136 protein-coding genes, 2 tRNA genes and 24 pseudogenes (2 of these 162 running past the window's edge) are annotated in these 110,032 nt (G+C 44.0%); 86 read left to right on the forward strand and 76 right to left on the reverse strand.

Annotation, left to right across the window (positions count from 1 at the left end):
• Positions 1-353 carry the 3' portion of a hypothetical protein gene (locus tag JCM16161_RS17440; RefSeq protein ID WP_243671072.1) on the forward strand. Its footprint begins 163 nt before the window's first position, so the window shows 353 of its 516 coding nt (coding positions 164-516); the start codon falls outside the window, past its left edge; it ends in the stop codon at positions 351-353.
• Here the strand turns inward: JCM16161_RS17440 and JCM16161_RS08935 are convergent.
• Positions 350-748, reverse strand: coding sequence for a hypothetical protein (locus JCM16161_RS08935; protein ID WP_243671074.1), 399 nt, complete (start codon positions 746-748; stop codon positions 350-352). The two genes, JCM16161_RS17440 and JCM16161_RS08935, sit on opposite strands and share 4 nt — an antisense overlap.
• A 69-nt stretch (positions 749-817) precedes the next feature.
• On the opposite strand from JCM16161_RS08935, the gene JCM16161_RS08940 reads away from it, so the two are divergent.
• Complete coding sequence (locus JCM16161_RS08940; RefSeq protein WP_054855630.1) at positions 818-1,420, forward strand: nucleotidyltransferase; 603 nt, start codon at positions 818-820, stop codon at positions 1,418-1,420.
• Between the two features lie 2 nt (positions 1,421-1,422).
• Here JCM16161_RS08940 and JCM16161_RS08945 read toward each other — a convergent pair.
• A pseudogene (locus JCM16161_RS08945) lies at positions 1,423-1,994 on the reverse strand (50S ribosomal protein L6).
• Positions 1,995-2,130: 136 nt separating this feature from the next.
• Between JCM16161_RS08945 and JCM16161_RS17445 the strand changes: the two are divergent.
• The 11 genes from JCM16161_RS17445 to JCM16161_RS17455 all read left to right on the forward strand — a co-directional run bounded on the left by JCM16161_RS17445 (position 2,131) and on the right by JCM16161_RS17455 (position 10,574).
• Positions 2,131-2,316 carry a hypothetical protein gene (locus JCM16161_RS17445; protein WP_243671076.1) on the forward strand — a complete coding sequence of 62 codons (186 nt, stop codon included), beginning with the start codon at positions 2,131-2,133 and terminating at the stop codon, positions 2,314-2,316.
• Between the two features lie 269 nt (positions 2,317-2,585).
• Positions 2,586-3,635, forward strand: coding sequence for a hypothetical protein (locus tag JCM16161_RS08950; RefSeq protein WP_243671078.1), 1,050 nt, complete (start codon positions 2,586-2,588; stop codon positions 3,633-3,635).
• A 6-nt stretch (positions 3,636-3,641) separates the two neighbouring features.
• A complete protein-coding gene (locus JCM16161_RS08955) occupies positions 3,642-4,880 on the forward strand; it encodes a hypothetical protein (protein ID WP_054855631.1) in 1,239 nt (412 codons plus the stop codon).
• Between the two features lie 149 nt (positions 4,881-5,029).
• Positions 5,030-5,821 (forward strand): hypothetical protein, encoded by a 792-nt coding sequence (locus JCM16161_RS08960; RefSeq protein ID WP_243671080.1) that lies wholly within the window; start codon positions 5,030-5,032, stop codon positions 5,819-5,821.
• Between the two features lie 2 nt (positions 5,822-5,823).
• A complete protein-coding gene (locus JCM16161_RS08965; RefSeq protein WP_243671082.1) occupies positions 5,824-7,578 on the forward strand; it encodes a hypothetical protein in 1,755 nt (584 codons plus the stop codon).
• Positions 7,579-7,604: 26 nt separating this feature from the next.
• Positions 7,605-8,348 (forward strand): hypothetical protein, encoded by a 744-nt coding sequence (locus JCM16161_RS08970; protein ID WP_054855634.1) that lies wholly within the window; start codon positions 7,605-7,607, stop codon positions 8,346-8,348.
• Positions 8,349-8,554: 206 nt separating this feature from the next.
• Positions 8,555-9,049, forward strand: coding sequence for a hypothetical protein (locus tag JCM16161_RS08975; RefSeq protein ID WP_054855635.1), 495 nt, complete (start codon positions 8,555-8,557; stop codon positions 9,047-9,049).
• 139 nt (positions 9,050-9,188) lie between these two features.
• The gene (locus JCM16161_RS08980; RefSeq protein WP_054855636.1) at positions 9,189-9,746 is read left to right on the forward strand and encodes a hypothetical protein; all 558 of its coding nucleotides are present in this window, start codon (positions 9,189-9,191) and stop codon (positions 9,744-9,746) included.
• An 18-nt stretch (positions 9,747-9,764) separates the two neighbouring features.
• Positions 9,765-10,175, forward strand: coding sequence for a nucleotidyltransferase domain-containing protein (locus JCM16161_RS08985; protein ID WP_054855637.1), 411 nt, complete (start codon positions 9,765-9,767; stop codon positions 10,173-10,175).
• A complete protein-coding gene (locus JCM16161_RS17450; protein ID WP_243671084.1) occupies positions 10,163-10,339 on the forward strand; it encodes a hypothetical protein in 177 nt (58 codons plus the stop codon). The genes JCM16161_RS08985 and JCM16161_RS17450 overlap by 13 nt, the downstream gene beginning before the upstream one ends.
• Entirely contained in the window at positions 10,329-10,574 is a 246-nt protein-coding gene (locus JCM16161_RS17455; protein ID WP_243671087.1) for a DUF86 domain-containing protein, read from the forward strand. The genes JCM16161_RS17450 and JCM16161_RS17455 overlap by 11 nt, the downstream gene beginning before the upstream one ends.
• Here the strand turns inward: JCM16161_RS17455 and JCM16161_RS08995 are convergent.
• A pseudogene (locus tag JCM16161_RS08995) lies at positions 10,571-12,041 on the reverse strand (ATP-binding protein). The gene JCM16161_RS17455 and the pseudogene JCM16161_RS08995 overlap by 4 nt on opposite strands.
• 212 nt (positions 12,042-12,253) lie before the next feature.
• On the opposite strand from JCM16161_RS08995, the gene JCM16161_RS17460 reads away from it, so the two are divergent.
• From JCM16161_RS17460 to JCM16161_RS09005, 3 genes are all read left to right on the forward strand, one after another.
• On the forward strand, positions 12,254-12,931 hold the full coding sequence (locus JCM16161_RS17460) for an APC family permease (protein WP_243671089.1): 678 nt from the start codon (positions 12,254-12,256) through the stop codon (positions 12,929-12,931).
• A 103-nt stretch (positions 12,932-13,034) separates the two neighbouring features.
• Positions 13,035-14,138, forward strand: a complete 1,104-nt coding sequence (locus JCM16161_RS17465; protein WP_243671091.1) for a hypothetical protein — start codon at positions 13,035-13,037, stop codon at positions 14,136-14,138.
• 49 nt (positions 14,139-14,187) lie between these two features.
• On the forward strand, positions 14,188-14,856 hold the full coding sequence (locus tag JCM16161_RS09005) for an orotidine 5'-phosphate decarboxylase (protein WP_054855638.1): 669 nt from the start codon (positions 14,188-14,190) through the stop codon (positions 14,854-14,856).
• Here the strand turns inward: JCM16161_RS09005 and JCM16161_RS17470 are convergent.
• The 5 genes and pseudogenes from JCM16161_RS17470 to JCM16161_RS09025 all read right to left on the reverse strand — a co-directional run bounded on the left by JCM16161_RS17470 (position 14,853) and on the right by JCM16161_RS09025 (position 17,076).
• Complete coding sequence (locus tag JCM16161_RS17470; RefSeq protein WP_243671093.1) at positions 14,853-15,017, reverse strand: Lrp/AsnC ligand binding domain-containing protein; 165 nt, start codon at positions 15,015-15,017, stop codon at positions 14,853-14,855. The two genes, JCM16161_RS09005 and JCM16161_RS17470, sit on opposite strands and share 4 nt — an antisense overlap.
• Before the next feature lie 182 nt (positions 15,018-15,199).
• A complete protein-coding gene (locus JCM16161_RS17475) occupies positions 15,200-15,358 on the reverse strand; it encodes a winged helix-turn-helix transcriptional regulator (RefSeq protein WP_243671095.1) in 159 nt (52 codons plus the stop codon).
• Between the two features lie 94 nt (positions 15,359-15,452).
• The gene (locus JCM16161_RS09015) at positions 15,453-15,779 is read right to left on the reverse strand and encodes a 4Fe-4S binding protein (RefSeq protein ID WP_054855639.1); all 327 of its coding nucleotides are present in this window, start codon (positions 15,777-15,779) and stop codon (positions 15,453-15,455) included.
• 99 nt (positions 15,780-15,878) lie between these two features.
• Positions 15,879-16,591, reverse strand: a pseudogene (locus JCM16161_RS09020) (TatD family hydrolase).
• A gap of 32 nt (positions 16,592-16,623) precedes the next feature.
• Positions 16,624-17,076, reverse strand: coding sequence for a 30S ribosomal protein S17 (locus JCM16161_RS09025; RefSeq protein WP_243671098.1), 453 nt, complete (start codon positions 17,074-17,076; stop codon positions 16,624-16,626).
• 303 nt (positions 17,077-17,379) lie between these two features.
• Between JCM16161_RS09025 and JCM16161_RS09030 the strand changes: the two are divergent.
• Both JCM16161_RS09030 and JCM16161_RS09035 read left to right on the forward strand, forming a co-directional pair.
• Positions 17,380-18,341: pseudogene (locus JCM16161_RS09030) on the forward strand (pyridoxal-phosphate dependent enzyme).
• Positions 18,342-18,416: 75 nt separating this feature from the next.
• Positions 18,417-18,650 carry a hypothetical protein gene (locus JCM16161_RS09035; RefSeq protein WP_054855640.1) on the forward strand — a complete coding sequence of 78 codons (234 nt, stop codon included), beginning with the start codon at positions 18,417-18,419 and terminating at the stop codon, positions 18,648-18,650.
• A gap of 3 nt (positions 18,651-18,653) precedes the next feature.
• On the opposite strand, the pseudogene JCM16161_RS09040 reads toward JCM16161_RS09035, so the two are convergent.
• Positions 18,654-20,037 (reverse strand): annotated as a pseudogene (locus JCM16161_RS09040) (acetyl ornithine aminotransferase family protein).
• 96 nt (positions 20,038-20,133) lie between these two features.
• Positions 20,134-21,066 (reverse strand): hypothetical protein, encoded by a 933-nt coding sequence (locus JCM16161_RS09045; protein ID WP_054855641.1) that lies wholly within the window; start codon positions 21,064-21,066, stop codon positions 20,134-20,136.
• A 158-nt stretch (positions 21,067-21,224) separates the two neighbouring features.
• On the opposite strand from JCM16161_RS09045, the gene JCM16161_RS17480 reads away from it, so the two are divergent.
• Positions 21,225-21,506, forward strand: a complete 282-nt coding sequence (locus tag JCM16161_RS17480) for a hypothetical protein (protein WP_243671100.1) — start codon at positions 21,225-21,227, stop codon at positions 21,504-21,506.
• Positions 21,494-22,690 (forward strand): hypothetical protein, encoded by a 1,197-nt coding sequence (locus JCM16161_RS09050; RefSeq protein WP_243671102.1) that lies wholly within the window; start codon positions 21,494-21,496, stop codon positions 22,688-22,690. Before JCM16161_RS17480 ends, JCM16161_RS09050 begins: the two co-directional genes overlap by 13 nt.
• On the opposite strand, the gene JCM16161_RS17485 is transcribed toward JCM16161_RS09050, so the two are convergent.
• The 7 genes and pseudogenes from JCM16161_RS17485 to JCM16161_RS17510 form a co-directional block, all read right to left on the reverse strand.
• Positions 22,671-22,982, reverse strand: a complete 312-nt coding sequence (locus tag JCM16161_RS17485; protein ID WP_243671104.1) for a hypothetical protein — start codon at positions 22,980-22,982, stop codon at positions 22,671-22,673. The genes JCM16161_RS09050 and JCM16161_RS17485 overlap by 20 nt on opposite strands.
• Before the next feature lie 17 nt (positions 22,983-22,999).
• Positions 23,000-23,575: a cytochrome ubiquinol oxidase subunit I gene (locus JCM16161_RS17490; protein WP_243671106.1), complete on the reverse strand. Its 576-nt coding sequence runs from the start codon at positions 23,573-23,575 to the stop codon at positions 23,000-23,002.
• Positions 23,576-23,642: 67 nt separating this feature from the next.
• A complete protein-coding gene (locus tag JCM16161_RS17495) occupies positions 23,643-23,954 on the reverse strand; it encodes a hypothetical protein (RefSeq protein ID WP_243671108.1) in 312 nt (103 codons plus the stop codon).
• Entirely contained in the window at positions 23,951-25,360 is a 1,410-nt protein-coding gene (locus tag JCM16161_RS09060) for a cytochrome ubiquinol oxidase subunit I (RefSeq protein WP_054855642.1), read from the reverse strand. The genes JCM16161_RS17495 and JCM16161_RS09060 overlap by 4 nt, the downstream gene beginning before the upstream one ends.
• A 137-nt stretch (positions 25,361-25,497) precedes the next feature.
• Positions 25,498-25,647 (reverse strand): hypothetical protein, encoded by a 150-nt coding sequence (locus JCM16161_RS17500; RefSeq protein ID WP_243671110.1) that lies wholly within the window; start codon positions 25,645-25,647, stop codon positions 25,498-25,500.
• 13 nt (positions 25,648-25,660) lie between these two features.
• Entirely contained in the window at positions 25,661-25,801 is a 141-nt protein-coding gene (locus tag JCM16161_RS17505) for a hypothetical protein (protein WP_243671277.1), read from the reverse strand.
• 237 nt (positions 25,802-26,038) lie between these two features.
• Positions 26,039-26,777 (reverse strand): annotated as a pseudogene (locus JCM16161_RS17510) (FAD-dependent oxidoreductase); the annotation flags it as partial.
• A 143-nt stretch (positions 26,778-26,920) separates the two neighbouring features.
• On the opposite strand from JCM16161_RS17510, the gene JCM16161_RS09070 reads away from it, so the two are divergent.
• Together JCM16161_RS09070 and JCM16161_RS09075 are read left to right on the forward strand one after the other, a co-directional pair.
• Positions 26,921-27,436 (forward strand): hypothetical protein, encoded by a 516-nt coding sequence (locus JCM16161_RS09070; RefSeq protein ID WP_243671112.1) that lies wholly within the window; start codon positions 26,921-26,923, stop codon positions 27,434-27,436.
• A gap of 47 nt (positions 27,437-27,483) precedes the next feature.
• Positions 27,484-28,923, forward strand: coding sequence for an amino acid permease (locus tag JCM16161_RS09075; protein WP_243671114.1), 1,440 nt, complete (start codon positions 27,484-27,486; stop codon positions 28,921-28,923).
• A 123-nt stretch (positions 28,924-29,046) separates the two neighbouring features.
• Here the strand turns inward: JCM16161_RS09075 and JCM16161_RS09080 are convergent, their stop codons facing one another.
• A complete protein-coding gene (locus JCM16161_RS09080; protein WP_243671116.1) occupies positions 29,047-29,349 on the reverse strand; it encodes a hypothetical protein in 303 nt (100 codons plus the stop codon).
• Positions 29,350-29,462: 113 nt separating this feature from the next.
• Here JCM16161_RS09080 and JCM16161_RS09085 point away from each other — a divergent pair.
• From JCM16161_RS09085 to JCM16161_RS09105, 5 genes and pseudogenes are all read left to right on the forward strand, one after another.
• A pseudogene (locus tag JCM16161_RS09085) lies at positions 29,463-30,703 on the forward strand (Nre family DNA repair protein).
• Positions 30,704-31,533: pseudogene (locus tag JCM16161_RS09090) on the forward strand (radical SAM protein).
• 48 nt (positions 31,534-31,581) lie between these two features.
• A complete protein-coding gene (locus JCM16161_RS09095; RefSeq protein WP_054855644.1) occupies positions 31,582-31,833 on the forward strand; it encodes a hypothetical protein in 252 nt (83 codons plus the stop codon).
• Positions 31,823-32,242, forward strand: a complete 420-nt coding sequence (locus tag JCM16161_RS09100) for a type II toxin-antitoxin system VapC family toxin (protein WP_054855645.1) — start codon at positions 31,823-31,825, stop codon at positions 32,240-32,242. Before JCM16161_RS09095 ends, JCM16161_RS09100 begins: the two co-directional genes overlap by 11 nt.
• Before the next feature lie 58 nt (positions 32,243-32,300).
• Positions 32,301-33,155, forward strand: a complete 855-nt coding sequence (locus JCM16161_RS09105; RefSeq protein WP_054855646.1) for a hypothetical protein — start codon at positions 32,301-32,303, stop codon at positions 33,153-33,155.
• A gap of 61 nt (positions 33,156-33,216) precedes the next feature.
• Here the strand turns inward: JCM16161_RS09105 and JCM16161_RS17515 are convergent, their stop codons facing one another.
• Both JCM16161_RS17515 and JCM16161_RS09110 read right to left on the reverse strand, forming a co-directional pair.
• Positions 33,217-33,468 (reverse strand): hypothetical protein, encoded by a 252-nt coding sequence (locus JCM16161_RS17515; protein WP_243671118.1) that lies wholly within the window; start codon positions 33,466-33,468, stop codon positions 33,217-33,219.
• Complete coding sequence (locus JCM16161_RS09110; protein ID WP_243671120.1) at positions 33,444-33,968, reverse strand: molybdopterin-binding protein; 525 nt, start codon at positions 33,966-33,968, stop codon at positions 33,444-33,446. Before JCM16161_RS09110 ends, JCM16161_RS17515 begins: the two co-directional genes overlap by 25 nt.
• Before the next feature lie 93 nt (positions 33,969-34,061).
• On the opposite strand from JCM16161_RS09110, the gene JCM16161_RS09115 reads away from it, so the two are divergent.
• Positions 34,062-34,307 carry a hypothetical protein gene (locus JCM16161_RS09115; protein WP_054855647.1) on the forward strand — a complete coding sequence of 82 codons (246 nt, stop codon included), beginning with the start codon at positions 34,062-34,064 and terminating at the stop codon, positions 34,305-34,307.
• 13 nt (positions 34,308-34,320) lie between these two features.
• On the opposite strand, the pseudogene JCM16161_RS09120 reads toward JCM16161_RS09115, so the two are convergent.
• Positions 34,321-35,077 (reverse strand): annotated as a pseudogene (locus JCM16161_RS09120) (recombinase family protein).
• A gap of 124 nt (positions 35,078-35,201) precedes the next feature.
• On the opposite strand from JCM16161_RS09120, the pseudogene JCM16161_RS09125 reads away from it, so the two are divergent.
• Positions 35,202-36,136 (forward strand): annotated as a pseudogene (locus JCM16161_RS09125) (D-2-hydroxyacid dehydrogenase).
• 220 nt (positions 36,137-36,356) lie between these two features.
• Entirely contained in the window at positions 36,357-36,566 is a 210-nt protein-coding gene (locus JCM16161_RS09130) for a hypothetical protein (protein WP_243671122.1), read from the forward strand.
• A 17-nt stretch (positions 36,567-36,583) separates the two neighbouring features.
• Here the strand turns inward: JCM16161_RS09130 and JCM16161_RS09135 are convergent, their stop codons facing one another.
• The gene (locus JCM16161_RS09135) at positions 36,584-36,913 is read right to left on the reverse strand and encodes a DsrE family protein (RefSeq protein ID WP_054855648.1); all 330 of its coding nucleotides are present in this window, start codon (positions 36,911-36,913) and stop codon (positions 36,584-36,586) included.
• Between the two features lie 184 nt (positions 36,914-37,097).
• Between JCM16161_RS09135 and JCM16161_RS09140 the strand changes: the two genes are divergently transcribed.
• The gene (locus JCM16161_RS09140) at positions 37,098-37,805 is read left to right on the forward strand and encodes a substrate-binding domain-containing protein (protein ID WP_243671124.1); all 708 of its coding nucleotides are present in this window, start codon (positions 37,098-37,100) and stop codon (positions 37,803-37,805) included.
• Between the two features lie 157 nt (positions 37,806-37,962).
• Here JCM16161_RS09140 and JCM16161_RS09145 read toward each other — a convergent pair.
• The 3 genes and pseudogenes from JCM16161_RS09145 to JCM16161_RS09155 form a co-directional block, all read right to left on the reverse strand.
• Positions 37,963-38,819, reverse strand: a pseudogene (locus JCM16161_RS09145) (TIM barrel protein).
• Positions 38,820-38,890: 71 nt separating this feature from the next.
• The gene (locus tag JCM16161_RS09150) at positions 38,891-39,256 is read right to left on the reverse strand and encodes a nucleotidyltransferase domain-containing protein (RefSeq protein WP_054855649.1); all 366 of its coding nucleotides are present in this window, start codon (positions 39,254-39,256) and stop codon (positions 38,891-38,893) included.
• Entirely contained in the window at positions 39,223-39,651 is a 429-nt protein-coding gene (locus JCM16161_RS09155) for a HEPN domain-containing protein (RefSeq protein ID WP_054855650.1), read from the reverse strand. Before JCM16161_RS09155 ends, JCM16161_RS09150 begins: the two co-directional genes overlap by 34 nt.
• Before the next feature lie 50 nt (positions 39,652-39,701).
• Between JCM16161_RS09155 and amrS the strand changes: the two genes are divergently transcribed.
• Positions 39,702-40,805 (forward strand): AmmeMemoRadiSam system radical SAM enzyme, encoded by a 1,104-nt coding sequence (amrS, locus tag JCM16161_RS09160; RefSeq protein WP_243671126.1) that lies wholly within the window; start codon positions 39,702-39,704, stop codon positions 40,803-40,805.
• A 185-nt stretch (positions 40,806-40,990) separates the two neighbouring features.
• Here the strand turns inward: amrS and JCM16161_RS09165 are convergent, their stop codons facing one another.
• Positions 40,991-41,362, reverse strand: coding sequence for a hypothetical protein (locus tag JCM16161_RS09165; protein WP_054855651.1), 372 nt, complete (start codon positions 41,360-41,362; stop codon positions 40,991-40,993).
• Positions 41,363-41,462: 100 nt separating this feature from the next.
• On the opposite strand from JCM16161_RS09165, the gene JCM16161_RS09170 reads away from it, so the two are divergent.
• On the forward strand, positions 41,463-41,810 hold the full coding sequence (locus tag JCM16161_RS09170; RefSeq protein ID WP_054855652.1) for a hypothetical protein: 348 nt from the start codon (positions 41,463-41,465) through the stop codon (positions 41,808-41,810).
• On the opposite strand, the gene JCM16161_RS17520 is transcribed toward JCM16161_RS09170, so the two are convergent.
• The 4 genes from JCM16161_RS17520 to JCM16161_RS17535 are packed head-to-tail and all read right to left on the reverse strand — an operon-like array spanning position 41,799 to position 43,151.
• On the reverse strand, positions 41,799-42,326 hold the full coding sequence (locus JCM16161_RS17520; RefSeq protein WP_243671128.1) for a hypothetical protein: 528 nt from the start codon (positions 42,324-42,326) through the stop codon (positions 41,799-41,801). The two genes, JCM16161_RS09170 and JCM16161_RS17520, sit on opposite strands and share 12 nt — an antisense overlap.
• Before the next feature lie 23 nt (positions 42,327-42,349).
• Entirely contained in the window at positions 42,350-42,580 is a 231-nt protein-coding gene (locus tag JCM16161_RS17525) for a hypothetical protein (protein WP_243671130.1), read from the reverse strand.
• A gap of 17 nt (positions 42,581-42,597) precedes the next feature.
• Entirely contained in the window at positions 42,598-42,828 is a 231-nt protein-coding gene (locus tag JCM16161_RS17530; RefSeq protein ID WP_243671132.1) for a hypothetical protein, read from the reverse strand.
• Between the two features lie 59 nt (positions 42,829-42,887).
• The gene (locus JCM16161_RS17535; RefSeq protein ID WP_243671134.1) at positions 42,888-43,151 is read right to left on the reverse strand and encodes a hypothetical protein; all 264 of its coding nucleotides are present in this window, start codon (positions 43,149-43,151) and stop codon (positions 42,888-42,890) included.
• Between the two features lie 170 nt (positions 43,152-43,321).
• On the opposite strand from JCM16161_RS17535, the gene JCM16161_RS09180 reads away from it, so the two are divergent.
• Complete coding sequence (locus JCM16161_RS09180; protein WP_243671136.1) at positions 43,322-43,579, forward strand: hypothetical protein; 258 nt, start codon at positions 43,322-43,324, stop codon at positions 43,577-43,579.
• A 298-nt stretch (positions 43,580-43,877) separates the two neighbouring features.
• Here the strand turns inward: JCM16161_RS09180 and JCM16161_RS09185 are convergent, their stop codons facing one another.
• The gene (locus tag JCM16161_RS09185; protein ID WP_054855654.1) at positions 43,878-44,126 is read right to left on the reverse strand and encodes a hypothetical protein; all 249 of its coding nucleotides are present in this window, start codon (positions 44,124-44,126) and stop codon (positions 43,878-43,880) included.
• 24 nt (positions 44,127-44,150) lie between these two features.
• On the opposite strand from JCM16161_RS09185, the gene JCM16161_RS09190 reads away from it, so the two are divergent.
• A complete protein-coding gene (locus JCM16161_RS09190; RefSeq protein WP_243671138.1) occupies positions 44,151-44,318 on the forward strand; it encodes a hypothetical protein in 168 nt (55 codons plus the stop codon).
• Positions 44,319-44,342: 24 nt separating this feature from the next.
• Here JCM16161_RS09190 and JCM16161_RS09195 read toward each other — a convergent pair whose 3' ends face one another.
• Both JCM16161_RS09195 and JCM16161_RS09200 read right to left on the reverse strand, forming a co-directional pair.
• Positions 44,343-45,194 carry an MFS transporter gene (locus JCM16161_RS09195; RefSeq protein WP_054855656.1) on the reverse strand — a complete coding sequence of 284 codons (852 nt, stop codon included), beginning with the start codon at positions 45,192-45,194 and terminating at the stop codon, positions 44,343-44,345.
• 387 nt (positions 45,195-45,581) lie between these two features.
• Positions 45,582-45,863 carry a hypothetical protein gene (locus JCM16161_RS09200; protein WP_054855657.1) on the reverse strand — a complete coding sequence of 94 codons (282 nt, stop codon included), beginning with the start codon at positions 45,861-45,863 and terminating at the stop codon, positions 45,582-45,584.
• 874 nt (positions 45,864-46,737) lie between these two features.
• Here JCM16161_RS09200 and JCM16161_RS09205 point away from each other — a divergent pair.
• From JCM16161_RS09205 to JCM16161_RS09215, 3 genes and pseudogenes are all read left to right on the forward strand, one after another.
• Complete coding sequence (locus JCM16161_RS09205) at positions 46,738-46,995, forward strand: hypothetical protein (protein WP_243671140.1); 258 nt, start codon at positions 46,738-46,740, stop codon at positions 46,993-46,995.
• Positions 46,996-47,031: 36 nt separating this feature from the next.
• A complete protein-coding gene (locus JCM16161_RS09210) occupies positions 47,032-47,403 on the forward strand; it encodes a PIN domain-containing protein (protein WP_243671278.1) in 372 nt (123 codons plus the stop codon).
• Positions 47,404-48,179: 776 nt separating this feature from the next.
• A pseudogene (locus JCM16161_RS09215) lies at positions 48,180-49,610 on the forward strand (TldD/PmbA family protein).
• A 25-nt stretch (positions 49,611-49,635) separates the two neighbouring features.
• Here the strand turns inward: JCM16161_RS09215 and JCM16161_RS17540 are convergent.
• Genes JCM16161_RS17540 through JCM16161_RS17550 form a run of 3 tightly spaced genes read right to left on the reverse strand, consistent with a single transcriptional unit; the run spans position 49,636 to position 50,941 of the window.
• Positions 49,636-49,965, reverse strand: a complete 330-nt coding sequence (locus tag JCM16161_RS17540) for a metallopeptidase TldD-related protein (protein ID WP_243671142.1) — start codon at positions 49,963-49,965, stop codon at positions 49,636-49,638.
• Positions 49,932-50,228 carry a metallopeptidase TldD-related protein gene (locus tag JCM16161_RS17545; protein WP_243671144.1) on the reverse strand — a complete coding sequence of 99 codons (297 nt, stop codon included), beginning with the start codon at positions 50,226-50,228 and terminating at the stop codon, positions 49,932-49,934. Before JCM16161_RS17545 ends, JCM16161_RS17540 begins: the two co-directional genes overlap by 34 nt.
• 8 nt (positions 50,229-50,236) lie before the next feature.
• Positions 50,237-50,941 (reverse strand): hypothetical protein, encoded by a 705-nt coding sequence (locus JCM16161_RS17550; protein ID WP_243671146.1) that lies wholly within the window; start codon positions 50,939-50,941, stop codon positions 50,237-50,239.
• Between the two features lie 213 nt (positions 50,942-51,154).
• On the opposite strand from JCM16161_RS17550, the pseudogene JCM16161_RS17555 reads away from it, so the two are divergent.
• Positions 51,155-51,432, forward strand: a pseudogene (locus JCM16161_RS17555) (lyase family protein).
• A 136-nt stretch (positions 51,433-51,568) separates the two neighbouring features.
• On the opposite strand, the pseudogene JCM16161_RS09225 reads toward JCM16161_RS17555, so the two are convergent.
• Positions 51,569-51,700, reverse strand: a pseudogene (locus tag JCM16161_RS09225) (peroxiredoxin); the annotation flags it as partial.
• A gap of 89 nt (positions 51,701-51,789) precedes the next feature.
• On the opposite strand from JCM16161_RS09225, the pseudogene JCM16161_RS09230 reads away from it, so the two are divergent.
• The 6 genes and pseudogenes from JCM16161_RS09230 (at position 51,790) to JCM16161_RS09240 (ending at position 54,887) form a co-directional block, all read left to right on the forward strand.
• Positions 51,790-52,420 (forward strand): annotated as a pseudogene (locus tag JCM16161_RS09230) (hypothetical protein).
• A gap of 146 nt (positions 52,421-52,566) precedes the next feature.
• Positions 52,567-52,920 carry a thioredoxin domain-containing protein gene (locus JCM16161_RS17560; protein WP_243671148.1) on the forward strand — a complete coding sequence of 118 codons (354 nt, stop codon included), beginning with the start codon at positions 52,567-52,569 and terminating at the stop codon, positions 52,918-52,920.
• Positions 52,905-53,165, forward strand: coding sequence for a hypothetical protein (locus tag JCM16161_RS17565; RefSeq protein ID WP_243671150.1), 261 nt, complete (start codon positions 52,905-52,907; stop codon positions 53,163-53,165). Before JCM16161_RS17560 ends, JCM16161_RS17565 begins: the two co-directional genes overlap by 16 nt.
• Complete coding sequence (locus JCM16161_RS17570; RefSeq protein ID WP_243671152.1) at positions 53,162-53,992, forward strand: hypothetical protein; 831 nt, start codon at positions 53,162-53,164, stop codon at positions 53,990-53,992. Before JCM16161_RS17565 ends, JCM16161_RS17570 begins: the two co-directional genes overlap by 4 nt.
• On the forward strand, positions 53,896-54,567 hold the full coding sequence (locus tag JCM16161_RS17575; protein WP_243671154.1) for a hypothetical protein: 672 nt from the start codon (positions 53,896-53,898) through the stop codon (positions 54,565-54,567). The genes JCM16161_RS17570 and JCM16161_RS17575 overlap by 97 nt, the downstream gene beginning before the upstream one ends.
• 89 nt (positions 54,568-54,656) lie before the next feature.
• Positions 54,657-54,887 (forward strand): hypothetical protein, encoded by a 231-nt coding sequence (locus JCM16161_RS09240; protein WP_243671156.1) that lies wholly within the window; start codon positions 54,657-54,659, stop codon positions 54,885-54,887.
• Here the strand turns inward: JCM16161_RS09240 and JCM16161_RS09245 are convergent.
• The 4 genes from JCM16161_RS09245 to JCM16161_RS17580 are packed head-to-tail and all read right to left on the reverse strand — an operon-like array spanning position 54,884 to position 56,220.
• Positions 54,884-55,186 carry a nucleotidyltransferase domain-containing protein gene (locus JCM16161_RS09245; RefSeq protein ID WP_243671158.1) on the reverse strand — a complete coding sequence of 101 codons (303 nt, stop codon included), beginning with the start codon at positions 55,184-55,186 and terminating at the stop codon, positions 54,884-54,886. The genes JCM16161_RS09240 and JCM16161_RS09245 overlap by 4 nt on opposite strands.
• 24 nt (positions 55,187-55,210) lie before the next feature.
• Complete coding sequence (locus JCM16161_RS09250; RefSeq protein ID WP_054855661.1) at positions 55,211-55,627, reverse strand: HEPN domain-containing protein; 417 nt, start codon at positions 55,625-55,627, stop codon at positions 55,211-55,213.
• A gap of 33 nt (positions 55,628-55,660) precedes the next feature.
• On the reverse strand, positions 55,661-56,041 hold the full coding sequence (locus JCM16161_RS09255) for a class I SAM-dependent methyltransferase (RefSeq protein ID WP_243671160.1): 381 nt from the start codon (positions 56,039-56,041) through the stop codon (positions 55,661-55,663).
• Entirely contained in the window at positions 56,038-56,220 is a 183-nt protein-coding gene (locus JCM16161_RS17580; RefSeq protein WP_243671162.1) for a hypothetical protein, read from the reverse strand. The genes JCM16161_RS09255 and JCM16161_RS17580 overlap by 4 nt, the downstream gene beginning before the upstream one ends.
• Before the next feature lie 866 nt (positions 56,221-57,086).
• Here JCM16161_RS17580 and tsaA point away from each other — a divergent pair.
• Complete coding sequence (gene tsaA, locus JCM16161_RS09260; protein ID WP_054855705.1) at positions 57,087-57,590, forward strand: tRNA (N6-threonylcarbamoyladenosine(37)-N6)-methyltransferase TrmO; 504 nt, start codon at positions 57,087-57,089, stop codon at positions 57,588-57,590.
• A gap of 62 nt (positions 57,591-57,652) precedes the next feature.
• Positions 57,653-58,756, forward strand: coding sequence for a 4-demethylwyosine synthase TYW1 (gene twy1 / locus JCM16161_RS09265; RefSeq protein ID WP_054855706.1), 1,104 nt, complete (start codon positions 57,653-57,655; stop codon positions 58,754-58,756).
• A gap of 10 nt (positions 58,757-58,766) precedes the next feature.
• On the opposite strand, the gene JCM16161_RS17585 is transcribed toward twy1, so the two are convergent.
• From JCM16161_RS17585 to JCM16161_RS09275, 3 genes are all read right to left on the reverse strand, one after another.
• Positions 58,767-59,225: a hypothetical protein gene (locus JCM16161_RS17585; protein WP_243671164.1), complete on the reverse strand. Its 459-nt coding sequence runs from the start codon at positions 59,223-59,225 to the stop codon at positions 58,767-58,769.
• Positions 59,222-59,599 (reverse strand): hypothetical protein, encoded by a 378-nt coding sequence (locus JCM16161_RS17590; RefSeq protein WP_243671166.1) that lies wholly within the window; start codon positions 59,597-59,599, stop codon positions 59,222-59,224. The genes JCM16161_RS17585 and JCM16161_RS17590 overlap by 4 nt, the downstream gene beginning before the upstream one ends.
• A gap of 206 nt (positions 59,600-59,805) precedes the next feature.
• Positions 59,806-60,045: a hypothetical protein gene (locus tag JCM16161_RS09275; protein WP_054855662.1), complete on the reverse strand. Its 240-nt coding sequence runs from the start codon at positions 60,043-60,045 to the stop codon at positions 59,806-59,808.
• 257 nt (positions 60,046-60,302) lie between these two features.
• On the opposite strand from JCM16161_RS09275, the gene JCM16161_RS09280 reads away from it, so the two are divergent.
• Positions 60,303-60,692, forward strand: coding sequence for a DUF3800 domain-containing protein (locus JCM16161_RS09280; RefSeq protein WP_054855663.1), 390 nt, complete (start codon positions 60,303-60,305; stop codon positions 60,690-60,692).
• A 124-nt stretch (positions 60,693-60,816) separates the two neighbouring features.
• On the opposite strand, the gene JCM16161_RS17595 is transcribed toward JCM16161_RS09280, so the two are convergent.
• The gene (locus JCM16161_RS17595; protein ID WP_243671169.1) at positions 60,817-60,972 is read right to left on the reverse strand and encodes a hypothetical protein; all 156 of its coding nucleotides are present in this window, start codon (positions 60,970-60,972) and stop codon (positions 60,817-60,819) included.
• 178 nt (positions 60,973-61,150) lie between these two features.
• Between JCM16161_RS17595 and JCM16161_RS17600 the strand changes: the two genes are divergently transcribed.
• The 5 genes from JCM16161_RS17600 (at position 61,151) to JCM16161_RS09300 (ending at position 63,768) form a co-directional block, all read left to right on the forward strand.
• Positions 61,151-61,282, forward strand: coding sequence for a DUF971 domain-containing protein (locus JCM16161_RS17600; RefSeq protein WP_243671171.1), 132 nt, complete (start codon positions 61,151-61,153; stop codon positions 61,280-61,282).
• A 2-nt stretch (positions 61,283-61,284) separates the two neighbouring features.
• Positions 61,285-62,277: a hypothetical protein gene (locus tag JCM16161_RS09285; protein ID WP_054855664.1), complete on the forward strand. Its 993-nt coding sequence runs from the start codon at positions 61,285-61,287 to the stop codon at positions 62,275-62,277.
• A gap of 97 nt (positions 62,278-62,374) precedes the next feature.
• Complete coding sequence (locus tag JCM16161_RS09290; RefSeq protein ID WP_243671173.1) at positions 62,375-62,731, forward strand: hypothetical protein; 357 nt, start codon at positions 62,375-62,377, stop codon at positions 62,729-62,731.
• A gap of 56 nt (positions 62,732-62,787) precedes the next feature.
• A complete protein-coding gene (locus tag JCM16161_RS09295; protein WP_243671175.1) occupies positions 62,788-63,165 on the forward strand; it encodes a hypothetical protein in 378 nt (125 codons plus the stop codon).
• Positions 63,166-63,513: 348 nt separating this feature from the next.
• Positions 63,514-63,768: a hypothetical protein gene (locus JCM16161_RS09300; protein WP_054855667.1), complete on the forward strand. Its 255-nt coding sequence runs from the start codon at positions 63,514-63,516 to the stop codon at positions 63,766-63,768.
• An 84-nt stretch (positions 63,769-63,852) separates the two neighbouring features.
• Here JCM16161_RS09300 and JCM16161_RS09305 read toward each other — a convergent pair whose 3' ends face one another.
• The 12 genes and pseudogenes from JCM16161_RS09305 to JCM16161_RS09345 all read right to left on the reverse strand — a co-directional run.
• Complete coding sequence (locus JCM16161_RS09305) at positions 63,853-64,419, reverse strand: hypothetical protein (protein ID WP_243671177.1); 567 nt, start codon at positions 64,417-64,419, stop codon at positions 63,853-63,855.
• Between the two features lie 224 nt (positions 64,420-64,643).
• Positions 64,644-64,802 (reverse strand): hypothetical protein, encoded by a 159-nt coding sequence (locus JCM16161_RS17605; RefSeq protein ID WP_243671179.1) that lies wholly within the window; start codon positions 64,800-64,802, stop codon positions 64,644-64,646.
• Positions 64,803-64,952: 150 nt separating this feature from the next.
• Positions 64,953-65,204 (reverse strand): hypothetical protein, encoded by a 252-nt coding sequence (locus JCM16161_RS09310; RefSeq protein ID WP_054855669.1) that lies wholly within the window; start codon positions 65,202-65,204, stop codon positions 64,953-64,955.
• Between the two features lie 303 nt (positions 65,205-65,507).
• A tRNA-Trp gene (locus tag JCM16161_RS09315) sits at positions 65,508-65,586 on the reverse strand.
• A 50-nt stretch (positions 65,587-65,636) separates the two neighbouring features.
• Entirely contained in the window at positions 65,637-67,208 is a 1,572-nt protein-coding gene (locus tag JCM16161_RS09320; RefSeq protein ID WP_054855670.1) for an APC family permease, read from the reverse strand.
• Positions 67,205-67,399, reverse strand: coding sequence for a hypothetical protein (locus tag JCM16161_RS17610; protein WP_243671181.1), 195 nt, complete (start codon positions 67,397-67,399; stop codon positions 67,205-67,207). Before JCM16161_RS17610 ends, JCM16161_RS09320 begins: the two co-directional genes overlap by 4 nt.
• 629 nt (positions 67,400-68,028) lie before the next feature.
• Positions 68,029-68,822: pseudogene (locus JCM16161_RS17615) on the reverse strand (APC family permease); the annotation flags it as partial.
• Positions 68,750-69,055: a hypothetical protein gene (locus JCM16161_RS17620; RefSeq protein ID WP_243671183.1), complete on the reverse strand. Its 306-nt coding sequence runs from the start codon at positions 69,053-69,055 to the stop codon at positions 68,750-68,752. The pseudogene JCM16161_RS17615 and the gene JCM16161_RS17620, both read right to left, overlap by 73 nt.
• 114 nt (positions 69,056-69,169) lie before the next feature.
• Positions 69,170-69,787, reverse strand: coding sequence for a hypothetical protein (locus JCM16161_RS09330; RefSeq protein ID WP_054855671.1), 618 nt, complete (start codon positions 69,785-69,787; stop codon positions 69,170-69,172).
• 147 nt (positions 69,788-69,934) lie between these two features.
• Positions 69,935-70,769 (reverse strand): annotated as a pseudogene (locus JCM16161_RS09335) (alpha/beta hydrolase).
• Between the two features lie 265 nt (positions 70,770-71,034).
• A complete protein-coding gene (locus tag JCM16161_RS17625) occupies positions 71,035-71,214 on the reverse strand; it encodes a hypothetical protein (protein WP_243671185.1) in 180 nt (59 codons plus the stop codon).
• Between the two features lie 161 nt (positions 71,215-71,375).
• Positions 71,376-73,163 (reverse strand): annotated as a pseudogene (locus tag JCM16161_RS09345) (50S ribosome-binding GTPase); the annotation flags it as partial.
• Positions 73,164-73,321: 158 nt separating this feature from the next.
• On the opposite strand from JCM16161_RS09345, the gene JCM16161_RS17630 reads away from it, so the two are divergent.
• Positions 73,322-73,492, forward strand: a complete 171-nt coding sequence (locus JCM16161_RS17630) for a hypothetical protein (protein ID WP_243671187.1) — start codon at positions 73,322-73,324, stop codon at positions 73,490-73,492.
• Entirely contained in the window at positions 73,465-73,749 is a 285-nt protein-coding gene (locus tag JCM16161_RS09350; RefSeq protein ID WP_243671189.1) for a hypothetical protein, read from the forward strand. Before JCM16161_RS17630 ends, JCM16161_RS09350 begins: the two co-directional genes overlap by 28 nt.
• Positions 73,750-73,772: 23 nt before the next feature.
• Here the strand turns inward: JCM16161_RS09350 and JCM16161_RS09355 are convergent, their stop codons facing one another.
• On the reverse strand, positions 73,773-75,287 hold the full coding sequence (locus tag JCM16161_RS09355) for a hypothetical protein (protein WP_243671191.1): 1,515 nt from the start codon (positions 75,285-75,287) through the stop codon (positions 73,773-73,775).
• Positions 75,288-75,475: 188 nt separating this feature from the next.
• Here JCM16161_RS09355 and JCM16161_RS09360 point away from each other — a divergent pair, with 188 nt between their 5' ends.
• The 8 genes and pseudogenes from JCM16161_RS09360 to JCM16161_RS17645 all read left to right on the forward strand — a co-directional run bounded on the left by JCM16161_RS09360 (position 75,476) and on the right by JCM16161_RS17645 (position 81,078).
• Positions 75,476-75,625 carry a hypothetical protein gene (locus JCM16161_RS09360; RefSeq protein WP_243671193.1) on the forward strand — a complete coding sequence of 50 codons (150 nt, stop codon included), beginning with the start codon at positions 75,476-75,478 and terminating at the stop codon, positions 75,623-75,625.
• 93 nt (positions 75,626-75,718) lie between these two features.
• On the forward strand, positions 75,719-76,324 hold the full coding sequence (locus tag JCM16161_RS09365) for a hypothetical protein (RefSeq protein WP_243671195.1): 606 nt from the start codon (positions 75,719-75,721) through the stop codon (positions 76,322-76,324).
• A 42-nt stretch (positions 76,325-76,366) separates the two neighbouring features.
• Positions 76,367-77,418 (forward strand): annotated as a pseudogene (gene hemB, locus JCM16161_RS09370) (porphobilinogen synthase).
• A 98-nt stretch (positions 77,419-77,516) separates the two neighbouring features.
• Positions 77,517-78,727: pseudogene (locus tag JCM16161_RS09375) on the forward strand (PLP-dependent aminotransferase family protein).
• Positions 78,728-78,834: 107 nt separating this feature from the next.
• Complete coding sequence (locus JCM16161_RS09380; protein ID WP_243671197.1) at positions 78,835-79,980, forward strand: ATP-binding protein; 1,146 nt, start codon at positions 78,835-78,837, stop codon at positions 79,978-79,980.
• A 56-nt stretch (positions 79,981-80,036) separates the two neighbouring features.
• The gene (locus JCM16161_RS17635) at positions 80,037-80,390 is read left to right on the forward strand and encodes a hypothetical protein (RefSeq protein WP_243671199.1); all 354 of its coding nucleotides are present in this window, start codon (positions 80,037-80,039) and stop codon (positions 80,388-80,390) included.
• A 32-nt stretch (positions 80,391-80,422) separates the two neighbouring features.
• Positions 80,423-80,722 carry a hypothetical protein gene (locus JCM16161_RS17640; RefSeq protein WP_243671201.1) on the forward strand — a complete coding sequence of 100 codons (300 nt, stop codon included), beginning with the start codon at positions 80,423-80,425 and terminating at the stop codon, positions 80,720-80,722.
• A gap of 134 nt (positions 80,723-80,856) precedes the next feature.
• Positions 80,857-81,078, forward strand: a complete 222-nt coding sequence (locus tag JCM16161_RS17645) for a hypothetical protein (RefSeq protein WP_243671204.1) — start codon at positions 80,857-80,859, stop codon at positions 81,076-81,078.
• Between the two features lie 80 nt (positions 81,079-81,158).
• On the opposite strand, the gene JCM16161_RS17650 is transcribed toward JCM16161_RS17645, so the two are convergent.
• From JCM16161_RS17650 to JCM16161_RS09400, 4 genes and pseudogenes are all read right to left on the reverse strand, one after another.
• Positions 81,159-81,332, reverse strand: a complete 174-nt coding sequence (locus tag JCM16161_RS17650) for a hypothetical protein (protein ID WP_243671206.1) — start codon at positions 81,330-81,332, stop codon at positions 81,159-81,161.
• A pseudogene (locus JCM16161_RS09390) lies at positions 81,332-82,011 on the reverse strand (Mrp/NBP35 family ATP-binding protein); the annotation flags it as partial. The pseudogene JCM16161_RS09390 and the gene JCM16161_RS17650, both read right to left, overlap by 1 nt.
• Positions 82,012-82,171: 160 nt before the next feature.
• Positions 82,172-84,389: pseudogene (locus tag JCM16161_RS09395) on the reverse strand (elongation factor EF-2).
• Between the two features lie 165 nt (positions 84,390-84,554).
• Positions 84,555-85,127, reverse strand: a complete 573-nt coding sequence (locus tag JCM16161_RS09400) for a hypothetical protein (protein WP_243671208.1) — start codon at positions 85,125-85,127, stop codon at positions 84,555-84,557.
• Positions 85,128-85,254: 127 nt separating this feature from the next.
• On the opposite strand from JCM16161_RS09400, the gene JCM16161_RS09405 reads away from it, so the two are divergent.
• The 9 genes from JCM16161_RS09405 (at position 85,255) to JCM16161_RS09440 (ending at position 89,075) form a co-directional block, all read left to right on the forward strand.
• The gene (locus tag JCM16161_RS09405) at positions 85,255-85,944 is read left to right on the forward strand and encodes an MBL fold metallo-hydrolase (protein WP_054855674.1); all 690 of its coding nucleotides are present in this window, start codon (positions 85,255-85,257) and stop codon (positions 85,942-85,944) included.
• 48 nt (positions 85,945-85,992) lie between these two features.
• Positions 85,993-86,271 carry a hypothetical protein gene (locus JCM16161_RS09410; protein ID WP_054855675.1) on the forward strand — a complete coding sequence of 93 codons (279 nt, stop codon included), beginning with the start codon at positions 85,993-85,995 and terminating at the stop codon, positions 86,269-86,271.
• 43 nt (positions 86,272-86,314) lie between these two features.
• Positions 86,315-86,497 carry a hypothetical protein gene (locus JCM16161_RS09415; protein WP_054855676.1) on the forward strand — a complete coding sequence of 61 codons (183 nt, stop codon included), beginning with the start codon at positions 86,315-86,317 and terminating at the stop codon, positions 86,495-86,497.
• Between the two features lie 277 nt (positions 86,498-86,774).
• Positions 86,775-86,984 (forward strand): hypothetical protein, encoded by a 210-nt coding sequence (locus JCM16161_RS09420; protein ID WP_054855677.1) that lies wholly within the window; start codon positions 86,775-86,777, stop codon positions 86,982-86,984.
• 130 nt (positions 86,985-87,114) lie between these two features.
• Entirely contained in the window at positions 87,115-87,291 is a 177-nt protein-coding gene (locus JCM16161_RS17655) for a hypothetical protein (protein WP_243671209.1), read from the forward strand.
• A gap of 157 nt (positions 87,292-87,448) precedes the next feature.
• Positions 87,449-87,979 carry a zinc ribbon domain-containing protein gene (locus JCM16161_RS09425; RefSeq protein ID WP_054855678.1) on the forward strand — a complete coding sequence of 177 codons (531 nt, stop codon included), beginning with the start codon at positions 87,449-87,451 and terminating at the stop codon, positions 87,977-87,979.
• Between the two features lie 42 nt (positions 87,980-88,021).
• Positions 88,022-88,405, forward strand: a complete 384-nt coding sequence (locus JCM16161_RS09430) for a hypothetical protein (RefSeq protein WP_243671211.1) — start codon at positions 88,022-88,024, stop codon at positions 88,403-88,405.
• Between the two features lie 140 nt (positions 88,406-88,545).
• The gene (locus tag JCM16161_RS09435; protein WP_243671279.1) at positions 88,546-88,929 is read left to right on the forward strand and encodes a MaoC family dehydratase N-terminal domain-containing protein; all 384 of its coding nucleotides are present in this window, start codon (positions 88,546-88,548) and stop codon (positions 88,927-88,929) included.
• 54 nt (positions 88,930-88,983) lie between these two features.
• A tRNA-Gln gene (locus JCM16161_RS09440) sits at positions 88,984-89,075 on the forward strand.
• Between the two features lie 273 nt (positions 89,076-89,348).
• Here the strand turns inward: JCM16161_RS09440 and JCM16161_RS09445 are convergent.
• The 5 genes and pseudogenes from JCM16161_RS09445 to JCM16161_RS09460 all read right to left on the reverse strand — a co-directional run bounded on the left by JCM16161_RS09445 (position 89,349) and on the right by JCM16161_RS09460 (position 93,278).
• Positions 89,349-90,002 (reverse strand): radical SAM protein, encoded by a 654-nt coding sequence (locus tag JCM16161_RS09445; RefSeq protein ID WP_243671214.1) that lies wholly within the window; start codon positions 90,000-90,002, stop codon positions 89,349-89,351.
• A 230-nt stretch (positions 90,003-90,232) separates the two neighbouring features.
• A complete protein-coding gene (locus JCM16161_RS09450) occupies positions 90,233-91,060 on the reverse strand; it encodes a heme-binding protein (protein WP_243671216.1) in 828 nt (275 codons plus the stop codon).
• Positions 91,061-91,062: 2 nt separating this feature from the next.
• Positions 91,063-91,701: pseudogene (locus JCM16161_RS17660) on the reverse strand (FAD-dependent oxidoreductase); the annotation flags it as partial.
• A 106-nt stretch (positions 91,702-91,807) separates the two neighbouring features.
• Positions 91,808-92,275, reverse strand: coding sequence for an FAD-dependent oxidoreductase (locus tag JCM16161_RS17665; protein WP_243671218.1), 468 nt, complete (start codon positions 92,273-92,275; stop codon positions 91,808-91,810).
• Between the two features lie 64 nt (positions 92,276-92,339).
• Entirely contained in the window at positions 92,340-93,278 is a 939-nt protein-coding gene (locus JCM16161_RS09460) for a radical SAM protein (RefSeq protein WP_243671220.1), read from the reverse strand.
• Positions 93,279-93,725: 447 nt separating this feature from the next.
• Between JCM16161_RS09460 and JCM16161_RS17670 the strand changes: the two genes are divergently transcribed.
• Complete coding sequence (locus tag JCM16161_RS17670) at positions 93,726-93,863, forward strand: hypothetical protein (RefSeq protein WP_243671222.1); 138 nt, start codon at positions 93,726-93,728, stop codon at positions 93,861-93,863.
• An 8-nt stretch (positions 93,864-93,871) separates the two neighbouring features.
• Positions 93,872-94,180, forward strand: coding sequence for a hypothetical protein (locus JCM16161_RS09465; protein WP_243671224.1), 309 nt, complete (start codon positions 93,872-93,874; stop codon positions 94,178-94,180).
• Positions 94,181-94,237: 57 nt separating this feature from the next.
• Here the strand turns inward: JCM16161_RS09465 and JCM16161_RS09470 are convergent, their stop codons facing one another.
• From JCM16161_RS09470 to JCM16161_RS09495, 7 genes are all read right to left on the reverse strand, one after another.
• Complete coding sequence (locus tag JCM16161_RS09470) at positions 94,238-94,552, reverse strand: hypothetical protein (protein ID WP_054855681.1); 315 nt, start codon at positions 94,550-94,552, stop codon at positions 94,238-94,240.
• 91 nt (positions 94,553-94,643) lie between these two features.
• The gene (locus JCM16161_RS09475; protein ID WP_054855682.1) at positions 94,644-96,323 is read right to left on the reverse strand and encodes an ABC transporter permease subunit; all 1,680 of its coding nucleotides are present in this window, start codon (positions 96,321-96,323) and stop codon (positions 94,644-94,646) included.
• 71 nt (positions 96,324-96,394) lie between these two features.
• Positions 96,395-97,303 (reverse strand): extracellular solute-binding protein, encoded by a 909-nt coding sequence (locus JCM16161_RS17675; RefSeq protein WP_243671226.1) that lies wholly within the window; start codon positions 97,301-97,303, stop codon positions 96,395-96,397.
• 59 nt (positions 97,304-97,362) lie between these two features.
• Positions 97,363-97,812: an extracellular solute-binding protein gene (locus JCM16161_RS17680; RefSeq protein ID WP_243671280.1), complete on the reverse strand. Its 450-nt coding sequence runs from the start codon at positions 97,810-97,812 to the stop codon at positions 97,363-97,365.
• A gap of 117 nt (positions 97,813-97,929) precedes the next feature.
• On the reverse strand, positions 97,930-98,682 hold the full coding sequence (locus tag JCM16161_RS09485; protein WP_054855683.1) for an MBL fold metallo-hydrolase: 753 nt from the start codon (positions 98,680-98,682) through the stop codon (positions 97,930-97,932).
• 122 nt (positions 98,683-98,804) lie between these two features.
• The gene (locus JCM16161_RS09490) at positions 98,805-99,053 is read right to left on the reverse strand and encodes a hypothetical protein (protein WP_243671228.1); all 249 of its coding nucleotides are present in this window, start codon (positions 99,051-99,053) and stop codon (positions 98,805-98,807) included.
• Between the two features lie 33 nt (positions 99,054-99,086).
• On the reverse strand, positions 99,087-100,040 hold the full coding sequence (locus tag JCM16161_RS09495) for an NAD-dependent epimerase/dehydratase family protein (RefSeq protein ID WP_054855684.1): 954 nt from the start codon (positions 100,038-100,040) through the stop codon (positions 99,087-99,089).
• A 113-nt stretch (positions 100,041-100,153) separates the two neighbouring features.
• Between JCM16161_RS09495 and JCM16161_RS17685 the strand changes: the two genes are divergently transcribed.
• The 5 genes and pseudogenes from JCM16161_RS17685 to JCM16161_RS09510 all read left to right on the forward strand — a co-directional run bounded on the left by JCM16161_RS17685 (position 100,154) and on the right by JCM16161_RS09510 (position 104,153).
• Positions 100,154-100,381, forward strand: a complete 228-nt coding sequence (locus JCM16161_RS17685; protein WP_243671230.1) for a hypothetical protein — start codon at positions 100,154-100,156, stop codon at positions 100,379-100,381.
• Positions 100,382-100,398: 17 nt separating this feature from the next.
• Positions 100,399-100,968, forward strand: a complete 570-nt coding sequence (locus tag JCM16161_RS17690; RefSeq protein ID WP_243671232.1) for an MFS transporter — start codon at positions 100,399-100,401, stop codon at positions 100,966-100,968.
• Positions 100,905-102,236: an MFS transporter gene (locus tag JCM16161_RS17695; protein ID WP_243671234.1), complete on the forward strand. Its 1,332-nt coding sequence runs from the start codon at positions 100,905-100,907 to the stop codon at positions 102,234-102,236. Before JCM16161_RS17690 ends, JCM16161_RS17695 begins: the two co-directional genes overlap by 64 nt.
• A gap of 359 nt (positions 102,237-102,595) precedes the next feature.
• Positions 102,596-103,670, forward strand: a pseudogene (gene fni / locus JCM16161_RS09505) (type 2 isopentenyl-diphosphate Delta-isomerase).
• 192 nt (positions 103,671-103,862) lie between these two features.
• On the forward strand, positions 103,863-104,153 hold the full coding sequence (locus JCM16161_RS09510; protein ID WP_243671236.1) for a hypothetical protein: 291 nt from the start codon (positions 103,863-103,865) through the stop codon (positions 104,151-104,153).
• A gap of 4 nt (positions 104,154-104,157) precedes the next feature.
• Here the strand turns inward: JCM16161_RS09510 and JCM16161_RS09515 are convergent, their stop codons facing one another.
• The gene (locus JCM16161_RS09515; protein ID WP_054855686.1) at positions 104,158-104,973 is read right to left on the reverse strand and encodes a 50S ribosomal protein L2; all 816 of its coding nucleotides are present in this window, start codon (positions 104,971-104,973) and stop codon (positions 104,158-104,160) included.
• 58 nt (positions 104,974-105,031) lie between these two features.
• Between JCM16161_RS09515 and JCM16161_RS09520 the strand changes: the two genes are divergently transcribed.
• Positions 105,032-105,580: an endonuclease gene (locus tag JCM16161_RS09520; RefSeq protein WP_243671238.1), complete on the forward strand. Its 549-nt coding sequence runs from the start codon at positions 105,032-105,034 to the stop codon at positions 105,578-105,580.
• 103 nt (positions 105,581-105,683) lie between these two features.
• A complete protein-coding gene (locus tag JCM16161_RS09525) occupies positions 105,684-105,881 on the forward strand; it encodes a hypothetical protein (RefSeq protein WP_243671240.1) in 198 nt (65 codons plus the stop codon).
• On the opposite strand, the gene JCM16161_RS09530 is transcribed toward JCM16161_RS09525, so the two are convergent.
• The gene (locus tag JCM16161_RS09530; protein ID WP_243671242.1) at positions 105,878-106,786 is read right to left on the reverse strand and encodes a radical SAM protein; all 909 of its coding nucleotides are present in this window, start codon (positions 106,784-106,786) and stop codon (positions 105,878-105,880) included. The two genes, JCM16161_RS09525 and JCM16161_RS09530, sit on opposite strands and share 4 nt — an antisense overlap.
• A gap of 36 nt (positions 106,787-106,822) precedes the next feature.
• On the opposite strand from JCM16161_RS09530, the gene JCM16161_RS17700 reads away from it, so the two are divergent.
• From JCM16161_RS17700 to JCM16161_RS09550, 5 genes are all read left to right on the forward strand, one after another.
• On the forward strand, positions 106,823-107,020 hold the full coding sequence (locus tag JCM16161_RS17700) for a hypothetical protein (RefSeq protein ID WP_243671244.1): 198 nt from the start codon (positions 106,823-106,825) through the stop codon (positions 107,018-107,020).
• A complete protein-coding gene (locus tag JCM16161_RS17705) occupies positions 106,990-107,343 on the forward strand; it encodes a rhomboid family intramembrane serine protease (protein WP_243671246.1) in 354 nt (117 codons plus the stop codon). The genes JCM16161_RS17700 and JCM16161_RS17705 overlap by 31 nt, the downstream gene beginning before the upstream one ends.
• A gap of 141 nt (positions 107,344-107,484) precedes the next feature.
• Positions 107,485-109,014, forward strand: coding sequence for a hypothetical protein (locus JCM16161_RS09540; protein WP_054855687.1), 1,530 nt, complete (start codon positions 107,485-107,487; stop codon positions 109,012-109,014).
• 180 nt (positions 109,015-109,194) lie between these two features.
• A complete protein-coding gene (locus tag JCM16161_RS09545; RefSeq protein ID WP_054855688.1) occupies positions 109,195-109,512 on the forward strand; it encodes a hypothetical protein in 318 nt (105 codons plus the stop codon).
• 289 nt (positions 109,513-109,801) lie between these two features.
• Positions 109,802-110,032 carry the beginning of a hypothetical protein gene (locus JCM16161_RS09550; protein ID WP_243671249.1) on the forward strand. Its footprint extends 261 nt past the window's final position, so the window shows 231 of its 492 coding nt (coding positions 1-231); its start codon is at positions 109,802-109,804; the stop codon falls past the right edge of the window.

The raw sequence follows: 110,032 nt of genomic DNA on the forward strand, positions 1-110,032 counted from the left end.
TTAATGAGATTAAGTCTGGGGGTAACCCAAGTCACCAGGCCAGGTTTGCCGTGGCTGCGTACACGCTCAGGAGGTGCCATGACCTCGAGGGTAGGCCCATAGAGGATTGCGTTGATGAGGTCGTTAATTTATTTAAGACCGTGGCTGACTTTGACGAGAAGGTGACCAGGTATCAAGTGGAGCATATAGCCGGCCTAAGGGGTGGTCATAAATTCTACATGCCCCCGTCCTGCCAGGAAATGAATAGCCTAGGGCTGTGCCCGACAAACCTAGGGTGTGGTGTTAAAAACCCGCTGCAATACACGGCAAAGGCGATTAGGAGGTATCAATCAATGCAGCAGACACAGAGTTAGGCATACATTGTCGTTCCCTCACCCTGCCTCTGCTGTGGCGGAGGCGCAATCGGCATTGCAGGTGGAATACCCAACTCCTTAAGCAGTAGGTTTACTTCGAAGAATACGTATTGACCAATCATTATCTGAATAATCTGCGGAGACTTACCTGAATTCACGGACTTCGCAATATCCTCAACCTGCCTTGGATCACCCTGGATAATCAATGCGCCCCTAATCGATACATTAACTATTGATGGGTTTGAACTAGCCGCCAGTGAAAATGGTATTTCAACAATATCACCCCTGACCACCGCATTGGGACCAATGACCAGGTTAACATTGAATGCGACCTGGGTCTGAGGCGGTATTAATTGAAGGCGTTCAGCGTGTAGGTAATCAAACCTTATGCCCACGGCCTTAAACGAAACCCCAGACATACTTGGCAAAACACTTAAATTTAAATGGTAATTTAAAGTCTACGCATGGGTAGTAATCAATCCAAGGAAGCCGTGGATTTGATAAGGAAGGCATTGGTAAAGGTTAGCTCTGAATTGAGTAAGAGGGGTATTGATTTCATCCTCATCGGCAGTGCGGTGCTACCCCTACTTTATGGAATTGATTGGAACGTGCACGACATAGACATATTCATAATAAATAAATCAACAATAACAGAACCCGAAACATTCGAGGAAATCGCCAGGGAGAATGATTGGGACGTGGGCATGGACATGAACGGCATGATGTACTACGAAATATTAGTTGATGCCCAGGTCATTAGGGTCGACCTTATGGAAAACATCCTCGACATATACATACCCGAGGAGATGATAAAGAACGCGGTTAAGGTGAGGGTTGATGGGATCGAGATAAGGAGCATAAGGCTTGAGGATTTGCTGGTCCTAAAGGCCAGGGAGGCCAGTGAGGAGGGTGATGAATTCCTATCAAGGATTGCAGAAATGCTTGCAGACCCAGAGAGCAGGATAAGCATTGATAAGGAATACCTGAAGAGGGCCATTAATTACTACGCGGATGATAAGGACTCAATAGAGAGGAGACTCGAGAAATCCGGGATATACCTTGAATGAACTTACTTCATGTGCTCAACGGCGTAGACATAAATACCGTCGAGAACGCCTGGGCCGCCCTCACGTCCATGCGGCTAATCCTCTCATCACCCCTCAATGTCGTGGCTAATTCGATATCTGCCGCGAATTGACTAACGACCTCCTTATCAATACCCTCAACAATGATGTCATCCTTAGTTGCTGAAACCTTAACGCCCTTAGGTATGTTGAGGGTTATCTTTGACCTCCTGCCCATGAAGTTCTCAATAATTAATTGATTACCCTGAACCTTAGCGTTCATTGGGAAGTGGGAAAACACAATCTTAAGCTTATACCTCCAGCCCCTCGTAACTCCGAGAATCATATTTCTAATGTGACCAGCCACAGTACCAACGATAGCCTTCTCACTCCTGCCCGCGAAGTAGGATTCGACGATTATGGAACCATCAGAAGGCCTTATAATGACGGGTATATTACCGAAGTCCCTCTCCAAAGTGCCCAATGGTCCCTTAACAACGACCTTACTACCACTGACATCAACCTTAACACCCTCCGGAACCTCCACCTCCTCATACACGTATGGCTGCCTAGCCATGACGAAAACCATGGCGCAAACCCCTATTAAAGCGTTTAGTACCGTAGAGACAATAATAAACGATAACCTTATATTGAATGTATTACGTACTTCACGTTCAGCTAAGTTTAAAAACCTATCATTCAATTTACTATTAATGCTCAATTCCAAATTAAGCGCAAGAGGACAATCAAGCGCCATTGAGATAGCGATAATAATACCGGCAATAATAATCGCAATAATTATATTCATAGCCTTAATGCCAAGTTACTCTTACTCCGCAGGCTCGGAGGTAAATACCTTCCAATTAAATGCCATGCTCAATCACTACTCCAATACATAGTAACTAACCCCGGGAACCCACCCAATTGGGGACTAAACGCAAGCCAACTGGCAGCCTTCGGATTAGCCGAACCAAACCAACCATATAGCCTAGACCCATTTAAGGTACTAGCCCTAACCTACTGGGACTACCAAAACGGGATAAACCCACTACCACCACCCTCGGGAACATCAGCCGTATGTCAAATACCGCAATCAAGCAGTGGCTTCTTCGGGTACTTAAACAGTCTCAACATTACGAGCCTATACATAACTGATTACTTCATACTAATGCCTACTAACCTTGCAAAGGCATCCCTTAACTACACAAGTGTAAAAGAAATGCTGGGTCTTGGCAAGAACTACAACTTCAAACTGATAATATATCCTGTGTTTAACGTTACAGTAACTAATAACACATTAACAAATACAGTAACGGTAAAAGTAACGAGATTTAGCACAAACCCGCAACAACCGGTATCCAACGCAACCGTGCAAATAACATACACAATAATGTACTATAGCAGTTCAGGTGGCAATAAATTCAGTTTTGCAATATGTGCAGGAACATCACCGCCGGAGACCACGAATAATAACGGAATAGTAACCTTTAACATGGCAACTCTAAACTGTACAAATACGGCAGGAAACCTGACCGTGAGCCATCCATACATAAGCAACGCATCAAGCATATATATAGATGCTTATGCAAGCATAAGCGGAATTGGGGACCACGGCTACCTAGTGTGGCCGAACAACATAACAATACCGCTACTAATGGTAATGATATTGCCCAACAGTACAAATATTAACTCCATATTCTTCATAGACCCAAGTGTCTTCAACACAACATGCCTAAAACTCATTTATAATATTACTGGAAAGCGTTCACTTGGGCTTAGGGTAATGGCGATATATAAATCGGTCTATGGCTACGTATTTCAAGAAACTAATTTTACCCTGAACCCAGCTAACGGTAATAGCCAACGGTCATATCCAGTACCCTGCACAGCCACCTACCCAGGTAATGGTAACCCAAACAGCGGTCAAAAGAGCTCCGTGTGCTACTGGAACGTACCAAGCTCGCCAATGTTCCTCATAGTCACGGTCTACAGAAACTCCCAGGGGCAGCCAAACATTATACCTAAATCGCAAATCCTCGTAATACCCTACGGAATATCACCACAATTCTACCTAAGCAATAAAATCATAGTCTTCGGAAAATCAATAAAGGACGCACCAGCCGGCACAGCAACATCCTTAGTCTACATTGGAGACTCAGCTTACTACGCAACCCTATACCTATACTACGGAGGAAACGTCTTCGGACCAATGGGGTGATAAAGCATGGCTAGCATAAGTAAGGGGGGTCAGGGGCTCCTAATAATCGCCATATTGCTGGTCCTCCTCATACTCGTCATAGCCCTCATCTACAGGGAATTCACCATGACCCCGGCATACATATACCAAAGGAGCGTGTACTACGCCCTTAAGTACGACCCGCAGGTAATCGTTGAACAGTTAATACAGGTGATGAATGCCGTGGTCACTGGCTATGCCATAAACTACAGTCAATTCCTAATGAATGAGGGGATAACCCTATACCTACACGCACTGACCTCCATGCCGGTATCCTACTCGCTCTCCAACGTGATCGAGACCCAACTAAAGCTGATGATAAGCAGCATATACACACCAACAGGACTAATAGTACCAGAGAACAACCTAAACGCACGTATAGCGGCAATAACCGGATTCTACGGAGCACTCGGCATACCCGGCATTAAGTACGTGTACTCAGGAGGCAATAAATCACTAATACTGGCAAGCGCACAACAGACCTACGACCTGCCAAGCCTAGGAATACAACACCTAACCCTAAACTATACCATAAACCTAACAGCATCAATAGCACTAAATAGCGCATGCAACATAAGCCCAAACACAATGACCTACAACACAACACTAGAGTGCATATTCAACTTCAAAACAAACACCTACACATGCACCGGACCCGGAATATACTCCACCGGGCAAGCCAACTCACTATGGGCGCCTTATTACAGGGCATATCCAAGCCAGGAGTATTGGCAAGAAGGCGTTGGTTGGGTGGTCTCATCCGGCACATACCCGCTGGTGTTCACGTACCCGGTCGATGAACTCATGGGGCAAAGCGGTTTCGTAATATCCGCAACCTTCAACGTAACCCAATCACCAAACAACTACCTAGTGGGCATAAACTTCCTAACACCAACACCACCAACCAGCGGTACAGGTAATAATGGTTACACCATCTGTATTACACCACTAACTTCACAATCCAGCAATAATATATGCACAGTCAGCTATACATCGAGTTCAACCATAATAAATGTGACAGTTATAATAACGCCAAAAGAACCGATAAACTTATTTAGCGGAAGCACCATCGGAACAGCCTCAATCTATGTCAATGGTCAACCTCAAGAACCTATATCTATTTATTTACCCAACTTCCACTTAATATCAAACACAATATTTGGCAATAATGCATATATGTTAAGTGGTTATGACTCCAACTATAATGTGTATGTGGCTCCTGGGTAGCATTAATACTTAATAACGCCGCGGTAATAAACGCCTCAGTAAAGTACCTCAACAGCTACAACCTGCCCACAAACATACCAATAGAGGTATCCATAAATAACAACCCGGCACTAGGCGCAACACTCAGCGGACTAGCCGTAACACCCACATTGGGAGCGAAAAGCTTCAGCATTAACTACACTGTATGTAACATAACGAGCAACACAATAGTATTCAACGTACAAATGCCCTGGCCGCCCACGGGTTACCCAACAACCCAGTACCTAATACTCGTTAATTACAGCAACATAATACTTGCACTAAACCCCTGGTCACGCCCGCAAAACTCCATGATCCCGCGAGGTTACTCGGCTACATCCCTCGTGCCATACATGGCTTATGTACTTAATAAGACAAGCAACGAGTTAATTATTAATACTTACTTCATAAACCTTGGCGTACCCACATTACTATCGATATACGGTTCGAGTACGGGCTTGTATATAACGAATATAATTAATGGATATGAATATGCAGTAATAGGTCCAGTAATACCAATATCGACATTAAACATACTCAAGGTCAATAATGCGTTACCAATGCACGTAATGTCAATATTCACATTCAACGAGACCCTGTATAACCTAGCCACAGGCTACACGGTAATAAGCCAGGTAGTTCCACCGGCACAAACAAGCATAACCGGTTATGGCAATACGGCTAATTACCCAAGCGGGCTCTATAACTGGGTAACTGAGTACGAGCACTTCCCCAACCAAACACTACCCTACACATACTTCAACTACACAATACTAAATTGTCAGGGAACATCTCAGAGCGGTAATACATATGCTAATTATAATTTATATTATATATACGCAAATGGGCAGCTTCAATACGTTGGTTATACACCGAGCCTGCAGTTACCATCCTGCCAGCAACAATATCCGCCATGGTGGTGATTATGACAAAGCCAGCCAATAGGTTTAATCGCGGTCAGGCAAGGATCATCGAGGCGATTGCGGCTACGATAATCGTGCTCATGTTAGCTGCGTTATTGCCAATAATCTTCAACTCACCAACAACGACCCTAAGGAGCCAGGTGCAGACGAATACCGAATGGTATGCATACGACGTATTACTAACGGCAATAAATAATCCGCAATTCACGTACTACGTACAACACGGTAACTGGAGCGCCATACGTTCACTGCTCAATACGATTGTCGGTCCTCAGTATGATTGGTATATTGCCGTGGTTCCATATAGAGAAATTGTGGTCTTAACATCTATTGTGAATCGTGGAAGATACGTACTGGTACCACTGAGTATAATACCGAGTATTTACTATGCGCCTCCGTTGGGCATGCCAATATTTGTGACCAGTACGAGTGCGTCAATGCTCTCACTAAACATATACGCAATAAACTCCTTACTTGGCAGTAGTTATTCAATAAACACCAGTGTGCCATTATCAAACGTGGCCTTTATACAGTGCAAGAATCCACTTGAGACGAACATAACGCAATGCCTTGAAAGCGGTAATGTTAGGATGCTCAGTTGGTGGCTTGAATACTTCGACCCACGCACTGGCGTTGCTGTGGTTTGGCTTAATGCCACCGGCAATGTTTACATGCTCGTGTCTAACGGGAGTACCCCCTTCAATGTGCTAAGTAATTCTTATTGTCAATACCCATATTGCTACCCAATCGGTGGCGTCAGCAATATCATGTATTCCTCATTCAATGCCCCATATAACAATGAGCCGCAGTTCATAAACTACTACACGCAGCAATCGCTATCTCAGTGTTACTCGAGTAGTAATGGCATGTACAGCGGTACTAATTACCTAGTTAAGATAAAAACGAGTGGTGGAACCGCCTCTGGTCAAAGCTTAAATTCGCCAACAACGGCGTCCTGCACCTTACCAGTGCCAGCAGGTATTAGCAACAATAACGTGGTCGGAATTAATGCCTACCTAATTGGTCAATTATTAACGTCAATACCAGGTACTAACTTTACCTTTGGCTTCGGCAATGTTGAGGTTGAGTTAAATGTCTGCTTTATTAACGGTACATGCATTAACGATTATTCAGGGACAATGGCGGGAGCATCATTCCCAATAAGTATTGGGAATGTGGACGTAATCGAGACCTATGGAAATACCCATGAATACTTGACCTTAAGTGTCAATGGCAATATTAATACCACGAAATTACCCAGTTATTACTACGTATACCTACTCACATTATCACTGTCACTAAATCCTGCGAAATGCGGAGTAGATATGAATGCGTCCATATATGACCTAGTCACAATGAGTGGTGTATCCCAGTCATACTTTTACAACTTAACAAGTAATAACGGACTTAATTGTACCCAATTAACTACAGATCCAAACATAACTAGCGTAAGCCTGACAATGGTACCCAGCAACCTGTTAATACAACAAAGCACTCCACAAAATCCGAATAACGGAGTTTACTATGTCTATAATGCCACGACCATAATCTATGACCTATGGATAACTCCTACACCGACAACGTCTTACTACATGCCCATCACGACTTCCTACAACTTCGAATTACTTAATAGGTACAACGTGGTGCCTCTGCAGTATAGGGAGAGGTTCTTCCTCGGTGCTTTTGCGCCCACGGCGTCGGCTTACGCATTATTCAATTGCCCAATGGTACTTATTACTTGGTTTACCTTGGATTAATGAGCGTGACTGGTGGGTGATGGGCAATGGGTAGGGGTTTGAGCGAGATTATTAGTGTGGTCATTATGATGGGTGTGGTGATTACGCTGGGTCTTATATTCTACATAATTGTTGGTATTAACTTTGGTAGGGCATCGGCAAGTGTGTCTATTTCGCAGGTCGAGACCCTATTTGACAACATAGCCACTGACCTAGATAGCGCGTTGTCTAGTCCAATACCCTCAGGCGTACTCGGTTACCCAGTCTTCATGACTAATTATGGTACTTACAACGTGGCGCCTTCATTCTGTAGCCTAACAATCAATGGAACTATTGTCTATAGCAGCGGGGGTGTTATATTTGGTGTGCCGTCGGGCTATGGCTCAATGCCCAGCGGTTATATTAATGTGCTTTTGGGGAGTAGGAACCTGATAGTGGTTAATGAATCCAGTAATTTATTCAATGTGGTGCTTTATGGCGCAGCCACGGTTTCAGGGATGCACTATGGCGAATTCATTGCATTGTATCCTAGGGTGGCGGTATTCACCATGGGTGACGGCCAGTATGAGTTGTTGGTGCCTATTTTGGTCGGTCGTTTTAAGCCCAATCTTAGTAATCTGCTTGTGTTTAATGTGACGTACCCAATTCCAGTTAATTATAATTATAATAGCCCTAGGACGTACATCATTAATTACACGTGTGGTGTTGATAATGAGATAGTGAATGGCGGTATTAAGCTTGATGGAAAAATTGAAATACTCCCAGTATACATATATGTGTATTATGGGTGATTGAATGATAAGTAGGCCCGTCAATACGAAATGGAGGGCTGGACAGAGCGATGTACTGAGCACGGTTATTCTAATTACCGTGATAATGGTTGTGAGCGCATATTCATGGTTTTCTCCATGGTGCGATTTAGTAATGAGGTTTCCCAATCATCCATTGAGTATGTTGCATCATTCTAACGAATGTCGCTGATGACATTGATACGTTCATGTTCATGCCAGGTGCTGTACTCACGTATCAATTACCGAATACTAATTACGGAACTTACAACTTTATGAATACGCTGTGCGTTATATCCGTTAATACGGCATCGAATAATAACATTATTAATGAGACAACCGGTGGATTAGTATACGGTGTACCGCCCACCTACTTTTCATTACCACCCAGCTTTAGTAATGTATGGAGGGGTTCGACAATCAATGGAGTACCCACATCATCATTAAACGACTTATCCTTAATTGTTAGTTACCAAACACGTGTGTTGCTGGGTACGTCAATGGCCGTTCTACAGTTTGGTTATGGTAACCTCAATGGCATTAACTATGGCACTTACTTGGTCATGGTTCCTAGGGTTATGGCTATAAACGGTACTGGACCTGGTGGGATTGGGTATGTGTACATACCCGTGCTTAACCTGGTTAGCAATCAGGGTAGGAACAAGTTGATCATTAGCATTCAGAACATTAGTCTCAGTCAATAGTTCTTAGTAACGGCGGTATATTGAGGATTAGTGAGGTTTGTCACTTCGGTAATTATGCCAAGCCCGTAAGCTCGAGCGCTGTTGTGGTGGGTAATACCGTGTACGTCACCATAGTTCAGATAGGTGTTGGCTTCGGGTGATGGTTATGGATACGCTGGCCTTCATAATAATGACGGTGGCTCTAATGGCGCTTGTGATAGCCTTTACCTGGTATATGAATTACTACATATCCATGAACCTACTAAACACTGCTAATTACATAACCTCGCTGATAACGTCAGCGCTTAAGCATGAGATGGAGACTGCAGTCTCAATAGCGTCCTTCAGCGATGTTGCCGGGGGCTTTAACTTTACGTTCTTATTGCCCACGTCGTCCTTCTCGACCCAGGGACTAGCCATAAACTACAACATAACGCTATATCCAAAGAATGAAAGTGGCGTGTTGGAACTTATGGCCAACATAACCGTGACAGCAAGCCTAGGTCCTGTGACGAGAGTAATGAAAGCAACAACCCTACTTTACTCATCAGCACAGCCATACGCAATTATTGCATATAATTGCAGGGAAGGGCAGCAGGTAACTCTAGCCAGCCCATCATGGATATATCAAGGGCTACCAAGCCAATCCCAATCATGTACCTGGAATAGCACTGATATTCAGTTGGGCTATGCAATAATAAGTATAAGTAAGGGCTGATTAATTAAGGAATTAAGTATGGGTGTTGGCGATTTGAGACTATTTCCGTGGAGTGATTATGGCGTGGTCTTCGCGATACTATTCGGCTCTAGGGTGTGGGGCAAGGTGGTTAAGGGTGATTGGGATGTCGCCGTTTGGTTGACTGATGTTAATAGGGACCTCGACCTTCAGTACGCGTTGGCTAGGTTTCTCCATGTACGTGATGAGGACGTGGATTTAGTGGTTCTTAATAACTATGAGTACCTACCCTGCTCATTAATAATAGATGCGTTGGGTAGGGGTAGGGTAATTTACTACAGAGACCTTGATGAGTACCTCGACATTAAGTTGAGGGTTTTAGCACCCTGTTTTGACTTTATGATTGATGCTAAGAAACTTGACCTGCTGAGGACTCAGATAAATGCGGTGATCAAAAAATGGGCGCAATAGAGCGCTTATTGAAGCTCCTTCTTCATTACACATCCTTACTGGATAATCTAGGCGTTAATGACCTGGAGGACGTATATAGGTACTTCTCCGCCGTGTACCTGCTACAGGTTCAAGCCCAATCCCTCATTGATATAGCCGTTAAGCGCATCGGCCATGGGCTTTGAGGTTGAGGGCTACATAGACGCCGGCAATAAGTTGGTGAGCGCCGGATTGCTTAGTAATGAGGAGTTTAGTAGGTATAGGTCTGTCGTTAGGTTTAGGAATATCGTGGTTCACCAGTACGGCATAATCGACACCAACGTGATCCGTAGAATAATAGGTAATAGGGAGTATAGGGAGGTTGCCAGGCTCGGTATTAAGATTGTGGAGGAGCTACGTAAGCGGGGAATTGATTGTTAGGCATCCCTCACCCTAATTAGTATTGGCTTTCTCAGTGGGTTCATTAATCCTGCCACGAAGAATTCCCTAGTACCCAGTTGAGCCAGTGTTGCATCGCTCACATCCGCCAGGTCCATGTATGCGGCTATCTCCCTTAGATCGCCCTGGGCGCTCAACCTGCTGAAGAATACCGTGCCAAGGTTAGCCCTGACACTAGCCCTAACATCCCTGGCAATCCTCTGGCTGGCGATTATGAGCGATAGGCCCCACTTACGGCCCTCCCTAGCCGTGGTCTCAATGACATCGCCGCAAATCGTCCACTCACTCTCAGGCACGTAGTTCTGGGCCTCATCAATCACAAAGACCAGGTCAAGTGGCGACTTGCCATTCTTGACCAGCCTCCAGGCTGCGTCTATGACGTCAGCAACTATTGCCTGCTTAACAACAAGCTCTGGGTCGAGACTTAGGTCGATGACCACGAGGTTTGACTCCAATGCCTTATTCACGATATCCATGGGTGATAGGGTTCTCTTATTAAGTTCGTTAAAGAACTCATTCTCTATGAAGTAGTCAATGAAGAGCCTGGCCTTCTCAACCGTTGAGTCCCTGGCGCCCAACCCCCTCATACTATCCACGAGGTGTTTCGTAAACAACGCCTTATCCCACCTAATCACTTGATTCGTTTGAGTGCCTTGTTGTGAATCAATTAATTGAACTGACTGCTGTTTCCTCATCTTCTTGTCATTACTCACGTATGTTATTACGCGACCTCCAGGTACTCGCCGAAGGTCTGCCAATTTAGTCTTGCCTTCTCAGCAATTACGGAGGCTATTGTTGGTGGCGAGATGGCAATCTCCTTAGAGGTAATGACCTTATCCCTAAAGTACGGTGCATAATCCACACCACTGTGGTCAAAGATTATTACGTGCTTACCAATCCCAATTAATTCCTCGACTAACGCCTTAATGAGCCTTGACTTACCCACGCCAGTGGCTCCAAAGACACCAACGTGCTGATTAATGAAGCTCGCGTCCAGGCTAATGGGCCAACCACTGTACTTATGGCTACCCACATGAATCGGCAGGTTAGACTTTACATAATCATTGAGGAATTTACCATCCTTAATGACGTAAACCTTAGAGCCTGGCGTTGGTACATGCCTAACCTCGAGTACGGACTTGGTGCTCGGCTTCAGCGCGGCATAAAGCCTAACCACGGCTGACGTGAAGGGCATGAGTATTGTTTGGTCAAGGACCTCAGGCCTATCCACGAAGGGTGACCTAACCCTATCCCTAATGAGCGGTTCAAGCTTCGTCACATTCCTAACAACACCAAGTAACAATTCATCTTCGAGGTATGGATCATGAATAATGACTAACTGCTCCTCCAGGCTAGGTTCTCTGCCTTCTTATAAAATTGAATTGGTACTAAGCCAACGGACGCTCCACTCGTTGTAATACCAACCTCAACACAGCACTTATCAAGCATTCAATAATTTAATCTCAGGAGGACTTATAAATAACTAATGATGAATGATTCTGTAAATAGATTATAAAATTGAATGTAAGAACACATTGATACTATAAATAATATATTTGTAAAATGAAAAAAATCATTAGTCATATAATGAATGATACACCAGTAGAACATAAATATAAAGGGAAAAATTAATAAATGGATTAAGAATACAACTTTTTGTTATGTCCAACCCACCAGAGACGGGTCCAAAGATCGGTGTTGAGAAGGCTGAGGTTACGGATAAACAACTCAGGAAGGCATTGAATGTGTTTGATATCGCATACCTAGTAATTGGTGCGGTAATAGGTAGTGGTTGGTTATTTGGCTCATTCTATGCAGCGGCAACAGCAGGCCCTGCCGCTATAATCTCCTGGTTACTCGGCGGTATATTCCTAATGTTTGTCGCCTTCTCATTCGCCGAGTTAGGTGGTATGATACCGAAATCAGGATCCATAGTGAGGTATCCGCAGTATAGTCATGGTAGTCTCGCCTCATTCATACTTGCATGGGCTTACTTCCTAAGCGCAATAACGGTGCCACCTGCTGAGGCTGAGGCTGTGGTCACGTACATGTCTTCATACGTGCATGGCCTCCTCACACCAACCGGTGTTTTAACCCTTGAGGGTGGACTTGTAGCGTTTGCATTCCTAACCTTCTTCTTCCTCCTTAATTACTTTGGTGTTCATGTTATGGGTAAGACGAATACTGGCGTTGGTTGGTGGAAACTAATAATACCAATACTCACGATAGCCTATTACTTGGTCTATTCCTACATCCCGCGAACTTCACGGCGGTGCCTGGTGGATTCGTACCTTACGGCTGGGCGCCTGTGTTCATGGCGCTACCAACAACGGGTATAGTATTTGCATACCTAGGCTTTAGGCAGGGCGTTGAGTATGGCGGTGAGGCTAAAAACCCGCAGAGGGACTTGCCGCTCGGTACTGTAGTAGCTTCCTAATATGCATGGCTATTTACGTATTACTCCAGGTTGCCTTTATTGGCGCCGTTGATTGGTCAAAGCTTAGCCTTAAGCCTGGTGATTGGGCGGACTTAACATCAACAGTACTAAGTAGTGGGCCGTTCTATGAGATAATGAAGATAAGCGGAATACCAATACTAATGGCCTTTGGCATAGTCCTATTAATTGACGCGATAGTCTCGCCATCGGGCACGGGCTGGATATACACAGGTACATCAGCAAGGACTTTCTATGGTATGGCAGCCGATGGCCACCTACCTGACTGGTTCCTGAGGCTAAATAGGTGGAAGGTGCCGAAGTGGTCGACAATCGCCGCCTGGCTTGTTGGCGCGTTATTCCTAATACCATACCCAGCGTGGGTCTATATTATCACGTTCATAAGCTCAACGACAGTATTAACATACGTAGTGGTTGGATCAACACTTGTCGTACTTAGGAAGACAGCTCCGGAGGCACCCAGGCCGTTTAGGTTACCCGCACCCTACGTGTTTGGTGCGTTGGCCTTCATATTTGCTTACCTAATACCGTATTGGTCTGGTTTTACGACTATGTGGGGTGTCACGGCACTTGTTCTTGCTGGTTTACCATTATTCTTCGTGTATACTGCCGTTAATAGGTTTGGTGTTAAGAGGAGTAATGCCGCAATTCTCGGCGTTATCTACTGGATTATCCTAGCCCTCTCGACAATATTCCTAATATACTACGACATAATCACCCCATACAACTCCATAGGCCCACTACCACTCAGCATGAAGTATGTGCTGCCATTCGTGGCATATGTCGTAATAATGCTTGTGGTTACCGTGGCCTTCATATACGTGATTCACATGTGGTCTAATGAGGAGGGTAGGCAGCACATTAGGGCTGGTTGGTGGGTCCTCGGCGTTTTATTCACGACATTAATCCTCGACTTCGTAGGGCCATTCAGTGTTTGGAAGTCGCCACCACTACCATTCCCATGGGACACAGTAACAGCTGCAATAGTTGCCCTAGTACTCTTCTTCTGGTCAGTGTGGAGCGGAATACCAACAAAAGACCTAGAAATAGTGCTAAGGGAAATGGGCGTAATAAAGGAGGAGAGGAAGTAGTTATTTACGCTAAACGATTTAAATAAAATTAATTTCCAATTATTTCTTAATGATACGAAGATTCACAGGGCTTATCCTGGCATTCGATGTTGATTGGGATGTGAGGAGGTCAATCATGTTCTTAAATGAAATTGGTGATCTTATTGATGCTGTTAAGATTGGTTGGTACCAATTATTAACCATTGGTCCTCAGGGGATTAGGGAACTAACGAGCAATTTTAGTAAGTACTTCCTGGCTGATTTTAAGCTTGGTGATGTTGTGCATATTAATGAGTATGTGGTCAGGAGGACCCATGAGTTGGGCATTAACGGTGTCATAATGCATGCTGTGGCTGGTCGGGATAATCTAGCCCCTGCCATAGACCTGGCACGTAAATTGGATATTGACGTATACCTGCTCGTTTCCATGAGTTCAGGTGGTGAGTTATATGATGAGAACCTTGATTATAATGTGTCGCTTGGTATGAACATCGGCGTTAGTGGCTTTATAGTGCCTGCAACGAAACCAGACGTAATAAGGAAGGTTAGGTCTATGGTTGGTGGTAATTATCAGTTATTATCGCCGGGTGTTGGCGTACAGGGTGGTAGGCCCGGCTGCGCAATAGCCAGTGGTGCTGACTTTGAGATTGTTGGTAGGTCAATAATCAGTAGTGAATCGCCAAGGGAAGCAGCACTTAAGGTGTTGAATGCCATTAGGAACCCAGTTAATTGTTCCTAGTCAGGAAGAACCTTATCAATTGGTAATAACCTATCCCTCCAATCAGACACGAGCTCTAGGACTAGCATGGTCTCCGTCTGTGCAATGTCTGGGTGTGTTGGCAGGTAATTAATTAGGAAGTAACTAAGCTGCCTGAGGTCCTTGGCCCAAACCTTGAGCAATAGGTCATAGTGACCAGTTATTACATAGGCTCCTCAATCCATGGAAGTCTCGGGTCCTCGTCACTATCCTTCAGGATCTTCTCAACAAGGAGTACCTGGCCGACTTACCGCCACTTGGTGCGCTCCTCCTAACGCTAATTAGTACGAAGCTAGGAGCGAGAAGCCAACCTTAAGTGGATCTATTACTGCCTATATGATGTAACTATTTTCTCACCCTCAAGCCTAGCCAATCTAGTGGCTACTGTGGTCCTTGGCCTATTAAGGATCTCTGCCAATTTACTTAATTGTAATCTACCGTCTTTCTGAATTTCCCTAAGTATTTCCTTATCTAACTTATCCATTATCATTAAGGCAGTTTAGAAAGTGCTCTGTTTTAATCTTTCTATCATGAAGAAAACATGGATTTTAAACATTTAATTAAATGAAGTTATTGCATTACGCAGGTGCCCAGGCAATCTTATACTTAGCCTTCCAATCCTCAAACTCCTTCTTCTCAGCATCGCTCAAGGCCTTACTGAACCTATACCAGTTAGCCTTGCCCTTGGCCGAGTCTGGCGCCTCGCTCGTCTTCCATATGCAGTTCACTGGGCAAACAGGCACGCAGCTAAAGTCATCCTTACACAGATCCCATATTAGCCTAGCCTTACCATTCTCATCAAGCTCCAATGCCTGGTATGGACACACGCTTACGCACGCACCGCAGCCGATGCATATGTCTTGATCAACAACGACCTTCTGGAAGGGTCCTGTCTTCTCCGCCATACGGATTAAGCCATTAATTGGGTCTTAATAACTATTACTATTGATACTGCATGTACGTAGATACGAACATAGAGTATCAATTAATAAATAGGGTAAGTATTACAGATTAAAAAGTCTAGAGAAGTTATTACTAACGACGTCCCACAAATCCTCAATACTGACACCCTTTATCTCAGCCACTATTCTCGCGGCATCCTTAACCATGGGAGGCTCAAGCGTGATGCCTCTATACTCGTATGGCCCATCACTCTCAAGAAGTACCATGTCAAGTGGTGCCTCCTTAGCCACAGCCCTTGACTTCTCCTGAATCTTTATGGCGGCATTAATCGATATGTAATAGCATAATCTCTCAACTCCTGAATAAGATTAAGAGGCCCGGTATACCAGTGAAATAGAACCCTGTCCACGTCAGCCCTTCTAACCATCTCAAGAACATCCCTCCAGGCATCAGGCGCGTGAATATTAAGTGGTAGGTCATAATCCCTAGCCCAATTAACAAAGACTTGGAAGAACTCAACCTGCCTATTGAAGGTCTGGGGAACGAACCTCCTATCAAGCCCAACCTCACCAATACACCTAGCCTCAGATAATAGCTTCTCAACCTGCCTTAACTCATCAAGCCCAACCTTATCCACATTCCATGGGTGAATGCCTATGCACGGCACGACATTATCATAATTATTCGATAAATCAATGGTCCTCTTCGAAGATGGGTAATCATCGGAGACAGCGGCTATCGTAATTTCCTTAACGAACTCAGCGATCCTACTATCCAGAAACTCGTGCAAATGCGTATGTGCATCGTAAAGCATTAATTATATGAGAATAAGGGATTATTAAAGGGTTATTGCTGCTGCTCAAGCCTTAGCACTTGAGACTTAACCTCAGTAATATCCTCTCTCCTACCAATTATAACGTGCTTAATGGTCTTAGCCAGGGGTTTGGTCTCACCAATATAAACAATGTCGCCAGGCTTAACGTCAATGCACGGAGGAACCCTAACATGCATTTTCCTCCTCCTCCTTTCATACCTCTTATACTTAGGGTCATAATGCAGCCACTCATGGACAACGGTTGCGGTTCTACCATGAACCTTCTCAACAACGACTGTGAAGATCTGCCCCCTAACACTTAGGTGTCCATGCCATGGGCACTCAGGGTCGTTACAAACCTTCTTGGGCGGTAGGAGCCAGGGAATGCCAACATGCCTAACCCTAATAGTCTCGCCATTGGGTAATTGCACCTTCTCACCTGGCCTAGGTCTCTCGGGCATCTCCTTCACAATGACCTCAACCATCAAGCCGCGTACAAATAACCCCTTTAAAACAATTTCTTTTGTAAGGAACCCAAAGACTTATAAACATGGCAATTAATACATTAACACCGCGACAGTCCCAGAGAGGACCGTGGCGGTCCCCAATGAATGCGGACGGACGAACCGCGGGGATTCCGTACATCCGCACTTTCTCTTTCAATTATTCATAATGAAACATCAAATAATGACGAATTTACTGTTAAAGAAAGTGCCATGGATTAAATAGGCGACACGGCAATTGTGAACCTGCATATCAGCGATTCTTCAACAATGAAATCCGAAATAATGCTTTTAAGGCCTAGTTATTCCTGCCAGTTAGTATGGCAGGTGTTGGTATTTGCAGGCAGCAATGGTAAGAATGTTTTTCTTAGTGTAGTTGATTTCATAAATGGCTTCTACCCGACGCCCCTTGTTAGGCTTGACCGCTTTGGTGATGTTTGGGCTAAGCTTGAGTTTTTCAATCCACTTAGTAGGAGTATTAAGGATAGGACCGTGCAATTCCTGCTACGTAAGTACTTAAACAATGGTTTAAGTGGTCACCTCGTCTTTGAGGCCTCCTCAGGCAATGTGGCGATTTCCCTTGCGGCTTTAGCCAATGTTTATGGGTTTAGGTACAGGGCTTACGCCACGAAGCATTTGCCCGAAACCACTGAGGTGCTTCTCAAGGTCTTAGGTGCTGAGGTTGTTAGGGTTGATAGGGACATGATTGATGAGGAGTTTTGGCGTTGGGTTAGTGAGGAGGCCGTTAGGAATGGGGCAATTAATCTTAATCAGTTTGAGAATGTGGATAATCCCGAGGTCATTATCAGGTTACTGGTGAGGAAATCGTTAGGCAATTCAGGAGTGTTGGTAAGGTGCCTAGGGTGTTAATTGCGGGTATTGGCACTGGTGGGCATTTAACCGGTATTGCCAGGAGGCTTAGGGATGTGTTTGGTGATGTATACGTTGTTGGTGTTGAGCCTGCGGCGGGTAGCGCAATACCTGGTATCAAGAGACTTGAGTCTGGCACTAGGTGGGTTCGTGAGGTTGTTAATGAGGTTGTTGATGTAAGCCTTGAGGACGCGGTTAAGGGGGTTATTACTGTGGCCAGAAGTACGGGCTTGCTTGTGGGCCTTAGTAGTGGTGCTGTCTTTCATGCCTTTCTCAGGGTTAGGGAGAGGCTTGGCGATGTTACTTACCTATTGATTTTTCCTGACGATATTTATAAATACGTGGGTATCATTAGTCGTTTCGTGAATTCTGCGTAAGTTCAGTGAAAGTTTCAGTGTACTCTTTAAATAAAAACCTGATAGGACTTTTTAACCTGTACACGTATACGTGATATGATGACTGGCAGGTATAAAGTCTTCATAAACAGGAGGATGGGTAGGATCCTGGTTAGTGGTAAGTCTGAGGATTTATCACTAATTGAGGAGGGCTGGAGGATAATTTATGAGGATAATGACTGGAGAAATGCCTTTGAGTATGCGAGGAATTACGCGGATAGGCATGACTACGTACTTGAGTGGTACCTGGAGGAGGAGAGGGAGGTTTTGAAGGATGCGTTAATTAATTAGGGATCACTTAACGCGTTCTCTATCAACCTTCTTAATAACATCAATTATTATATCCACGGCCTTCTCCGCCAGCTCCATGGTTATGTTTAGCGGTGGTGCAATCCTAATCGTAGACTTTCCGGCACTTATTACCGCAACACCCCTCTTAAACGACTCATAAAGCACTTGCTCTATCTCCTTCGTCGCATACTCCTTCGTCTTCCTATTCTTAACAAGTTCAACGCCGATCATTAGACCAAGGCCGCGCACATCACCAATCAATTCCACGTGATCCATCTCCTCCATAAACCTCCTCTTAATGTAATCACCAACTCTCTGGGCATTCACAAGCAGGTCCTCATCATTTATTATGTTAATAACCTCAACACCGGCTGCCAGGCTACTGGATTACCACCGAAGGTATTCGCGTGCGATCCCCTTGGTAGATCCATTATGTTTGCCCTACCAACAATTGCACCAAGTGGCAACCCAGCGGCTATTGCCTTGGCCATTGTTATTATGTCCGGCTCGACGCCCCAATGCTCAATTGCAAACCACTTACCAGTCCTGCCAAATCCAGCCTGCACCTCATCATCGACAAGCAATATGCCGTACTTATCAGCGATCTTCCTAAGGCCAGGGAAGAAGTTCTTTGGTGGAACGACATAACCACCCTCACCCTGTATTGGCTCAAAGAATATTGCCGAAACCTCGCTAGGGTCGACCATCTTACCGAATATCCAATCCTCCAGGTAACCAAGAACAGCCTCGCCACACTCCTCCTCACTCAAGTTCTTACCAAAGGGGCACCTGTATGGGTATGGATATGGTATGTGGATCACGTTGGGCAGCATTGGGTTAAAACCATACCTCTGAATCGGCTTACTGGCTGTTAATGCCATTGAGCCGTACGTCCTACCATGGAAGGCGCCAAGGAATGCAATTATGTACGGCCTCTGATTCCTGAAGTGACCGCGCGATATCTTCATGCACCCTCGATTGACTCGGTGCCCGAATTCGTGTAGAACACGCGCTTATCACCACTTATTGGCACTATTTCCCTGAGCATTGATGCATGCTTAACAATTAATTCATAGTAGAAATCCGTCATGCTATAGTGCGTGAATAACTCGGCCTGCCGCTTAATGGCCTCCACAACCCGTGGATGGCTATGCCCAACATTCATAACAGCAATACCGGCGTTAAAGTCGATGTACAGATTGCCATCAACATCCTCAACGACAGGCCCATAACCCCGCCGAATAACCAATGGATACCACCGGCCAAAGGACTGCATTATTAATGATTCATCCATCTTTATTATCTCCTGAGCCTTTGGACCAGGTGGTTCAACAACTATTTTAGGCACGTTACTTGGGTCTATTGGCCAGTACCACTTGGGTGGCATCGGCTTTACAGGGATTTATCTAATTAATAAATTCTTCTCTATAGGTTTTCATCATCAATAATTAAGTAAATAGGTTATATTTAATGGTAATAAGGCTTATTTAGCCATCAATAATTTAAGGCCGGCCACGGTCGGTGTGACTATGGCTCTACCATCGCTCAGGTACCTAATTTTAACTAAGTTCATATTTGATAACTTAATCAATTCCTTAATAACGTCATTCCTAGCCACAGCAGCTGATTGGGTCACCATATCGATCAGCGACGCCATAGTCGTGAAACCAAGCTCATTAACAATCCTTAAAATCTCCAGGTCAACGTCATTCAGGGCCTCCCTACTAAACTCAAAGTTATTACGCACGGTGCCAAGTCCAAGCCTATTCATTAATACCTCAGACCCCGAACCACCACTTACCCTGATTAATCTGCCAAAGACTTCCTGTGGAATTGATAATGAAGTAATTATTAACTCATCAAACACACCAATATCACGAGGCATGCGGTTAGAAAACACGTAGATATTACCAAGACCTCTAACCTCCTGCAATGAATCCCTAATCTCATCTATGAAGTCCGTAGCAAGTATGGCCGAGCCCTTAATAATATTTGATGCGTAATGAGCCAATATAACGGCTGCCACCAATGACTTTACAGGCTCTATTAACGGGATATTTATGCAGCCCTTACCTATTGGTCTCCATACATTAAGCATGCTCATTAATTTCATGAAGTAATAAAGCCTTGATGCGTTGTAGTCCATGTATGTCTCGATCACGTAGTTCACGGCATCGTAGAGTCTCGTCGAATTAGTGAGTGAATCAAGGAGTAGCCTTAAATCATCATCCCTTAAATCAAGTATTCTACTCCACATTAATGCGATCCTCATGATAACCCCAGGGCTTAATTCAATGTCTATACCAGTCTCGTTATTACTTCCTGGGCATACCATGGATATTACCCAATCATCACTTGATAGTACATTATGAATTAGGTAATCAAGCCCCAGCGATCCATGTATTAATATTAGCATTAATGAATAGTCATTATCGTGATAGAAAAGGTTTATGATTAAAATAACGTAACACAGATCAATGTGAGGAATTTTTAAATCAGTAACTAATACGTAGATTCGGCGTCAATGGCGAGAAGCGTAAGGACAATGGCGGTCTTGGCGTCATTACTAGCCTATTGAGTAGCTTTACATATAACATTGCCATCACGAGGAAAATACCGACAGCCGGTCTTGGCCTTTTATCATTACTTAATGCCACAATAGCCTTCTCAACCCTACCAACTGCGCTGATAAACTTTGCCTACCCAAGGTTGACGGCTAGGGATAATGGGTTGAACATTGCGGCTGCCATAAATGTATCATCAATCTTCTACCTAATTACATTTGCCCTAACCATAGCCTACCTAGTGAGCGTTTGGTCTAAGATGGGGCCTATGCCTGGCTCGTGCTCACCATAGCTGTGCTCTCGGAAATAACATCATACCTGCAATCCATAACTAACTCCGTATTGATGGTTAAGGATAGGGGTAGGTTCGTAGTGACGTCCATTATTCAATCAATTACTAAGTTCATTGCAATACCTGTGATAATGGTCCTTGGATGGACCATAGAGGTCATTTTGTGGTCAACATTCTTCATAGTATTCATACCATCGCTATACGCCTTCATATATTCACTAAGGTATAATGTGCATGTCTACGACACGCACAGATACCTGAAGGAGGTCCTTAGTGCATCCTGGGTGCCTTTAATGGGCTACGCAATTAATTCCTTCAGGTCCCTGGACGCCATGTTCATTGGGATCTTTGGCTATGCCCAGTTGGGTATTTGGTACGTGATCTTCATACTCAGCAAGCCGTTTGGTTACAGCGGCACGTTCATCAATGTCACATATGGAGAGCTTCTTGAGCGGGGCAAGTTGAGCATAATCTATAGGGACTTCCTAATACTACTTTTAATAACCACGTATGTGGCATTGGCACTGTCGTTCTTCCCCGGCATCTACATAAACCTTGTTAGGCCAAGCCTAAGGGGTGAAATAAACCCATTGGTACTGCCCGTCATACTCCTCGCGGTAAACAGCGTCCTGGGTAATGTTAATCAATTCATTAGTAATGTGATGCAGGGCATTGATAAGAGGGATATCCAGGATACCCGTGAGATAAGGCCTGGCGTTTACCTGAGAAGCCTCATCCTACATACCCACTTGGCTGAGCTTGTTTTCACAATTGTTTATCTATCAACAATGATACCATTAATTCTACTATTTAAGGACTTGGAATTTACGTACTACGCAGTGACTGGGGCATTGGTATCCTCATTACTTGCCAACATATCTGCTTTGGGATTTAGACTTATTAAACTTGGTAACCTTAAATCCGTGCTTAATGGTAGGGCGTTAATTCTGGACTATGCAGTGCCGTCATTATTATCAATAGCTGCCTTAATGATCATCGCGCACGAGATGAGGTTCATACTTTACCCAAGCATAATTATTTCACTGTATCAGGTGGTGGCCGTATCATTGATAACGCTGGTCATTTACTTCGGTATTGCAATGGCCGTGTCAGGAAATGTAAGGAGTTTAATGATTATTTTAATAAGGAGGATAATCAGCACAATTACTGCCCCTCAACTTTAAGTACTTGTGGTGTCCACTTCCATGAGAGGGCGGCGTAAATGACGTAGAGCAGTAACGCATTAAATAGGGCGAACACCACGAAACTGCCGTAAAGTAATCCGGGCTGCACGGACACCAGCTGCACCAGGGCGTTTAATTCAGGCGTTAATAATGTGGAGACCTTCAATGTATTGGCGACTTGAAGCGTGAATTGCAGGCCGTATGCCTTAACAAGCACGGGTACCGCAGATAAGGGCGGAACTATGGCGTAGGGTAGGTGCGCCAGCCCATTCATCACCTCAGCGCTAATCATTAGCATTAATACAAGGACTAACTTAAGGCTGAAATTGATCTATTAATGAACTTGAAGGATAGAACTATCAGTATGAGTAGTACTAGGCCTAGGGCTATATCCATGTAGAATACGCCGGTCAGCACCATGGTTGGTTTATAGACCGGGTATAGACTTGACGGCAGGTATGCAGGTGGTTTACCGAGTATGGACCAGGCAACCGTCGGTGAGTATAGGTAAACCTCATAGAGGTACAATCCAGCGAATACTGCGTAGAGAACACCAAATACTAGGCTCACCCAATTACTGATTCTATACCCAACCAGCCTATACTCACTCTTATCGACTGAGTACCTCCACCCAAATATGGAGTTTATTAATATCCCAGTCATTGCAATTGCGCCGAAGAGTGTCGCTAGGAATAATGGGGCATACGTTGGGTTTAGGAAAACCTGGGACCAATTAATACCGAGTGTGAAACCAACAATAGATGAGGTATTCTTAAACACCTCAACACCAGCTGGGTAGTTTATGAAGGCGAAGACGAGCCTAAACATGGCCGGTATAACCGTAAGTGCTATTGCCATGCCATAACCAACAGCCACATGCTTCATCGGGCTAATCCTACCAAAGCCCTATAGTAGAAACCAATGAAGGGTAGGGCTATGGCAACTCCAAAGACTATGGCAACGCCCAAACAGGCCATAATAGGGCCCCGGCTATGTTCGTGAATATCGGCAGTAGGCCCGCGAGGAACACGGTTATTATTGTGCCAAAGAGACCACCAATTGCGTAAACAGTAATTAAGTAATTAGCCATATTGTGCGCCAAGTCAACATAGACCTGCTTATTACGCCTATAACCAATTAGCTCAAGCGTTGGTAGTATCCAGCCAAGGCCAAGCACAGTATAGACCAGGGTAGGTGAACAGCAAAGGCCCAGGCGATTAAGCCACGGCAATGTCTGTTGCCGAGACCATACCCACCACCTCAATACTCCACAGCCTTCACCTTAGTCTCTTCGTACTTAGGCGCTCTCTTTAGGTATAGGTAGACCATGAACACCGCCAGCGATGGCATGGCGATCTCAACGATAAGCACAAGTACCGCCAACCAAACTGGGAAGTAAAGCGTTGGGTTCAGTAAACCGCCTGGTCCAACGGGCACGCCAGTAATTATTGGTGGGCCACCACTTGGGTTGGGGTCTGCCTGAACTAATATGAATGGGTACCTGCCTGACTCAGCTGAGACTGCGCCGCCGATCGACGCGAAGGCTGCAAAGAACGGCATTAAGTAAACGCCGTTCCTCTCAAAGAAGTTTGCCAATGCCCTAGCCCAACCAAAACGACCAAAGAAGCCTGGGAATAGGTACCAAAGTGATAAGGCACCGCTCCATATGCCAAGTAATATTCCGAATATGACCATGAAGACCCAGTAAAACACAAATACGAAGGCTGGCGGTCTCTCATAGGCAGGCCAGCTATAGTAGCCCCAGAAGGCGTGGTTGAATGTCCCATACGCAAGGAAGCTCGTTAATGGGTCAACTCTGAGACCGCTCCAGAACATGCCCTCAAGAGCCGCCAACTTAAGTGGATCATCCTGCAGAACTAACTCGCCCTGTAGGTGGCCAAGTACGAAGCCCTGAATCGCCGTTAATACGGCCACAGTGGGTACCAGTACCTTAAGCATCATTAGTCTCTCGGGCTTCCTATCACGTATGTATAGGTATAGGTATATCGCGGCTATTATCGACCAGGTAAGTATGACAGCGGCCAGTATACCGTGGAATATGAAGACATTGGCGCCCCACCAGAACATGTTCCAAGCATCTGTAGGCGAGGCCCATTTAACCACGTAATCCGTTAAACCAACCACATTCTGTCCAGTGGCCTGGTACAAGTTAATAACCTCGAGACCTGGCGGTCTCATGCTCAATGATGCCATGACCGCCAATATGTTGTAGGCACTATAATAGCCGCCAAATGCTGCGACTATACCTATTATCCAGTGAAGGACTTGATTCCCAATCTTGTTCCACGTAAATACATAGAGCGGCAATATTATCACCTCAGTTAGGAATGCAAACAACTCCAGGTAAAACGGTAACACAATGGCCTCGCCAATTAACGATATGAAGTTACTCCACAACGTAACTAGGCCAAACTCAACCAGTGTACCGAAGGCCGCACCAACGCCGAAGAATATTGTCGATATTACTGAGAACGTCCTGGCAGTGTTATACCAGAAGGGATTACGGCTCCTTATATATAGGTACTCAGCAACCACGGCCAGGAGTATTGTGCCAAGGAAACTCGATGCCATTGATACATGGGTTAAAACACCAACCGCAGTCACAACCCTAACATCAGTTGGCGCCCCGAGTATGGGTTGGTCTACCATCGCACATAGTTATGTGAATTAACAATTTATATAGTGATGCGTCCTATATTTTTACTTAAATAGGCATATGTATGTTCATTAAAAATATCAGCATTTAGTTATAAATACTTAAATTTATTTAAATATAAAAGAATGCGTCAATTCCTGAGAAATTGTCTCGCGGCAATTATTAATGGATCCCAGACCTGGGTTACGGCAGGTAGGTAAGCCAGGTCGCTCATGAATAGGTCTTCAACGGTTGCCCCCTTAGCCATTAATGCCGCTAATGTATCGATTCTACCAAGCACGTAGGAGCCATCATCACCAAGTACCTGGCGCCAGGATCCTCATGCTGTCCTCATCAATTATTAGCTTTATCGTCACATAACCACCGCCTGGGTAATACCTTGCCTTGGTCCTGGCGGTTATTACGGCACTCCTCACCTTAAATCCATGCCTCATTGCTTCCTGCGTTGTTAATCCAGCGCTTGCTATGTATAGGTTCATGAATCTAGTCATTGAGGTACCAACAACCCCAGGAAAGACCATGGGCTTACCGGCTATGTTACTACCTGCCACGAACCCCATCTTATTAGCCGTAGTCCCAAAGGGGTGCCAGTAGGGCTTACCAGTTATTAGGTTCTTTGTCTCGGCCACATCACCCGCGGCATAGACATTATCGATGCTTGTCCTCATGTGACTATCAACCCACACGGCACCCGTTTCACCAATGCGTAAATTGAGTTGTTTTGCCAATTCCGCATTTGGTTTTATGCCCGTTGCGAGTATTACTGCGTCAACAGCGTGCTTACCACCATCAGTAATTATTACCTGCTTATCACCCTGGTAATCAATCTCGATTACCTTCTCATTCAATCGCAACTTTACGCCATGCTTAATTAACTCATTTATAACGATATTACCCATATCCTCATCCAGGGACTTACGTAATGGGTAACCAGACCTACCAATCATCAATACCTCCTTACCCCTAAACCTAAGCGCTCGCAACCTCAAGCCCAATATAGCCAGTACCAATAATGCCAACGCTATCCACTGAGTAGAGCACATTCCTCAGATTTATGGCATCGGCCGGGTGATGCACCGTGAATACGCGATCCCCCTTAATTGGTATGTTCGGTATAGCGGGAATAGCGCCGGTGGCGAGTACCAGGTAATCCCACCCCACTTTATTACCCCTATCCGTGACCACGTAACCCGGGCCGACCTCAATGACGGTCTCATTAGTCCTAACATCAATACCCCTCTCCCTCCTGAAGTAGTCGGGTGTGTAGTGCATGAATAATTCATAATTATCGAATAACCCCTCGAGGTAGTAAGGAATTCCACAGGGTGCGTGACTAACCATGCCTGTCCTCTCAAAAACCACAACTTCAAAGTCACGCCTCAACCTCCTTATTCTGGACGCCGCACTCATTCCAGCGGCACCGCCACCGATTATTACGACCCTCATACTGCGTGAATTAAGGAAGAAAAAATAAATTATACCCTTTAAACCAGCATGCGTGAATACAAATGCATAATAGCAATACTAATGATAAATTATCTAAGATCATTGATATGATGAGGGAGCTCGAGAGATACCTAGCCATTCTATACGGCATAGCCGCCTCGAGCACCAATGAGCCATTCATAAGCGCCATAATGAGGAAGATAAGCATTGAATCTGCAATGCACAATTACATATTAACTACAATAAAGGAGTTGATTCATGAATGCCCGCCAAAGAAGGTCTTTGACGTGGAGACATTAACCTCATTGCAGGGAAGTATTGAGGAAGCCATAACCCACACAAAGTCCCTAATTGAGTACATAAGCTCAATGGAGAAGGTTCATTACGATGTAACGAACGTAATAATTGATAAGTTAAATGAATTGGAGGGTTATGAGGATAATGCCGTGAGGGTCTACAGCTTCCTACTAAGGAGTTACCTACCAATAACCAGTACTAGGATTGAAGCCAAACACCGTGCAGCCTCAAAGCTTATTATTAAGTTGCTTAAGGGTATATCGGATGATGAGAAGCACCATAGTGAGTTACTCCAGGTTATTAGGGAGTACTTATTGAAGCCGTAATTTTATGCGTAGAAAAGAAATTAAAGTGCTTAGTCCAGGTCTTGACCGTGAAGGGACCGACGCTCTTCCTTAGGGAGTCCACGGGACTCGTTAGGGAAATTGGCCCTTGGACAGCCCTACTAATGAATACTGCATTCATAGCATTCCAATCAGGGTTTATACTGTTGATATCTAGTATGTTCAATTTCCCAAGGGGAAACCCATTAATCGCCATAGCCATCAGCGCATTACTATTTCTACCACTAACGATATTACTTAATAGGGTAGGCATTACATATTACAGGACAGCCAGTGATTACATATTCATAACAAGGAACCTACACCCATCAATAGGCTTTGCAACAATGTTTATGTTTGCGGTAGACCAGATGTTCTTTAATGCCGTATTAATAAGCCTTGGATTAATCACGGGGTTGGCACCTGCAATACTGGCAATTGGCATCTCGAATAATGTACCAAGTCTCATATCCCTCGGCAGCTCGTTAATGAGCAATCCATTAATGGCGTTCTTAATGGGTTCCGTGATATTCGCAATCCTCGTGTTAATTAATATCGCGTCGTCAAGGGCAGGTACATACTTAGCATCCGCAATCTCGTTATTTGGTATAGCAACATTCGCATTAACAATAATACTACTTCATGTTTATGCGCCGCAAATAATTAACGCCATAAAGACCACGGCGCCTAACATACTTAGCCAGGCGGTTTCTGCATCAGAGGAGTTGCCGAGTAATGGCATGATTATGGACACAATATACTTAATACCGTACCTGGCCTATGTATTCCCCTTCGTAAACTTCGTATTGTCGGTCGGTGGTGAGGTCAGGAGGGGTAGCGCAATGCCCATAGCCATATTCGGGACATACGCATTAAGCGCCATATTCCTAATAATTGGTGTCTGGGTTACTATTACGTCCATTGGCATTAATAGATTAAATGGATTATTCGCCATATATTACGGCCTAGTAAGCGGTATTTCCTGGCCGAGCAACCTACCGCCACCGTATCCCCAGGCCCTACTCATAATGGCAATGAGAAACCCCGTAATTCAGTGGTTGATAGCTATTGGTTCATTTACCTGGTACGTAAATGTTGTCTCGGTCCTAATAATACAGATAGCCAGGTACCTACTGGCCCTATCCTTCGATAGGGTATTACCGTCGATCCTCGCCTACGTAAGCCCAAGAACCCACACACCAATTATGGCCCACATGACTGACCTGGCTATAACCCTAGTGATAATGTATCTTTACAACTTTAGTGTTGTTCCAACGCTATCAGCTACGATGGATGTGAGTACCCTGGTCACGATACTTATGTACTTCATGGTAATAACAATAACGGCCATCGTACTTGGCGTAAGAACTAGGTCTATGGAGACCACGGTGCTTGGTGCCTACACAACGGCGTTATTTGCGTGGATAGCCTATGAAGAAGCCGTAAACCCGATGGCGTATCTATTCGTACCGTCAATAAACGCTACATAATAGGATTCTTCGCGGCATTATTTACGATTGGCGTCATAATTTACTACGCAGTTAGGCTTTACAGGCTCAGGAGGGAGAACATCGACATAAACATGCTATTCAAGGAAATACCGCCTGAGTAAATTAATTAACCTCCATTATGAACGCATCAATTATCTTATTACCCATAACCCTGATAATCGTCTCAAGCGACTTATCCCTAACTATTACCGTCACCACACCATGCTCATAATCAATAAACGAAGCCCTCCAGTCATAACTAAGCTCAATTAACTCACCATTTCTCCACACACCAACCACCTTAGGATCAACATGAACAATAAACATGTCATCACCAATAATGCACCTCCTCTTAACCAACTTAATAAAATAACCAAACCCACTGGCCACCAATACCTCCTTGCTACATCTCATTAACTCACCCAAGCCCCTCTCATAGATTTGACGTGAGAATTCACGAAGTGCCTTTTAAGGGTTCCTACTCACGAAGAGAGTAATCGAAACGCCTATATAGCGCTTTAAGGCATATCATTAATGAAGTGCGGATAAACCCAGCACTATGCATTAAGTGTAGGGGAGAATACAACCTATGTGGGCTATCCTACTGCCCAATCTTGGTGGAGCTACGTGCCAAGTACACGCTTAAGAACGCCATTAATAAGGAACGCGTTGATGGTTCTTCGCCACCAAGCATATTCATTGGGCGTATTGGCTACCCGAGGATTAATGTATACCCAGCAACACCGCCTATGCACGGTGATACAAGCAATCTCGAGAATCCAAAGACCTGGTTGAGCATGAGACTTGAGGATTTCATATCAAGTAGGCTTTCACTAATTAGGGGCTCCATAAGGGTTAGGGTTGAGGACGCAAGAATCCGCCTAGGGCATTGCATGATGTACAGGTCATGGCGTTATCAAGTAATCCGGTGGATTCTGAGTTAATTCTAGAGAAGCCGGTGGGTGCCCGTTATGTGCTTGATGAGCACTCACCGCCCTTTGGGCCATCAGCACCGTTGCAGGAATTACGGATATATTCATTACCGCCAACACCAAGGATAATCGATAAGGTTTATAGCGATACTGACCTAAATGCTACTGAGGCTATCTGGACGTTGTATAGCCATGGCATTGACGTACACCATATATCCAGGTTACTAAGTGTTGGTGCCCTCGGCATTGGTAAGAGGAGGAGGCTCGTACCAACTAGGTGGTCAATAACCGCAGTTGATAAGCAGGTCTCTGATAAATTACTCAGTGAGGTTCGTGATTACCCACTAATAAGTGAGTATAGAGTCTACGTAAGGAGGTTCAGGGATAATACCTTCGTGGGAATCCTAGCACCGCACACCTGGCTATATGAGTGGGCTGAGGCCTGGTGGCCTGGTTCGACGTGGAACCTATGGGGCGGTGATACTGTTCTTGAGCTTGATTATGAGGGTTACTGGGGACGTGATGACTACCCATCAATAGGCGGTTGCTACTACGCAGCTAGGATAGCCGTACTTGAGGCCCTACGGGCGATGCGAAGGCAGGCGGCTGTCATACTATGGCGTGAGATCTACCCAGGCTTCAACCTGCCAATTGGTGTTTGGTGGGTTAGGGAGAACATTAGGGCAATGCTTAATGGGCCTTACGAAAGGTTTTACGACCTGAGGGATGCCCTAAGGTATGTGGCAGGTTTCCTAAAATTACCAATAAGTACCTGGGTATCGAGGTCCTACGTGATTAGGGTCCTCACGAGACAATCAAGCCTAATCGATTGGCTGGGCGGTAAGTAAATGAGCGGCGCATTTAAGCTAGGCAACACAATCATTAGGGAGATAAGGGTTAAGTCGGCATTATCAAGGTCGGGATTGCCAGAATACGATTATGCCCTAAACCCATACCTAGGTTGTCAACACGGTTGTATCTACTGCTACGCCATGGACTTCACGAGAGGCGAACCTGGCGTTAGATGGGGTGAGGTTGTCTATGTCAAGGTAAACCTAATACAGGCGCTGCTAAGAGATATTAGGAGACTTAAGCCTGGCATTGTCGGTGTATCCACAATAACGGATCCGTACCAACCCGTGGAGTCCAGGTACAAACTAACCAGGAGGTCGATTGAGGTATTATGCAATGCGGGTTATCATGTTAGTATACAGACGAAGTCGGCATTAATCATCAGGGATTTAGACGTAATTAGTAGATGCAGTGAGTTAATGGACGTGGGCTTCACAATAACCACAATGAGGGATACGTACAGGGTAATAGAGCCCATGGCCGCGCACCCAATGGCGAGGGCATCAGCACTCAAGAGAATAGCCAACATGGGCGTTGAGACCTGGATATTCCTAGGTCCTGTGATACCTGGCGTGAATGATAAGGTGGAGGATTACGAACCAATTATTCGCCTAGCCAAGGAAACGCTCCCAGGTAATAATTGACAGGTTTAGGCCAAGACCGATAGTAACCAGGTTTATGAGTAGGAAGTTAAACACCATATACAGTAACCAGGGATTGGTGGAGTAAGACCTTGAATTCAATAATGAGACTATGTAGAGACTACGGCGTTAATTGCATCACGGCAGAGGATGAGTGGGAAATAAATCGAAAAAGAGGAAAGTAATAGGTTAATGCGGAAAGATTTAAATAAATGTGGGATAAATAATTGTATATGGGGAGCGTGGTTAAGATCGATAACAGAGGTAGGATAAGACTGCCAGGGAGACTTGCTAAATATGGCTCGGTAATCATAATTGATGTTGGTGAGTACTTCATTGGCATCCCAATACCCAAGGATCCATTGGCAGCAACATCAGGTATTATAAGAAGTGAGAAGAGTGTCAAGGAATTAAGGAGGGAGGCTGAGGAGGAGGCTGCCGGAGATGCATTAATGAGGGCCAAGAGGATGGGCCATGCTGATTGATACTGACATATTAATTGCCCATTTGAAGGATAGGGATTGGCTTAAGGACGTGGCTGATAGATTGCTATTACGCATTGTGAATGGCGACTTCGGTGAGGTATTAGTAAGTAGGGAGGTTATTCATGAGATGTATTACGTATTGAGACGAGTAGGACTTAATAATCGTGAGATATTGAATAAGGTTGGAGCATTAACAAGTATACCAAATCTTAAATGGGTACCAACCACAGTTGATATAGACTTAATGGCTTTAGCATTAATGGATCAGTACGGCCTTACATCAATTTTCGACGCGTACAATGCCGCAACGTGTCTGCTTTATGATAAGGATAGAAAGATAATATCCACAGATAATGCGTATGATAGGGTTCTAGGGCTATCAAGGATTGACCCTAGAAATCTCGTTTAGTATTGCGTACTTAGAAACCTTTATTAATAAGGTCATTGACCAAGACTCGGCGAATTAAGTGGCTCAGGTTGGGAATGAGGAGCAGGTAATTAGGGAGATAATGAATGCCCTGTCTGGTTCCGCGCGTTACATGGCTGATGAAATTAGAAGTACGTTCTCCAAGTACGTGGATATTTACAGGGGTGTTTCGGGTTTTGAGACTCAACAGGTCAGTCTTGGCACAGTCGAGAATAAGAGGGTCTTCCTGATTCAATCGTCAATTACCGAGCCTAATTACGATCCAAATAATTACCTCGTGAATGCCTTCAAGGGATTCTTTAGCATTAATGAGAATTTCTTCCCGACATACTTAATGGGCGGTATTGAGTGCTATATGCAGTCGGCTCCGAGTGAGTCAACCGGTGTTAGGGTTAGTGGTTCTATGGTGTCCATCTATAATGGTGTTGAGAGTGTTGAGGATAAGGACCTGGGGCAGGTGATTTGCGCTAAGAAGGCTAGTATTAAGTTCTCGGACAACGTAACTAGTGAGGTGAGCGCTAGCCCAAGTGATTTATTTAAGGCTGCCTTTGATGTGATTAATAACGTTAGGAGTAGGTTTGGTAATATTCGCGATGATTTCGTCAATACCTACGGCTTTGAACCAGGCGACATGACGCTAACGGGTAACGAGGTTATGCTCAGTACACTATTTGACCTAAGTATGTCAAGCACGATGAAGGACTACATACAGAGGGTTTTCTCAAGCATTGTTCCAGGTCAAGTGCCTGAACTAATGGGCTTGGGATTGCTCTGTGGTGCACAGCCTGACCTAGTTTTCTCGTACGATGATACGGAGAGGATACTCGTGCTTGGACATCCGCATAAGGTTAGTTCTGGTGACTGCCTTAAGTATTCAATAATTAAGTACGCGTAATTTTACCGTGATTGATTTCACCCAGTTAAAATTTCGCCTCCCTTCTCCTTTATCGCCGATATTAAGAAGTTAAGAACCTATTAATCTCATCCTCGGCACTCCTAACGTCCTCAGAACTAACATATACGTGAATTTCCACTAATGGCGACTTGATTTCATGACCCTTGGGGTGGCTCTTGATGTAGATTCTATTACTCATCTTCATGCCTCTCTCGATTATGGGCGCCAAATCAGCCTCAGGAACACCCTTAACAGTTATCGACCTCTCAACAAAGTGCAGTCTAGGTCCTATCTCACGTAGTTTAGGCTCCACGTAGTTCTCGAATATGCCATCATCTCGGCAGGCACGCCGGGTAGCGCAATTATTACCGTGTTTCCCTCCTCAACCCAGATACCTGGCGCTGTGCCGACAGGGTTAGGCAGCGGTCTAGCACCCTCGGGCATTTTTGCCTGCTTAAGCCTAGGCTCAGTTAGCTCTAGGCCTCTTGACTTAAATGTCTCAATCACGAGTCTGAGCGCATCGTCATTAATTACATACTTCCTATTTAATGCCTTGGCCAGGTACTCACTCGTCCTATCATCGAAGGTCGGTCCTAAGCCGCCTGTTGAGATAACAACCCTAACGCCCCTTCTAATGGCGTCCCTAAATACCTCGACCTCGTCCTCCTCGTTATCAGGCACGGTTATTATCCTCCTAACATCATAACCAAGGAGTGTGAGCTTCCTGGCGAGCCAAGCGGCGTTTGTATTTACGGTCTTCCCAATGAGTAATTCATTACCTATCGATATAATCCATGCTGTGTAGCTCATCATAATTGGCACTTAAGGGACCTCTTAAATGTCTTTGTAGTTGATTAGCAAGGACATGTTAATAAATGGGTTAGCACTTAATGTATTTGGTTTAGTATGAGGAGATTCGCAATAATAATCCTGGACTTAGATAATGTTCATCCTGATGAAGATGATAAAGTTCGCCTAATTAGGATTATCGAGGAATCCCTACAATGGTGGCATGGTTATTTAGGGCAGGGTGATAAGTTGGAGCTTGATAAGTGGAAGGTTTACTACGTGGAGTGGGGTGACGAGCTCATGGTTGCCAGGGTGCTTAATGCCCTTGGTAAGTTCAGGGAATACATAAAGGGCGAGTTATGACATTGGGTTAAAATCACTCAATCTTAGTTTCTTCATAACCACAATTAGGGCAGTGAAGCACGTACTTAATACCGTACCTACCATCAACCTGTATTAATGCCCTATCTGCAATAACCATTTTATGCAGGCAACGTGGACACGTGTAATTACCCCTATAACCATGCCTACTCAATATTCTCCTTACGGCATAAAGACTAATGCCTAGCTTAGTCGATATAGCCTTTGGCTCAAACCCTCACTATACAGTCTCAAGACCTCCCTAACCACATCACTTGGCATTAAGTCGACCTTAGAAACAATCTTACCCTCAGCCCTTAGCCTCTCCATAGCTGCCTTAGTCCTTTGCCTAATGAACTCCCTCTCCATGGAGGCTACGAAGGCAAGCACAGTCCTAAGGAACTGCCTATAGGCACCGTCTAGGTTTTGGAGCACGGCCTCCTTCTCGCTGGTGCTAACTATGAGCAGGCCAAGCCTATTCTCAACGATGTCCAGCAATCTAAAGAGTTCCTGGAAATTCCTAACAAGTCTTGATGTTTCATAGACCAGGAGAACCATAGGTCTCGGATTAAATGCATTGCCTTCAATATCATGGATTAAGTCCCTAAAGGCAGGCCTTTCCATTATTGGCGAAGCCCACTAACAGCCTCATCAACATAAAACTTCAATATTTGGAAGCCCCTAGACTCACTCCACCGCTTTAGGTACTCGATCTGATTAGTCGGGTCCTGCATTTCAGTCGATACCCTAACATACGCTACGGCAGGAATCACAACAATGGGCTTATTGTAAATGACTTTTAAATGATACACCGGGGTATTACCTTTACATGGCTTTCTCGATTTATAGGTAATATAGATAATAATGCTTAAAAACCATAACCTATTTAGACAGTGAATGGTCAAGGCATTAATAACGGACCCAGTGGACGAGTACATAATCAACGAGTTAAGCAGGCATGGGGTTATTGTCGATTATAAACCTGGAATCAATAGGGATGAGTTGCTAAGGATTGTTGGTGATTATGAGATCCTAGTGGTTAGGAGCAGGACGAAGGTCACTAGGGAGGTCATTGATGCAGCAGGTAAGTTAAGGGTTATCGCTAGGGCCGGCGTTGGTCTTGATAATATTGATGTGAATTACGCCAGGTCAAAGGGTATTGAGGTAATCAATGCGCCTGAGGGTTCAACACAGTCCGTGGCTGAGCTCACCATTGGGTTAATGATTGCCGCGGCAAGGCTTGTGGCTCTTCAGGACAGGCTTGTTAAGGGTGGTGATTGGCCTAAGGGTAAGTTCATGGGTACTGAGCTGTTTGGTAAGGTTCTTGGTATTATTGGGTTTGGTAGGATTGGGCAGAGGGTTGCCGAGTTGGCCAGGGCTATTGGCATGAAGGTTCAGGCATACGACATTGCGGATGTTAGGGATATGGCCGTTAAACTCGGCGTTGACTTTGTGAACTTCGAGACCCTAATTAGAAGCAGTGATTTCATAACCATACACGTATCCCTAACACCAAGTGCAAAGCATATGATTAGTGAGAGGGAGTTTCAAATGATGAGGGACGGCGTGATAATAATTAATACGTCTAGGGGCGAGGTCATTGATACGAGGGCATTACTCAAGGCGCTCAATGATGGTAAGGTGGCTGCCGCGGCACTTGACGTGCTTGAGAATGAACCACCTAAGGAGCTTGGGAATTAGAACTCGTTAAGCACCCAAGGGTTATAATAACGCCACACATTGGCGCAGAGACTAGGGAGGCTCAAAGAAGGATCGCAGAAATACTTGTTAATAAGGTAATGAATTACATAATGAGTAATAGCATTAAGTAATGAAAAGGGATTATGTTTGACAGGGGGACCTGACGACACGCATCATCGTGGGCTTTCAAGCCCCCTCCGCGGTCTTGTTTTTCTAGGAGGTTGGGGTTTATTACCATTTCTTCGTAGTGCTGTAAAAAAATTAATACAATGCCTAAATATGCGCATTGATGGTTAACATAAACGATATTGTGGATAGGATAGTGGGTACTGCCAGGGAGTTGGCATTGCAGTGAATATTGAGGAGTATGGGCGTGAGAAGGTCGTAATACTGGAGTTAAGTGAGGACTTTGGCATTTACGTTTCCGTGGTATGTAATAATGAGTGCGATATTGAGTATGCCGTTGGTGATGAGAACTTCACCTTCAAGCCGAGTAATATCGAGCAATTGAGGAGGGCTGTTGCGATTATTGAGAAGTTGAATGAGAATCTCACTAAGTAATTACATACATAATTTTATTATAACTTTAGGTATACCCAGCCCTCCGCCTGTTTTTGAACGATCTCCGCAACACCTGCATTGACTATCTTCACGCCATCTATTAATTGGTCCTCGGTTATGTTTCTGCTCCTCATAGAATTCCTACAGGCAACTATAATGACTCCACGCCTCATTAAATCCCTAACCCTATCCTCAACATTGCTGCCCCTAACCACGGCATTTATCGCAGATTGATGAAAAACAACCTCGACCTTAGCGTCAGGTATTTCATTTATTAGGTTATTGCATGAGGTCAATGCCTGGTCAATATTATTGATATCTGAAACCTGCACCACCACCCTGAGCATCGATATAACGTTGAGAAACCCACTTAAAGGGCTTCCTCGACTGACAATGATTAATGAGCGGAGCCAACATAACATTACCTGGCTTCAATATTATCAGTGACGTGAGGGGATCATTAAGTGGTGTTAAGATGAGCCTTGCCGGTAATCAATGGTTCGTAATTGATGAATTAATGACGTTTTTAAAGTGAGAGGGTTTACCGTATATGTTGAGACCATACCACCAGGTCTCGTACTGAGGAGAGCACTGGGTGAGCCACTAATTATTGGTGATTTAGTGATCGATGTTAGACCTGACATCGTGTCGTTGCCATCTAACATGCTTAGTGAATTGAACGTAAGAGATAAATTTGAGTATGCCGAGAACGACCTAGCGATAGTCTACGTTGGCGAGCCCGTAAATGACTGGTGCGATTTGAGGAATAGGAGGGTTGCAATTCCAAACCCCATCACGGAGGGTATTGGTGCATTATTTAGGGAGTTATATAGTGAGTACTGTGGTGACTATTCCGAATTAGTTGGTAGGGGCTTCGTGTACTTAACGAGGATACACCATAGGGAGATACCTGAATTGCTTCGTAATGGCTTAATTGATGCCGGTGTGGTGTGGAGGACGGAGGCAATTTACTGGGGCTTTAAATACACAGTGCCCAGTAGGAATAGGGTTAGTAGGCTTTCCTTCGCATTAATGCCGTGGCAGGTAATGAGGCTGTTAAGGTCTTTGAGCTATTACGCAGTGATTACGTTAAACAATTATACGAGAAGTACGGTTTTAGGTGGGTCGCAAATCCATAATCTAATCCATAAAATCCTTACCGGCTTTAATTGCTATTTCCCCTACCAAGTATTTCGAGAATTTCCGTTTCATATGTTTAATTATGTCCATGATGAATGAGACATCAAATAAGTAACTCGTCTCTCATCACGACTCATCCTAACAGCCCTCATTATCTCCTCATCCGGCACCTTACTAAGTATTTATCCTGCCTCATCAAGCAACTTAGCCAACCCCTCCCCTGCCTTCCTAGTCTCCTCCTTAAGGACCGCTTACCTTATTGAATTCCAACGAGCGTGTTATTATACCTAAGTAGTAATTCTTTCATCTTAAGCGCATCCTTCTCCAGGAGTGGTGATTCGTTTATTATCGTTATCTCAATATCCTCATTGGACAATTCCTTAGCCAGCGGCTCGAATGGTGGGTTATTCGTGTCTATGGGCTCGTGTTCATCGACCCACTCACCCTTCTTGAACTTAACGCACGTGAAATGAGTATGCATTGGTTGGTCGCCAAAGTACTCATGCCACATATTCAGCACAGCCCTATAATCAATTGAGCCGCCATTCCTCGCAAACACGTGGCCCCAATCAATGACTGCAACCACCTGCGGATGATTAATCTCCTTAACTAGCCTAAACGTCTCCTCTAAATTGCCGAACTGGCTCTTCCTAGCCATGACCTCGAGGCCGAGTTTCACATTCTTAATGTCATTCTCCCTCATCCAATCAACAACCCTGAGAACACCATCCTTAACAGCATTGTAGCATCCCTCCGGCCCAAGCTTACCGTAATATGCGGGGTGAAAGACGACGACCGTGGCACCCATAGCCTCACCCCTATCCAGGGACTCCTCAAGCCTCGCTATACTCGCCTCAACCTTCTCCTTCTCCTCGCTGCACAGGTTTATGAAGTACGGCGCATGAACCGATAGCCTAATGCCCAATTCCCTGGCAACCTCACCAGCTCCTGAGCCGCATCCCTAGTCATTCTTACACCCTGTACGAACTCAACCTCCATGGCGTTTAGACCGATTTCCTTAACATACCTAATACCATCTATTGTACTAGCACTCCTCTTCCTCTCCTTGGCACCTATTGGAATCCCAGCAGGCCCTAGGAATACCCTAGCCATTGAGGCAAAGACCTGAAACTAGCTAAAGAGCTTTGCCTCAGTGATCAATGAATAAATCAATGAGTATTACCTCATTTCACGCACCTCCTTGCCCTAGCCACTAACTCTCCCGAGATGTCCAGGTCATCCCTAAGGACAATGCCAATGGCCAGGTCTAGTGCGAGGGGGTAGCACCGGTCAACGATCCTCATTATCTCATCGACGTTGAACGCGATAGCCTCAACATTAGGTGGAATATCGAGGTCAAGGAGCCTCCTGTGAGGTGGCTCATTAAAGCTGCCTATGATAACAATATCGATATCGCTATCCTCAGCAAAATCGCCCCTGGCGTAGGAACCGACTAGGAATACCGTACCATGAACTTTATCAGCGACCTGCCTAGCTAGTTCCAACGCCCTACTCCTCAACTCCTCACGCCACTTAATAATCCTCTCCATAGATCCTCAATAAACGTTATAATTCTCTCGGCAGCCTTAATAGCCATTTCCGCATCATTAAGCGTAAAGTACTCGTAGGGCACACCCTCACTCCAGGCATCAACGTACCTAGTCGGTACATAGAACTTATCAAGAAATTTACCTAAATCCATAATATCAATGGGGACCTGAACCATCCTGCTCAATTCGCTGAGCAGATGAGTAATAGAGTGACCCCTCGTGGGCCTACCAACTCCGTAGAGAATAGCCTTCACGGCAAATTCCGATGCCTGATGCGCCTTGAAACACGACCAATTATAATCTCCCCTCTCCTCATCACCCCTTGCTGACTCGAGCGTCCTCTTAGCCATTAAGATCCACCTACTGAACTCCTCAACATCAACACCAGTACTCATTATTTCTGTAAGGACTTAACTAAGGTTAAAAGTGTATAAAGGTCCGAACCATGAGTATTACTGAGATGCCCATTTACTCATGGCCATTGAGAATGTATGAACCATCAAGCGAATTACTCAGACTACCCAACGTTAGGGAAAGCCCATTTAGTATAAAACTCGAGAATAACAAGGTCAAGTGCACCCTATGCCATAGGCACTGCACATTGTCAAATGGGCAGGTTGGTCTCTGCGGCATGAGATTCAACATAAACGGTAGACTCTACACAGCCACATACGGATTATTAACAGCGGCTGAATCAAGACCAATGGAGATAAAGCCCCTATTCCACTACTACCCACGCACATCAGCGCTGACAATTAGTACGTGGGGTTGCGACTTCCCCTGCGCATGGTGCCAAAATTGGCACCTGAGCAAGTTCGCTAGTTTAGACGGTGTTTACGTACCGCCTGAGAGGCTCATTGAATGGGCAATTGAAAATGGGGATTCAGGCATTAACGTAAGCTTTAACGAGCCAACAATGCTGACTGAGTATGCGATCGACGTTTTTAGGCTTGCAAGGGCAAGGGGCTTACATGCCTCGATTAATACGAATGGTTACCTAACCCCTGAGGCCCTGAAGGCCTTATTTGATGCCGGCATGGATGGCATGAATTCGGATATTAAGGGCGGTCGTGAAACATATAGGCAGTGGTTGGCTGCTGATTTTGATAAGTTAATGAGTACTCTTGAGTATGCCGTTAAGTTGGGCATTCACCTGGAGGTTACGTACTTAGTAATACCTGGGGTCAATGATGATGAGGCTGATGAGGTAATTAATGCAGTGGCTAGGTTGGGCAGGGATGTACCACTCCACATAACGGCTTATTACCCTGCTCATAAATTACGTAATCCGCCAACGCCTGTTGAGTTAATCGAGGATATTTGGAGGAGGGCTAGGAAGGAGCTTGACTATGTCTATGTTGGTAATGTACCTGGTCACCCAGGTCAGCACACGTATTGTCCAAGGTGTGGTGCGGTGTTGATTAAGAGGTTTGAGGATAGGGTTGTTGATGTTAAGTTAGCCAATTATAAGTGCCCTAGATGCGGTTATGAGATAAGGATTAGGGGCTTCATTGGTAGGTATGGCAATCTATACAGGAGGTTCGTATAGTCAATGCTAGGTATTTTTCCTTGGATCATCCCAAGGCCTCGCCCTGGCTAGACCAGGGTGATCTACCTTGGGGACCCATCACTACTTCATTGTTAATCCTCCTAAGCCTAGCACGTGTATTACGTCTAACCTAATAAAGGAACTCATTAATTTATGGACCTCAATACTGGTGTCTTACCTAGGTATTACTTAACATACTCATAGACCAGGTTACCTCTGTCATTAAGTCTCTTCCTAATTCTACCCTTACCGCTTAGGCTCTCGATGGCCCTCAATATATCGGCAACCCTGAGACCCTTGGATTTACCCCAGGCCATTAACTCATCCTTCGTGATAACCCCCCTACTCATTATATGACCCAGAACCATGTCCTCAATACTCGATGATTGCTGAGGAGCTGTCCTCTCTGCGGCTTTGGTCTCAGCCCTAACCTCTGCCGGCTTAGGTACTGGCTTTGGCTCGGCTTTTGGCTTCTCCTCAGCGCCGTAGAGGAATGATGTTATTGATGCCGTACCCTGCTCCTTACTCTCCTCCTTCTTCCTCGCCCTTCTAGACACAGTGTATTATCATGGCTTAATTTAATAATACTTACTATTTCCGTGCATGTTGTATTACGGAGTAATTATTTATAAGTGAGGTCACAGGTCAAGGAATTCAATGAGTGCTTCCGAGAGTAGGGTTTGGGCTGCGATTGCGTGGGCCCTCCTAATAATTGGGGCAATAATAGCGTTACTCATTAGGCCTAGGGATGATTATGTCAGGTACTGGGCTGTGGAGTCCATAGGCCTCACGATAGTTGTAGTCATCGCATGGATACTCGTTGAGATCGTATCAATAGTATTCGCCTTCACAATAATAATACCACTGGCACTAAAGGTGCTTTATGGGCTTGGCGTATTCCTGGTATGGATAATCGGCATATTTAAGGCATTGACGGGTGATTATTGGAAACCACCAATTATCCATGAAACCAGTGAATGGGTTAGGAGGGTCTTACGATTGTAAATCCTCATGTAAAACCCTAAGACCAAGCAGCCTGGCGAACTCCTCAAGCTCCCTCCTAAAGTCGCCATAAATCACAACCCTATGCCAGCCTCCGCGCCAGCGCCAATTACGAACAACACTGGTCACATTACCACCGCCTATCAACTTCGTTGCACATGCCTGTGGTGAATACTCATTGCCTATTGACTTGGATACGTGAATGGTTAATAATCGTTCCTCCGGATTAAATCCGATGACGGTCACTGGTTCGTTTGTGGGCAATTTAACGTGTATTGATGCGTGCTTAGTCCCTAGGTGCGCCTTTGTTATTATGTAAGGTACCTCAGGCCTATCACTGCCATGTGGGTTCGTTGGCGCATAACAGTGGTGATAAATGAATTCGCCCCTCTCCTCATCAACACCGACATTTACCACAAAGCCATTCCTATTAAATAAGTACTTAGCAATTAATATGGGCACCGCGGCATACGGGTCCGCCTCACAGATTGGTATTACCCCATCATACCAAAGCTGCATGTAGCCAAGGCATGGCCACGCCCTCAAAAGACCTGTATTGTAGATACTATGCAGTCCACAGCTATTGCATTAGCACCCAACTCCCTCACGGCATTTCTCATGGCTATGTAGAGCTTGGCCGAGCTCTTAATCTCGCTCATTGAGTCGTCATAAAGCGCTTCCGCATTCTTGACCCACCTATCTGCCCATTCATTCGCCTCATCATCACTCACCTTATCAAAGAACCTAGACCTGAACTCATTGGCATCCATCACAACTGGCGTAATCCCCGTTATTGATTGAATAAGCTGAATACACTATACATGTCGGTATTAGGACCAAACTGCCAATATAGGTGCGACTTAAGGCTTGGCGAGACAACAAACAATACCTTACTCATCCTCAGCCTAGCCAATGCCACTAAATACCTAACCTTAGTAATCACGGCTTGGCTAGCCAGGTTACGCGTGGAAATCCCAATGACTGGGTAACCCTCGCTCAACGCCTTACTAACTCCAAGCATATACTCACCGGCGCCTGCATAGGCCTCAGAAATAATGACAACCGGCTTACCACTTCTAATTATCGGTCTATAAAGCCCATTAATGAATTAAGTGTGACAACGACATAACCCACGGCATTACCCTCAGTATTCAAAAAGACCTGGACATCGATCGGATCTCTAATATCATAATTTACGAATTCAACCCCAGGAAATGAGGATTTAAGGGCGTTGATGAAGACGTTCTTTTCATTTTCGAGAAAGCTCAGGGATTCCGGCGGAGCGCCTAAATCGCCTATTGCAGGGTCTATGAATGCCACCGGTATCCTTATTACGGAACTCATACAAATTGGTCTTCATAATGCATTTTTATTTTTATTTTCTTTAAATTAAGAATTGAATATTATAATTGAATAATTGAAAGAAACCTGGGCTTCTTAGAAAATTGAAGAAAAATTTAAATATGAGATGCTTGTTTCTTCATTTAATGAATTACAAAATAAATAGGGGCAATATGGACCTTTCACACATATTCATAGTAATCACTTTGGTCGCTTTAGCAATCGCAATACTTGCACCATTTCACTTCAATATCAATAGTCTAGGGCAAATGATATACTCACTAATGAGTGGGTGGAGTACTAATGAGGGAATTAATCCAAGCTATGTGGAGACCAACGCAACAATGAGTAAGACGTATGACATGATCGTAGTAACAATAAGCATTAGCAATAACGGCAATAACCAATTAATATTGGCGGCACAACAATAATTGGGACCACACAGTGCAACCTGGAACCCTCAATAATAATACCGCCAAAAAGCGCTGGTGAGATAACCCTAACCATTTATACAATGAATGGCACAACGATGGACCAATAACTGTGAATGTCGGCGGCAATGCATACTCAGTAGGAATACCACAAATATTCTGTTATGGTACTCACCTTGATTTATCAGAGAATAATGGGTTCATGATAATATTCAGCACGGATAATAATGGCAGTATTTACGTGAATGTAAATCAAAATTAATTTTAATTCTACTTAATATACCTCGGATAAATTAAACTATACCTCGCCTGACGTGATTACGATACTCGTTCCCTTACTGGTCTCAATACCCCCTATAAACCAGGCAATGGCTGCCGCAAGCCCCATCGTCCAGACGCCCATGTTAAGTATTAGGAATTGACTTAGTGGTGCCGAGACCGCCCATATAGTCTCGGGTATTAAGGAACCAATTGATATTAACCTAACGAGACTAACAAACGTACCTCTGCGTTCAGTCGGCCATAACTCACCCTTGAACGTGTCCATGCTAGGTACTGAATGCCAATGAATATGTTGAGTATGAAGTCCGTGATGAGGAATAACGTGAAGCTACTAACTATGGGCTTCATAAAAGCGACTATTATGTACGTCGTGACTGCTGCCCCACTTGTGGAGAATAGCAGAACAACCTTCCTACTAATCCTATCCGCAAAGGGCGCAATGAATAAGCACCGATGAACTCGGCCAATGCCGTTATAAGTATTATAAGGCCGTCTGACTACTAAAGTAGATGGGCCCAACCTCGTATGAAAGTAGTCCGAAGCCTACGTCATTTGCCGTCATCATCATTACAGCAACAATAAACCTAAACCAAAGCGGTGGATGCATAACTGACTTAACCTGAACCTCGGCACTAGGTAGGCTTGTTGGGTCTAGTTTGACACCATAGTACTTCTCAACCTCCCTAATGGCATCATTAATCCTACCCTTCCTCTCAAGCCACCTAATGGACTCCGGCATCTTCATCCTACTAATCACTAACACAATGAGTATCACAATGCCTATGATCCCAATGGCGAGCCTTTGATAAAACGGCCCAATCAACTGTGTATTTAGGCTTATGAAGGACACGAGCATAAGCCCAACATTTATGAAGTTCACTAGGAAGAAGGCAGCCTTGCTCCTGTGCCTTCTCGGCATTACCTCATGCATGTCAGTTAATATTACATTCATCTCGCCGCCAGCCGCCGCAAGCATTATGGCTAGGGTGATGAGTAGCGATACGTAATTCGGCATGACCAGCGTTGTTATTATAAACAACGCAATACCAACCGCGTACATTGACATTGTCAAAATGAAGAGTCTCTTCCTACCGAATCTATCCGATAAAGGTCCAACGAATATTAAACCAACTATTAACCATAGGAACGGCCATATTAAGGTCAGTGCGGTTAAGTATGACGGGAGTGAAAACCAGCCTGTGGCTATCGGTGCAATACCGACTAGGTACGCCTCAAAGAGGAGGCCGAGGGCGAAGGCTATGAATGACCAGGTGTGCGCACTCGACCATTTAAGGTCCTCTATTGCCCTAAAAACTGACACATTATTAGCCATATACAACTCCGGCAATTAATTAATTTTTAAAGAATTACTTAATAGCAATGATGATATTATGAAATTCATGATTGATTTAGTAATGATAATTATAATATTTGAGCAAAGTGAGATGTCACAATACTTAACAAGTAAGGCCAAAGAGCAGGAGATATACTTAATCATTGGCAGAGAGTACGAGAGATAATAATGTTATATCTATTAGTATGTAGTTTATAAATAATCATAACAGTAAATAAATATATTATAATTATTGCAGAATTGAATATTGATTAGCAATAGAATGTCTACGAAAAATATGCGCGCACCCGACCCTCCTCACACCATCTGGGCTCCTCACAACCACGTTTCCCAAGGCCCTCACAACAACTATATTCAGCAGTACATTCAGGCCAGAATTAATTGAGCAAAATCATTGAAGACCTGGACCCTCCTAGATATGTCAACCCTCCTTCTCCTCCACTCGTTGGAGTAACCGACTAAATCGCTCGTGTGAATCTCATTAATATTAATGCCAAGCCTCTGCGAAACGGAACCCACGAAATCCCTCACACTATTTATCGCATTATCAGCACCTAATTTATCAACAGCCACAGAGGCTATGACAAAAGGGCCACTCCTAAGCTCATTAGGTTTCCCCGACTCATCAATGTAAATTAATAAACACATTAATATGCACGAACCCCACTAATAATAAAAACTTCAACTTACTAATTAATGGAAGGACCATGAGACTAATATCAATGCCCCACCCATAAGAGATAGCTTTTTAAGCACGTATTATGAGTTAAATAATGAACAGGCAGTGGGGGGACTTCCATGGTGGGCGGCCCACACTTGCCGCCACCATGGAGTGGATGAACCCCCATCCTCATATTTCAAGTATTTCAGTACATTGTTAAGTCTTAGGGATCTTTATTCAATTTCTATCTAGGAGAGATTGAACGCAAAAACAGCAAACACCAGAAATCCTTTTTCCGTAGTCAGGTCGTGTCGATAGAATCGTTAGGTCACGACGTGACCGTGCAAATCCCGGAAAGGGCCTCCCTTCCCGTGCAGCAGTTCGCATGGTCTCTTGCCCCAACTATTTCACGGAGACCCATGGACTCATTTGGTGTCCCATGAAACAGAAGGCCCCAAACTGTTTCACGAAATCCATGACTAGCATCATGATGCATTGCGTTTTTAAATTCTTGATTGTAGTGCTTCGTGGTATTGAGTTCTTACACCGCTGACGAATGATGAATTGCCATGATGCACGAAATCAGTTTACAGAATCCTTGATTAAACATAATTGAGGGCTGTAACACCGAGCAACTTCCATACGGCTACGTCATACTTAATACAAATTCCAGAAACATAATAATACCACTACCACAATAACATCATCAATAAAATTAGGAAACAAAACCGAACCTAAATTTGCACTTATAACTTATGGACCTTCAGTAACTCTCCTTAGGATATTCACTACCATTACTTATGATCTTCTTGTTTTGATAGGTTTTTAAGTTCTTTTGCACTAAAGTTCTTAGATGATATAGTGAGCAAAGAGGGAAGGAGGAGGTATGTTGAGGTTATTAAGGTTGAGTTGCCGAGGGATCTTGCTGAGAGGCTTCGTAGGTATGCTGCTGAGAGGTATGGATCTAGTAGTGGTGCTCTTTCGAGGGCTGTGGCTGAGCTTATAGCTAGGGAGCTTGGAATGCATAGTGAGCCTTCCGGTACTGTGGATTCAATTGTTAGTATTGGCCTTCAATCTGATTTTTCAATGGGATGGGAAGGATCTGATAGAGGCTTTTGAGGAGGACGGACGTGTTTAATAGACGCTAACATATTCCTGGAGGTTCTATATAGGAGAGGTAGATGGAGAGAATGTTGCGAATTTCTAAATAAGGTTAAGGCGGGGCACATTAAAGCCTATGTGCCTCGTTTTACGATTCACGGTATATCCGCAATTTTAGGTAAGCCTGATTTAGTAGCTAGATTCCTTTCAGAGGTTATGACGTGGAGAGATCTCGCAATTATTGACTTGCCTTTAGAAGAGGAGATTGTGGCCGCGGAACTAGCTGCTAAGGTTAACCTGGATTTTGATGACTGCCTCCATTATTACTATGCCAAGAGGATGGGTCTTAAAATCGTCTCCTTTGATAGGGATTTCGATAAAACGGGTATAGAAAGGCTGGAGCCTAAGGATGTGAAAACTACATAGATGGCATTACCTTAAAGGACCGTAGGTGCTGTGGCCATGCTTTATTGATCACCTTGCTTATTTATGCTCAGTGACGCCTGGGTTCATCAGGTGTTCAGGCAAGGCTGAAGTCATCACATTATTTAACCATTATGTGCCCTTATTTAAAATATTTTACATAATCGGAATCGGACTATCTATTATTATTTTAATGCCGTTAACGCGTATTGCCAGGTTAACCCTCTCTTCTGGTGGAGAAATACTGCATGGAGGACATGACTAAGGCCTACTTTCTTCCCATGTCGGTGGTTTTATGAGGTTAGAATTGGTATCAATGATGTTAGGGCTAGGCTTCCCATATTTTAGGAGTTAATTGGTGGAACTAATAAGTCATTGGGTATTACATAGGTTGTGTTGTTAAGAGTGACTTATTAAGGCTGGTTCTATGGTTATTTCGTGATGAGGGCCCAGTACCTGATTGGTGAGGTGAAAGACCACTGCTGATTTTGGTTTCCTTGGAGCAAAGGCTTTAAGTACGTGAGAGGTGAATGTTTATGGTGACGAGAGAGGGTTAGCTGACCCGATGCTGATCACCCGGCAAGTCTGACTCATACTAATAATACGAATGCTCAGCCTTTATTTAATTAAGAAATCAATATATTCATGCACAAGCTTATTGACCATGTTTATGATGAGTCCCTAGACCCTGAAACCTGATGAAGGACATCCTTACTGATTTTCAATGCAAAGTTTGACAGAACATAATGTCTATAAAGCCGTTATTTGGCGTCTACTTAATGAGCTTACCTGAGGATGTAATGACTAAGGCTCTTGATCTTGCAATGGGCAGTGGTTCTTCCTATGCCGAGGTTAGGTATCAAGTTGATACTGTTAGGCTTGTTAATGTTAGGAATGGTGTGCTTCAGTCATTGAGTAGTTACTCCTATGGTGGTGTTTCAGTTAGGGTATTGGTTGATGGTATGTGGGGCTTCGCGGCCACGAGCAATACTGACTGGGGTTCGGTTAGGGATGCCGTGGGTAGGGCTGTGTCCTTGGCCAGGGCTGTTGCTAGGCTCAGGAGGAGGAAGATAACAATTAGTGGGGAGAGACTTGCCAGGACTACGTATGAGGTTAATCAAAGGGTTAGGATTGAGGACTTAACCAATGAGTACCTAGTTAAGTACTTAAATGAACTTGACTCTCACGCTAGGGTTGAACCCAGGATTAGGGTTAGGAACCTATTCCTAAGCCTTACCATTACCGAGAAGCTCCTACTCACGAGCGACGGTGCTACGTAAGGAGTAGGATACCTAGGGTCTACCTATTTGGTTCATTAATTGCCTATGACCCACAGGGTGGTAGTGCCCAGAGGAATATTGAGTTTGGTGGTTCGGGCGGCTTTGAAGCTTTGGGTAGGGTTGAGGATGAGGTTGATAGGGAGGTCAGTGTTATTAAGGATGTGCTTAATAAAGCCAGGCCCCTTCCGCATGATGATGTCATGGATGTAGTATTAAGCCTGAGTTAGCCGGTATAATGGTTCACGAGAGCATAGGCCACCCACTGGAGCTTGATAGAATCATGGGTAGGGAGGGCGCCGAGGCCGGCGAGTCATACGCTAAGCCAGATTACCTTGGTAGTTACAGGATTGGTAGTGACCTTGTCACGATAATTGACGACCCAACAATACCCAATAGCTACGGCTTCTATTTAGTCGATGAGGAGGGGGTCACGGCTAGGCCTAGGTTTCTGGTTAGGAATGGCATAATAAATGAGTTCTTAATGAATAGGGAGTATGCGTCGTACATTGGATTAACGAGTAATGCCGCCGCCAGGGCCAGTGAGTTTGATAAGGAGCCAATACCGAGGATGGCAAATACATACCTAGCACCCGGTAATTGGAAGCCGGAGGAGATAATTAGGGAGACGAGGAGGGGATTATACATCGCCTCATACACGGAGTGGAACATTGATGACAAGCGCTGGTTTGGGCGTTATGGAGGCTTTGAGGCTTACTATATCGAGAATGGGGAATTGAAGTACATGGTTAAGGAACCATTCATTGAGGTCGATACGAAGACCCTGTGGAGTAACGTGGATGCGGTGGCCAATGACTTAAGGTTTTACCAGGGACCTGTGGCAAGGGTAATCCAGAGCAGGGGGTACCTGTATACTTGGGTGGGCCTACCTTCAGGGTAGCCAATGTTAGAGTTTTGAAGGCCCCACGCTAACCCTTTGATATGTTTAAATCCTTAATTAATACGTATGGCGCCGTACCAGGTAATGGCGAGTCCCACCAATAGACCTGCCTAGCTCCCTACTCGAGTCAACGAAATTCCTAAGCAATGTTCTAAAAGAGTCCGCAATCCTCAACCCACGTACCCTGGCACTTAACCTTCCATTCCTAACAAGGAGGGCTACGTCCCTAACGACTGTTGAGAATACGCCCTCCTTAATGTTTTGGAACCTCGTGTACCAATTATTAGTGATTACTATGCCATTACCAAGCTCAGCAGCTATGGCCTCGACATCATTGGGTAACCGCCCCGTACTTATTGCCACATGCCTTGGCCTGGGCTCAACCAATTACCAACCGCGTGGCCTGTGCTGACAGTATTAAATTTAGCGGCCGTCCTATTATTATGCAGTAATTGCGTAAGTACGCCCCTCCTTATTACTTCTATGTTCATTGTCTTGTTACCCTCATAATCAAAGGACTCTGAACCAAAGGCGTTGGGGTCACTTGATAGATCCATTATTGATAACTCTTCACTAGCTATAGTATTACCAATGTCATTCTTGGAAACGCCTGACACCTCTGTTATTACTGAGTATGCATTAAACCACATGGCAGTCATTAAACCGTATAAGTGGCTGATACCAACGGGCCAAGAACTACATTATACCTACCATTACCCACGCTTTCCTCAGGTAAATCCTTAGCCATCCTCACTAAGCGACCCGCCTCAATACCCGCATCTTTTGGTTTAAATCCATCCAGGGTATTGGATATTGATACTGATGTTGCGGTTATATCATCAATAAATGCCCTAATCGTGAGCGTCACGAAGGAGGCCTTATCCTCAAGCTCAAGCCCAGTACTATCGGTATAGTAACGTTCCTCAACACCGAAGGTCATTGCACCTGCGTTTCTCTGTGAGCCCTCACTTAGCGATGCTTGGATTGCTTCGTTTAGCCCATCAATAAGCTTATCGACATCACTTTCAACCCTACTATCATACTTACCAACCAGTTGGCTTGGCTTTCCTCCATGAGTCAGTGGTGTGTAGAATTCATCCTCAGGAATATTACTTAACTCCTTAATCATTTCCTGAACCTTGCTTCTAATTATATTCTCATCGATTACGGATAATGATGCTGTTAAGTACCTCCTCGACTTGGCGATGTATATGGCCGTCTCATACGTGACCCAGTTATTAGCTATTGTCGGCTCGTTATTGGCAAATCTAACCATAGACCACCTAACCCTCCTTGAGACGATTATTCCCTCATCCACTAAATCCTTAACGTCACGGATAATACCGCTTAATGCATTTAACATCGGATTATCAATTTAATATTGATTTTTAATCTTTAAGCTTAAGCTTATGTTAATTCCTTCTCTAATTAATGATTCATTAAGATTTATGAATATATTACTAATTCATAGTTTTTAATTTTCATAACTCTCATATAATGCACTCAGATAGAAGAAATAGAAGAAATAAATGAAATAACCGGACTTGATTTCGTGAAGGGTAACCCATTCATGCAGATGAAATTGCTAACGGACCTACTAATGCTATCAAGTGCAATTAGGGTATTGTCCTTGGACCTCTATAGGCTTGGCCAGGATATTAGGCTCATGTTCTCGGTCCATTCACCGGACTTAATGAGGTGAATATACCCACACAGGGCGAGGTTGCTGGTTCAAGCATAATGCCTGGCAAGACAAACCCAGTAACCGTGGAGTCCCTCCTTAAGGCTATAATGCAGGTGTTGGGTCTTGATAAGGCAATTGAACATGCCTCGATGCTTGGGGGTTTGAGTTAAGCATGGGTATACCAATTACTGGCTATGATATTATTATGGAGATGAGCATTTTGAGCGAGGGTATTAGGAAGTTCACGAAACTGGTCATAGATGGTCTAGTTCCCAATATTGATGTCATGCGTGAATATGCGGAGTTAATGTCATCAACTATATCGACTAAATCCTCCTTCTTTATGTTATAGAGTTGTGCAGCGAGTGGGCATGCGTATATTTTGAATTTATCGCCATAGACAGACTTAAGCTCCTTTAGGTAGGAGTACCAATCCTTAAGCAATATTATTAAAACTTTATGGCGATTTATTAGATGATTTAGGAACTATAAGGAAATACACGGAGTTAATCGCGGATCTTGCTGTCATGGGCGTTACTAGGGATAGGCATGTGGTTCTTCTTGATGAGATTGATAATAGGCATGCCGCAATAGCCTACATGGTATTGAAAGCCCTTGGGTTTAATCACGTATCAATACTAAATGGTGGTAAAGTAAGTTGGTTAATTCATAAGGGCCCACTATGCACCTGCAACGGTCATGTTTCTAAGGGAAATCCTAACGTCATGGACCTATTTAACGTCACTGCTAACCTTAAGGATTACTTTGCCGATTTCGAGCAGGTTTATGAACTTATAAGCAAACATAAAGTTGGTGTTGATACTATTCTTATTGATGTTAGGTCTCCCTGTGAGTACATAGGTGGTGATGTGGATATATGGGGTCACATACCGGGTGCCATTAACATGCCCTGGAACTTATTCCTCGAGCCCAGAACTAATAGGTTTAGGACCGTGATGAAATAAGAAAGATAATTAATAAGTATGGGCTTTCACCTGATGATGACTAATACTTTACTGTAGGTCTGGCAGTAGGTCAGCCCTAGTATGGTTTGCATTAACGGAGATTCTCGGCTTCAGTAAAGTTAGGGTTTACCTTGGTTCTTGGTTAGACTGGCTACGTCATGGTGCTCCAATTAAACGTGGTAAAGAACCCTAACTACCAATGCCCTGTTAATACCTACTAAACTTAGCAAGCGCTCTTTTTAACACACCTGCAGATACTGAGTTAATGAGCATTGATGAAAGAATCCAATGCCTTACCCAATCACGATCTCCCTACGTACTTGAGGCGCTGAACAGCCTGTGAAGTGGTGGGTTGGTGTAATGAGGCATTTAAAAAAAGCTATTAATGAGGATAAGCCATTATTAATTGACATTGGGGCTGGGTGGTGCCATTGGTGCCACGTCATGGATGAAACCACGTATAAGGATCCAGAGGTTGTTCAATTAATTAATGATTACTTCATACCAATTAAGATAGATAGGGATGAAAGACCGGACATTGATAGGAGGTATCAAGAGGCAGCATTATTAATTGCTGGGCAGGGTGGTTGGCCGTTGACGGTGTTCGCCACACCTAAGGGTGAGGCAATCTATGCAGGTACGTACTTCCCGCCTAGGATGTCATGGGCTTACCTGGCATGGTTAGGGTGTTAAGGGCTGTGCTTGATGCGTACAGGAGTAAGAGGGATCAGTTAAATGAATTGATTAAGCAGGTTAATGATGCAATAATGAGTTCTTACGTCTCCACAGTCATTGGGGATGTCAACGTTGGAGTTATTGATGAGGTTTTGACAAAAATAATCGATATGTATGACAATGAGTATGGAGCTTCAGTACCGCTCCTAAGTTTCCCCAGGTTACATATCATGCTCTTCTTCTTTACAGAGGTTTCTACGTGAGTAATGCCGTAATTAACATTGTACATGATACGTTGATAAGGATGGGGAGGGGTGGTATTTATGATCAATTAGGTGGGGGTTTCCATAGGTATTCCGTGGATAGGGCTTGGTTAATACCGCATTTTGAGAAGTTGCTTATTGATAATGCGGAGCTCCTAATGAACTATGCTGAGACCTACACGGTCACTGGCGATGATGAATTACGAAGCATCAGCTTAGGCATTATTAACTATGTGAATAGTACGTTGGCAAATGCAGAGGGCGGTTATTACGCCAGTCAGGATGCTGATGTGGATTTTAAGGATGAGGGTGGCTACTATAAGTGGAGTATTGATGAGTTAAGAAGTTTATTGAGTAATGATGAATTCAATGTTGCTTATTGGTACTTTGGGATATTTAAGTTTCAAAGTGGTGAAAAGGCTGTATTGCATAGGGCATTGAGTATTGAGGAAGTCGCTAATAAATTAGGCATTAACGCTGACCAAGCTAGGATATTGCTTGGTTCGGTTATTAAGAAATTGATTGATACAAGAAGCAGTAGAAAGAGCCCACGCGTGGATACGACCATATACGCGGGTTGGTCATCAGCCATGGCCGTAGCGTATGCCTTGGCCGGCGATTATCTAGGTATTAGCACTATTAATTATTCATTAAGGGCTGTGGATTTCATAATGAATAAGATGTACATAAACGGTGAGTTACGCAGGCATTTAGGTGTAACGTATTATCAATGCCCGGTTTATTGGAGGATTACTCATACGCATTACTTGCTGCAATCACCGCGTATAGCCATACAGGTAATAGAAGGTATCTTGAATTCGCAGTGAGACTTGGGTATGACATTATTAATAAATTCGAGGCACCTGATGGTGGTTTCTACGATACTACCATGCCAGATATACCGATGGCTCAAAGGATCAAGCCAATTGGGGACACACCAAACTGGAGCCCAAATTCGTTGGCGTTAATCGCATTAATGAATTTATATAGGGTAACAGGCATTAATAGGTTTAGGAGAGGGGTTGATAACGGAATAAGGGCTTTATACCCATTGGCTGTGAGGTATGGCCCTGGCGCTGCATCTTACTTCATAGCCCTTGATTGGTACCTGAGGGACCCGCCTAAAGTCGTCATTATTGGTGATGAGGATAATGAGTTCATGAGACTATTAAATGTAGCGTTAAGTACGTTTAGGCCAGGTAAGTTGGTTATCCCCATCATTAATGATAGTGTTGATGATCTTATAATGGATGAGTCGGTAAGGGCAATGATTAATGAATATAGAAAGAGAAGGGTCACACTGGCATATGTATGTGCTTACACAGCATGTAGCATGCCCATTAGTGACGATGAGAAGCTACGCAACTTAATTACAAGCTTCATGCGCGATAAATATAATTAATTAACACTTTTTAACACTGATTATTACCTTTTACCGCCCCTTAGTGATGGATGAGTAATACTTAAATCATTGCACACATTAAATTATTGATGGCAAAACAGGTAGAAGTAAGAGGGAGCCTTAAATGCACGTTGAATAAAGGATTACTAAAGGCATTAGCAATTTCCCAACTAGCCCTAGCCTCAGCCATAGCCCTATTTACCACCGTTATAGACCCACCATCATTAATAAACATACTCATTGTACTATCGGTTACGGCAATTGAGGGAATATCAGTAAGTTATGTATTGCATTATCTAAAGAATGGATGCTTCACCTAAACCTTAATTTCAATGACCCTGCCTGATAATTCAAGGTAGTATTTACTCTCATCTTCATAAACAATGTGCAACTCCACCGGCGCATCCCAGGGTAGGCCATAAATGTCCATGGCCCTAACCAGGATATCCCTGTAAAGCCTGCTCCTATTAACGTGGGTGCCTCTTGGTATGATTATCAATATGTCTATGTCGCTAAGGACTGTCGTCCTGCCCTCGGCGACGCCGCCAATAACGAAAACCCTGGCATTGGGTATTAAGTCCCTGGCAGCCTCATAACCGCCACCGCGTACTCTCTCCACCTTCTTAAGTGCTCGAAATGATACCTAACCCAACTTGACATTACTAACAACCTTATCTAACATTTTTATTAATTCCTTAGCCACATTAAGTGCATTAGATACGTCGTTTACATCATAACTAACTTCACCATATCTATCCTCAGTGTATGCCTCCTTAAGCATTATCAGTATGTCCCTATTCTCACTCACAAAATCCATTAATTCACGCGCCAACTCATTGAAGCCCTGAGACCCAAGCCCCTTAATCAGCATACCAATCAATTCTCTAATGCCATGACCCCTAACCCTAGAACCAAATAACTCGAAATAAACGGCCCTTACGTAGAGTTGAATTGCCTGATCTATAAGGAACATGGCTAGATCAAAATCATCAATATTCTCAGCAATGTGAAGCGCGTTCAAGGCTCTCCTCTTTAATTTACTAACATATATACCACTCATTTCATTTATTGTTAGATTTCTGCCATAATTAATTTATTTTAACGTTTTACCAATCGCTATTATTAGGGGGAATGACCTAATGAAACTAACATTAAAATATGGAGCCAATACATTAACCAAGCATCTTTCACTACATGAATGGTCCCCTAATACTTTAACCCTGTCGGCGTCAGCCTCAACAACTATGAATACAGAATTAGGCCTTAGTGAGTCGTACACGTTCTTAATGGATGATGAATGGTCGCCCCAGTGATGAAGTGTGAACATGGCTACTGCAACGTCAAACTTCCCCGGCATTGTTGGTAATAACCAACTCCCTGCATTAACGAAGTCGGGTCTCCAAAACCTCCTGGCCTGCCTAATCATTGGTAGGCTCACATCTACACCAACAACGTAATAACCATAACTACTCAATAAGCCGGCCAACCTACCTGTGCCGGACCAATCTCGAGTACTCTCGCTGGGGGCTTTACGTATCTCCTAACCATGTTTGCGGTTAACCTGTAACTCCATAGCAGGAGTATCTCAAGGAATCTATACATCCTGGCAGTCCTATCATCAAATCTCTCAAAGTAGCCGAAGCCACTAACCATCGTAAATACCTATTAATTGTGAATGAATAAATTATTAACGCGTTGTATCAGTACCACGGATACCCCTAGGCATGGGCCTTTATGAAGTATAGCGTTATTGCGGCATTATCGCCGTAGTGGATCACAGGGCTTGGTTGTATAGGGATTGATACGTAGTAATTACCTGGTGTTGGTAATATGCCCTTTAGATCAATAAATGGCTCGCCATGGCCGTGACTATTAGCATGACTGTGAGCGAGGACGTGAATAGCGACGGGTATGAGGTTACCTACTGCTTCCCTAGATTAATGGTATTATTGCCGAGGCTATCACGTAAGTAAGGGCTGTAATGGCGTTTGGTAGGGGGTAGGAAGTACCTATGACCTGAGAAGGTTATCTAGAGGCGTTGTATGATGGTGGTGAAGCCTCGATGTTGCCGTGAGGTTTGCGTGACCACCTGCGTAGCTATTTGGTGGTATAGTGCCTGTTGGGTTGTGTATGTGAAGTTGGCACCGCTATAGGATGTTGATGGTGCCTGGGGTATCGTGGCCGTTACAAGCCCTCATAGTAACAAATCACACCTGCCAAAACTAATATACTTATTGCTAATGCAATGAGCATGGTTATTAGTATCATTTTACTATATTTTGCATTCTTAATTTTCTCTGTGAACATTATGCTCATTTAATTGCCTTCTCTTTTTAATTTTTCTCTCTATTTCAACTCCGCATAGCAAAATAATGCTTAAAGTGGCGCGTATTGGTTTTGGCTCTGTGGACATTAGGGAGATCATAAGTGCAATTAAGGAGAATGGATTGCTAAGCGCCTTAGTAATTGAATTGCTTAAGGACAATAATGCCTACAATGAGTTGTCCAGGTACTTCGTGATGAGTGATGGTGGGTTATTCCTGAGACCAATAGGCGTTGTTAGGCATGGGCTTAGTGATGATGAGGTGAGGAATTCAAGCATGGGTGTTGATGGCATTATAGAGGTTTTTGAGGAGTTTGCCGATGGGTTGAGGAATATTGATGGATTTTCACATCTAATACTAATTTCATTATTTAATAAAGTCACCAGGGAGCAGAGGAGTGTCCTCGTGGTTAGGCCTAGAAGGCTTGTAAAGTTTGGTATTAGACCTGAGGAGTTGCCTGAGGTTGGTGTATTCGCTACAGATTCACCGCATAGGCCGAACCCAATCGGCCTTAGTATTGTTAAGCTCATTGGCAGGGATGGCAGGTTTCTTAGGGTTTCTGGGCTTGACCTATTTAATGGTACGCCAATACTGGACATCAAACCATACACACCCGACAGGTCTGTTAGTGTAAATGATTTGAGGACACCGACCTGGTACTCCACTCTTTGGAGGAGGATTGGTGGTGGCGTTATTTAATTAAATGGTGCTTTAGATAAAAGTTTATAATTCTAAATTTAGACAATTACAGCTTGATAGTAATGGAGAGGATTGAACAAGTGATTAAGGAGTCATTGAGGTATCATACCATTGGTGAGGTTAATGGTAGGATTAGGATACGAATAACTGATGAGACAAAGACTAAATTAATAAAAGCTGGTTACGGCATTTACAATCACTCAACGGTCGAGCTATGTCACTGGACAAAGAGCGCACTCGTAAAGGGACAAAGCTGTTACAAGTTTAAGTTCTACGGAGCACCGGCAGGCGGTTCCCATAGGTGTGCCGAGTTTAGCCCTGTCGGTATGATATGTAGTAATAGGTGCGTTTACTGCTGGAGACCTACCGAGTCCTTTGACTCCTTTGTACCGAGTGAGGACTTAGTTGATGACCCCGAGGAATTAATCCAGGGAATACTTAAGGAGAGGTATAGGCTCTTGACTGGTTACTTCGGTAATCCAAAGTCCAAGGACAGGGCTAGGGAGGCCCTCGTGCCAACCCACTGGTCAATATCGTTATCTGGGGAACCAACACTATATCCAAAGTTGCCACAGCTCGTTAAGTACCTCAAGGGCTTACCGAATACCAAGTCGGTGTTTATAGTCACGAATGGCGAGCACCCAGAGATGCTTGAGAGACTTCAGCGTGAGGGTGCATTGCCAACGCAGTTATACCTATCATGCAACGCACCAAATAAGGAGTTGTTCTATAGGATTAATGTGCCTGTAATGTATAGGGAGGATGCATGGGAGAGGTGGTTAAGAAGCCTTGAGTTACTTAGTAGGTTGGATACGAGGACCGTTATTAGGATAACCCTGATAAGGAGCCTTAACTACGACTTCAAATACATACCCGAATTCGCAAAGCTCATGCTCATTGGTAACCCACACTTCATTGAGGTTAAGTCCTACATGCACCTAGGGCACTCCACCTTCAGACTGAAGAGGAGCGACATGCTTAGGCATGAGGAGGTTAGGGAGTGGGCCATGAAGTTGCTCGAGGAGATTAATAGGCTTGGCGGTAACTTCAGGTATATGGATGAGGATGAACCGAGCAGGATCGTCGTTCTACAAAACATGACCAGGTATGTCGATAGGTGGATCGTTAGACCCGAGGAGCAGCATAAGTATAGTAATTACGTTTAAATTCCATAACTCAGAAGTTCCATAAATCAACCTGCTTAATCGAGCCATCACCATATATGTGGTACTTATGATACTCACCATTACTCAATGCGCGGCAATTACCGACAGCGCTAGGCTTGTAGAAGTCAATCACTGTTGATGAAGCGTAAATAAAACCTCCAGGTAACTCACATTGATAAAGCCTATAATACCTCTCCCTAAACACTTTCTTATCGTCATCAACAACCCTGTAGTAACTACCAACAATAAGCGTGATTGAGCCATCCCTAACCAACGCTATGCCCAAGTTGGCGCCAGTCCTCACGAACCTAAGCAGCCAACTGAGATCGTCCTTTGCGATGTCATCCTTAACTCGCCCAGAAAGGGCTAGATTGGCTATGTAGGTATCATTGAACTTAGCCGCATAATTCCTATCAATACCAACCTCCTTCGCTATGTCATCCCTATAAAACGAGCCATTATGAATCATGTAAAGCTCAAAACCATCCTAGTTACGGCTTTAACGGGGTGTGTGGAGAATACGTTAATCGGCGTGCCTATACTTGCCGCCCTAGCGTGCATCATCATTAGGACTAAGTCACCATCATTAACACTGCCTAAGAAGCCCCTGACAATACTTGCTGCGTCGTCCATGAATATGGCCCTAACACTCCTATGGTATAGAGTTGATGCGTTATTGACTCTAACAAGGAGGACTCCCCAACCATCGCTATGTCTCTCCTCATTAAGGAATTCCTTACCATAGGGATCCATGGAAGCCGCCTTTACCAAACTATTACCAATATCAGTCAATACTTCCCTGGCATTATTAAATTTACCAAGTGCAACAACGAGCCTACACATTACATATGAGGTAATAATTGCGGCTTATAAGCGTATCGCGTCACCATAAGTTAAAACTAACTAGTTAAAGTTAATGATAGATTACCTTCTCTATCCTTTCTCTGACGTGGTCAAGGCCTATTAATATTAGGCCTAGGTTTGAATCATGACGTGCGAGACTAACTAGAATAATGTCATTGTTTATTGGGGACATAATAATAAGATAATTACCAGCTGAATAGGAGAAGATTTGTGCTACCAATACCAGCCTTACTAAACATCCTATCGATATTACCCTTAATAGCTGCAAGTACTGCACTTAGGGATTTCGCATTAACGCCATCCCTTGTCACTGATGAAACGACAAAACCATTCCGATGAATAAGCATGGCTCCCAAAACCTCACCACCCGCATTACTCACGAAACTCCTCAATGCAACATCAACCTCAGCACCCAACTTAGACATACACTTTATATCAAAAAGAGCCCAATATTTAAATTTTTACTTCCATGAAATTCGCGAAAAGCATTATAAATAATCAAAGACGAAACATAAAATATTTCCTAGAGATCTGAAATAATGTTCAAAAAGCAATTGATAAATAACCTAACATGAAAGATAATAATAATATTGCCATAAATAAAAATCATACTATAATTAATAATTAATAAATTCTATGAGTAATAATATTAATGATTATTCACAAAATATGAGTATCATGTGTGAGTGGGGTTGCGATCACAAACCTTATTGAACGTGTGTTTATGTCGAAGCCGTGGTTTCCCAATTGCTCCAGGGCAACCTTAATATTTGATTCCCAATCCCCAAGGGAGAATGGTCGAGTTAAGATGGATGTTGAGTATGCCATTAGGAAATCCCGTGCTAGGCCAACATTTAGGTTATCCGTGGTATTCAGGGATTCGAGGAATGAACCACTCATTCAAGTGGCCGATTACGTCGCGTATGTGGTGAGGAAGATTTACATGGGGCACACTCAATATAGGTTATTCAACTTCCAGCACGCGTTCCAATTGCTTGAGAGTAAGATAAGGAGGTGCCCAGGCAAAAACACGTATAGGGGCTGCGGACTTAAGGAATGGGTCATAAAATGATTAACCCACAAAACACGTTATTACATGGCGCATGCTTGAGTTACCATTAGCGCGAATCCTCATGCCTCAGCGGCCAATAGTGCTCGATAGGTGTTCTATACTTTGTTTGGATTACAGTGAAGAGTTACCCCTGATCCCTCGCTGTCCACACCCTGTGCCTAATCTTCGCAGTTAAATGCGTGATTACCTCAAGCATCTTCTCGTCAATACCCATCCACCTCACACCATCAACCACCCCCACTAACACCCAACCCAACATCGCCAGGGCAAGGCCTTTCACTGCCCATTGCATTGCTCATGCAATTTCAAAATCGGATAGATTACGTGCCTTAAGCACTATTGGCGTAATCACCATCATACGTTAACTCTAATTAGCAATACTTTAATTTTATTCCTGTTTTTACTAATTTAATGGGTGTTTTTGATTCATTCATTGACTGCTCAGTAATTGTGAGGGTTTGTACCCAATCGGCTCTGGTAGGGATAGGTGTTATGAAATTTGCCTTAGTAAGGCCGAGAAACTCCTCGAACTCAGCACTAAGGATGGCAGCGTCTCGAGGGATGATGCCGAGAGGTTGAGAAGCTACTAAGCATGTGTGGTTTAAGCATAGGGAAGGTTGAGGACCTTAGGAAGTACTGCATTGAGAAGTATGAGGAGTTAAGTAGGGCACCACAACAACCGAGTAAGAATATGGAGATGCCACTTGCTCAATCAAGCGTGGCTGAGGAGCAGTTACCGAGTAGGTTGGTTGATTGTTACCAGTACTGCGTTAAGTATCATAGTGATAATCCCACCGCACTCCAGGGTTGTAGGTCAATGTGCGATGCCATGTGGAAGCCTAGCATCCAACGCGTTGGTATTGAGCAATTCAGGAATTGCTTCCCAAGTGGCCTACTGGAGCTTGGTGAGTTTGAGGCTAGGTATAGGAGGGTTGGTCTTGATGATTGGCAGATTGTTGCCCATATCTCGGGTGTCATCAGTAAGATAATTGAGGAGGGTAGGCGAAACAAGTGCCCAGACCTGGACGAGACAATAATTAGGGTGGTGACCAGTAAATTGGACAAGATGGGCATAGACAGGTACTCAATAAGAAGGGCATACCTACACGGAATGAGTGATGAAGTTAAACAATTAATCATGAAGGTATTTCCAAATGTCACCGACATGGCTCCACCAAAACAAATTCCAAGAATCTCAGAAAGGCCTAGGTCATTTGTGTCTCAAGTATCAGTAACACCCTCCATATCTATTAAGCAACGTAGACCTCCCATTAAGAATTATGTTGCTGTTGCCTTTTCCGTAATACTCGTAATCCTGGGCTCCTCAATGTGGGTTTATGGTTTTATAGAACAAATAATGCTGCCTATGATTATTTCATTCTTCTCCTCAATAATAGCCCTCATATTAGGGGGCAAGCTCATATTAAACAAAGAAGAAGGCGAAGCATACATAACATATATAGTAATTGCGTCAGCAATCATATTTATCATCTCATTAATAAGCTTATTATTCATGTTAGGAGCTAGAACACCACTCATGGCAATAACTCCACCTACTAATTTTACTAATAATGTAATACTTTAAAGAAAAACCAAACTAATTAATTATTAATGAATTTTCATAATACATACCATTCGCGAATCTCCATGTTCATTATTAGAAATACCTATAGGTGATAATTATGAATGCCTCAAATAGGCTTAATGAATGTTACCAGTATTGCATTAAGTACCATAGTGATGATAGTAAGGCGTTGCAAGCATGCTACTCCATCTGTGATGCATTATGGAGACAACAACCATTAGGTGTCGATATGAGAACCATTAGTGAGTGTTTTCCTCATGGAGTCTTCGAACTTGAAAACTTCATGGCAAAGTACAAGAGAGTTGGTAGGTCCGGCTTTGATGACTGGCAAATAGCATCTTATGTCTCGAGCATCATCAATGAGATGCTCAATGATAGTGAACGAAATAAATGCCCTAATGCGAAGAACATAATTATTAAAGTCATAATTGATGTACTAAATAGTTTAGAATAAATAGGTACGAGATAAAAAGAGCATACCTTCATGGTACGAAAGAAGAGGTTAGGCAATTGCTCGTGGAAATATTCCCGAACATAAACCGTAAAGGAGGTGAAGAGGAGGTGAGGGGGCCGGCGATTACGACCACTGAGTATGAATCATCAATGAATTATGAAGTATTTACTATACCCATAGAAATAGAACATTCGAAGTTAGAAAAAGATTCCCGTAAAATGAAGGTGAAAACGGAGAGAAGGAGGGGGTATCGAAATGTATTAGATACCCTTAAGATTATAGCCATTATCATAATTGCCATGATTGCAGGATTTGCACTTTGGTATTTCATAATCGCAAGTATTCTCGCAATAATTCTTAACTGGCGTAGTATGTTGCCCGCCTTAATCATTTTAATAATACTAATTATAGTTTATTTAGTATCGGGTATATAGAGATTACTACGTGGCACCGCAGGCATAGAAGGGGGTTGATTCCATGAAGAGGGATAAATAGGACATTGTGGGGATTTAAGAACGACCTTGTCACTCATTTATCGGAATCACAGCAAAGATACATAGGGCCTTGAGGGAGATCCACAGCCACTTACTTAGAGACCACTAATATGCGCACCACAGGGCTAATAATGACGCATAAAATTTAAACAAATATATACGCCCAGCAGGCTTGGTCGTTTATCGGGCCGGCCTATTACTACGGTGGTGAGTCTACAATATTCAATACCCAGGTTGCCCTAGACACGCAGCAATTGGGTAGTGGTGGTTACTACCTAGTGATTAGTAATGTACTACCCAAACGCAAACACGTTCTCCCTGTTCACAAATATAACACTAACATTCACACCACAGACACCGAACATACAATTAACAAGCACTGCACAGGCAAGCATTATAAATGGTACACTACCGACAATTCAACTAATCAACGTGACAATATCCACACCAAACATAACAATACCACAAATACCACCAATAAACATAACAGTACCGCAGATAAACATAACACCACTAACAATAAACACATCAATAAACTGGTAAAAGGGCAGTTAATGAAACAATAATATCAAAATAAAACCATCATTACTTTTTAAATAACCATGTTTTACATCTCGCATTATTTCACTAACTAGAACTACCGCAACTTAAGTGATTCAGCGATATACTTGCTGTAACTGTGACATTATAATAATTGGGGTTATAAACAAGTACGGCATATATATCGCCACCATACGGGTACGGGGGTGATAGTTTAATTGTTTGTTGAATATAGGTGCCGCTGAATTCATAGTAGTAATTCCACTTTAATGGTGGGGTCTGACCGATCGATGTTACGTATTGATCAATAGCCCAGGAAATAAAATCATCCATACCAATTATATAGACATTAACAGGGCCTGTTGATGATAACGTTAAGGTTGCCGTTGCCACGCATCCACTCGGTACATAAATTTGTGTCGGTGCATCATAACTATTTGGTGAAACCGTATCCGTCTCTGAACCGCCATTCATGCCAGTAATTACTGCATTCAACATCCCACTTACATTGCTATACTGGCTTTGTAGGCTTGAGTATTCGCTCTGTAGTGTGTTGTACTGACTCTCGAGTGAGTTATACAGCCCCTGCAGACCGATATATTGACTTTGAAGTGAGTTGTATTGGTTTTGTAGGTTTGTGTAGTTTGTCTGCAATGCCGAGTACCTGCCTCCAGTGCCGTGTAATTGCTTTGCAGGCTCATTTACTGGGCGTAGAGTGCGTGGTAATTATTCTCGGCTGCGTACCACTCATAGGCGAAGAAGCCCGCGATAACCGCTAGAACAACAATTATTAATCCTATCGAGAGCGTCTTGGAAACGCTCATTAAGGGTCATTAATATAGCAGATTTTTGATTTTAAAGTATTACTACAAATAGACTTACCTTGCCTGGGCCCTCAACTTCCCAAAGGCTTTAATCATTACGTAGTATGAGTACCATATTATGAAGGCTCCAATGAGGATTAGTGAGAGCCATGCACCAAGCCAGTAGTCCCTACCGGCGTCCTCAAACTCAGCAATACCCGTTAACTTATTCAAAAGCTTAAACGCATCTCTCAGGGAGTACGCTGCTGGGTATTCAGGATTATGAAGAGGAACACACTGCCCCTGGCGGCGATAGGGTTGGGGCTAGGGCTGAGGCTATTTGCGTGAGAATAAGCCCCGCAATGTATAGGGCGAAGAACCTCCTCATCGTAGCTCTTCGTGTCTTGGGCTCCAGTAGTGCTCCACAAGTACCCTGTGCTCGCTTGGTGGTGCCCTGCCCTGCAGGGTATTCACAATGCTCTCTGGGACGCCCCTGCTGATCATCCAGGTGGCGAAGAACTTACGCAGCTCATAAAGCTCGAACTCACGATTAAGCACCTGCCTAGCTGCACCATTGAATGCCGCCCTCCTCTCGGGAACAATACCCCTTAAGGAGTAGTGCCAATTCCTGGTCATCGAGGAACCTGAGGGCTTGGCGGAACAAGTTATCACCGACGCGGGCTGCATCGCGTTTGACCGCGTTTATGTATGCATACGTGACGCCAAGGTCCCTGGGCTTAATATTCTTATTATTAATTAAATAGAGGATTATTTCCCTTCGTTGCTCGGGGCTTACCTGCTCTAAGTCAATGAGGTGACAATCAACCATGGTTTTGGTCAGAGGTTATGGGGTAAGCATGTATTTAAGGTTCCGCAAATGGCTGATGCGAAGATCGAGAATGATACGGCATCGGTGCGTTTAGGAGTTGAATGCAAAATTGGTGGGCCCGGTGGGATTTGAACCCACGACCTACGGGTCTGGAGCCCGCCGCTCTGGGCCTTGCTGAGCTACGGGCCCAGTTAGGTATATCCATTATTTGTTTTTAAGTTTTTTTGCGGTGCTTAGTGTTACGTTGATGCGTATTTTGTGTATGGTTTTGGTAGTCCTGAGTATATGCCCCATACGTAGAAGGCTATGGCCAATATGGTGATCACGGCCATATCCCACGGGAAGGGAATTAATGTTATAGGTCCGCCAGCCGTTTGGCCAATATATGTCATTAATGTTAATGCTAATATGTAGATTATGTACCATAACGCATTTCTTAGGTGTTCCTTAACCCTATAAATTAACCCAAAGATTATTGAGGCGATGAATACGAAGGCCGTGGCGTATGGTACGGCTGGCCACCCAGACCAATACACAATATAGCTGGCGCCTATGAATGCCACCAGGCCTATCCAGAAACCACCGGGCAGTTTAAACCTTGGTTCCTTGCCCTGTCTTCTTGACACTATCATGGCCACGGGGTTCGTTAGGAAGCCTAGGTAGCCCGCCACCACTGCGTCGTCAATTAACCCATAGACGCTTGGTATCGGTGCCGTTAGCAGTGCCAGCAATATGCCTACAATACCAAATGTTATTAAAGCCCAGTATGGTATAGCGTATTTCTCATGAATGAACCTCATTAAATCAGGTACGTATCTGGATCTACCCATGGCAAAGAGTATCCTTGTGCCACCGCCAAGGTATATATAACCAACTATGAAGGGCCCAAGTATCGCTACGATTAATGTTACCAGGAAGACCCAGGTAATTCCGTAGGTACCGCTCAGGTAAAGGAATGGGTTGGTCTTCCTTATGAATGCCAAGCTCTTCCAATCACCGGGTGTAACATTCAATTTAGCCCAATTAATTGCGCCCACAAAGGCTATACTAAATAGAATATACACGAGTAGTTGCCCGATCACAACTAGGATTATAGATAATGGAATATCCCTATATGGATTTCGCATTTCCTCCGCAAAGTCGGGTATGACCCTAACACCTCCAAAGGCGAACATTCCATATGGAATTGCCGTAAACATCGCGGCTAAGCCATACGGTAGGAAACCGCCCTTTAAACCGGCGAAGTTGCTTGGTATGAATACCGCAGCCATTATACCGAAGGCAACGAGTAGGTATAAAATTAACTTAAACGTGCCCAGCGTGATGTTTGACAATCCGAAGACCTTAACGCCAAAGTAGTTAAAAGGAACCATAAGGAGCACTAGTAATGCGGCGACAATAGCGCCAAGTAATGTGGGTGTTCCCATTGGAGTTAGTAGATTATGCGCGAAGTAGTTTATGCCATAGACCACCGCGATAGCCTCAATGGGTGGTATGAATAGGTACCAGAGTAGGTCAGCAAATGCGTTGATCATGTTTGTGACTCTACCGTGGGTATATAGTGAGTACCTGGATGGACCGCCAGCCTCTGGATATACGGTACCTAATTCCGCGTATGTGAACCCAATGAATAAGTAAAATATGCCGCCAAGTATCCAAGCTAGTATTACAGCCGGTCCAGCCATCTCGGCCATCTTAGCGGTACTAAATAAGACGCCAGTACCAATCGCACCAACAAGCCCAGTCAGTACTAAGTGCGTTGAACTTAGTTCTTTACGTAGACTTACTTTAGTGTTATCGTGCTCATTCATTTGCTAAGCACCCTTTCCAATGCATGCTTTAGGTCTGGTGTCATGAATGCGCTTCTTGCCCCGTACATGTGTATGAGTGCGCCTATTATTATGGCTATTATCGTGTCGTATGGCCATGGTATTGGTGGGTTTGCGAATACTCCGAACTGCCCAAAGAAGGATAGTGGGAATACCGTGAATAGTACGGCCACAATCCACCAACCAGCCTAATATGGATCCTTAAGTCACTCGGGATGTCCCTAGAAAGCCACAGTGTTAAGCCGACTGTCATAGCCAGAATTATCACGTAGTACGCTAGGAATAAACCAGCGTAATAACCCGTCAACGGCAACTTACCGACACCCTCATAAGGAACGATAATCGGCCTATAGAGCATGAAATACGTCGTTAACGCCAAAACAACCCAATAAATAATCCCGGCAGTGACACCTTTATTTTTATTTGCATTAAGTCTGGTGGGCATTACGTACATGTAAAATATCGGAAGACCCGCAAGTATGAAGACAATGACACCCCACAGTATATCAAATGTAGACCAATAAACAATTAGGTAGACGGAGATCGTGGCCAATGCGAGAAGATAGTTATTACCGGTATCCTATAATACCTAGGCGCATTTGGAGCCAATCTCCTAAGGCTAATGCCAATGGACCAGATACTATGAAGGTTAGATAACCGGCGCTCGTTATGAACGTGACTATTAAGCCCCAGGCCGGGAATTTGTAGAGGAAGAGGAAGCCAATTATTAATGCCGCAATTGTGCCCCACTTGGTACTCTATGCTTATTGAGGTATAGGAACCACTCGGGTAATTGCCCATTAGCCGCCATGCCATATAGTGATCTTGCGGTACCACCCACGTAAATCCAGCCCGTACCTGATGGTGAGAGTACGGCGTCTATTATGAATAGTACGGCAAATGCCGCGAGTATTGCAATACCGGACAGCGTGAGTAACTGGTATAATGGGCCTCTTGATAGTATTGACTTTGCAAGACTGCCCCAATCACCGGGTTGCACCGAGATCTTACTCCACTCTACAGCGCCTATAAATGCTGTTTCTAATAGTATGTATATGATTACAACTAACGTGAAGCCCAGGACAGCGCCCTTGGCTATTTCCCTAGCTTTACGACCTCGCCTGAGAACTCGACACTCTGCCTGAAGCCTAAATAAGCGAAGGCTATTCCAGTTGTTGGTATTGCTAGGAAGATGGAGGATAATCCATAGGGCATGAAGCCACCTGGTAATCCGCTGTAATTAATGGGGTGAAGCAGAAAGACAAGCAGTAAAATTATCGTGAAGGTCGGTATCAATAACTTATACCAACCCACGGCAGTGTTTGTCTTACCCATTACATGAACGCCGAACCAATTAAGTAAGAAATAGAAAATAAGCAGGACCACCGCTACTAAATAACCAAGCGCACTTAATTCCATCGTACCTGGTATTAGTAATCCAGGCATAAGTGCTGATAGGTATGTCGTTGTTGCCAAAGCCTCGGCAGGCGCAACTGCAATTACGTATAATAATGTCGTCCATGCTATCCAGTAGGATGCAAATATGCCATGCGTGTATTGTGGAAATCTAACGAGTCCTCCAGACCTTGGGAACATACTGGCAACCTCAGTATATGCTCGGCAATAAAGTATACGAGTATTCCTGCAATAATCCATGAAACTATTGATGCAGGACCAGCTACAGAGGCGGCGAGTAACGGGGCGAACATCCAACCACTACCAATCATTGAACCGATCTCTAAGTATGCAATATCCCAGAAATTCAAAGCCCTCCTTAGTTGGGCATCATATTTTGCTGCCTTTTCCTCTCCAAAATCTGGCGTAGACATTGAATTAAAACAATATATTATGTTAATAAACATTATTGTTATATAATCATGTAAGTAAAAAAATTTTATAAAGTTATATTATGATTTAATTTTCTCATAATAATGCGAAAATAATCACTTATTAATCGTGGTTTTCATGAGGATTGGACACCTTGGGTTAATTGTGTATCCCTTTATCCTGCACTTCACGGCAATCACCTTGCCGCTTATGGTAACAGCCTTGCATCCATCCTCTAATGTCGTTATTGGTAATAAAGCCATTAAAGCCTTAGCAATTATGCCTTGAGCCTTAATCACCAATTCCTCATTGTCAAGGTCTTCGATTAATAAATCCATAAATGATTTATTATTTATGTGGAAAATGTCATTTGGAAATAATAACAATACAGATCTTGGGAAACTAAGATTTGGCAATATCTGCAATGGGTCTAAACCATCCTTAGATACCTTAGTAATAAGTAATTTTAAGTATGCCTTAACGTTCTCATCATTAAACTCCTCTAAATCCCATTCACGCTTAAGTAGGGATACTACGTCCTGACATACCTCATCATCCTTAATAGATCCATTCATACATAATAATGCCAATGTAATTAGACCCTTTACCGTTATTAAATAATTGTTTTTATTGACCCTAACTAGGTAGCCCCATGTTATTAACTCAGAGATTTTCCTATAAACTGTTGCGATGCTTATGTCCGCGTATTCCGCAATTAGCTTATATAATGACATTTCATTGGCTACATTCTGATCCCTTGTTAAGCGTAAAATAATTTTCAACAGCACTTTTAGTATAAGTAAATGAATAATGTCCATACTATACTAATAGGTATTTATGGATTTTTATCTTTTATTTAACACACTATGCGTTACTACGCCTCAATACTTACCATAAAATACCTGCCTCAATGTTGTTCCTACTAGCCCTATTGCAATTTTCGCATGTGATATTGGGAAGCCGTAAAACCCGTGGGTTACCCCGCTGAATCTCACGGTTACTGTTGGTACCCCTGCCTCGGCTAGTTTTGCTGCGTAGGTTTCTGCCGAGTCCCTTAGTGGGTCGTACTCGGAGGTTATTACTAGGCTGGTGGTAGGTTGCTTAGGTTGTCAACGAGTATTGGTGAGAACCTTGGTCGAAGGCGTCGGCTGGGCTCCTTAGGTAGGCCCTGTTGAAGAATGCCATTGCCTCACGCTCAAGGAACAAGCCTGTTGAGTATTCCCTAATTGTGTATGATGCCAGGTCAACGCCTACGAATGGGTTTATCAGGACCTGGTACTTAAGGCTTGGCTTTAGTCCCTGGTCCCTAGCCATTATCGCCACCACGGCGGCTAGGTTACCGCCTGCGCTATCGCCGCCAACCGCGACCTTCTCGGGGTCTCCATTGATTTCCCTCGCGTGTTCAAGGACCCACTTGGTTGAGTCGAAGGCGTCAATTACGGCTGCGGGGAACTTATGCTCAGGGGCTAACCTGTAATCCACGGAAACCACCACACAGTCGCAGGCCAAGGCTAACTCCCTGCATAGTGGGTCGTAGGTCTCCACATCACCGAGTACAAAGCCACCACCATGTAGATAAACAAGTACGCCGAAGTCGCTGCCCTCTCTAGGCACGTAGATCCTGGCGGGTATCTTCGTTTCACTACCTGGTATGGTTATATCGTAGGCCTTGTAAATGGGTCTCCTTGGTTGTGATGCGAAGAATGCCCTGAACATTTTCCTAAATTCATCAAGTGATATCTTTGTCATTTGTGGCATTACCTTGTTCAGCTCATCAAGGACTCTCCTAACCGCTGGGTCCAGAGGCATATTGCCAATGTGCACTAGGGCTCTAAAGTATTTGCTCTATATAGATATTAATAAATATAAAAGCAAAAATCAAGCCTCCAGCCTCGTCTCCACCTGTGTCTATGTCTAGCGGGTTCCGGCATCGATATAATAGTTACAAACGTATTAGACGCAGTATCGGCGTCAAGCACGATTACGGACCATCCTCTCTCTGGGCCAGAACTGGGCCGCAGGGCATGCTTATTAGTACTTTAACAATTGAACCACTCATTAGGCCAAGGTCGATTAACCTATCACTGCCAGGCCTAACGATTCTCACTATTGAGTTGTTTGGTACTTTATTTATTGGTATGCCTTCACTGCCCGCGTACATGTAAATCACCCTAACGTAATTATTAATGTAATATAGTATGAAACGTACGCTAATCCCAATGCTATTAGGAATTGAAGAATAGTATTAATAACCGTAAGTTTTAAACCGACAATCTGCCTCTCCGTGATGAGTGTGGCAATACATGGTGAGTAGAATGTTGTGAAAACTATGAGGGCTATGGCTGATGGCGGTGAAACAAATGATTTTATGGCATGTATCAGTCCACCCTCCTCAACACCGTAGAGTAGAGCCAACGTACTCAACACAACCTCCTTAAATATATATCCGTAAACTAACGCCGCAGAGAATTGCCAGGGTATACCAATTGGGCTTAACAATGGTGCCATGGCGTTACCTATTACGCCAAGCCACGTCTGTTTAAGAAGTACAGGACTACCGAGGGCTTCAGGGCCTATCACACCACCCGGTCCACTTATTGAGAGGAACCACATTACTATTACGAAAATCACTATTAGCGTCCCAGCCCTAATTAAAAATTCATAGGTATAATGCCAGACCTTCCTAATGAATGCTTTGTGTAATGGTAATACTAATGGGGGTAATGTGTAGGAGTACGGCACACTTTTACCTATGAATCTTAAACGTACCTTTGAGAAACTCGATATTATAATCACGCCAATCAGTGCTACGGCATAGGGCAATACCACAACGAGACCCATTAAATGCGGCAGTACAGCAGCCGCTATTAATGATATTATCACAAACCTTGCTGTGCATGGTATGTAGGGAATCATCAAGGCAGTAAGTACCCTATCCCTGGTGCTTGGTATCGCCTTTGTAGCGGTTATCGCCGGTACATTGCATCCAGAGCCGGCAATTAGGTAAATAAGTCCTCTTGAGGGAATACCAATACGTCTTAACCACCTTTCTATTGGAAATGATATCCTCACAATTAACCCAGAATCCTCTAGGAATGCTATTAGGAGGGCAACCCCAAAGACGTAGGGTATAAAGTCTATTAATGTGGCAATTCCACTCCATATTCCATCTACGATTAATGATTTAATTAATTCATTAGTTACGTAACTCGCAACAATACTATCTACTGGCAATGAATCAAGGGTTGTTGAGAGCAAATCCACCAGGGGTTCTAGGGCTAGGAATATAACCTCAGCTATTGCAAATAGTAATAAGATAGAGATAATAGGGCCGTATTTTGGATTCATGAATAATTCGTCATATTTGCTAACCAAGGGCTTTCCACCCTTTGAAACAAACTTACTAATGAAAGATCTTACGGCATTCCACCGCATGGCCGCAACATAACTATTCACATCCCCAACCTCTTTACGAACCTTCTCAATAACCTGTCTAACATAGTCATTATTCAGTAAGTTACCCATTAATTCCCTCGTAACTGGGTTATCACTAAGTATCTCTATTGCGAGTCCTCGCGATATCCCCAGGGCATTAGTTAAATCCTCTATGTATTTCTCGAGCTTATCATAATTAACTACACGTACATTACCCTGCCCTACATCACGTATTTTAATAATCATATTCCTCAAAATATCTAATCCAGAACCTCTAACGGCTATTGTGGGTAATACGGGTATTCCCAAGGCCTTACTTAACCCCTCAATATCGTATTGAAAGCCCCTCCTTAATGCTAAATCCATCATATTAAGAACAAGGATTACAGGCCTGCTCAGCTCCATGACTTGAATAAGTAGGTAGAGGGTTTGCTCAGGATCAAGTGCTGACCCAACCACTATTACACCATCATAATCGCCCCGTAGTATCTCCCTAGCAGCCACGGCCTCATCAACCATACCAGCTAAGGCTGTAGGTGCCTGGCAGGTCTATGATTGATATTTTAATCCCGTCAATACTATATTCGACTTTATTTATTGAAACCGTAGTACCTGGATAGTTAGCGGTCTTTACGGCAATGCCACTGAGTTCACTGACTATGGTGGACTTACCACTATTTGGTATACCAGCAATAAGAATTTTTATATTTCTATTTTGCATGTACTTATCTACTTACTACTATAATAGGACTACTTTAAAACTGTTCCTTTTGTCTCATTAGGACTACCCTAACAGAAAGGTTTATAATTTCCATTAGGGTAGGCCTAACGATATGCAGAAAACCATTTTCCCAGGTAAGTCATCGAGGGTATGGCTTTTAGCGGGCATTATATCAGTGGCTATAATCATCGCCATAATGTCAATGCCTGAAGTGCTTGAACCCCTTGCTAAGTACATAGTTAAGTCCATGGGACGGTGGCTGTCATATTCAATTCCTCAATAATAATCATGGGTCTCCTATTAATAATTGCTGCAGTCCTCGTATGGGGACTTAGTAAGGTCTTTGGAGCAACGATAGCTCTAATAGGCATTGGCGCAATGGGCGTTGGCATATTCCCAGAGACCATACACCCATTCCACCTAATCTTCGCCCTAATAGCATTCCTATTCGCATCACTCTCATCATACCCAACAATAAGGATATCGAGAAGCCCAGGCAGGGTACTATGGCCAATACTAGGCACCATGCGGGGTTGTTGATGATCGTGTTTTGTTTGATTTTATTAGGTCCGTGGGCTTTGGGCGGGGCAGTTCAGCCTCACCATAGCTCTTGCTATTAACCAAGCCCTCTCGCCCTTGCCCTCATTCGCTGCCTCCTCGTGCATTCTCTTTAGGACTTCGCAGGCCTTAGCCACTAGTTCTGGGCGTTTCTTTACATCGCTATGGCATATGTAGACCTCGAAGTACCTGCTTAGGCTCCTCAACTCTGCGTTGTAGCCCGCGCCCTTAAGTCTCTCTTGAATCGATATGACATCCTCGTAATTCCAGCGTCTAGCCCTAAGCTCTACTGCGCCGCTGTTATACACGTGAATGCTCATCCTCATGCCGGCAACCTCGATTGATGACCTACCCTTTGGCTTGGGCACTATGCTTGCCAGCGTGATTAATCGCCTAGGCTTCTCCGCATCTGGCAATTGGCTTAGGTCCTCGATCAGAGCCTTGATTGAGGGTTCGCTAAGCATTTTCTTGGCTAGCTCAATGGCTTTGGAGTACCTGACCACGTACACCACCCTATACCCACCATCCTTCCTCCGGAACCCCAGTCCCTCCAGCCTATCGATTATGCCACCCCACAACTCTAGCTTTGAACGGCCCATGTAGAGCCTAACCGACTTCTCCTCAACATTTACATCGCCATCGCCGAGTATTACATACAGCAAAAACGGTGGAAACTCCTCATCACCGAGCTTGCTAGTCGCCTTAGCAACCTCGGGCTTATTCTCGAACACGCCCTTGTGGTCAACAGCCCTCAATTGCCACGTGACGCTTACATCGCCATCATTGAGGCTCAAGCCGTGTATGCGTATGCGGTTCTTCCCAGGCCAAGCAATTAACCAAGCGATGACCTGCCAAAGTTGTGCCGTGCTCATCGTTGGGTAGCCTTCCTTATCAATTGAACCATCTGTCAGTAAAAGCCCGCATTGCATCGCCCTTAACCTCCCATCGTCGAAAAGCCTTGGCGTAACCACATGAGTGCCCTTAAGGCCAGTAAGCGATATCTGTATTGTCACGTTCCTCGACTTAGCGACCCTATCTATCGTAATCGCTAGGTTCTCTGTGTACAAATGTGCTGTGAATGATTTATTACCATCGAATGGCTCCCCGTTCATGGTTACCTTAACATCGCCACTTCTCAATTTCTCAACTAACTCCTCTAGCTCTCTTCGGTACGTAGATAGCCATCTCTTCCTTGCTTCCTCGACTAACTCGAGCATTTTCCCGCCAACATTGAGCATTGCCCTCCTAAGGTTGGCGATGCCCTCGTCATTGTCCTCCTCGACTTTAGCCTCAATCCTCCGCAGCCAATTATTTAATGCGTTGATTGCGTTGTCGAATGGGGTGTTCGAATCACTGAGCAGTATGGCTCTGTGTTTCTCGACCCTGTTAATGAACTCATTGATTAGTTTCATGGTTTCCTCAATGATTCTTGGATCGTCAACAGGCTCACCGCATTTGAGCCTCCTCGAACCCCTGACCTTGACTCCCCAACAAATCCCTAGAGCCATGGAGACATCCATAAACTCACTCCCAACAGAACTAATAAACCACTACCGAGCCAATGCCGAATTGGCTTGGGCATGCGGTTAGGAGGTTGGGCGAGACCGTGAGGTTCATGGTTGGTTGTTAATGGTCTGCGGTTAGTGGGTTAGACCGCAATTAGGGAGTACGCAAAGTCATGGCAATGGATTCGCTGGCCACGTGCATATTGGACGGCGACAGGGCAACCGCTTATTCAATCGAGGAGGACAGCGATGAGGACGTAGCCAGGCTTTGGGTAAGCGCTAGGGAGGTACTGCCCGACATGTGCCCGCTCAATACCGCCAAAAACAACAGGTATTTAAAAATCAAAACATAAACAACCCCCTTAGGAATCCCTCACCTTCTCCATTCATAAAATTCCTTAGTCACTATCAGCTCACAATCAACGCAGTCATACTGGCTGCTTGCCGTGCTTATCGTTGGTGTAATACATGGTTTGAAGCCTGATGAGCATACCTGGCCAATAACTGTGTCCTACGGCCTGATGCAGAGGAGTGTGAGGGGTGTTATCGCCGCTGTTTCCGTATTTGCCGGCGCCCTAACCCTAGTGTGGACCTTAATGAGTGCCTTGGTTGGTGAGTTAATGGGTTTGCTTAACACCTCGGTTCTCGACCCGTATGTTGACATAATTGTTGGGTTAACCATGATTGGAGTCGCTACATACCTAGTGTTTGGAAAGCATGGGGATCACCATGACGTTAAGACCGCGGATTACAGGCTCATATGGATCCACGGATTGGCCGCGGCATTCGGCGGCGACTTCTTCATTGTCCTGATACTAACCATAGCCATTGCCCCCGTGATTACGACCGGGTTATCATTCCTCGTAGGCTTCATGTTCGGCTTTGGTTCCTGGCTTGCCCAGACCATCATAGTGCTGGCTATCTATAAAGGCATTGTTAAGAGCGTTGGTGATTGGGGCGTTGTGGCTGAGGCCGGTAGGATTGCCCTTGGCATACTGGGCTTGTTCATGATTGGGCTTGGCATTTATTCATTTTTCACTCCCAGCGGTTAGGGAAAGCACTATTTTTAAACTGGTACTTGGCACCTCAATGCTGTGGTCACTACTGAAAGTATTAGGTTGAGGAGTTACTTGTTTAATTACCCTGTTAATAGGCCCAGGAGGCTTAGGTCGAGTGTTCTCATTAGGAATATGGTCGCTGAGACAATGCTTAGGCCGATGACTTCGTGATGCCCATCTTCATCAGGGAGGGCATTAACGAGCCTGAGCCCATTAAGTCATTGCCTGGGCAGTATAGGTGGCCCCTCAATGATAAGTTGATAAACTTCGTTGATCAATTAGTTAGTTCCGGCATTAGGTCGGTTATTTTGTTCGGCATACCTGAGCATAAGGATGAGTGGGGTAGTTCGGCGTATGATGAGCACGGCATAATACAAAGGACAATTAAATTCCTAAAGGACTCCTTCGAGGATAAACTCGTCGTAATGGCCGACGTATGTCTCTGCGAGTACACGGACCATGGTCACTGCGGCATTGTTAAGAAATTACCAGATGGTAGGTATATAATTGATAATGACTCAACGATCGAGCTTTACGCGAAGACCGCGGTGACGTATGCCGAGTCCGGCGTTGACGTTGTCGCGCCGTCCGGCATGATGGATGGGCAGGTTAAGGCCATTAGGGAGGCCCTTGACAGGGCTGGCTTTAGTGACGTTGTCATAATGGCTTACAGCGCTAAGTATGCGAGCTCGTTCTACGGCCCATTCAGAGAGGCTGCAGCTAGTGCGCCTAAGTTTGGTGATAGGCGTAGTTACCAGATGGATCCGAGGAACGCGTATGAGGCCCTTAAGGAGGTTGCCATGGACATTAATGAGGGTGCTGATATAGTCATGGTTAAGCCAGCAATGCTCTACCTCGATGTCATCAGACTTGTGAAGCAGAACTTCCCCGAGGTTCCACTGGCTGCCTACCAGGTTAGTGGTGAGTATGCCATGCTTAAGGCAGCGATAATGAATGGTTGGCTTGATGAGAGGAAGGCTGTTCTCGAGTCATTAATCGCCATTAGGAGGGCTGGAGCAGATTTAATAATCACGTACTTTGCAAAGGATGTTGTTAATTATCTCGATGAAATTGAGCGACTCTTCTAATCAATGACTTGGTCTAAAAATAAGTATTTATTCAATATACTTATTTTTATTCTAGAGAAAGCAATATAAATCCCTTAAATCACATCATGGCGACCAGTATGAACATTAATCAATTTCTGGCAGATAGGTCAAGGCTAATGAGGCTTCTGAAATTAGGGAGTTGCTGAAGTGGGTCACCGAGAACGTGATTTCCTTTGGCGGTGGAATGCCCGACCCATCATCATTCCCAGTTAAGGAGATAATAGAAATAACAAGAGATGTACTATCGACAAAGGCCGAGAAGGCCCTACAGTATGGAACCACCGGCGGCGTTCTAGAGTTGAGGGAGGAATTGGTCAGGTTCATGGGTAAGGAGGGTATCAAGGTTAACGGCCCAGAGAACGTGATAATCACCGTTGGTAGTCAGGAGGCCCTTGACATAATCGGTAGGCTATTCATTAACCCGGGGGACTACGTAATAACTGAAAGCCCAACGTACCTAGCCGCATTACAGGCCTTTAGGATTTATGGACCTAAGATAATTGGTATACCCATGGATAATTACGGGATTAGGGTTGACATTCTTGAGGACACCATTAAGAAAATAACGGGGGATGGCGGTAAGATCAAATTCATATATGTGGTGCCCACGGGGCAGAACCCAACGGGTATTACAATGAGTATGGAAAGGAGGAAGGCATTGCTTGACATAGCCAGTAGGTATGATTTATTAATTATTGAAGATGACCCATACGGCTATATTTACTTTGGAGATGGGGAACCGCCAATGAGACTTAAGGCAATGGATAATGAGGGTAGAGTTATTTATCTATCCACGTTCAGTAAGATCGCAGCGCCGGGACTTAGGCTTGGTTGGGTTGCTGCGAGCAGTGAGGTGATTAGGTGGTTCGAACTTGCTAAGCAGTCCATTGACCTGCACACATCAACTCTTAACCAGTACATAGCTGCTGAGTTATTGAGGAGGGGCGTTATTGAGAGGAATATACCGAGGATTAAGGAGATCTATAGGACTAAGAGGGACCTAATGCTTCAGGCATTGAGTGAGTACATGCCGGAGGGCGTTACCTGGACCAAGCCATCCGCTGGTATGTTTATTTGGTTAACAACGCCTGAGAAGATAGATACAGGAGAGATGCTCAGCGTGGCTATTAAGAAGTACGGTGTCGCCTACGTACCAGGTAAGTCCTTCTATCCAAATGAGGATAGGCATAATGACATGAGACTTAACTTCACATACCCAACGCCACAGCAGATCTTCGAGGGCATTAAGAGGCTGGCGCTGGCAATTAAGGAGTACCTCTCTCAATAGTTTCAGGTTTCTCGGAAATTTCATGGAGTTTCACGTTGAGTTTATCGTAAGTACCGTGAGTCTATACTTCACGAATCCTTATAAGCTACTAAGTGGCCCTTAACACAATGCAGAGAGGTAATGTCAATGATAATGCCATTAGTGAGCTTGGCATTAATAAATTAGGTGATATATTAGGGATTGTTGAAAAGAGCATTAATGAGAATAGTAAATTAATACTAACTGTAAGCTCAGGACTTAGCTATAACGACCTAATTAGTAAGCTATTTATTGGCTCGTACATAGTGGTTATTGACTCATCAACAGGTAATGAAGTGCTTCTCAGGGTTAATAAGGTTGAGAGCACGATAAACCCACCTCTCTCGGTAAGGGGCACAAACTCAACGTATGTTAGGATAGTTGGTGACTTCGTTATTTCACGAATAAAGGAGAACGGTTCGTTTCGTTACACATCATTAATAGTCATACCCATTAACGGTAGCTTGGTTATTTACCCAAGTGGTGAGGTTATTAAGGAGTTCCTTGGATTAACTGGTAATATATCATTTGGTAAGGCGTTAATTAATAGGTATGACATACCAATAACGCTTAATGAGGACGTGCTTAGTAGGGGATTATTAATAATGGGCCAGCCAGGTTGTGGTAAGTCATTCTTCATAAAGAGGTTGGTTAAGGAACTATACTCAATGAGTGGTTATGAAAACATAGTAATACTTGATAGAACGGGTGAGTATACGAGGGATCTTGTCGAGAATGGTATTGATACATCAGTGCTAATACCAGTGGATCTTATGAAGCTGGGCCGACCAGTAGATATTGATGAGTTGAAGAAGTATATTGCCGATAAATTGCGTATCCTTGGCTTTCAGAGGAAGAGGGTTAGGATTTCAATGAGTATGTCGAAGGGTGATGGTATTGAATTCAACGTTGAATTCCAAAGGAAGGGATTTGGTAGGTTGAGTATTATGCCGTTATCGATTAGATTTAGGTGGTTTATTGAGAGGACAGTTAATTACCTGGACCCAGAGATTAAGTATGTTGTCACTACGTTAATGATGGAGAATGAGAAGGCACTCGACACCGTGCAGGGCTTCATCAGCGCGGTTAAGGATCCAGAACTACTTAACATGATTGGTAGGGGACCAATAAATAAAGCCATTGATTTGGCGTATTCGTTGAAGGGTACGGGCCTCTTTGATGCTATGGTTAACATTGGTGGTGAGAACATAGACATCTCAGTGTTCAGCCTATAAGGGTTTTAAGGAGTAGGGTTGCAATTATCGATCTTCACGAATTACCTGACCCATTAATGAATATCTACGAGACCATACTCATAGAGGACATTATTAGGTGGTTTATAGGTTCCAGGGATAATAAGGTGATCATGGTCGTGGATAATGCTGAGGGGCTCATGGGCAATAAGGATTTATTGAATTCATTAATTAATAATGTAAGGATTGGTAGGTCTCACGGTATATTCTTCATAGTGGCCACCAGGCTATTCTCGAAAAAACTCTACAGGGAGTTTGGGAACCTCATGATAATGAGGATGAATGGCTCAATGAAATTTGGTTGTCAGGAGAATACGAACCTTCTCAATAATGAGTTTATCCTAATCTCCCCATGGCTAAACATTAGCTGTATAAAGGGTTCAATAGCGTAATTCTTAATTAGTGGTTACGACCATTATTCGTAATGGTAGTTATAATAGCCGAATTACCACCGTTGAGGAGGATCGATAACGTAAGTAATTATTTGAATATGGTCGGTGGTGTTATCGACTATGTAACTCATGTAGACATCCCTGACTCCACATTCGCAAATCCATCGGCTAATGCCATACTCATAGGCGCATTGATTAGGCGTAATTTTAGTAATGTCGAGGTTATTGCTAATGTTAGGGTGGCTGACCATAATAAGGTTGGGCTCACGTCATTAATAATGGGCGGCTTAGCAAATGGTGTTAGGAATTACCTATTAATGAGGGCGACCTAGGACCTGGCGTTACTGCAGTCCCTGACCTAACACCAATAAGCGCGATTAATTACTTAAGAGGTGTTGAGCAGGTCAGTGGTGCTAGGTTTGGTATTTCTATATCAAGCTTCGAGGAAGCCTACATAAGGGATAGGTTGAGCGTTAGGCCTGACTTTGCAATGCTTCAATACACATTATCAATGGATGACCTGATTAAGGTACTCAATGTGAATAAGGAGTTCAATGTTGATGTCTACCCAGCACTACTAATAATTACTAATAGGTCAGCGAGGGTAATAAGCAGGATACTCAACACCGAGGTTCAGGTAAGGCCTGACCCGATAGGCGATGCCGTTAATAGGCTCGTGAATTACTGAGGTACTTCCCCGGTGTTTACCTATCGGCCCCTGGGGACTTTGAGGCAATAATAGAGACGGCCAAGGCTTTAAGAAAATACCTATGACTCATCCTGGTTCTCCTCCTCTTCCTCACCAGGTAACCTAAGCAATGACCTTATCTGCTTCTTGGCGGGAGCCTCAACCTTAGCCTCAAGCTTATCCTTATACATGGCTATTATTGTATCGACAATGCTCAATATTGCCCTCGCAGTATCTGACGTGGAGTACTTCATTAGGAATGGTTCGCCAAGGTCGTTGGACTCGCAATCCTTGGATCGAGCGGTATCATTCCTAGGTATGGTATTCCGTACTTATCCGCCATCTCTTTACCAATCAACTTCCCAAATATGTAATACGTCTTACCAGTCTCAGGGCAGTAGAAGCAGCACATGTTCTCGATTACACCCGTAATCGGTATCTTAACCTTCCTTGAGAAGTCAATGGCCTTCTGCACGATCCTCTTCGAAACATCGCTTGGCGCCGTCACTATTATGCTGCCGGTCATTTCATTGGCAAGGGCCTGGGCTATTGTTAACGGCGCATCACCAGTGCCTGGTGGTAAATCAATAAACAAGGCATCCAATTCACCCCAACGCACATTTCCAAGGAAGTCCTTAATTGCCCTATCAACTAGCGGACCCCTCCAAATGACGGCCGTATCATCAGTGGGTAGTAGGAAGTCCATGGAAACGACCTTTATGCCGAATGGGCCCTCCGCAGGTATTATCTTCTCATCCTCACTAAGATAAAGATTGGCGCCAACCAATCCGAGTAGTTTTGGTATTGTTGGGCATAAACATCAGCATCAAGTACACCAACCCTATAGCCCCTCATTGCAAAGCCCAGCGCTAGGCTTGCCGTGACGAAGCTCTTACCAACACCGCCCTTACCACTCATTATCGCGAACTTCGTTTTAATGGTCTTCATTGCATGTGCTATCTCGCCAGTATCCAATGGACCGGCCTTCTGCACTGAAACCCTAATCTTACCTCCACCCTGACTACTCTGCGATGACATGCGTATTACAACTACACTTGATGTATTTAAAAATCAAACTCCTTAAGTTATTATTTTAGTATTGTGATACGAAATCCTCAATCTTCGGAATCTCCTTAGGCAATCCCTTCCTCTCCCTAATCTTCATTATCATATCCATTAACATGTTCTCAGGGACCGGCGACCACCTCGAGAACTGGAGACTCCAGAACACCCTACCAGCAGTTGCGCTTCTAAGCTCATCACTTAGGGTGAATGATTCAATGACGGGTATCTCGCCCTTAATAGTTACCATGTACTCAGACTGTATCATATCAAGTACCTTGCCCCTATGCCTATTCAGCACGCCAATCACGGAACCAATATTCTCCTGAGTTGTCTTAGCCTCTATTGACAGCATTGGTTCAAGTAATGTTGGCTTGGCCGCCAGTATTCCAGCCATTATTGCATTCTTCGTCGCAGGCATTATCTGGCTGGGCCCCTATGCGCTGGATCCTCGTGAACCACCGCATCATGTAATATCACCTTTATGCCTCTAACGGGCTCCTGGGCCAGCGGGCCTGCCTGTACTGACCACCTAAAGCCCTGCACTATGTAGTCCCTAATCTCCCTGAGGTACTGAATACCCGTTGTCTTATCAACAAAGACATTGATGTACTGCTCATCAACCGCCCAAATGCCCCTAGCTTCGTCAGTATCCCAACCAGCCTTCTCCCTGAGTATCTTAGCCCTCTCCCTCGGGTCCTGGTCATCGGTCACCTCACCAAGTTGTATTAGCTTTATGGTCTCCTCATCAAGCGGCTCAACGCTTATGTAGAGCTTATTGTGCTTATTTGGTGACTTACCCTCAAAGGTTGGTGATGCGGTCCTAACAGTCTCCCTAAACCTAACCAGTGGCTGTGACACTGTGAAGTCGAGCTTAGTCCTCTCCTTGAGTAGCCATGTGGCAATTTCAAGGTGTAATGTACCAACGCCACTTAGTAATACCTGGCCCGTCTCCTCATCAATCTTTAGGCTTAGTGTTGGGTCCTCAATTGTTAACTCCTTAAGTCCCTCAACTAGTTTGGCCAGGTCATTTGGATTCTTGGGCTCTATCGCTACCGTAACCACAGGCTCGCTTATATACTTCATTCTCTCGAATGGTGCCGCCACATCCTTAATTGAGGCAGCCACTATGGTCTCGCCAGCCCTCGCATCATCAACACCGAGTAGTGCAACTATATTACCGGCCGGTACCTCAGGTATTACGATCCTGTTTGGACCCATGTATAGGTACGTCTGTAGAACCCTCTTTGTTGTCTTGGCGTTTATTAGGTAGACCTCGTCACCCTCCCTAATCGTGCCGCTGAATACCCTGCCAGTGGCTATTAATCCCGCATGTGGATCCTTATTCATCTTACTGACTGCTATTACTGTTGGACCATCAGGGTCAGCCTCAAGTAGCGCCTTACCAAGTGGTGAGTTTATGTCTCCCCTCCATATCTTTGGTATCCTATATTTCTGGGCAACGTTTGGTGGTGGTACGTGCTCAACAATCATATTCAATATAGCCTTATAGAGCGGGAACTCCTGCGCCAGTTCATCAACGTAGTTCTTCTCGTAGGCATCGACAATGTTGCTGAACTTGAGACCTGCCTTTGCGGCCTGCGGTATTGTCACACCCCACTTATGAAGTGCTGAGCCAAGGGCTACCTGTCCCTTAGCTGGGTCGACCTTCCACTTATCCTTGAAGGCTGGGTCCGCGTACATGTCAATCAGGTTATTGAAGTCCTTAACAATCTCAACTATCCTCTGCTGAATCTCGTTAGGACTCAGCCTAAGCTCCTTGATTAACCTATCAATCTTATTAATGAATAGTACGGGCCTAACCATCTCCTCCATTGCCTGCCTAACCACGGTCTCCGTCTGTGTCATAACGCCCTCAACAGCATCAACAACGACCAATGCGCCATCCATGACCCTGAGAGACCTCGTCACATGGCCCGTGAAGTCAACATGGCCTGGCGTATCAACGAAGTTGATTATGTAGGGCTTGCCCTCATACTCGAAGTATAGGCTTATGTTAGCAGCCTTAACAGTCATCTGCCTCAACTGCTCTATCTCAACGTAATCCATCGCTAAGCCTTACCGGCGACCTTGGGGCTTAATAGACCAGCACCCATTAGCAGTGAGTCTGTGGTTGTCGTCTTACCGTGGTCAACATGAGCTAGAGTACCTGCATTCCTCACCTGAGCAGGGTTTCTCATTATTGAGAGTATATCCTCAATCTTCTTCTCGATAATCCTAACAGCCATCGATAATCAGAACCCAGCGTTAAGTAGCCCTAATAAACCTTTCTAATAACGACATGATCAAACAGTATTCATAGAAGGATTAAATATGGTTCACTAGGTCATGCCTGCACGTCCTGATTAATGAACGTAATACCCTAGAACAATTAATATAGTGCTTAGCATCAATTAAGTAATTAACAGTGAGTTACTGAGCTCATTAATTATTTGACCACTTAAACTCGCGGGATAGCCCCTTTTACATTCTATCCCTAAGGAATAATCAACCAATAAATAACAAACGGCTGATATCGCAACCTCCATGGGTAAGGACCCAAGGAGTAACTCCTTAGTTACACTGAGGTGGATACCACCATGCCTAAGATAATGACCACCACCAACCCCCACTAGATGAGCAATTTCATGGGCGAGGACCTGCCAGCCCCAGTAGGCGGCGCAGTTTCCAAAGTCGCGTCTAATGCGTCTGGCTCCAACATGAATACTTGCTGACCTATACCTACTGATATACATTACATAACCATAGACGCGCCTGAAACTCACATTGCCATGAACATAAATACTGCGTAGGTTCTCGGGAACGCCAAAGAGATATGCGTTATTAAACATGGCAATTATGAAATCAATAATACTACGCGTATCGAATTTACCCACATTGAGCAAATTAATGACCGAGCTATCAATATTGTACTGGGTTCCATTACCTCGTACTCTAATCCACAGACCAGTAATAGTGATGATCAATTTATAAATAAAATCCTCAGCTCCAGGCTAATCTCCTCATTAATCGGCGGAGGTGCATGTCATCACCTGCTAAGTTGTGTTATACACATATATATGCTTATTAAGGAATTAGCGCTGAGGCAAAATAATGGTCAGGTGGATTAAACTCACAGTAATTAATGACAATAGGCCAAATCCACCATTATTAAATGACTGGGGTTGGAGCGTGCTTATTGAGACGGATAAATGGGTATTGCTTTATGATGCTGATACGGAGCCCAGGGTTATGGAGAATAACATCAAGGCCTTAGGCATAGACCTCAATAGTATTGATGCGGCTTTCCTCAGTCATTATCATGCTGATCATTATGGCGGGTTTAAATACGTTGGTGAGGTTAGGAGGGGATTGACTGTTTATGTCCCAGAGGTTGATAACGTACTACGTAGGTGGGGTCTTAACCCAGTTACGGTTAGGGATTCCCGAGAGGTACTTGAGGACGCCATGACCACGGGAGTCATGAGTAGTATGGGCATTCATGAACACTCATTAATTGTTAGGTTAGATGGTTATGGCTCAGTCGTAGTTGTTGGTTGTTCCCACCCCGGCATTGATAATATTGTGAGGAGGAGCCATGAATTGCTCGGTGATGTTTACCTAGTAATTGGTGGTTTCCATGGCCCATCCACGCAACAGCTTGATATTGTTGCTGGATATTCAAGGTATGTATGCCCGGCACATTGCTCTGGTGATGTGGCTAGGCACTACGTGAGTATGAATTATGGAGATAAGTACTGTGATGTTAAGACGGGGACGGTAATTAACCTGCCAATGAGGTGATTCAACCAGAATGGTTCTTAAATTAGTGGGTAATATCGTTGATTAATAATGGTTAGTAAGGACGTTATCTTTGACGAGGTTAGGAGGGTTGGTAGAGAGTGGGTGATTAGGGGTAGGGTTAGGAGTAGGTCTAGGCCAAGTACCTGGCATGGTGTTGAGGTTAGGATTAGGAGGTTGAGGAATGGTGAGGTTGCCATAGTCGGTAGGTGTGATTGCGAGGCGTTTACTAAGGGCCACATGGTTTGCTGGCACATGCTTCACCTGACCAACGTCTTCATTAGGAATAGGCGTAGGTTGGTTAGGGGCCTTGGGGTTTCCGTTAATTAGTGATTGAAAGAAAGATTTTTAACACAGCACTAGGTCAATAGTTGTGCTTAATCTACTATCAATCATAGTGTTCATATACCTAGCGGGAAATAATTCATTGGTCACCATAAATGCAACGTTATATACACCAACACTACTAATGAATATAACACTTCCTGTGCAGCCCCTGGGCCCCGTAACTGTGGTGAATAGTACGGGGCAATCAATACCCTATTACAATAACTGAAAGTCTCGCCCTTTAGGGCGGGGATGTGAAGGTTTTTAAGTTTGGTTGACTTGGTTGTTTTCGGTGCCCCAGTGGGTGGACTTAGCCTTGAAATGTCCCTGGTTGGGGGAATCCCAACCACGATACCCACTGGGGCACCCGCACGGTTAGGGTTAGGCTCCTACCCAATGGCAGTCAAGAGAGGAAACTAAGGAGGCTGGCTAAACTATTTGCCAAATGCTGGAATGAGGTTACTTATGAGAGGAGGAGGCAATTCTATAGTGGGCAAGGTGTTGACTTGAGGGGTACTTATCATAAGTACTATGATGAGTATAAGGATGTGTTGGGTTCCGCTAATGTTCAGCAGTTGCTCAACATGAATAATGAGGCTTGGGCCTCATTTTTCGAGCTACTCAAGGCTAGGAGGCAGGGTAGGTCATCACCATTCATTAGGCGTGTCTCACCGCCAGGTTATTGGAAGGATAAGGCGCTTGGGAGAGGCGGTTAATCATTGTCGTTAGGAGTGACCGCTACCACATTGAGCCTATCAATGGTGGTGAGGGGTACATAGTGCTGAAGGACTTTAGGATGCGCATTAAGTTGCTGGGCGGATAAAGTGGGAGGGCAAGCAGGGTAGGTTGGTCATCAAGTACGAGTCCGGTAGGTGGTTCGCGTACATACCGATTGAGGTTGGGAAGCCGACGCCTAAAAGTAACCCAAGGGGTTACGTTAGGCCTAACTACAGGGATAGGAGGATTACTAACCCGAGGAGTATTCAGCAGAGGCAACCAATTGGGCGTGAGAAGCATTCATAGACATTGGCCTAAACAACCTGTTTGCAGTAACGACGACCAACGGCTACGCCATCCTGATCAAGGGCGGCTTAATAAAGAGTGAGTATTACTGGTGGAAGAGGGAGGTCGCCACTTGGCAGTCGGTTAGGGACAGGCTTAGGGATTGGGGACTACCCAATTGGCGTTACTACCATGGGCTGTACCTGAGGCTCGGTTCAAGATGCGTGAGAGGCTTAGGCACTTGTACAGGACTGCCATTAGGTTCCTCGCTGATGAGTTATGGAGGTTGGGGGTTGATGAGGTATTCATTGGGTACCCATACATGGTTAGCAAGGACAATGGTAATGAGTATAACACCAACATTTGGTGGTTTAGGAAAGTGACCCAATGGGTAATCAATGCCCTTGAGGAGTATGGGATTAAGGCCGGCTTGGTTAATGAGGCGTACACTAGCAAGGTTTGTAGCATATGTGGTGAGGTTCACGAGAATGGCAGGAGGTTTAGAGGCCTCTATGTGTGCCCGAGGACTGGCAAGGCCATAAACGCCGACATCAACGCATCAATAAACATAGCGAGGAAGGCGGGCTATGAGGTGAAGGCTAGGCAGAAGATAATGAGCTTTCAAGCGACCACAAACGGCGTGAAACCATTAACCCCTCACCAGGGGGCTAACGCACGAGACCCCCAGCGTAGAAACCCCGCCCTTTAGGCAGGAGGGGGTCATATATCGAATAATGAGGTTTACCTATCAATGGTTAATCCAGGGAACATAACAATAACATACACGCCATACATAAACGTCCTAGATAATGGAACACTACAAATCAGGATAAGCACGGATTACGAAGCCCAGGTCTACATGGCAAGTAATGTACTACCAACGACAATACCAAGTAATATACAGGGCTTTCAAGAAGCAAGCAATGGCATTATACTGACCCTCGCGCCAGGTAATTACGTAATAAACTTCATAACAACAGGCCCTATAACAACCACGAAGGCGATAACCACGCAACGTGCAGCAAAGACGAATGCTGTGCAGCCCATTTTCTACTCATCACCGGGCTACATCATAGTGATAATTGCAGTTATAATAATACTATTAGTACTACTCATCATAAGACGCAGGAGATAGTTAATGGGCCCGGGTAAATGTTAATAATTTATTATTAATTAGGGACATGTGAGCCTAAAATTACCACCATACACATTTGATGACTTCCAGGTGGGCATGAAAATGAAGTCACAGGCTTAACAGTCACTGAGACACACATTATTCAATTCGCCGGGTTAACGGGGGATTATAACCCATTACACGTTGATGATGTATTTGCAAAAGAGACCATATTTGAGGGCAGGGTTGCCCATGGATTATTGGTCCAAGCTCTTGCTGTTGGCTTATTCGCGCCATTGGTCGCTGGGACAACAATAGCGCTTCTTGAGGTTAATTCGAGATTCTTAAGGCCCGTTAAGATTGGAGACACGATTTACGTGGAGTCCGAGGTCGTTGATAAGAAACCAAGTGAGAAGTATAACGGTGGTATAATAACCTTCAGACATGAGGTGAAGAACCAGAGGGGTGAGACTGTGGCTACGATAGAGACAAAGCTCTTGATAGCGAGGGGATTAGCGACAAAGAGGAATGCATTAAGGATGTAATGCCGTAAGACACGACGAGTAGCGCTTTTAAACTGGTTCCTTCTCATTGTTATTAGCCGGGTCGTCTAGCGGCCAAGGATGGCGGGCTTTGGACCAACAGGGGTAGAAACCCGTTGACCCCGGTTCGAATCCGGGCCCGGCTACCAGCGGAGTATTCGTTCCGAGTCTTTATTTGGAGTATGGGGCTTTGATATTGGGATGATCAATTAGTTGTTTAATTCACATTCATCGTCCGGTTTTCCTATGCCTTTATCCCTCTTATTCCGCATTCGCTCGTCATCCCTTCACGCACTTATTTTTCAACACCTCGCAGAGCTTAGAGCGGCCTTTAGGCATCGATCTTACCAATAAATAATGTGTATGTTGAAACCGTAGTCATGAATTTACCTGCATACGTGTTGCTATGGGATGCCCTATGATCAAGGCCTCGGATATAGCACAACTACCCTACTGGGTTTTCCAATTCTTTCATGGGTCATTACCCTGACATAATTACCTGCCCTACTTATCGCCTCGCTTAATTCCTCCTGCGTTGGTCTTCTCCAGGGCGTGCCCGGTATTGGTATTAATGGATCAATTATTAAAGTTGGGCCCTTTACAGTACCTGCTAGGTATTTCGCTATTTCCTCAATATCATTAATATCGTTTAGGCCAGGTATTAACACGGTCTCAAAGATAACCCTGACCCCACTCTCCAGTAATCGCCCTATATTTCTTAGGACTGGTTCGAGGGGCTTACCCGTGTATTTAATGTGCTTGTTTGGGTTGAGAGTCTTAATTCCGATGACAACCTCGCAATCCCTGCATAGCCTTAATTCATTGAGTAATTCGTTGCTTATTTCATATGCATTTGTTAATAGCCTTATCCTCAACTTTCTATTACTCAACTCCCTAATTATCATGGGTAGGGATGGGTCGATCGTCGGCTCCTCACCTCCGAGAACGACCTCCTCCATGCCATATTGAGCAATAGCGTCGTCTATTATCTCCAGGAAATCGTTAAGGCTTAACAACCCCTTAAACCTCAATCTAACCAGTTCACCACTGCTTAGATGATGGTCCCATGGGGTCAATTTCCTTATGCACCATGGCAGGTGAAGTTGCATCCTACGAATTGCACATAGGCTGAGCGCAGGTCTATGTAGTACGTTATGTGGCCAATTCTTGTGCTCACATGATTGATTGGGAACCCTATTTTTAAGTTATGGTAGTTATCAAGTAAAGTTAATAATTCATTGCACAGGCCTTACTTTGATGCTGATGACTTGCCCAACTGATGAGTGATGTGGATTAGGGGCTGGGCTTAGACAATTGGTTCTACGCCAACGTTCTTCAGCGCTGAAATGGCTATCTCCTTATCATCCTGAGGCCTATTACCGGCAATACCTATTGCGAACATTAAGTCCTGAAGCCTAAATGGTACTCCACCGGCTGTTACCGTAAGCCTCTCATTCCAGCCAACGCCGTAATTAATGCCGGCTTCATTAACCACAGCATCTGATGGAACCCTAAAGGCTGCCGCTGTCCAAGCCCTATCACGTGAAACCTCAATATAGCCGTAGGGGACCCCATCCATCCTATAAATCAGCACTGGCCATCCCCACTCATCAACTATCGTTATGGCTACCGGGCGTAACTTCTTCTCCATGACGTAGTTAATCACGGTATCCGCAATCCTCCTTAATGACCTAAGCATATCCTCACCAGTAAAGTCAATATGATCCTCCCTATAAAATGCACTCAACCCGGCCTGTGCTATTGCCTCATCTTCCTCAGCAGAACCACCGCTATGCCCTATACCACCAATGACCTTATTACCCGATACCACGGGTACCGAGCCAGGAATTATTGTGAGCCTACCACCATACTTAACATTAAGTCTCCAACCCTGACCTCTTGTAACAACCTCGAGAACCCTGGCTGAGGTCTTCATTGTTGCCGCAGTCCAGGCTTTGTCAATCGCGATGTCAAACGTTGCGGGTAAACCATTATCCCTACGTTCAGCCGCAATTACATGACCACCCTCATCAACCACGGCAAAACTACCTGGCAAAACCCTATTGTCCTGGGCATACCTAATCATTGCGTCGATCATCTTTCTAGCAATATCGAGAGTTATAGTCCTTAGCATGTTCATGACTGCACACCCCTCCTGGCCCTTGAGTCAAAACCCTTCTTAGGTTCAAGCTTAAGTCCCGATTGCATCAATAGTTCAACAACCTTTTTACCAAGCATCGGTGAGGCAGATACACCCGCAGGTCCAAGTACTATGTTGACCCAATTTGGTACGTAATCCGGTATGTCTACCACGAAGTCATGCCAGCCGGTGTCCGCGTTTGTGTACGCCATGAAGCCTATGAACGACCTGACAACATGCCTCTCAAAGGGTATTTCAGGGAATAACTCCTTAGCAACCCTGATGTTATGGTTAACGGCCTCCTCACGAATAACCCTATCACTCCTATACGTGAGTTCTAAGTAAATACCTGACCTGGCAAAACCATAAATATTAGGCAATACAGCCTTTACATGAGGCATGTCCTCCATCCTAGGCAATACGTGAACCTCATGGCTTATTAACCTGCCAACCTCCTCATCGAAGTCAGTCAACGTACCCTTTAATGGCACAATGGAGAAATTCCTCGCACCAACCATCTCAGCAATCCTATCAACCTCAATACCCGCTGCATTAACCACAAAGGTCGACCTAATGGCCAAGCCCTGCCTAGTATAGATACTATATGTTATTCCCTGCCTCTCAATCCTAGTGACCTCCTGGTTAAGTAGGAACTCAACACCATTGGCCCTGGCATTCTCCGCAAGGGCTTGGCAACCTTAACGGGATCAGTTATACACAGGTTTGGGTCGTGTAAGGCTCCTAGAGCGTTTGGTGTAATGTATGGCTCCATATCCAATAATCGCTTCCTATCCACAAACTCAAGGGGTTGAAAACTACCCTCAGGTATGTAGTAAGGCGCGTTGGGCTCAAGTGATGATTTAAAGGCCTTGAGTAAAGCCTTAGGTACCTCCTAAAGTCAGCCTTATCTCTAATTAACCAAAGACCGCCAATTCTCTTCAATGGGAAACCAAGCTCATCAGCGAGCTTTGGCCAAAGTGGTATGCTCTTAACATTCAACTCAGCATGGAGTGTACCCGGCCTAAATGATAATGCGTCACCACCTTGACAGACCAGGTTGTGATTCGTTGATGTACTTTCCAACCCAACGTCACTGTGCCTCTCAATAACCACAACGCTAACATTATACTGCGATAACTCGCGAGCTACCGATACACCGGCAATTCCACCGCCGATAATTGCAACGTCAAAATTAAGGAATTCCGGCATCAATTACCTATTTTCTTAAATTAATTAAGTAATGCCCATAAAATAACTATATATTTAACGAAAATCACTCACCAGAGTAAACTAAGTACTTAATTCCATTAAAAGTAACCTCCTTCGTTAAGCTCCTTATCTTATCGAGAATATCCATATCTAGATTATTCCTCCTAATAACATCCATTACCTGCTCAACAGTCATTGGTTGTATTTTGAGTATACTTAACAGGCTATTCACTGGGTCATTCCTATCTATATGAAACTCCCCCCTCTCAATATAGTCTATTATGAAAATCCTATCACTATTCACATATCTCGAAAGTACCTTAGCAAGGTTCATTAGTACATCAGATGTTGGTGGCTTAACCCAGGGCTCGGCAGGTGGTCTTGTGGGCACCATCATGTAGACCCTATCCGGTCTATACCTACTTAGGGCATCGCCAATGCGTTTTATCTCATCCTCATTATCGTTTACTCCATGAACAAGCATTACCTCAGTCCATATCTGCCCGCTGAATACCTCACGGAATTTCTCAATACCCTCTATGAACTTATCAAAGGTTATTTCCCTATGAGGCCTATTAATGAGCCTAAACGTTCTCTCACTCCCTGCATCAGTACTTACCTTAACTACATCCAATTCACTTAACCACGCCCTAACGTTCTCGTCGATTAGCTTGGCTCCATTAGTCAGTATTGCCAGGGGTTTGTCCTGGTTATCCCTGGCCCATTGAATTAACTTACCCAGGCCTGCGTAAAGCGTTGGTTCTCCATCGCCAATAAATGTTAGGTAGTCATAATCCCTAGTCCTCACTGCAATCTCCAGTTCCCTGATAATATCCTCAGGTGGGTAGAACATCCTCAGGTCATTTATTACGTGCTTAGTCCTGCCTAGTTGGCAGTATATGCAATTGAAATTGCAGTACTTAAGTGGAACAACATTGACACCAAGTGACCTACCTAATCTACGTGAGGGCACAGGACCAAAGACATACTTAAACATCGGCATCTATTGAATTATTACTATGCCTATTAAAATGCCTTGTTGAACGTTTATATTTCTATTTCTAATTAATAGGTAATTGAAAGTAAAGATGAAATAACGCATTAAGTATCTCTTTCTACGCTTGTATATATAATAGAACATGGCATATTTGAGAAAACTAATATTACATGTATAATATCTAATTAATAGAAAGGGTGTCCACTAAATAATGATCATTACTTAAAGAGTTTTCGTAAATTTTTAGGACAGTTCTCTAATTAATGATCTCGTGCATAGTCAAAGAGTTGAGTACTCGAGGAAAATCTATCAGGAGGCCATGATGCAGTGCTTAAAGCCGTGGTATACCGATGACTGCCGTAGGTGTAGATCGGAATTTAGTAGGTGCCTAAGCAATTACCTATTGTTATTAAATTAGGGAATACTTAAAGAGCATTCGTTAAAAATCATTGCGTGACATACATCTTCCCAAGTAGGGAGTGGGTTGATGCCTTATGTTCGAGCCTTAATAACGATAAGGACTTCCTTAACGCGATCAATGGCTGGGAAATAAACGTACTACTGGTTGGCAGGAATCTAAGCTCAATGTAATTAATTACTTGCGGAGAAGCTACGGTGTTGATAAGGTCAATACGATAGGCATACTCCTTAAATTCAATAATTCGTGCAGTGAGGCATCTTTCATCATAAACCCGGACATTGATTCATACCAATACGTGGTTATTGCAGACTATGATGTATGGCTTAAGGTCCTAAGTGGGTTGAATGATCCAGTAACAACAATGCTCAGCGTGTTTAGGAGGTTGGAGGTTAGGGGTAGTATGGTTACGCTGGTGAGGTTAGCGGCAAACATTGTTTCGCCGATGGCTAGGGTCATTATGAGGATACCAACGGAGATAATAAAATAATTCTTTCTTATTATTTTTAATTTTTAATTAACTACGTTAATGAACTACGACGTTGTATTACCACCAATGCCACCAGTGCCTCCAACCACGCCATCCTCCGTATAGCCAACCCAGGCCTGGGCCCCACGGTACGGGTGGGTATGGGTAGCTTGCGTACCAGCTCTTAAAGCTCTTGCCCAGGTCTGTCAATTCCACGTACTCCTCACCACCTTCCTTAACAACCCTTATTAAACCAGCCATTTGCAGTGCACTTATTGCGTAATCAAAGGATGCGCCGTAGAGCGGTACTTTGCTTCTTAAATCGCTCATCTTTATCCTATCCGTTATTTGGTTTAGTATTATCCATGCACCCCATCTCGTAATGCCGAACATTCTTTTCACCAATATCGACTCTGATATCGGATTTAAAAACCTTTCTCACCATGTATTTATACGAATATTTAATAAAAATGAATACGTTTAATTAACCCTTTATACCACCAATATTGAACCCCTCAAGCAACCTACCCATTATTATATAGCTAAGCACCATGACGGGTAGTGCAACCACAAGTGCCGATGAAGCCAGTAATCCCCAATCAACCGCCTTACTCCTTATTGCCTCTATTGCAAATATTGTCACTGTTTGTGCACCCGTTGGTGGGAAGTTGAATTGCCATGGAGTCTCCGTAAGTATCAATGGATAGAATAATAATTGCCAGCTTATTATGAATGATAATATCATAACCATAAACCAACTACTCCTGGTTATAGGAGCTATGATCCTAAACAAGGTATATGTCGAGGAGGCCCCCTCAATCTCCGCCAACTCCTGATACTCATTTGGCAGGTCCCTATATATGTTGAATAAAAGCCAGGCGGATAGTGTCACAGTGAATATCGGCTCAGCAAGTATTAAGGCCCACCAGGTGTTTAGGAGTCCTGAATTCATGAATAGGATGTATACTGGGAATATGAAGCTCGTGGCCGGTAATGAGTATAGGTATATCGTGATCAGCAATAGCCAGTAAATATTTTGCTTAGACATTATGTATGAGGCGGTACCTGCAAGTATGGCTGATATTAATGCGACGAATATGCCAACAACGAGATTCGTGAATATGTAGGGCGTAGAACTCGTAATTGCACTTACAAAGTACTTAACCGTAAGCGCGACTGGGTATAGTATTGGCGGTGATATGAAGTCGTAAATATTAGGTCTAAAGGCTAGTATTACCATCCAATAGACGGGGAATAATAGGAACAACAATATTATTACCGTTAATAACCATAGCAGCGAGTCATAGACCTTATCCGGAACCTTAACCACAGGGAGCCTCACGTAGAGCCCTCCACTACGCATAATATAGAGCAGCGCCGCAGCTGGTAATGTGGCTAAGGCCGCGAGTAATGCCGCAGCAGCCTCACCACCTGAGAAGTTCCCAATGAAGTAAAGCATATCGAATATGAGTAGGGGCAGTGTTGTTGAGGAGTAGCCCGGCCCGCCCTCAGTTAGTACGTAGGGTATGTCGAAATTACCCAGCTGAAGCACGAATATCACTAAAAATGCCGTGAGTACTATCTTGAAAATATAGGGTAACGCAACACCGCTGTAGTATTGCGAGAGAGAAGCACCATCTACCTGGGAAACCTCCTTAAGCTCCTTACTAATTGACTTAAGTCCGCCAATGATCATTAGGTATGCGAAGGATGTACTACTCCATATCCCCACTATTATCACAGCCCATATTGATAGGCCGGGTATCGTGGTCATGTTCAGCATAGGTATGTGAAATAACTTGAATAGGTAATAGAGGGGCCCATACATTGGATCAAAGAGTGTGTACCAAATCATTGATGATGATATGAATGGTATCGTATATGGCACGAGTATTATTAATGACATCGGCACCTGCCACCTCATGGGTAGGCTATCAACCCTAATAGCCAGCACTAGCGCCAATAATGTAGATACTAAGGCGGTTATCGTTGCAAAGAGCAATGTGTTATAAAGCGCTAGGTTAAATGTGCCAGGTGGGAAATCCACTATTAGACCTTTTATTGATGATGGATTAAAACCAACGAAGTAGAAGGTCAGAATTAATGGAATTAGCCCAAAGGCCAATATATACGTTAAATATGGTATTAGCCAAAACCTCCTCATGCCAGCCCAATTATTTATCGTGAAAAGTTTAATTTTTAATTTTTAACATATACTACGCGGTATAGTTTGGCTTAGCCTGAACATGGACCATAAGTCTGAACAAGGGCATTTATCCAGGATGCTGCTGCCGTATTCATTGCCTGCTGCGCACTCACCTGCCCAAGTAAGTAGCTAAATACTTCCTGGTTAAAGCTTGGTATTAACTCCGTATATGTTGGTGGTATGTTCGGTGGGTTTGCCCAGGCATACTGAGCAGCGTTATAAACAGCCTCGAGAAGCTCCTTATCATGCGGGCTAAGCGTACTATTACTCAACAGCATTTGGAATGCCTCCTTTGATATTGGGAACTTATGGAAGTATAGGTACTCATACACCTGAACCTTAGGCGATACTAGGAATGCCAGGAACTCAAGGGCCAACTGCTTGTGCGTTGAATACTTACTAACGGCTAGGAAGTTGGTACCGGTTTCTGCATAACCACCTGGTAATGGCGCTAGGCACGTGTCGTTATAAACATTTGATGGTAGATATGACAATTGACTAACGAACATTAACGCAGCAGGTGCGTACTCGGCATATAGCTCTGGTAGGTTATCATAGGTTATAGGCGTAACATTAGGCGGTGGTTCATATGAAACAAGCTCCTTATAAACCTCGAGCGCCTCAATACCATCCGTTGTGTTGAAGTCGGGCAGTGGGTATGGGCAACCTGGCGCTGGTGCTCCGTAGAACATTATGTTGAAGTTGGGTAGACCGCCAATCCTGCCCTTGTTGAGGTTTGGATCCCTCATGTACCACCAACCAAATATTGCTGGGTAGGCATCTATTATACCGTGCGATACGTGGTCATCGACTAGGACCCCATACTTAGTGATTCCATGGCTCACGAGGAATTGATCAATCTCAAGTACCGTAGTCCAGTTCTGCCATGTCAATGGGTTAAACTCAACGCCGTACTCACTATAGAACTCATGGGCCAAAGTTTGGTTATTGAAGATTGAGCACTTATAGGCTAGCATGTAGGTTACGGTCTCATATGCTATACCAATATACTCAATCTGCCCAGTTGTAGTATTATAGAACTCACCGCCAAAGGCTCCTGAGGAGTCATTAAGTCACTCATGTTAAATAGGGTCCCTACGTATGGATTAAGTGGTAGTACATAGGGCACAAACCTTAGCGCTGATGTTGACGTAAACTCTATAATGTCATACTCAGTTGAGTGCGCCTCAAGTGCCGTTAATTCATTTGTAACGTACTGACTAAATGGGTATGTAATAACCTTAACATAAACATTTGGATGCTCTTCATGGAATAATTGACCAGCAAATTGAATAAATTGAGCCGTAGTTCCGGAGTATGCCACAACCACTAGCGTTACGGTTTTAGGGGTGGTTACAGCCTTGATATAGTAATAGGCGCCAATGGCTATTATCACCACGATTATAACACCGATTATAACCCAGGTAGTACGTGAAATACCCCTCATCACATGATGAGTATCTATGCACTAATTATAAGTATTTCCTAGGATTAATCCTTTGATATTATTAAATTATTACTATTACAATATTATCAGATAAATAATTTATAAATTCATGATTAATTATTTCAATTTTTGCATATCAAGTGGTGTGCATGGTAATGGTATAATAATATTAACATCGCTGCCAACGTTACTTAGTATTGGTGGTTCCACGTAGTAATGAATGGGCATTAAGTACTTAACACCAGCCTCTCTGGCTATTTGAATCGCCTCGGTCGTCGTTGAGTGACCATGTAAATGAGACACCTCCTCAGTACCCGGATTTCCTGACGCCTCATGCACCAGTAATGTACAGCCCCTGGCGAGGTTAACTATGTTCTTGGTCGGCCTTGTATCACTACTATACGTTATGCACGTTCCATCTAACCCATCAATCCTATAAGCTAGGGTTTGTACTGTGTGGTCCGCCAATATTGCGGTAATTTTGTAATCATGGCCTATCGCAACGGTTAACGGCTCAGGGCTTGGGTCTATTGGGTGAAAGTCTATGGTTGGTAGGTACTGCGGTATACCCAATGCGTCAAAGAGCTTCTCTAGATCCACGTCCCTAGGGCCATAAACCTTGAGCGCAATTCCCTTGGACCTTGCAAAGAGCGCCAGTGTTGATAGACCCATTATGTGATCCCCATGCCTATGTGTTATGAGTATGAGGTCCAGGTTATCCACATCAAAACCGCAGGCTCTTAAAGCTCTGTAGGTGCCCTCGCCGGCGTCGATTAAAATCCTCGAATTACCAACCTCAACGATGAGCGCAACATTGCCGAGTAATGGATTTGAAACCCAGCCACCAATCCCTAGAGGGATTACCCTCACAACCTAGTAAGGACTTTGAAGTAATTATAAGGAGTACTTTTGGAGGGGAGATCATATTAAGAATACTAGCTCAAGTATGGCGAGTAGGGCGCCTATTATGGTCCACCAGGTAAAGACTAGGTTTAAGGCAGCAACAACGATGCCAGTGTCCGAACCTCAGGATCACCCTGCCTAGATATTAGTAATGCGCCAGTGCCTATGTTCATTATGGCAAGGGCAATGACTATCAATGTTAATGCCCAAAGGATGGTTGTGCCTATGTTGGGTATTGGCACGAGAATTAACGATGCAGCACCAAGAAGGAGGGCTGGGATAAGGAGGAGTGCTCCACTAATGAGCATCAGTATACCCGCAACCCTGGGCTCGCTCATCAAGCAATGCGTTACTAAGCCATTAAATACTTACTATCCATAGACCCTCCTAAGCCAATTAACCATCTCCTTAACACCGATGTCAATGGCAGGCTCAACATTGCCCAATACTCTCCTCGTACTTTCACAGTCATACTGCACATTAACGTACTTAAGTAATGAACGGGCACCACCAGGTAGGAATAATCCAACAAGACCTGGCGGTAATGGTATCCTAACACCACCAACGCCTAAATGCTCAGCCATTAATTCGGCAAAGTCGCCTAGGCTATACATCGTACACTCTGTCGCGTATAGGAACGTATTCCTATACTCCTCATTAACCGCCAACCTCTCGAGCATCTCCACTAGGTAACCCACGTAAATGGCATTAATAAGGCCCCTGACCTGGGGCACTAAGCCCATCCTCACAAACCTATATAGGCTAAGGAACTCGTTATGGTCATTGTAATAACCATAAACAAGTGTTGGCCTAACAATCACGTAATTAAGCCCGTCAACGCCCAACTCCTTAATCGTCCTCTCACCATCGCACTTAGACCTCTCATAATCGCTTCTCGGTCTCACATACGAGTAATCACAATGTACAGGCTCCTCCTTTATATAATTGCCTATCTTACCCGAAGCCGCCGATGCGCTTATGTGTATGAACTTTATCGACTTATCAACACTGAGTATTGCCCTTGCTATATTACGGGGAACCTCAACATGCGCACTCCATAATTCATTCCATGAACCATTCAATAAACCAACGGTGTTAAATACGTAATTCGGCTTAAGACCACTAATTAATTTAACTAGGTCGTCATAGTTGCCCGGATCCAGCTTATGAGGTTTAATGTTTAATTCGAGTAAATCCTTCATCATAAGCGCCTTACTACCGTGAATAGATCTATAGGTTATATGCACATCAAAACCCCTGTTAATTAGGTGCTTAGCTAGGTTGGCTGCAATGAATCCAAGGCCAATGATTAATGCTTTCTCCACAATGTCCTATTTATGACAATTGGTAATTAAGTCTTTCCCTAAATAGAGAAAATAGCCGATATCACTAACAAAGAAGGTTTTATAAATGCTAGGTATCCGAATGCCATAATCGTATGCAGAGGGAATTATGGGTTTCGATAAGTGAGGGTCAGAGAAGGGCTGTATTGATAAATGCGTTTCTTGGAGCATTGCTTGGATCAATAAATATCTCATCAGTTGTAATTGCGCTACCCGCGATACTCAGGGGTATTGGGCTTAGTATAAATACAGCAATTGGCTTCATGATAATGGCATGGATAATGTTTGCATACCCACTGATCATGGCAATAACCGTAGCCTAATTGGCAGGTTATCGGATATGTATGGTAGAGGTAGGGTATTCACAATAGGCGATATTGTATTTACAACGGCATCACTATTGCTAGGGTTAACGCCAGGTTATGGAGCCATTGCTGGAATTCAAATGGTCACTTATAGATTTGTCCAGGGCCTAGGCGGATCCATGATGTTTGGCAATAGCGCCGCATTAATAACTGATGTCTTCCCACCGGAGCGTAGGGGTGTGGCGCAGGGAATTGTCGGTATATCATTCAGTGCCGGTAGTATATTGGGGCTGGTGGTTGGCGGTTTATTAGCAACAATAAATTGGAGGTGGGTTTTCCTATTTAATGTACCAATAGGCATTATTAGCATTATATGGGCGTACAGGAGCGTTTATAGGCTACCTGCGGGCTTTACTAAGGCTAGGATCGACTGGGTCGGTGCATCGTTACTGACCATATCATTGGTGCTACTGCTCATGGGTTTAATGCTTTCAATGATGCCGTATGGAGGGTCATCACTTGGTTGGGGTAATCCAATGGTTTGGATGCTATTGGGCATTGGCGGCGCCTCTTTGCCCTATTATTCTTCATTGAGTCCAGGATAACCGAGCCAATGCTTAGGGTTAGGCTGTTTAAGATTAGGCAGTTCACCTACGGCGTAGTAAGTAGCCTCTTCCTATTCCTCGCCCAGGGAGCCAATGTATTCGTCCTATCACTTCTTCTCCAGGCAATTTACCTACCGCTTCATGGCGTGCCCTATGTAGACACGCCGCTTTGGGCCGGTATATACCTAATACCTAGTAGTATAACTAATGCAATATTCGCACCAATAGGTGGTAAGTTACTAAATAGGTTTGGTGCTAGGGTAGTATCCACATTAGGCGCGGTGTTGCTTGCGGTGAGCTTTGAGCTATTAACGTTACTACCAATAACCAACTTCAACTACATGTGGTTTGCGGCAATATTGTTACTAATGGGCGCTGGTTCAGGCCTATTCCAATCACCAAACCTAGTATCAATACTAAGCGCTGTACCACCGACGGAGAGATCCGCAGCATCTGGACTGAGATCAGCCATGCAAAACATAGGCCTACTAATGAGCTTCGCGATATTCCTAACGTTAATTCTCGCGGGGGCATCCACAGTGCTAACACAATCAATATACAGGGCATTGCTAAGTGCCGGGGTTCCCATAGCCGATGCTGAAAGGTTGGTATCAATACCGCCCGTCTATGCCCTATTTGCTGCGTTCCTAGGTTACGACCCAATAAAGACCCTGATCCAGCAGGCCGGTATATCACTGCCAAGTAATGTATTCTACAACATTGATAAGTTAACCTTCTTCCCAAGCGCAATAGCGCCCGCAATGTCTGCAGGCTTTTACTACGCATACCACACAGCCGCAATCCTAGCCCTATTGGCTGCCGTGTTTTCATACCTAAGGGGCAGGGAGACTTTTCACCAGCACCAATCCCCTGAAACAGTGCAGGTAAGTGCGAGAAGTCCCGTGAAGGCTGTGGAACAGGTAAACATTCCCGACCCAGTAGATAATAAGCCCATTAACAATCCTGGCAACACAAACATCGACATTAAGTCGGACCCAATACTAAGAAAGACCTATGCCGCTTACCTGCTAATGAACACTGACCTCGGTGAAACAGTGTTAAATAATATAACGGGTAAGGAACTCATATATGCAATAGCCGTAACCTCAGGGCTACCTGAGTGGTTCGTAAACTTCGTGAACAATATCAACGATTGCCAAATAAATGATTCAACAATAGAATCGCTGATTAAGTATGTAAGCATACCAGATTGGCTAAATGAGGTCATTAATGGCTGGTTTAAAATAAAGGGTCTTGGTAAAACGTAAAACATTTTTAGGCAAATCAATCATTTTAATAAGATATATTTTTCAATTTTTAAATAACACCTCATAGATATAACGTATATGACCTATCACCGCTCCATAAAACAGCCCTACCATCCTCAGATACTCAACAACCGTGTAACCCCTGTATATCCTCCTTTCGGTATTTACTTGGTTATTCTGCGATCTTCCTTTAGGCATGAACATTTTCTTATCACCGAATCAAGGATAGGGCTTTTCTGTTAATAAATTTATATTGTGAAATGGGTTTAATCAATATATTAACTCTTGATAATTATATAAATTATATATCATATGTAACCTAGGATAAGTTTTTATTTCGTTGGTTAATCCATGTTTGAATGATTGAGAGTAGGAAGAATGACCATATTAGGATTGCATCGGAGTATAATGTAGAGGAGGGCAATAACCTATTTAATGAGGTGCATTTAATACACATCGCATTACCCGAGATGGACTTTGACGATGTTAATACGGCAACTACCATATTTAACAAGAGATTATCATTCCCATTCATCATTGGCGCAATGACGGGGGGCACGGAAACCGCGGAGAAGATAAACGCCACACTTGCCAGGTGCGCCGAGGAATTTGGTATTGGCATGTATGTTGGTTCCCAGAGGGTCGCCATTGTTAAGCCCGAGACTGCCAGGAGCTTTAGGGTTGTTGCCGAGAATGCACCAACAGCCCTCAAGATAGCCAATCTAGGGGCTCCGCAGGTCTCCAGGCTTGATGAGAAGGTGCTTAGTGACTGGGTTTTGCAGGCAATAGATATGATTAATGCAGATGCAATAGCCATACACCTAAACCCTGCCCAGGAGGTTTTCCAACCAGAGGGTGAGCCCTGGTTTAAGGGCGTCATTGATAAGCTTAGGTTCATAAGGAAGGTGGCCAATAGGCCATTAATTGTTAAGGAGGTTGGTAATGGAATATCCATGGAGGTTGCAAGGGCGCTCGTTTCTAGGGTGGGCCCTGACGCAATCGATGTCGCTGGTACTGGCGGAACGTCATTCATAAGGATTGAGAGCATAAGGCTGGGACAACTAACGAGGCTGACGTATTCAGTGGCTGGGGGATACCAACGGCGATATCCATATGCGAGGTAAGGAGCGTCTATGATGGCGTAATAATTGCATCAGGTGGTATTAGGAGCGGCTTGATGGGGCTAAGGCAATAGCCATTGGCGCGAATGCCTTCTCGATGTCAAGGCCACTCCTGCTGGCCGCGCTTAAGGGGTATGATGAAACCAAGAAGTTCATTGGTAAGCTACTTAGGGAGTTTAGGATTGCGATGTTCCTTACGGGCTCTAGGAGTATTGATGACCTCGGTAAGGTGCCGATTGTCTTTGGACCAACGATAATCTCCTGGCTCAACCAAAGGGGTGTACAATGTAGGCGGATTAGGCGTGGTGAGTAATATAATCGTCGTAATTCCTGATAGTTAGCATAAGCATTTTATAGAATTGTACTGACTCATGGATGTGTCTATTCAGGCATTTCATGCCCAAGGTGTGGTTCGAGGAGGATAGCCATTGTTGTTTCGGAGACATTAACATTTAAGTGCCTGGACTGCGGTTATACCTGGTCACCGAACCTACCTGCCCAGGGAATGGTACATACTAAGGCTGGCGATATTCACTGGACCGAGGTTAAGAAGATAATGGAGGATGCCGTAAATTACGTCATAAGCCTGTTGAATGAGGGATTGATAAATTGCAATGACGTTATTAATAAGGTTCAGGAGAGGTATGGGAATTACCTATCATCACGTGAGATCCTTAGAACAATAATAAATGGAGCCAAGAGGTATCTTGAGGAAATCAGGTACAAGGACGCCAGCAAGTACTCGGCATTAAGCACGGAGTTAAATAAGTGCAGGGAATTAATGAGTAAGGGTTAGGGCCTTACTCTGACGGCATTGCGCTTGTCCTCTTATTCTTAAGCCTCGTCTTCTTTGGATAACCAGATGCCCAAACCCTCTTACTCCTTGGTACGATCTGCGGACACCTCCTGCCGGTACACCTGGGCGCTATTATACCAACCTTCTGACCAGGTGGTGCAGTCCTCGGCACTGGCGTCTCACCCTTCTGGTGACTGCCACCACCATGTGGATGGGCATACGCATTCATTGCCTTACCCCTAACCGTTGGGTACTTCCAGGACTTAGCCAGTGACCTGTAGTACTTAGCCCCCGCCTTGAGCATGGGCTTCTCAATCCTACCACCACCGGCTACTATGCCGATGGTTGCCCTGGCCCTTGAATCGATCTCCATAACCTTACCGCTGGGTAGCTGAACAACCGTGGTGCTGTCCTTGTGTATTAGGACGACTGCGTAGGTCCCGCCTGACCTAACGAACTTACCACCATCATTAATCCTCTTCTCAATGTTGTAGATCATCGAGCCCTCAGGGATCTTACCGAGCGGTAATATGTTACCTGGCATTGGCTTGGCCATAGCACCAATCTCTATTATTTGACCTACGTACATGCCCTCAGCCGCGTAATTAAGGAATTCCCTACCATCCTCAAGGGCTATCCTAGCCACAGGGGCGTTGAGACCGGGCACGTGCATCAACTCCTTAACAACACCCCTAACAACGCCATTAAGCTCAGCCTCACTCATTGGTAAATACCTAACTGGGCCCTCTCTAATCCAACTTGGGCTCCTAAACTGCGAACCACCTCTTCCTCGTCTCTGCACTAGTATTCTCTTGCCCACGATTAATCCCGTTAATGGTGATGGGTAGTGGGTTTTTAAAGATTTACATTAACGGATAGTGCGGGATGAGGATTTGAAGAACCAGGAAAAGATGATAGTCGTTAGGAAGGTGGGGGCTGATGAGTATAGCCTTATTGAAATTAGTAGTGGCGATATCCATGAATTTAGGGAGAAGGGTATTGGTGATGTGAGGAATGGAACCATAATATTAAGGCCAGTAGAGCTTGTGTACCTATCCATAACTGGGTATAGGGTAATAGTTGATGGCAATGAGATGAACGTGGATGAGCTAATAAAGGATGTGAAGAACCCACATGCATTAACGGTCTACCTTGACATGAGGAAGAGGGGTTACTTCATAAAACCCGTGACTAATGGACCAGTGGACTTCCTGGTTTGGGATAAGGGAAAGAGCCCGGTGAATTCGAGCCCTAGGTACATGATTAAGATAGTCACTGAGGGACTTGGGATACAGGTAATGGAGTTATTAAATGTGCTGAAGTATAGCGAGAGCATGGGCGCGCAGTTGGTCCTTGCTCTCGTTAGTTCTGAGGGGGTTATCACTTATTATAAGGCATTCACATTTAAGCCTGTTAAGGGTGGTTGATCCATGGTTACGATCAAGGACATAGAGCAGGTACTAGCTATGGTTAGGAATAAGGGGTTCAGAGTTATTATTAGGCTGAGGAAGTCAAGGAACATGATAGCCCTTGAGAAGGAAATTAGGCCTAAGCCCCGAGGGCAATTACGTGGCCTGGGCCTCGGCATTCCCAGCACCACCTCATCAAATAATTGATGCTTACGGGATAGCCTCAATAGAGATTTACTGCAGAAACGAACTGATTAAGCAGTTAAGTGATTGGAAGGAACTCGTCAAGGAACTTCAGACACTAAATGAGTGCCATTAACCACTCTCTACGGCGTACTCCCTATTACCTATTCTCAACTTAATGACAACTCCACTCTCGCTCCTGCTCTCCACTGTACCGTCATCAAGGACTACCTCATCTCCGCTGCTAATTCTCATGTTAATCCTGAATAGCCTAGCACCGATTTGTGCGAGGTCCTTGTAGCGGGATGTGCATACGTTGACGTTTATCCAAGGCCACCTCCTCCTAATCTCGCTGGCTATTTTAATGCCAGCATCAATACTGCCTATGACGCTACCGTCAGGCCCTGGCTTATAGCCCATGCTTATCAAATTATTTATGTTTGAGGGGCTTACGTCAAGTTCGTTCAGGTTCACAAAGCTTATTAGGCCATTATTAATGAGTAGTTCAGCAACACTAACGATATTATCCTCGAACCTAGGCAGGGCAGGCACCTCAAGACCAAGCTCAATACCCGCGTCCTTAAGTATCTTAAGTAAACCAAGCTTACCGCTTAACTGGGCTGGGTTTATCGCGTGTACCCTGACCTCATCAATACCACTGCCAGCCAACTTCCTAATGGCTTCCTCACTAATGTTCAGAGCATGAGTATACATGTGTATGTGAAAGCCCTGCCCATAAATGTCCTTTAGCAGTTTCACCAACGTAACTACCCTATCAACGACCATTATTGGATCGCCACCCGTGATTGCCAATCCATTCGACCCAGCCCTATCTAACTCATCAATTATATCATCTGGGAACTTATTGACCGGCCTATCGTTGATGAACATGACGTCCCTGCCAAATCTATCCCTACTAACTGGGCAGTAGAAGCAATTCAATGGGCATATCCCAGTTATGAAGAGTACGCTCTTAATGCCAAGTTGACACTGCCTACATCCCCTCGCAAACTCCCCAAACACTATGTTGAGTCGTCTCATTACTCGGGAGGCTGTAGCGTACCCCCTTATAAATGCATGTGCGTTAAGCATTTTAATGAATTAAAAGCGAGGCAGGCGATGTATAGGTTTAGAGGCACATTGATTGCCTTCATAATATCGACGGCATTTACAATACCCATATTCATAGCCATGAACACAAGCCAAACAGCCTATGAATCAATGGTCGCATTACTTGGCAGTACATGGCCTCCAATAACTCCATGGGCTTCATAACGGCCATATTCGCACACCCATCATATACCGACTACATATTTGACATGCTCACCCTATGGATGATTGGGCCATACTTCGAGACCATGTTTGGATCAAGAAACTTCTGGCTCACCTTCATGCTCAGCGGCATAGCTTCCACACTCTCGCCAATACTCTACTACGCAATGGGGACGCCGGTCCTCGTTGGCGGTTCCTCAGGCGCGTTGTTTGGGCTTATTGGCTTCATAATAGCCACACCGCACAGGGGCGTGATACTGGCGAATCCAATAAACATAATAGCAATAATATTCCTACTATCACCACTGCCTTCGCCTTCGGCATAGCCTACCTAGGCCACCTGCTCGGCTTTATCGTGGGAATTATAATTGGATATCTATATATAAAAAGACGAAGAACACAATACTTTCTTTCGATATCATAAGTACTTTATTAATTAGACAGCAGAGTTTACTTAGGGGATTATTATGGCACTTAAAGTTTCAGATACAATAATGATTTATTACGGCAAATGCAAATCGGGTAAGAAATGTATACCCATTAAGCCTGTTACTGATCTCGAGAAAAGACAGGAAGTTATCGAATTATTAAATGAAGCTATTAATCGAATCGAAGAGCGAAATATCTGGAGTACTCAATGGATAGATGAAATGTACGCAAAAATCACGGAAAGAGTGATGGAAATATTTAAACGGTTCAAGGATAATAATGAATATACTAAGGAAATTATTGATGTGACTAACGAGATATCTAGATTTTTGTTAAATCACTTAGGGGATAAATTTAAAGAGTATTGGCTTAATAACGTAAGTAATGAAATTAAGGAATTGATCGATAATTTAACGAATAATAAACTAAAGATATTAATAAACGAGACAGAGAAGTCCTTAATGGTACATGTGTATTGGGAGAGGATTGGGCTTAACGTTAATAAGATCTTTCCAAGTGGTAGTATAGTTGTTCAATTAATAATAAAGGGTTTAAGTGGCTTTTACATTGATGTTCCTGACGTATTCAGGAAATTAATGGGCAAGAAGGAGTATAGAAAATTCATAAAGAAAGTCATTATTTCGATGAGACTTGGTTGGGCAGCTACCGATGAAAGTAAACGTGAAAATAATAAACCAGCGATAGCTACAACACAGCTGTGGCAAGTATTACTATGGCTTTTGCTATATCCAGGTAGGGTTTATGTAATTACGCCTATCATTAATGTAAATAAAAGTAACATAACAATAGTATGGCAGTTAAGAGCTTATGATCATAAGTCGCTCAAACTTACCGCCTTAAATGACGCTATTAAGCTTGATAATGTAGCATTTTTAATTTTTATGCTAGCCGTAATTCTTGGCGATGGTGATGTTACCATCGAATCACTTAACAATAGTGTTAAACCAATGATAAGACTTACCATTGGTTCTATTAAGTTTGAAAATTGGAGATTAATTCTCAATAAACTTAAAACCATGGGTATTGAATGGAGTAAGATTGAGAGCGGTGGTAAGATTAATATCGTAATTAGTACTAATTATGCCATTGATTTAGCTAAGCTAATAATTAGTGCTTTACCGCCATTAATGAGCGCTCTTCTTAATATTTTAGAGAATTTGGGACTTGAGAAATGGAGCATCCTAAAGCTAATCGCTAATATGGAATTAAATCGCCGAAAAGGTAATGCGCAAATTGAGATTGCTGGTATAAAATTTACAGTACGTGTTACAAGATCTGCTGTTGAACTGCAAGTTTTAAGAAAGAACGAAACTGAAGCAGATGAAATTATTAAACAAGTAAAGAACGTGTATGGTAAGGATTTCGATATTAGAAAAAGAAAATACAATAACAAAATAAAAATTATAATTCCATGGGTTGAAATATTAAGACATAATGATATTAAGGCTAAGGTCGTGACTAAACTTTATGAAATGTTAAATCGAATTAAAGACGACAAAAGAAGAAAATGGGTAAATAAGAACATACGAAAACTCACTATGAATTAATTAGAACATAGCATATTCACTTAACGGAAAGTATTATGGCACTGTCTTACTCGTATCAAGTCTTACCTATAACTATCATCAATTGTATTTAATGTAACTGCGTATGTAGCATTACCAGGATCTACGACTGCATTCCCATACCTAGCCGCGTATATTCAATACGCCACGGTGAACCTAGGAATGAACGCGCATGAGCACTACTCATCACCTGGCATGGGCTATAAGACTGACGTGCTCGAGTCCCTCAATTCCTACGGCTTCATGAACCTAACACTAGAAATCATTAATCCATACGGTGGTGCGGTAGTCACTGGAATATCCGGTAACTACGCTAGGACAAGTAAGGACTTAACGGCAGTTCACACCTACTCATACCCAACCGGTATACCCGGCTATCTGGAGAAGTTCAGCGCATTGGCAATATCGCCGAACGCCATGGACTTAATCGGTTATTATCAATACGTAATACTAAGACTTATGAGAATAGGCAGTGGATAATTAGGTCAGGTAATTATACTTCAAAATTAAGATTCAAATTTAATATTTAAAAGGTACGGCTATACGCATTTAATGAGAATGAGTAAGGTATTAGCAATTATGATCATGTTAATTGCGATAGCTGCATTGGTATTAATAGCGCTTATGCTTGATTATGGTATATCCACCAAGACATTACGGCTACTCCTTATTGCCTTATTACCAAAAAAATAGAACGAATATACGCACCTCCCGCATGCCCCTATTATAATGGCTACTGGTTTATTAATAATTATGACATAGCATGATATTGAGGACTGGGAATAACTCAATAATCGTTGATAAGGAATCGATCATATACATAAGCATGGATTACTCCTCTAAATATGTATACACATTCATAGTAAATAAACCTAAGGGAGTACTCATATTCACGCTCTTCCCTGGGATACCCTCGCTAATCATAATGCCCAACGCCAGTGGTACAATAAAAATAGTAATCAGTAACTCGACCCTATACCTAACAATAAACTCAAGTAAG

The sequence above is a fragment of the Vulcanisaeta sp. JCM 16161 genome (assembly GCF_001316285.1).

What these genes read in the sequence shown, in the direction of transcription:
- JCM16161_RS08940 (WP_054855630.1), top strand. Translation starts at nt 818, where the DNA reads ATGGGTAGTAATCAATCCAAGGAAGCCGTGGATTTGATAAGGAAGGCA.
- JCM16161_RS17445 (WP_243671076.1), top strand. Translation starts at nt 2,131, where the DNA reads ATGCTCAATTCCAAATTAAGCGCAAGAGGACAATCAAGCGCCATTGAG.
- JCM16161_RS08950 (WP_243671078.1), top strand. Translation starts at nt 2,586, where the DNA reads ATGCCTACTAACCTTGCAAAGGCATCCCTTAACTACACAAGTGTAAAA.
- JCM16161_RS08955 (WP_054855631.1), top strand. Translation starts at nt 3,642, where the DNA reads ATGGCTAGCATAAGTAAGGGGGGTCAGGGGCTCCTAATAATCGCCATA.
- JCM16161_RS08965 (WP_243671082.1), top strand. Translation starts at nt 5,824, where the DNA reads ATGACAAAGCCAGCCAATAGGTTTAATCGCGGTCAGGCAAGGATCATC.
- JCM16161_RS08970 (WP_054855634.1), top strand. Translation starts at nt 7,605, where the DNA reads ATGGGTAGGGGTTTGAGCGAGATTATTAGTGTGGTCATTATGATGGGT.
- JCM16161_RS08975 (WP_054855635.1), top strand. Translation starts at nt 8,555, where the DNA reads ATGTTCATGCCAGGTGCTGTACTCACGTATCAATTACCGAATACTAAT.
- JCM16161_RS08980 (WP_054855636.1), top strand. Translation starts at nt 9,189, where the DNA reads ATGGTTATGGATACGCTGGCCTTCATAATAATGACGGTGGCTCTAATG.
- JCM16161_RS08985 (WP_054855637.1), top strand. Translation starts at nt 9,765, where the DNA reads ATGGGTGTTGGCGATTTGAGACTATTTCCGTGGAGTGATTATGGCGTG.
- JCM16161_RS17450 (WP_243671084.1), top strand. Translation starts at nt 10,163, where the DNA reads ATGGGCGCAATAGAGCGCTTATTGAAGCTCCTTCTTCATTACACATCC.
- JCM16161_RS17455 (WP_243671087.1), top strand. Translation starts at nt 10,329, where the DNA reads ATGGGCTTTGAGGTTGAGGGCTACATAGACGCCGGCAATAAGTTGGTG.
- JCM16161_RS17460 (WP_243671089.1), top strand. Translation starts at nt 12,254, where the DNA reads ATGTCCAACCCACCAGAGACGGGTCCAAAGATCGGTGTTGAGAAGGCT.
- JCM16161_RS17465 (WP_243671091.1), top strand. Translation starts at nt 13,035, where the DNA reads ATGGCTATTTACGTATTACTCCAGGTTGCCTTTATTGGCGCCGTTGAT.
- JCM16161_RS09005 (WP_054855638.1), top strand. Translation starts at nt 14,188, where the DNA reads ATGATACGAAGATTCACAGGGCTTATCCTGGCATTCGATGTTGATTGG.
- JCM16161_RS17475 (WP_243671095.1), bottom strand. Translation starts at nt 15,358, where the DNA reads ATGGATAAGTTAGATAAGGAAATACTTAGGGAAATTCAGAAAGACGGT.
- JCM16161_RS09015 (WP_054855639.1), bottom strand. Translation starts at nt 15,779, where the DNA reads ATGGCGGAGAAGACAGGACCCTTCCAGAAGGTCGTTGTTGATCAAGAC.
- JCM16161_RS09025 (WP_243671098.1), bottom strand. Translation starts at nt 17,076, where the DNA reads ATGGTTGAGGTCATTGTGAAGGAGATGCCCGAGAGACCTAGGCCAGGT.
- JCM16161_RS09035 (WP_054855640.1), top strand. Translation starts at nt 18,417, where the DNA reads ATGATGACTGGCAGGTATAAAGTCTTCATAAACAGGAGGATGGGTAGG.
- JCM16161_RS09045 (WP_054855641.1), bottom strand. Translation starts at nt 21,066, where the DNA reads ATGCTAATATTAATACATGGATCGCTGGGGCTTGATTACCTAATTCAT.
- JCM16161_RS17485 (WP_243671104.1), bottom strand. Translation starts at nt 22,982, where the DNA reads ATGATTAGCGCTGAGGTGATGAATGGGCTGGCGCACCTACCCTACGCC.
- JCM16161_RS17490 (WP_243671106.1), bottom strand. Translation starts at nt 23,575, where the DNA reads ATGAAGCATGTGGCTGTTGGTTATGGCATGGCAATAGCACTTACGGTT.
- JCM16161_RS09060 (WP_054855642.1), bottom strand. Translation starts at nt 25,360, where the DNA reads ATGGTAGACCAACCCATACTCGGGGCGCCAACTGATGTTAGGGTTGTG.
- JCM16161_RS17505 (WP_243671277.1), bottom strand. Translation starts at nt 25,801, where the DNA reads ATGAGGCATGGATTTAAGGTGAGGAGTGCCGTAATAACCGCCAGGACC.
- JCM16161_RS09070 (WP_243671112.1), top strand. Translation starts at nt 26,921, where the DNA reads ATGATGAGGGAGCTCGAGAGATACCTAGCCATTCTATACGGCATAGCC.
- JCM16161_RS09095 (WP_054855644.1), top strand. Translation starts at nt 31,582, where the DNA reads ATGGGGAGCGTGGTTAAGATCGATAACAGAGGTAGGATAAGACTGCCA.
- JCM16161_RS09100 (WP_054855645.1), top strand. Translation starts at nt 31,823, where the DNA reads ATGCTGATTGATACTGACATATTAATTGCCCATTTGAAGGATAGGGAT.
- JCM16161_RS09110 (WP_243671120.1), bottom strand. Translation starts at nt 33,968, where the DNA reads ATGATGAGCTACACAGCATGGATTATATCGATAGGTAATGAATTACTC.
- JCM16161_RS09115 (WP_054855647.1), top strand. Translation starts at nt 34,062, where the DNA reads ATGAGGAGATTCGCAATAATAATCCTGGACTTAGATAATGTTCATCCT.
- JCM16161_RS09135 (WP_054855648.1), bottom strand. Translation starts at nt 36,913, where the DNA reads ATGCTCAGGGTGGTGGTGCAGGTTTCAGATATCAATAATATTGACCAG.
- JCM16161_RS09150 (WP_054855649.1), bottom strand. Translation starts at nt 39,256, where the DNA reads ATGGAGAGGATTATTAAGTGGCGTGAGGAGTTGAGGAGTAGGGCGTTG.
- JCM16161_RS09155 (WP_054855650.1), bottom strand. Translation starts at nt 39,651, where the DNA reads ATGAGTACTGGTGTTGATGTTGAGGAGTTCAGTAGGTGGATCTTAATG.
- amrS (WP_243671126.1), top strand. Translation starts at nt 39,702, where the DNA reads ATGAGTATTACTGAGATGCCCATTTACTCATGGCCATTGAGAATGTAT.
- JCM16161_RS09170 (WP_054855652.1), top strand. Translation starts at nt 41,463, where the DNA reads ATGAGTGCTTCCGAGAGTAGGGTTTGGGCTGCGATTGCGTGGGCCCTC.
- JCM16161_RS17520 (WP_243671128.1), bottom strand. Translation starts at nt 42,326, where the DNA reads ATGCAGCTTTGGTATGATGGGGTAATACCAATCTGTGAGGCGGACCCG.
- JCM16161_RS17530 (WP_243671132.1), bottom strand. Translation starts at nt 42,828, where the DNA reads ATGCTTGGAGTTAGTAAGGCGTTGAGCGAGGGTTACCCAGTCATTGGG.
- JCM16161_RS17535 (WP_243671134.1), bottom strand. Translation starts at nt 43,151, where the DNA reads ATGAGTTCCGTAATAAGGATACCGGTGGCATTCATAGACCCTGCAATA.
- JCM16161_RS09180 (WP_243671136.1), top strand. Translation starts at nt 43,322, where the DNA reads ATGGACCTTTCACACATATTCATAGTAATCACTTTGGTCGCTTTAGCA.
- JCM16161_RS09185 (WP_054855654.1), bottom strand. Translation starts at nt 44,126, where the DNA reads ATGGACACGTTCAAGGGTGAGTTATGGCCGACTGAACGCAGAGGTACG.
- JCM16161_RS09190 (WP_243671138.1), top strand. Translation starts at nt 44,151, where the DNA reads ATGTTGAGTATGAAGTCCGTGATGAGGAATAACGTGAAGCTACTAACT.
- JCM16161_RS09195 (WP_054855656.1), bottom strand. Translation starts at nt 45,194, where the DNA reads ATGGCTAATAATGTGTCAGTTTTTAGGGCAATAGAGGACCTTAAATGG.
- JCM16161_RS09200 (WP_054855657.1), bottom strand. Translation starts at nt 45,863, where the DNA reads ATGTGTTTATTAATTTACATTGATGAGTCGGGGAAACCTAATGAGCTT.
- JCM16161_RS17545 (WP_243671144.1), bottom strand. Translation starts at nt 50,228, where the DNA reads ATGTGGTTTAATGCATACTCAGTAATAACAGAGGTGTCAGGCGTTTCC.
- JCM16161_RS17550 (WP_243671146.1), bottom strand. Translation starts at nt 50,941, where the DNA reads ATGTTAAATGCATTAAGCGGTATTATCCGTGACGTTAAGGATTTAGTG.
- JCM16161_RS17565 (WP_243671150.1), top strand. Translation starts at nt 52,905, where the DNA reads ATGGTTAGGGTGTTAAGGGCTGTGCTTGATGCGTACAGGAGTAAGAGG.
- JCM16161_RS17575 (WP_243671154.1), top strand. Translation starts at nt 53,896, where the DNA reads ATGCCCGGTTTATTGGAGGATTACTCATACGCATTACTTGCTGCAATC.
- JCM16161_RS09240 (WP_243671156.1), top strand. Translation starts at nt 54,657, where the DNA reads ATGGCAAAACAGGTAGAAGTAAGAGGGAGCCTTAAATGCACGTTGAAT.
- JCM16161_RS09250 (WP_054855661.1), bottom strand. Translation starts at nt 55,627, where the DNA reads ATGAGTGGTATATATGTTAGTAAATTAAAGAGGAGAGCCTTGAACGCG.
- JCM16161_RS17580 (WP_243671162.1), bottom strand. Translation starts at nt 56,220, where the DNA reads ATGGTTAGTGGCTTCGGCTACTTTGAGAGATTTGATGATAGGACTGCC.
- tsaA (WP_054855705.1), top strand. Translation starts at nt 57,087, where the DNA reads ATGAGTGATGGTGGGTTATTCCTGAGACCAATAGGCGTTGTTAGGCAT.
- twy1 (WP_054855706.1), top strand. Translation starts at nt 57,653, where the DNA reads ATGGAGAGGATTGAACAAGTGATTAAGGAGTCATTGAGGTATCATACC.
- JCM16161_RS17585 (WP_243671164.1), bottom strand. Translation starts at nt 59,225, where the DNA reads ATGATTCATAATGGCTCGTTTTATAGGGATGACATAGCGAAGGAGGTT.
- JCM16161_RS17590 (WP_243671166.1), bottom strand. Translation starts at nt 59,599, where the DNA reads ATGTGTAGGCTCGTTGTTGCACTTGGTAAATTTAATAATGCCAGGGAA.
- JCM16161_RS09275 (WP_054855662.1), bottom strand. Translation starts at nt 60,045, where the DNA reads ATGTCTAAGTTGGGTGCTGAGGTTGATGTTGCATTGAGGAGTTTCGTG.
- JCM16161_RS09285 (WP_054855664.1), top strand. Translation starts at nt 61,285, where the DNA reads ATGTGTGGTTTAAGCATAGGGAAGGTTGAGGACCTTAGGAAGTACTGC.
- JCM16161_RS09290 (WP_243671173.1), top strand. Translation starts at nt 62,375, where the DNA reads ATGAATGCCTCAAATAGGCTTAATGAATGTTACCAGTATTGCATTAAG.
- JCM16161_RS09300 (WP_054855667.1), top strand. Translation starts at nt 63,514, where the DNA reads ATGTACTACCCAAACGCAAACACGTTCTCCCTGTTCACAAATATAACA.
- JCM16161_RS09310 (WP_054855669.1), bottom strand. Translation starts at nt 65,204, where the DNA reads ATGACCAGGAATTGGCACTACTCCTTAAGGGGTATTGTTCCCGAGAGG.
- JCM16161_RS09320 (WP_054855670.1), bottom strand. Translation starts at nt 67,208, where the DNA reads ATGAATGAGCACGATAACACTAAAGTAAGTCTACGTAAAGAACTAAGT.
- JCM16161_RS17620 (WP_243671183.1), bottom strand. Translation starts at nt 69,055, where the DNA reads ATGTCTACGCCAGATTTTGGAGAGGAAAAGGCAGCAAAATATGATGCC.
- JCM16161_RS09330 (WP_054855671.1), bottom strand. Translation starts at nt 69,787, where the DNA reads ATGTCATTATATAAGCTAATTGCGGAATACGCGGACATAAGCATCGCA.
- JCM16161_RS17625 (WP_243671185.1), bottom strand. Translation starts at nt 71,214, where the DNA reads ATGTACGCGGGCAGTGAAGGCATACCAATAAATAAAGTACCAAACAAC.
- JCM16161_RS17630 (WP_243671187.1), top strand. Translation starts at nt 73,322, where the DNA reads ATGCAGAAAACCATTTTCCCAGGTAAGTCATCGAGGGTATGGCTTTTA.
- JCM16161_RS09355 (WP_243671191.1), bottom strand. Translation starts at nt 75,287, where the DNA reads ATGGATGTCTCCATGGCTCTAGGGATTTGTTGGGGAGTCAAGGTCAGG.
- JCM16161_RS09380 (WP_243671197.1), top strand. Translation starts at nt 78,835, where the DNA reads ATGCAGAGAGGTAATGTCAATGATAATGCCATTAGTGAGCTTGGCATT.
- JCM16161_RS17635 (WP_243671199.1), top strand. Translation starts at nt 80,037, where the DNA reads ATGAATATCTACGAGACCATACTCATAGAGGACATTATTAGGTGGTTT.
- JCM16161_RS17640 (WP_243671201.1), top strand. Translation starts at nt 80,423, where the DNA reads ATGGTAGTTATAATAGCCGAATTACCACCGTTGAGGAGGATCGATAAC.
- JCM16161_RS17650 (WP_243671206.1), bottom strand. Translation starts at nt 81,332, where the DNA reads ATGAAGTACTCCACGTCAGATACTGCGAGGGCAATATTGAGCATTGTC.
- JCM16161_RS09405 (WP_054855674.1), top strand. Translation starts at nt 85,255, where the DNA reads ATGGTCAGGTGGATTAAACTCACAGTAATTAATGACAATAGGCCAAAT.
- JCM16161_RS09410 (WP_054855675.1), top strand. Translation starts at nt 85,993, where the DNA reads ATGGTTAGTAAGGACGTTATCTTTGACGAGGTTAGGAGGGTTGGTAGA.
- JCM16161_RS09430 (WP_243671211.1), top strand. Translation starts at nt 88,022, where the DNA reads ATGGTTAATCCAGGGAACATAACAATAACATACACGCCATACATAAAC.
- JCM16161_RS09450 (WP_243671216.1), bottom strand. Translation starts at nt 91,060, where the DNA reads ATGCTAAGGACTATAACTCTCGATATTGCTAGAAAGATGATCGACGCA.
- JCM16161_RS17665 (WP_243671218.1), bottom strand. Translation starts at nt 92,275, where the DNA reads ATGCCGGAATTCCTTAATTTTGACGTTGCAATTATCGGCGGTGGAATT.
- JCM16161_RS09460 (WP_243671220.1), bottom strand. Translation starts at nt 93,278, where the DNA reads ATGCCGATGTTTAAGTATGTCTTTGGTCCTGTGCCCTCACGTAGATTA.
- JCM16161_RS09470 (WP_054855681.1), bottom strand. Translation starts at nt 94,552, where the DNA reads ATGTTCGGCATTACGAGATGGGGTGCATGGATAATACTAAACCAAATA.
- JCM16161_RS09475 (WP_054855682.1), bottom strand. Translation starts at nt 96,323, where the DNA reads ATGAGGAGGTTTTGGCTAATACCATATTTAACGTATATATTGGCCTTT.
- JCM16161_RS17680 (WP_243671280.1), bottom strand. Translation starts at nt 97,812, where the DNA reads ATGAGGGGTATTTCACGTACTACCTGGGTTATAATCGGTGTTATAATC.
- JCM16161_RS09490 (WP_243671228.1), bottom strand. Translation starts at nt 99,053, where the DNA reads ATGAGCGAGCCCAGGGTTGCGGGTATACTGATGCTCATTAGTGGAGCA.
- JCM16161_RS17685 (WP_243671230.1), top strand. Translation starts at nt 100,154, where the DNA reads ATGCAGAGGGAATTATGGGTTTCGATAAGTGAGGGTCAGAGAAGGGCT.
- JCM16161_RS17690 (WP_243671232.1), top strand. Translation starts at nt 100,399, where the DNA reads ATGTATGGTAGAGGTAGGGTATTCACAATAGGCGATATTGTATTTACA.
- JCM16161_RS09510 (WP_243671236.1), top strand. Translation starts at nt 103,863, where the DNA reads ATGGTACATACTAAGGCTGGCGATATTCACTGGACCGAGGTTAAGAAG.
- JCM16161_RS09530 (WP_243671242.1), bottom strand. Translation starts at nt 106,786, where the DNA reads ATGAGACGACTCAACATAGTGTTTGGGGAGTTTGCGAGGGGATGTAGG.
- JCM16161_RS17700 (WP_243671244.1), top strand. Translation starts at nt 106,823, where the DNA reads ATGTGCGTTAAGCATTTTAATGAATTAAAAGCGAGGCAGGCGATGTAT.
- JCM16161_RS17705 (WP_243671246.1), top strand. Translation starts at nt 106,990, where the DNA reads ATGGCCTCCAATAACTCCATGGGCTTCATAACGGCCATATTCGCACAC.
- JCM16161_RS09540 (WP_054855687.1), top strand. Translation starts at nt 107,485, where the DNA reads ATGGCACTTAAAGTTTCAGATACAATAATGATTTATTACGGCAAATGC.
- JCM16161_RS09545 (WP_054855688.1), top strand. Translation starts at nt 109,195, where the DNA reads ATGAACGCGCATGAGCACTACTCATCACCTGGCATGGGCTATAAGACT.